Source organism: Candidatus Manganitrophaceae bacterium, assembly GCA_012960925.1.
Lineage (GTDB): Bacteria > Nitrospirota > Nitrospiria > SBBL01 > JAADHI01 > DUAG01.
The window spans coordinates 57,672-145,579 of the sequence record DUAG01000019.1 but is presented as its reverse complement, the minus strand read 5'-3'; the positions used below and the strand labels follow the sequence as shown (position 1 = coordinate 145,579).

Below are 87,908 nucleotides of genomic sequence, written 5' to 3'. Positions count from 1 at the left end.
ATCGTAGATTCTCCTCCTAAATTACTATATTGGAAAATTCTACTTCTGAGCACCTTTATATTTAGGGAGGATTACCACAGGGCAAAGAACAGCAACCGAATGCGAAATAACATCTTGACCTCCTTAACGAAATTCTATTTTGATTGACGGCAGTCAGAATTGAAAATACGTGCCCTGGAAGAATGAGTGATTGTGCTGGCGGTAGACTTTTAGTAGATTTTTAAAAAATTCCCCGGCCTCCGGGGGACGGAAGCCGGGGAATTCCGCCAAAGGGAAATCAATTAACCCTCTAGCGGTTTGAAAGACCGACAACCTTTTGAAGAATTTTTTCCCTTTGATCCTCATTCTTTGAGGCCAATCTCTGATTTGCAGAGATCACAACCCGTGTCGATTTATAACTCGGGTTCGGGAATTTAAGAGCCTTTAGAAAAGACGAAAACGATCCCCACAGCTTCCGTATCTTTACCTGAAGGTATCTCCCCTCTCTCATCCTCTGGAGTTCTGTCGTCGTCGGATAATGCCCAAGTTCCTGAGCAAGGCAATGATACGTTTCAATACATTGTGCCCTCCAGGAGGCGGCCCGGACATCGGCAAGTTCTTGCCCTTTTATTTTGTAGGCGATTCTCAACTTTTGCAGGTAGGGGAGGGAAATATTATTCACTTTGGCAACCACATTTAACTTTAAAAACTTCTTATAATCACTGAGGATTTTCTCCTTCGGGATTGCAAACCTTTTAACAGGCCGATAGTTAAACAATCCCATCGCGGACCCTTTGGTTAGAAGTTGTCTGACCCGCTCCCGGCTGAGTCCGACTTTCTCTCCGACTGCTCTCAAGGTTTCCAATTCCAGATAAAGTCGGTTCACTTCTATCATTTTGTCAATCACCGAAGGTTTTTCTGGTTCAGAAGACAGGTGAGGATCAGACCTGAATACAGAATGAACCTTCACTTCGATATACCTAGAAATTGGACGTCTTTCAATAATCTTCCTGATTGTTGAAGGAGAAACACCCAACTTCGAAGCAACCTTCAGAAGATCTACAGGATCTTTCACCATTTCAGTCAGTTTTAAATATGCCGGATATCCAACCTTACCTTCTGTAGAATACTTAATAGTCAGCATTCCCGCCTCCTCTTGAATCCCGGTGCGTGGCCCTGATTCCACAAACAAGTCCACGGCATGGACTAAATCACCGTGGGCTTATGGGTTCTCGACTAAATGACCGCCAGCCGTTCATTCTTAATACATACGATTATGATACTCAATATCAATATATGTACTGTACCGGATCTTATCCCTGCTGTCAAGCCCCTTAGAAAATAAATATGGATTACACAAAGGACAAAGTAATTCCTTCTATGCCGCAAATTTCAAAGACAGCTGGACCAAGTTCAGAGAGTATTGAAGCCTTCCTGTAAGGAAGGAAAACCGATTTTCCTTGACAGCTTAGGTGAAAAAAAGTTAGATATATGTGAAAAAACCGTTCTCATTCTGGAGGAGGAAATGAAAAAACTTGTTATTATGCTCATTTCTTTACCGATGGCATTGGGTCTTCTATACGCTCAACCCGTTGAGGCAAAGACGAAGAAGCCTCTAACGATCTGTCGCTGGATTAAAACATCCTGGATTTGCAGTGAAGCAACAAAAGGTCTTAAGAAGGCCAAGGCGATTCCCACCCTTGAAAAGATTTTCACTGAAGATTATGACCGCATTTGGGATGCGATGATTGCGGTGATGGAAGATAAGGGGTTGGCGGTCCATCCCCATGGCAAGATGAAGGTTAAGAAAAAAAAGGGAAGGATCAAAACCAAAGTCTTTCGTTACTTCAAGATATTCTCAGCCAAGCCCCCCGTGGTTGAACTGGACTTTCGGGATTCCTACAAGTTAAGGATCCAGAGAATAGAGGTTGAACTCCCTAAAGCCAAGGCAAAGGTCGCCTCTGCTTCCAAGGCCGATGCCAAGACTTCGGATAAGCCAGGCAAACCTGCCGATAGTAAGGTTGTAAAGGGGGAAGAAGAAGCCTCTGCTGCACCGACCGTCACCAGAGTAAAATTGACAATCAAACGAAAATTCCAGGTACACGATGATATGACAAGGAAGTGGCTTGCCGGGGATCCAGAAAAATATAAAGTCGGCTATACAACAAAATACCTGCTCGAAGCGATTGAGGCCAAATTGAAAGGTTCGGCCAAGTCGAAAAACCTGACCAACCTGATTATCACGCCACCCGTCTTTGTAAAATAAGATCCAGGCAGGATTGCCTAACCAGGAAGGGCCCTTTCTCCACTGTTATGGAAAAAGGGCCCTTCCTGGTTATACCCAATTTTAAAATATTCTCTGGAACAGAGGAGAACACAAGGACAACGCCCTGACTCTCGACTTGAACGATCTCAGACTTGCATTTCAGGGATGGGATGAGCTTGCATTTATTCGCGGTGTGATATAAGGCAGATTATTTATTTTTTCCTGAGGTAGACTCTTCTTTCTTATTAGAAGCCTTTGGTGTTGAAGATTTTTCTTTCTTTGACTCTGAGGACTTTTCCTTCTTGTCTTTTGCCTCTTTTTCCTTTTTAAGCTTTTCTTCTTTTTCCGAAACTTGCGGAAGCGTTGCCTCTGTCTCCGTCAATTCCAAAATGACCATCGGAGCCCTATCCCCATATCGGATTCTTGTCTTGATCAGCCGAGTATATCCCCCATTCCTTTCTGAAAATCGTGGTGCGATGTCTTCAAAAAGGGCAGAGACGACCCCCCGACTCATAAGATAAGCGTTGGCCAGTCTCCTGGAATGAAGATCTCCCTTTTTCCCCAAGGTAATCATTCGATCAGCAATCGCGCGAATCTCTTTCCCCTTTGCTTCTGTCGTCTCTATCCGTTCGTGACGAAGAAAAGAGGTCACGAGATTTCGATAAAGCGCTCTCCGATGAGAACCATTTCGTCCCAATTTGCGACCGGCCATACGATGGCGCATTTTATTCCCCTTCTCAAAAACCTAAAATAGAATATTTAACGGGTTATTTCCCTTCAGAGGAGATCTCCTCTTCTACCTCCATTCCAAGAGACAATCCCATCTCATGTAAGATCTCTTTGATCTCATTCAGAGACTTTCTTCCAAAATTCTTTGTTTTTAACATATCCGGCTCACTTCGCTGTACCAAGTCAGCAATCGTTCGGATACTGGCATTTTTCAGACAATTGGCCGCACGAACGGAAAGTTCCAGCTCGTGAACACTCCGGGAAAGGTTCTTATTATAATTCTTCCCTTCATCTCTCTTTGGCTCCTCGGTCTCCACTGGATCGTCAAAATTAACAAACAGACCCAAATGTTCTTTCAGGATCTGCGCCGCATGACCAAGGACATCATCAGGCCGAAGACTCCCATCTGTTTCTATCTCAAGAATGAGCTTGTCATAGTCGGTCACACGCCCAACACGGGCATTTTCTACTGAGAAATTCACCTTACGAATTGGGGAAAAAATCGCGTCAATGGGAATCACCCCAATCGCAGCTCCCTCCTCTTTGTTTCTTTCAGAAGCAACATAGCCCCGTCCATTCTTAACAACCAATGCCATGTCAATCTTTCCATCCTTGTCCAAGGTTGCGATATGGAGGTCGGGAGTCAGAATCTCAATGTCCGCATCATGCACGATATCTTTGGCGAGTACAGGGCCAGGGCCCTTTTTCTTCAAATGGATGACCTTTGACTCTCTCGCATGGAGTTTCAAACGAAGATTCTTGATGTTTAGAATAATATCGGTCACATCTTCCTTGACCCCCGGAATGGTCGAAAACTCATGAAGCACACCCTCAATCTTTACTGAAGTGACGGCAGACCCTTCAATGGATGAAAGGAGGACACGCCTCAAGGAGTTTCCAATGGTATTCCCAAAACCACGCTCAAAGGGCTCCGCGTAAAACTTTCCATAGGTATTGGAAAGCGTTTTCTTTTCAATTTCAAGCTTTTTTGGTATTTGAAAATCTTGTGTACTAATTGTCATAAGTGCCTCGCCCATTTTCCGTGGAAGCAACCTTGTTATCATCAATCTTTCAGGCTGCTTTTATTTTTAATAATTATCTCGAATAAAGCTCAACAACAAGTTGTTCATTTACAGGAAGTGCAATCTCATCTTTGCTCGGCCGGGCCTTTATCGTTCCCTTGAAATGTGCCTTGTCCAAATCCAGCCATGACGGAACATTCCGCGCACCCGCCCCTTCCAGCGCATCTTTGATCGGAAGGATCTCTCTGCTCTTCTCTCTCACCTCAACCACATCGTTGATGTCCAGGAGAAAAGACGGAATGTTGACGGGATTTCCATTGACGTAAAAATGATTCTGGCGTACCAACATTCGACTTTGCTTCCTCGAGGCGGCGAAACCCAGACGATAGGCAACATTATCAAGCCTGGACTCCAGCATTACCAACAGGTTTTCACCCGTAACACCTTTTCGTTGGTCCGCTCTATGGAAATACTGTCTGAATTGACGTTCCAACAAACCATAAATTCGCTTTAATTTCTGTTTCTCACGAAGCTGAAGGCTATACTCAGAAAACCGTTGTCGGCCCTGTCCATGCTGCCCCGGGGGATAACTTCTTCGGTCAATCGCACACTTTTCTGTCAAACAGCGGCTCCCTTTCAAAAAGAGCTTCGTCCCTTCGCGTCGGCAAAGCCTACAGGCAGGACCAATATATCTAGCCAAGAAAATACCTCCACTTCATTAAAATCATGACCCTTCTTCGTGTCTCAAGAGTCCTACACCCTTCTCCTTTTCGGAGGACGGCATCCATTATGAGGAATCGGAGTTACATCTCTTATGAGATTGACCTTCAGCCCGGCAGACTGCAGCGCGCGTATAGCCGATTCCCTTCCCGAACCAGGACCCTTCACGAAAACATCGACCTGTTTCATCCCATGTTCCATCGCCTTCTTTGCAACAACTTCGGCTGCCCGCTGTGCGGCAAAAGGAGTACTCTTACGCGATCCTTTAAAACCAAGACTTCCGGCACTCCCCCAGACAAGGACATTGCCACTCATGTCCGTAATGGTGACCAGAGTATTGTTAAACGTTGCCTGGATATGAGCGACACCCGTTTGAATATGACGCTTCTCTTTTTTCTTAGATCCTTTCTTCGTAGCCATAACAGCCTTTCCTTAATTTATGCATAAATTCATATTGAATGGGCCTTACTTTGTAAGGATCCGAGCATCTCCGCAACCCACCATGGAGAAGAAATGAGTGTTCTGAATATTTATATTACTTCTTCTTTCTCCCTACAGCTTGCTTACGACGACCTTTTCTCGTGCGTGCATTGTTCCGGGTATGCTGACCTCGTACAGGCAAACCCCTCCGATGCCGAATCCCTCGATAACAGCCAATATCCATCAAGCGCTTGATGTTCATAGAAACTTCGCGCCTGAGATCTCCTTCAACCTGATAGTCATTTTCAATGACTTCACGCAGACGGATACTCTCATCTTCACTTAAATCTTTAACCCGGGTATCATGGTCGATAGAAAGTTTTTTCAATATCTTTTTAGAAGAGGGTCGACCAATCCCTTGTATATACGTTAAACCTATTTCGACCCGCTTATCTCGCGGTAAATCAACCCCTGCTATTCGAGCCATGAACCTTCTCCATTAAAGTTAGCCCTGCCGTTGCTTATGTCGAGGATTCTCGCAAATGACACGGATTATCCCTTTTCTCTTGATAACTTTACATTTCACACAAATGGGCTTTACTGATGAACGCACTTTCATTTCAACCTCATTTCCCTAAAAAAAATTGCAACTATTTACCGCTTACGCCGCTCTCTATACGTAATCCGTCCCCTTGTTAAATCGTAGGGTGAAAGTTCTATGGTCACCGCATCACCAGGCATGATTTTGATATAGTGCATCCTCATCTTACCGGAAATATGGGCAAGAACGCGGTAGCCGTTTTCAAGTTCGACTTTAAACATCGCGTTAGGAAGGGTCTCAATAATCGTCCCCTGTACCTCAATACTTTCTTCTTTCGCCATAAAATATAATTAACCCGATGGAACGTGATCGAATACTTTTAGACCTTACTTAAAATTACGGGACCTTCTTTGGTCACCGCGATAGTATGTTCAAAATGGGCGGATAGACTTCCATCTGCAGTAACCGCCGTCCAGCGGTCTTCCAGTACTTCCACCCCGCTTTCACCCATATTGACCATAGGCTCAATGGCCAGGACCATCCCCTCACGGAGCCTGGGACCGCGGCCTTTCGGCCCGAAGTTCGGAACCTGCGGCTCTTCATGCAATGAACGGCCGATGCCATGACCGACAAAATCTCTGACCACAGAATAACCCGCCGCTTCAACATGCGTCTGTACCGCATGTGATATATCTGATAAACGCCCGCCCTCTTTCATCTGATCAATTCCGGCATAGAGTGATTCTCGTGTCACACGAATGAGTCGTTCCACTTTCTCACCCACTTCACCGACGGGAACAGTAATGGCAGAGTCACCATAAAAACCATCATAAATCGCCCCGAGGTCCATGCCGACAATATCTCCTTCTTTAATTTTTCTATCAGAGGGAATTCCGTGAACAACTTCCTCATTTATTGAGATACAAAGCGTCGCGGGATAATCCCGATAGCCCTTGAACGCTGGAATCCCGCCCCGCTCACGTATTCTCTGTTCAACAAAACCATCAAGTTCCTTTGTCGTCATGCCAGGCTCAATATAGGCCTTTAATGCCTCTAAAGACTCCGCAACGATCTGGCAGGCGGATGCCATCTTGGCCACTTCTTCTTTCGATTTTAAAATAATCATTGATCGTTCAAGGGTCGAACTCAACCTTTATTGGTCTCCATCAGAGGGTTTCCCCCTCCAGCATCAAACAGACTCAATCACACTCCACACACTTTTTGAGATCTCCGAAATCGTTCCACTGGCCTCAATATTCTGAAGATCTCCCCTTTTTTTATAATACTCGATAAGGGGTGCGGTTTCATTCTTGTAGACGCCCAATCGGGATTTAACTGTCTCGGGGCTATCATCCTTCCTCTGCATTAAGCCTGTACCACAATCGCACTGACCTTCATGCATTGGTGGGCGATAAACCAAGTGGTAAGCCTTGCCGCAGGAAGGGCAACTCCGCCGCCCTGAGATTCGTTTTATCAGGGTCTCTTCATCAACATAAAAGTTAACGACATGGTCGATCTTTTCATCTGCCTGGTCGAGGATTTCGGTTAGAGCCTCTCCCTGCCTGATCGTCCTTGGGAAACCGTCAAGGATGTAGCCCTTCCGGGCATCCTCCTCTTTGAGGCGTTCACGGATCACCTTTATGATAACCTCATCGGGAACAAGTTGACCTTTTTCAACATAGGCTTTTGCCTCCAGACCAACAGACGTCTCCTTTCGCATTGCCTCCCGAATAATGTCCCCCATCGCGATATGGGGAACGGTATACCGTTTGGACAAAACTTCCGCCTGTGTCCCTTTGCCGACACCCGGCGCTCCCAGAAAAAGAAGACGCATACAACATCCTTCGAAAAAATTCTCTTAAAAACCCCGGCCCTTCAACTTCCCTTTTTTCATAAATCCTTCATAATTGCGCGTCAGCATATGCGTTTCAATCTGCTGAGCCGTATCCATTCCCACGCCGATGACGATCAGGAGAGATGTTCCGCCAAACGCAAAAGGGACGTTAAATCGATAGATCATGATTTCAGGAGTCACCGCGACAATTGCAAGATAGACGGCCCCGGCAAACGTAATCCGCGTTAGTACCTTGTAGATGTAATCCGACGTTCTTTGGCCTGGGCGTATCCCAGGAATAAAACCACCATATTTTTTCATATTATCGGCCATATCCACCGGATTCAGAACAACGGCGGTATAAAAGAAAGCAAAAAATATAATAAGAAGTGCATAAACGAGCGTATAAAAAAGAGTTCCGGGCGAGAGATTTCTCCCGATCGCCTGAACCCAGGGAACCGCGACAAAACCTGCAATCGTCGCTGGAAAGGCAATAATAGAAGAGGCAAAGATCGGAGGGATAACGCCCGCGGTATTGATTTTCAATGGAATATGCGTGCTCTGCCCGCCGTAAATCTTTCGGCCCACCACTCTTTTCGCATATTGGACGGAGACCTTCCTCCGCCCACTTTCTAGAAAAACGATCGCAACAACAAGACCCACCATCATCACAGCAAGAAGCACCAGGAAAATAAAGCTGATCTGCCCTGCCTGGAAGAGTTGAAAGGTATTAAATACCGCAGTCGGCATTCGAACAACAATCCCGGCAAAAATGATTAAAGAGATGCCGTTCCCTATCCCTCTTTCCGTAATCTGTTCGCCCAGCCACATCAGAAATGCGGTTCCTGCCGTAATCGTAATCATCGTCATCAACCTGAAGGCCCATCCAGGATTCTGAACGAATCTCCCCTGCTCCATCCCTTCCAGTCCAATCGCTATCCCGATGGCCTGAACCAAACCGATACCAATCGTTGCAAACCGGGTATACTGCGTGATCTTCTTCCTCCCGCTCTCCCCCTCTTTTGCAAGCTTAGAAAGCGTTGGGATAACGACGGTCAGGAGTTGAAGAATAATCGAAGCAGAGATGTACGGCATGATTCCCAGGGCAAAGATGGTCAAACGGGAGAGCCCACCTCCTGAAAACATATCGAGGAAGCCCATTAACGCGCCTCCTCTATCCGTCAGAAAATTACTCAACTCTTCATTGTTTATGCCAGGCGTCGGGATATGCCCGCCCATACGATAAACAATCAGCATCATCGCGGTGAAAGCAATCCGCTGCCTTAGTTCCTCAATCCTGACAACATTCTTTAAACTGGTAAAAAAACGTTCGAGCAACCCGATCCCCTAAGAAATAATCTCAGTCCGCCCACCGGCATCCTGAATCTTTTTTGCAGCCTCCCGGCTAAACTTATGCGCAGAAATTACGAGCGGTTTACGAAGATCCCCACCGGCCAGCACCTTAATCTTCTCTTTGGCTTTCTTAATCAAACCTGCCGCTTGAAGTGCCTGCGGATCTACAATCGCGTCCGGCTCAAAGCGATCCAACCTTTCCAGATTGATGATGGTGTATTCTTTCCGGAAAATATTTGTAAAACCACGCTTGGGAACCCGACGAATCAGAGGCTGCTGGCCTCCCTCGAAACCGGGACCTTTGGTTCCTCCTGATCGGGCGGCCTGGCCTTTATGCCCCTTGCCCGATGTCTTGCCATGGCCCGAACCGGGCCCGCGGCCTATCCGCTTTTCCTTCTTCTTTGCCCCCTTTGCCGGAGCCAAATCAGATATCTTCAAGAAATCTCCTTCACATCCAAGAGATGAGAGATCTTCTCCACCATCCCCCGTATTTGTGGCGTATCTTCTCGGACGACCGTCTGGTGCATCCTTCGAAGGCCAAGCCCGGCAACAACCCGCTTATGCTTTCCAGGCCGGCCAATAAAACTTCTTCGCAATGTAATCTCTAGTTTCTTCGACACGATCACTTACTCCGGGACAGATGCATCCATCCGCCTTAATTTCATGATATCCGCAGGATCTTTCAGTTGAGTAAACCCATTTATCGTCGCACTGACCACATTGACCGGATTTCCTCCCCCAAGGCACTTGCTCAAAATATTCGATACCCCTGCCATTTCCATCACGGCCCGAACAGCCCCTCCTGCAATAATCCCGGTCCCGTCAGATGCCGGCTTCAACATAACTCTTTCCGCGCCAAACCGACCGATCACCTCAAAAGGGATCGTGGAATTCTTCAAAGGAACACGAATCAAATTCTTTTTTGCATCTTCTATGGCCTTGCGGATCGCCTCAGGAACTTCTGAAGCCTTTCCCTTCCCCGCCCCGACATGTCCCGCCCCATCGCCAACAACGACTATGGCAGAGAAAGAAAACCGCTTCCCCCCCTTAACCACCTTTGCACAGCGATTAATGAAGACGACCTTGTCCTTCAGTGTTAGACCCTCTGGACTAATTCTCTCCAATCACAACCTCCTCCCAACACCTCCAACACATCTCTGCCCTAGTACACATCAAAAAACCAAGCCACCCTCTCTGGCTGAATCGGCGAGCGCCTTAATCCGACCATGATAAATATAGCCACCCCGGTCAAAAACCACACTCTCAATATTGGCCTTTTTCGCAAGTATTGCCAGTTGGGTCCCGACTCCCTTAGCAACTTCAATTTTCCCGCCGTCCCTTGTTTCCCCCCGTCCTTTCCCCCCTTTTTCCAAGCTGGAAGAAGCAACCAGGGTTTTCCCGGAATGATCATCAACAATTTGGGCATAAATCTGATTCAAACTTCGATAGACAGAAAGCCTCGGACGGTCAGCCGTCCCCACGATTTTCCGCCGAACGCGACGATGCCGTCTCTCTCTTGCCAACCTCTTTTCTTTTGATGTGATTTCCATGAATCGTCCCTACTTCCCTGTCTTTCCTTCCTTCCGGAGGATTTTTTCGCCACGGTATCTTATTCCTTTGCCCTTATAGGGTTCAGGCTTTCTTAAGGCACGGATGTTTGCTGCAACTTGACCGACCATATATTTATCGATCCCTTTAATCGTTAAGGTTGTCTGTTTTTCCACCACGGCATCAATCCCTTTCGGGAGATCATAGTAAACCGGATGAGAATAGCCCAGGCTGAAGTTCAAAACCTTTCCCTTGAGGGCGACACGGTAGCCGACCCCTTTGATTTCAAGCACCTTCTCAAAGCCTACAGAAACCCCTTGAACCATATTATTTATTTCACTTCTGGATAGACCATGAAGGGCCTTATGCCGAGGCTCATCGGAACATCGGGAAACAAGCACACAACCCTCCTCAATCGCCACTTTTGAATCAAGGCGAATTGCGGTTTTGGCCTCTCCCTTTGGACCCTTGACATGAACCATGCCCGCATCCACCTTTACCGTGACGCCGCTTGGAATCGGAATCTTTTTTTCACCTACCCGAGACATCGATTACTCCCGTATATTACCAGACATAACAGAGGATCTCTCCTCCCAACCTGACACGCCGCGACGCACGATCTGTCATCATCCCCTTCGAGGTCGAAAGGATCGCAATACCCAAGCCCCTCTTAACATAGGGGATGGCTGCCTGCCCAACATAAACCCTTCGCCCCGGGGTACTGACCCGCTTCAAATCGGTAATCACAGATTCCTGTTTCCCGCTGTACTTAAGAAGTACCCTTATTTCACCTTTTCCCGGATCACCGGCCATCACCTTATAGGCCCGGATAAAGCCTTCTTCTTTTAGAATCCGGGCGATCTCCACCTTTTGCTTAGAAAGGGGGATATACACAATTTCATGTTTCCGCTGCTTCGCATTACGGATTCGAGTCAACATATCTGCTATTGGATCGGTCATTACATTACTCCGAGACTAAAATATCACCCATATTCCAAAACTCTGAAATTTGGAGTCCTTCCCACTCAACAAGTTGAGCGCCATAGAAATGCTACACAAAACTACCAACTCGACTTGGTAACGCCCGGAATCTCTCCTTTAAGGCTGAGCATACGGAAACAAATTCGACACATTGAAAATTTCCGCAGATAACCCCGAACCCGACCGCAAACCAGACACCGATGGTACTTTCTTACACCAAACTTGGGCGTTCTCAACGCCTTCGCAATGAGAGATTTCTTAGCCACCTTTTTCCTCTTTCGTCTTTCGGAAGGGAAAACCGAGCCCTTTTAAAAGCGCTTTTCCTTCCTTGTCATTTGTCGCCGTGGTCACGATAATAATATCCATACCATGGATTGCGGAGACATCATCATAATTAATTTCAGGAAAGATCAACTGCTCCCTGATCCCCAAGGCATAATTCCCTTTCCCATCAAATGCCTTGAATGAAATACCCCTAAAATCCCGAATCCGAGGCAAGGCCGCATACAAAAGGCGCTCAAGGAACTCATACATCCTTGATCTGCGCAAGGTCACCTTGCATCCAATCGGCATTCCAGCTCGAATCTTGAAGCCGGCAATCGACTTCTTCGCCTTTGTGATCACCGGTCTCTGACCCGTAATGATCCCCAACTCACTCACTGCAGCGTCCAGTAATTTTGAATTGGTAATCGCCAGCCCCATACCCACATTGAGGACAACCTTTTTGACTTTCGGAACCTGCATTTTATTGGCATACTGAAATTCCTTCATCATCGCCGGGTGAATTTCCCCACGATAACGATCAATCAGAGCCTCGACTTGAACTGTTTTTGCCATAATCCCATCTCTTTATTAAAACAACTCCCCAGTACAGATCCAGCCTACACCTCTTTATCCAGAACCTCTCCGCAACGACGGCAGGTCCTCATCTTCTTCCCGTCTTCCAGCCGCTTCATTCCCACACGCGCCGGCTTATTACAATTTCCACAAAGTAACATCACATTAGAGAGATGGATCCGCCCTTCTTTTTCAATGATCCCTCCCTGGGAGTTCTGCTGGTTCGGCCGGACATGTTTTTTTAAAAGATTCAACCTTTCAACAACAACGGATTCTTTATCATATAGTACGCCGAGAACCTTCCCTTCTTTCCCCTTCTCTTTCCCTGATGTGACACGAACGAGATCGCCCTTCCTGATCTTCGTTCTCACAACTGCCGCAACCTTCATCCGACTTCTCTCCTTAAATATCGCTTAGCCCCAAAGATCTAAGCCTGGAACCGGGTCCTACCCCCTAAATAACCTCAGGAGCAAGTGAAACAATCTTTGTAAACTTTTTCCGTCGAAGTTCCCGGGCAACCGGTCCAAAAATACGGGTCCCAATCGGCTCACCCTGCGGATTAATCAAGACCGCGGCATTACGGTCAAACTTGATATAGGAACCATCTTCTCTGCGGAGGCCCTTCCTCGTCCGTACAATCACCGCCTTGACGACATCACCCGTTTTAACATTTGCCTTTGGAATCGCTACCTTAACCGTCGCGACAACGATGTCTCCTATCGCCGCATAACGTTTTCTGGACCCCCCCAGAACATGGAAGCACATCAGCCTCTTCGCCCCCGAGTTATCTGCCACATCAAGCATGCTATAGATCTGTATCATTTCAAATACCCAATTCTTGAGAGAAGATCAATCTGACTACACCGCCTGGACAACAAAACATGCCTTTATGTAGCGCGCACCAAGACTTCAAGGACAACCCATTTTTTTCCCGCACTCAACGGACGGGTCTCAATGAGTTTTACCTGATCACCAACATGACAGTCATTTTTTTCGTCATGTGCCTTTAATTTCGTAGTTCTCTTGATATATTTCTTATAACGGGGTTCCTTGACAATACGATCGATCGCGACCACCACGGTCTTGTCCATCTTGTCACTGACCACCCTTCCAACAAACTCTTTTCTCTTTTTCAGCATTCTGATCCCTTTGAATCCATTATACGGAGAGGCACATCCAGAGAATTACCCTTCCTCCTGCAGCATCCGGGAAAAGGTAATCACCCTCGCAATATCTCTACGGACTTCTCTGATTCTGCATGGGTTTTCAACGTGCCCTGAAACCGCTTGAAAACGAAGATTGAACAATTCCTTTCGCAGATCCTTTTCCCTCTCGATCAGATCTTCTTTCGTGAGATCCCTTAGCTCTTTCGTATCCACTTACTGATCCTCGCGAGAAACAAATTTTGTCGCAATCGGAAGCTTGTATGCCGCCAAACGAAAAGCCCCTTTCGCTACCTCTGAAGACACACCATCCATCTCATAGAGGATACAGCCCGGCTTGACAACAGAAACCCAATACTCAGGAGCCCCCTTCCCTTTCCCCATACGCGTTTCAGCCGGCTTCTTTGTAATCGGTTTATCGGGGAAAACACGAATCCAGATCTTTCCACCACGTTTGACGTATCGCGTCATCGCGATTCTCGCCGCCTCGATCTGCCTGGCCGTCACCCAACCCGGTTCCAGGGCTTTCAGACCAAACTCACCAAAACTCAAGCTCGAACCTCGATAAGCCTTACCGGTCATCCGACCCTTCATTTTTTTTCTGAATTTTACTTTCTTCGGGGAAAGCATTATCTCCTATCTCCTCTTCCAGGCATCGCCGTCTCTTCCCGCTCCACCCCGGGAAGGATCTCGCCCCGATAGATCCAGGTCTTTACGCCTATCCGCCCCATGGTGGTTGCCGACTCCGCCACGCCATAGTCAATATCTGCCCTGAGGGTATGCAGAGGAACTCGCCCCTCCCGATACCATTCTGATCGCGCAATTTCAGCACCTCCCAGTCGCCCCGCACAGCGCACCTTAATCCCCTGGGCACCCAGACGCATGGCGGAGGCCACCGCTTTTTTCATCGCCCGACGGTACGCAATCCGCTTTTGTAATTGCATCGCAATATTCTCGGCAACCAACTGGGCATCCAATTCCGGCTTTTTTATCTCTTTAATACTGATATAGACCTGGTTTTTGGCCATTGCCTCCAGTTCAACCTTAAGCTTGTCGACCTCGGCACCCTTTCGACCAATAATAATGCCTGGCCGTGCCGTATGAAGCGTCAACTTGATTTGATTCCCCGAACGCTCAATTTCAATACGGGCAATCCCTGCATGAAAAAGCTTTTTCTTGACAATCTTCCGAATCCCCAGGTCTTCATGAAGAAGCTTGGAGTAGTCCTTCTCAGCGTACCACCTGGAACTCCACGTCTTGATATACCCCAACCTAAATCCGTAAGGATGGACTTTCTGTCCCATTACTTCTCCTTTTGAGAATCTGCGTCTTTCTTTTTCTTAGGAAGCGCCTTCTTAGGAGGCGCTTCCTTTTTAGAAACCACTGGCTTTTTAGTAGCCGTCTCTTTTTTAGGGGAAACCACTTTTTTTGAAGCAGGCGCTTTTTTAGATACACCGCCCTTTCCAGAATCACTCCCCTTTTTAGAGGCAACCTCTTTCTTGGATATAGTATCTTTTTTCGGAGCAGCCTTTTTCCCGGAAGCTGGACTTTTCCGGGAAGTTGCCGTTTTTTTAACAGGAGCCGTTTTTTTCTGTTTCACCGGCGCAGAAGTGGCCTTTCGATCCTTTTTCGCCGCCTCTTCTCCAGAGAGAACCAGCGTGATGTGACTGGTCCTCTTCAAAATCGTATTCGCCCGCCCCATCGCTCTCGGCCGCATCCTCTTCATCGTCGGCCCGCAGTCAACAAAGACCCTAGAAATCTTAAGGGTATCGACATCTCCCATTTCTTTTTGAGATGCATTCGCGACGGCAGACTTTAAGATCTTCTCGATGATCATCGCACCCCGCCTTGGCGTAAACTTTAATATCGTAAACGCTTCCTCAGCATTCTTCCCGCGAACCAAGTCGGCCACGAGTCTCGCCTTTCTAGGCGCAATACGAATATACCTTAGAATTACTTTTGCTTCCATGCTTCTAACTCACTCTATCCAAAACAGAACATTAGATCCAAAAAGACGATAGGAGCCCACTTCGGAAAGTTACTTTAAGGCGCTTGCTTTCTCTGTCCTAGCATGCCCATGGCCTTTAAAGAATCGGGTCGGGGAAAACTCTCCCAATTTATGGCCTACCATATTTTCAGTGATATACACGGGGATAAACTTCTTCCCGTTATGAACCGCCATCGTATGTCCGATCATTTCCGGAATAATCGTAGAACGCCTCGACCAGGTCTTAATGATCTTTCGGTCATTGGACGCATTCATCTTGGAAACCTTCTTGGCCAAATGTTCATCCACAAACGGCCCCTTTTTTAATGATCTCGGCATTGCCTTCCCCTAGTTGATGCAGTCAGCCTTCAACGACGCAGGCTACTTCCTCTTACGCTTACGAACAATAAACTTGTCGGTCTCTTTTCTCCGGCGGGTTTTAAACCCTTTTGCAAGTTGCCCCCATGGTGAAACCGGATGCGGGTTTCCTTGACCCGCCTTCCCTTCTCCTCCACCATGCGGATGATCGACAGGGTTCATCGCTACCCCCCGAACATGGGGACGCCGCCCCAACCACCTTCGCCTTCCAGCTTTTCCGTAAGAATAGTTCCCGTGATCAATATTTCCCACCTGGCCGAGTGTGGCCATACAGTCCAGACGAATCAAGCGAATTTCACCGGATTTCATCCGGATATTCGCAAAGGGTTTTTCCTTTGCCATCAACTGAGCTGAAGTTCCAGCACCCCGAATCAACTGGCCCCCTTTTCCCTTCTTAAGCTCTAAATTATGGATAGTGCTCCCCACTGGGATATTCTCAAGAGGAAGGGCACACCCAACCTTAATCTCCGCGTCCGGGCCGGAGGTAACACGATCATCCACCTTCAAGCCAACAGGCGCAATAATATATCGCTTTTCACCATCAACATAAAACAAAAGAGCAATCCGCGCGGAGCGGTTAGGGTCATACTCAATCGCTGCAACCCTGGCCGGAATTCCAAACTTATCCCGTTTGAAATCGATGATACGATATGCGCGCTTATGCCCTCCACCTCGATGGCGGATCGTCATCTTTCCCCGGTTGTTTCTTCCACCAGAGGAATGGACTGCTCGAAGGAGACTCTTCTCGGGCCTCGACTTTGTAATCTCGTCGAAAGTCAATCCCATCGCCGCACGACGCCCCGGAGAGGTCGGTTTATATTTTTTTACGCCCATTTTATTACGCGCTCATCTTTTCTTGTCGAATGAGAAATCTATCCCTCGAAAAGATCAAGCTTCTCACCTTTCTTTAAAGTAACGATCGCTTTTTTCCAGTCACGCCGCTTTCCAACAAAACGATTGAGACGCTTCGTCTTCCCAATCATATTAATAATGTGAACCTTGTCGACCTTGACGTTCAAGATCGCTTCAATCGCCTGCTTCACCTCTCTTCTGTTTGCTTCACGGCGCACAACAAAGCACACTTTATTGTAATTCTCCCGTAACGAGGTACTCTTTTCTGTTAAAAGAGGGCGAACAATAAGATCATGCGGATTCATGGGTCCCCCATACCTCGACCAGCCTGGAAATATCGCGCTGCGTTGTCAGAAGCGTATCGGCCAGGATGAGGTCATAAACATTCAGTTGACGAACTTCCAGCAGGTGGACATTGGGAAGATTTCCAATCATTCGATTGAGATCGTCCTGCTTTTGAGAAGTAAGCACCAGAATCCTTCCACTCAAGTCAAGCTTCTTAAGAAGAAGCGCCATGGTCCGTGTTTTTGCTTCTGTAAAGATAAACTCCTCCAGAACGACAAGGCCTTCCTCCTGCACCTTAGAGGCCAGCGCTGAATAAAGGGCCGCCCTTGCCTTCTTTTTTGGCATCGAGTAGGCATAGCTTCGGGGTCTTGGCCCAAAAACAGTCCCACCTCCCCGCCAGAGTGGAGATCGATTAGACCCGGCTCGTGCGCGCCCCGTTCCTTTCTGCTTCCATGGCTTTCTTCCTCCACCACGGATCAGACCTTTTGTTTTTGTCGCGGCCGTCCCCTGCCGTCTCGAAGCAAGATGCAACTGCACCGCTTCATGTAGGAGTGGCTTCGAAACCTTACCGCCGAAAACACGATCATCCAAAGGCATCGATCCTGTCTTCTTATTATGATGATTCTTAATCTCTACTTCCGGCATTACACGTCCTAATCTAAAGATCCATTCCTGTTAACGTAACTCTTATTTTTTCTTGCCGCCCCTGACAACAACCTCTTTCTTTACCTTCCCCTTGACCGACTTGCGTATCATGACCACCCCCTTGCTTCCTCCGGGGACGGATCCCCTCACAAAAACAAGGTTTTCTGCAACACGGACCTCGACCACCTCTAAACCCTGCGTTGTCACACGCTTATTCCCCATTTGTCCCGGCATACCTTTATTTTTCCAAACCCGCGACGGAGAGGCACACTGTCCGACAGATCCCGTAGAACGATGAAACATCGAACCATGACTCGCCGGCCCACCTCGATAATTGTGTCTCTTCATGACACCCTGGAAGCCTTTTCCCTTGGAAACTCCGGTGATATCTACATATTCCCCTTTTTCAAAAATTTCCGCAGTAAGGGTCTGACCTACACTCAATCCGCTCATGTCCCCGCCAAATTCCCTCAAAATCCGAGAAGGCTGAACACCCGCCTTTTTATAATGTCCTCGGGATGGCTTCGTGACACGGTGCTCTTTCACCTCATCAAACGAAAGTTGCGCCCCTGCATACCCTTCTTTTTCGGCGGTCTTCAACTGAACAACCTTACACGGTCCAACCTCCAGCACTGTAACCGGAACCAAGCGGCCTGCCTCAGAGTAGACTTGAGTCATGCCCAATTTATGTGCGATTAATCCGTTAACCATTGTTACATCTTCCCTTTAAAGTTTGATCTCCACATTGACACCCGCCGAAAGATTCAGCTTCATCAGCGCATCAACGGTGTCAGGGGTCGGTTCCAATATGTCAATCAAGCGTTTATGCGTGCGTATCTCAAACTGCTCTCTTGATTTTTTATCAACATGAGGCGATTTAAGAACTGTATATTTTGCGATTTTCGTCGGCAGAGGAATTGGACCCGCAATCTTCGCACCCGTTCTTTTCACCGTCTCGACAATCTCGCCAACCGATTGATCAAGGAGACGGTAATCATATGCCTTCAAACGAACTCGTATCTTCTGACTCACAAACACCCACCTTTTCTAACGAACTTCCCCATAGACAATCGAATTTCTACTTAATGATCTGAGTGATGACACCGGCACCAACCGTCCGTCCGCCTTCCCGTATCGCAAAACGCAATCCTTCCTGCATCGCGATCGGCATGATCAATTCCACTTCCATCGTGACGTTATCTCCAGGCATCACCATCTCAACGCCTTCCGCCAACTTCGAAACCCCTGTCACATCCGTTGTCCGAAGGTAAAACTGAGGCCGGTATCCGTTAAAAAACGGGGTGTGGCGTCCGCCTTCATCTTTTGTCAGGATATAGGCTTCCGCCTTGAAGACCGTGTGCGGCGTGATGGTTTTCGGTGCCGCCAAGACCATCCCCCGCTCTACTTCTTCCTTCTTTGTTCCTCGAAGCAAGATCCCAACGTTGTCTCCCGCCTGCCCCTCATCCAATATCTTACGGAACATCTCAACCCCGGTCACGATGGTCTTCCGGGTTTCTTTCACCCCGACGATCTCGATCTCATCTCCAACTTTCACGATGCCTTTTTCGATCCGCCCCGTCACGACGGTCCCGCGTCCGCTGATTGAAAATACGTCTTCGATCGGCATGATAAAGGGCTTGTCGATCTCCCGCTTCGGCGTGGGGATGTAGCTGTCGACGGCTTCCATTAATTTCGCGATCGACTCTTCTCCCATTTCCCCTTTGTCCCCTTCCAGGGCTTTCAAAGCGGACCCGACCACGATCGGGATGTCATCTCCCGGAAATTCATACTTCGACAACAAATCCCGGACTTCCAATTCCACCAGCTCCAGCAATTCTTTGTCGTCCACCTGGTCTGCTTTGTTCATGTAGACAACGATATACGGAACCCCAACCTGCCGCGCCAGTAGGATATGCTCCCGTGTCTGGGGCATCGGCCCGTCTGCTGCAGAGACGACCAGCACCGCCCCGTCCATTTGCGCCGCCCCCGTGATCATGTTCTTCACGTAGTCCGCGTGCCCGGGACAGTCTACATGCGCATAGTGCCGATTGTCCGTCTCATACTCCACATGGGCAATCGCGATGGTGATCCCTCGATCTCGCTCTTCAGGGGCCTTGTCTATCGAGTCATACGCCAGGTACTCCGCGCCACCCTTCGCTGCCAGGACCTTCGTGATCGCTGAGGTCAGTGTCGTCTTCCCATGATCCACATGCCCGATCGTCCCGATATTAATATGAGGCTTCGTTCGCTCAAATTTAGCCTTCGCCATCTATTCGCTCCTCCTTCTTCCGTCCACAAAACAATCTAATCCATGCAATTAAAACACTTGGAGCCCTCGACCGGAATTGAACCGGTGACCTCATCCTTACCAAGGATGTGCTCTACCAACTGAGCTACAAGGGCAACGCTGCTCTTCCCGGTTAATGACAGAACGAAGCCTGACCACTCCAAATTCCGACAATACGAACTACATACCTGGAGCGGGAAACGGGATTCGAACCCGCGACATCCAGCTTGGAAGGCTAGCGCTCTACCAACTGAGCTATTCCCGCATCGAACTTCTTCTCAAGTAAGCCCGGCTTCCAACCCCTTGATTGAAAAAAACACAACAAGGGGACAACTTATCAAAAAAAGATGCCCCTGGTGGGGAGAGGAGGATTCGAACCTCCGAAGCCCATAGGCGACAGATTTACAGTCTGTTCCCTTTGTCCACTCGGGTACCTCCCCAGTCGGAGAAAACCTTCCAAAACCAGTAACAACTCAGCCTGCCCCTCTTTGGCTTCGCGAGACCTATTCCTCCATCGCAGCGATGCTGTGGCACTCGAATCCTCGCATAGCAACACTATACGCTGTGGTTCTGCGCTCTTCACGCCTCGCCCTGGAGAAAAACATGGGCAGGCTAAATCGTTACACAACAGAGAATAATCGGAGCTGGCGAAGGGAGTTGAACCCCCGACCTGCTGATTACAAATCAGCTGCTCTACCAACTGAGCTACGCCAGCCAGCAACCTTTACAAAAACATAAACCTATGTAATAATAAGCGTTTGTGTTCAAGACCTCATACTTAGGAGACGAATAGAGAAACACCCCGATGGAGTGAGAAAAAAACAGGCATACCAAGGGAAACTACTGATTATAGTCTCTGTATTTTATACTGTCAAGTAGATTTTAAATGTTTTTTACTGATGAGTCAGGAGCGCAGGATCTTGGGGATTTGTTCCCTTCGTTCGTCCCTCCTGGAATTCCCCCTTAAGAACACCGGGGCATTTATCCCGGAATGATCAACTGTATTTCAACCCTAACGAAATAGCTTATTGTTTTTATTTAATGAGGAGGTCGTTATGTCAGTACGCATAAGAAAAATTTTTTTCTGGGCCGGTCTCGGGATCGTGCTTTTTACAAATGCCCCTTCGACGTCAGCATTTAATGCTGACCTTGATATAAACTCAGCCGTGACGAACAACCTCAACTTGCTGATCCAGGGAGGATTCGAGGACTTTAGTGAGGAGATCGGCCTTGCCGTCAGCTATCTCCCCCTTTCCCCGGCTGAACCCCTTGGGATCCTCGGTTTCGACATTGGGGTTGAAGTCACAGCGGTCGATATCAAACAGGACAGTCCCTATTGGAAGGTGATCGCTCCGGGCGCCCCCAGCCAGATTCCACTTCCTAAAATTCACGTTCAAAAAGGGCTACCATTCGGAATCGATGTTAGCGCTGTTTATGCGCGAGTGCCAAATTCAAACATTGAGATGGCCGGTGGAGCAATCAAGTGGGCCTTCATTAAAGGAAATACGCTCCTCCCCTCAATCGCCGTCAGAGCTTCATATACAAGGCTATTAGGTGTTAACAATCTGGATCTGGAAACCGCCGGGGCAGACATCTCTATCAGCAAGGGCTTTCTTTTCCTCACCCCTTACATTGGTTATGGGCAGGTGTGGATCAAAAGTAAAATAGTCGATCTTCCCGCTCCTTTAAATTTAGAGTCAAACACCACGCTTCCAAAACCATTTGTCGGCGTAAAGATTTCCCCATTACCCATCATCAACATCGTGGCTGAGGCCGATTTCAGCAAGATCACGCTTTATACTCTACGCTTTAATGTTGGGTTTTAGAAAGAAGGAAATCAACCAAAGAAGAGGGGGATGCACAGAAGCAGGACGCCCAGAAGGCCAAGCACCAGGCTGAACGGGAGCATCAGAGCGCTCAAACTATCATAAGGACGCTTCAGGGAGTGTTGCCCCCAGAAACCGAGGCCGATCCCTGCAATCCCGACAATCACCATAAACAGATAGAGAAGTTTCATTTCTAAGCCTTCATCATCCCGATGATCCAGAGGGCATAAAAGAAGATCGCGATCCCTCCCCAAAAAACCCCTCTTCTCATATTCCACTGATGTTCCGTATTAAAGGCCCTGAAGATAAAAAGGAGCGTTCCTGTAATCCACCCCCAGAAGCCGATTTCCAAAAGGATGGACCAACCTACATAGGGCCGCATCGGACGCTTCAAAATAGTCAGGGCCTCATCCCGTCGTTCGGCTTGACTCATTTTTTTACTCTTCTCAGAGGACGGAGGGGCTAAGGCCATCAGGTCAGCAATTTTTTCATCCGTCCGATCAATCCACGAACGACCCGGGGTATAGAAACTTCGTGTTGCGTAAAAAGCACTGCGAAGAGATCGGTACGCGATCAATGCGAGTTTCATGTCGGTCTCTTCGAGATCTCTTCCGATCTCCCAGAGCCGCTCGGCTGAACGTTCAACATATCCTCCCACCGGAAGATACCAGAGGATGGCCCGTTCATAATGCATGATCGCATCCCGGATGTTTCCCTTCGCATCGGCAATGCTGGCTTCTTTAAATTCATACCGTGAGGAAAGGAAGACCTTTACATAGATCAAAGAGAAGAACAGGACAACACAAAGCGCAATCGTCCTGATAAGCTTCATTCGTCCACCATTCAAACTCATTTGAAATCCCGCCTTTGAAAGAATGCCGAGGAAGCAAGCAACAAGAATAAAATATAGAGCAGCCCATAAGAAGCGCTCAAAAGGATTTTTCCAGGCAGAAGTGGGAGATGGTGAACCACCTCTCCTTTGATATTAAAGTTTTCCAGATTGGGCAGAAGATAATAGAAGAAGACGGTCAACTTCTCCAAGGCGAAATTCCCTGAAAGGCTGCCGATCCGATTTAAATCCTCGGTCAAATGGCCAATCACATAAATCGAAAAAGTAAACATCCCACTGAGAAATGGAGTTGAAAAAGTAGAAAAAAAGATGGCAACTGCCGCAACAACCGAAATTTCAATGAAGATCAGGAAAATCGCCTTCAGCAGAACAAGGTCGATCACTCCCTCATACAACCAGACCAGAAGAAAGAAAAAAAACGTCATCAAGAGGGTCTCCACTCCAAGGGTCAAGACAATGCCCAAATATTTTCCGATTAAGAATTGAGCCCTGTGGACCGGTTTTGCCAGGAGCGTGTAGATGGTCCGCTTTTCGATCTCTTTAGAGACAAGACCGATCCCGACGACAATCGCGATCATCACGCCAAAGAGGTTAATGCTGGCAAGGCCCATGTCCTTGATAATCTTACTCCGCTGGCCAACAGTCGCCTGATCGAGAACAAGAGAGCCACCCATCATCAAGAGGGCAAAGAATATAAGGCTGTACAGGATCTTGTTTCGGATCGCCTCCCTAAAGGTGTTTACCGCGATGGCCTTGACGGCGTTCATGGACCTTCCCCCCTCATCTCTTCTATAAAGATGTCTTCAAGGGTTTCCCGTCTCGGAACGATCGAGACAATCTTTCCTCCCTCCCGTTCTGCCCATTGAATGAGTTGTGGCAGGACCTCCTCATCCTGGAGTAAAATCAAACTCTCTTCGCCTTTGGTGGTGATCGACTTCGACAAGGGGTCGAGGGCATGGATCCTTCCCTCAGGGAGTCCTCTCACACAGACCTCTACAGATTTCACCTTTGGATTCAGCATCTCTTCCAGACGCCCGACATTTCGAAGCTGTCCTTTAACAATAATTCCCACCTGGTCGCAGATCATCTCCGCGTCCGAAAGAACATGTGTGCTGAAAAAGACGGTCTTCCCCTCTTCCTTCAGACGAAGAATGATGTCACGGACATCCTTTCGCCCCATCGGGTCGAGGCCCGACATCGGCTCGTCCAATATGACAAGCTTCGGATCGTTGATCAGGGCTTGCGCCAAGCCAATCCTCTGGAGCATTCCCTTCGAGTAGCGGCGAAGCTGAATCTGCTCTGAGCCTTTCAGTTTGACCAGTTCAAAGAGCATTTCGATCTTTTCTTTCCGTTCCCTTGATCCCATCCCAAAGAGCTGCCCGTAAAAATGGAGGAATTCTGAGCCGGTCAGATAATCGTAGAAATAGGGGCTTTCCGGGAGATAGCCGATTTCCCTCTTCACGGCAATCTCCCGGATCGACTTCCCAAAGAGGAAGGCCTCGCCCGAGGTCGGATGAAGGACCCCGATCAGCAGCTTCATTGTCGTTGTTTTTCCTGCCCCGTTTGGGCCCAGAAATCCAAAAGTCGTCCCACACTCGATTTCCAGGTTTAGGTCGCTCAGGGCCGTCGACTTTTTCATCCAAAAACCGCTTCGAAAACGCTTAGTCAGATGTCGTATCTGTATCGCCGGTATCATAATTGTCTATTCCTGAAAGAATACGCTTTATTTTTTTTTCGATATGCTCCTTGACAAGCTCATCCGTCGCGTTTCGATATGCCTCCCGGTAAAACCGAAGCGCCGCCTCGTTTTTATTTATTTTCGCATAAAGTCCCCCGGCCAAAGACTTTAGATAAGCCGGCGATCCCGGGAGGGAGGATGCCTTTTCAATATACGGAGCAGCCTTCTCTGCATCTTTCTGATGATAATAATAGTTAAATCCGATGTAGAACGGGAATTGCCACTTCTCCGGGTAGGCCTCTATCCCTCTTTCCAATATTTGATTTGCCCGATCCACCTGAGAGGCCTCAAGAGACAAAACAATCCCCCCAAAAAAATACGGGAAATCAAAAAGAGGATCAAGGTCAATGATCAGGTTCAGGATATGATGGAGCCAGGGGTACTCCTTATCCGTCACATAGTGATCACCGAAGTAATCAATTGTTTTAATCCAAAGCAGATCGGCCAGCACCTGATCATAACCCAATACCAGGAGTTTTAGATATTTCCCGGAAGGGAGATAAAGAAGCGATTCCTGTTCGACCGGCTTAAACTGCGCCAGTTTTTTTTGGAGCTGTGCCTGGCCGAAGAACAATGTAATCACAACAAAAACAATGAGAAGAGATCTTTTCATGATTAATAATGGCCGATTTTGTTCGATTCGAGAATACTTACCCTTTTACCAGAGAAACCTGTCTCATTTCTCTTCTCAAGCCATGCTTGAAACATCAACACATTCCACAGGAAATAATGATGATTGCGTTTTTCAGATCGATGTTCCAACCACTTCGTCCTGATCGATTCTGGATTGAGGATACCCTCTTCACGAAGTCGCTTTTCATCCAAGAGAGATTCCGCCCATTCTCTCATCGGACCCCGCAACCAAACATCAATCGGAACCCCAAAACCCATCTTCGGATGTTCAAATAATTTGCGGGGAATGTACTTACCTAAGATTTTGCGAAGCGGTTGTTTCCCTTCCCCCCGATGGATCTTCAGCGACATCGGCAGAGTCCAGGCAAAGGCCACCAGACGATGATCCAACATTGGAACGCGCGCTTCCAACCCAACCCCCATGCTGGCACGGTCAACCTTGGCGAGGATGTCGTCCGGCAGATAGGTCCGGGTGTCGAGATACATCATCCGGTGAATCAGATCGGGCGAATCGATCCACGCTCTGGAATCGCTGAAGACCGTTGGCGGCTCAGAAGAACCCAGTACAAAATCGGTTGGACGTGTCACATGGGAGACCATCTCACGATACATTTTCTCCTCTTCTTCGACCGACATGATCTCACCCAGCCTCTGCAACCTGTCACTCGACAGTAATGGAAGGGCACCTATCCTCCTTAAGACTCTCCCAATTCCCCCACGCCACTGTCTTGGGATGCATCCGATCTTTCCACAGACCCTTTGGCCGATAAAATAACGGGGATATCCCGAAAAGAGCTCATCGCCACCATCCCCTGAGAGGCTAACGGTCACATGCCGTCGCGCGAGCTTGGAGACAAGGATAGTCGGAATCTGGGAAGAATCCGAAAAAGGCTCATCATAGAAGGTCGACAAATCAGGAATGATCGCCATTGCCTCTTCAGGAGTCACATAGAGTTCCGTGTGCGCCGTTCCCAAGTGTTGCGCGATCGCCTTGGCTCGATCAGCTTCATTATACCCTTGCTCATAAAAACCTATCGTGAACGTCTTAACGGGCCGTGTGCTCTGCACCTGCATCAACGCCGCAATCGTTGAGGAGTCAATTCCCCCTGAAAGAAAGACACCGAGAGGAACATCAGATTCCATACGGAGCTTGATGCTATCCATCAAAAGTGTCTCAAGGCTATCAATTGCCTCTTCCGCCGTCCCTTCAAAGGGACGCTGCATTCCAGATTCCGCCACTTCCTTAAAAGACCAATAAGGGGTAGGGTTAGGAAGAAATCTTTCATCCGAAAACGAGAGGGTTAGCATCTCACCCGGTGGAAGTTTATAAATGTCCTTATAGATTGAATAGGGCGTTGGTATATAATTATGCCTATAATAAAGGGCCAGAGCATCTCGATTAATCTCCCCGCAAAACCCAGGGTAGGCACAGAGACTTTTTAACTCCGAACCGAACAGGAAAGTGTTCCCGGACCAACCATAATACAACGGTTTTTCCCCAAGCCGATCCCGCACCAGGTACAGCTGGCGCTCCTGACGGTCCCACAAGGCAAAAGCAAACATCCCGTTGAAACGCTGGAGGGCCTCCTTCAATCCCCAACGTCGAATGGAGGCCAGCATGACCTCTGTATCGGAATGCCCACGAAAACGATCACCCAACCGCTCCAGTTCAATGCGCAAAGATTTAAAGTTATAGATCTCTCCATTGTAGACAACCACATATCGACCGCAGGCGGAAAGCATTGGCTGATGCCCCTCAGAAGAAAGGTCGATCACGGCAAGCCTCCGGTGTCCCAGGGAAATTCCTGCTTCAGGGTCAACCCAAACGCCCCGACCATCCGGCCCACGGTGAACAAGGGTATCCACCATCCGGAGAGAAATTTCCTCTAATTCACCTCTCCCCATTCGACGCGATAAATCAAGAAACCCGGCAATGGCGCACATAACGCCAGAACCCTCCCCTATTATTTTATATCCCTAGTCTGCTTCAAAAACACAAACTCATTAACAGCCAAACGCCCCGCCTCAGGTCTTAAGCCGCTACAAACGGTAGCTCTTCTCTCTATAAAAATCGAAAACCTGCTCCGGTTTCGCGACCTCGAACGGATACGCCCCCCCCCTTCCTCACGGGAAGGTCCACATTCGCCAAAGCTTGCCACATTGCGCCGGTGTGGTGAAAATCACCCCAAGTATAAACAATATATCAAATTTTCCGAGAGATCGGACATAATCAGCATCCAGAATGGAACCGACTTCAACGATCCTATCCGGATATCTTGGAAAATAACGTTGTTTCAGTGCTTCCGTACATCCAGCTGACTTGATATCATACTCAAAGAAGCGCACCGTCGCACTCAGGCGTCGTGCGACCAAACTAAAAACTCACTCCCGGGATCCAATATCCAGAAAGCATTTACCGGACAGATCTTCGAAACTGGGTAATTCTCGAAGCGACTTTCCCGCCTCCGACATCTGTTCTTTATCCAAATCCCGCAAGAAGTGGGCCCCAGTTCTCTACAAATTCAAACCGTTCACCTCATGCAACCTCACTCATATGATCATGTATCTTTTTTCCGCAATACTTGGGACAAGATCTCCTCCCACATCGCAATCACCTTCTCCATGCCGAATCGTTCTGTGATTTCAACAGCGTATGCAGCGAGACGCCTTCGCTCACCTTCATCTGCCATGAGTCGATCCATCGCCTTCGACAATCCGGCCACATCTTCACTCCGGACCAAGAGACCGTCAACCCCATCTCGAACAATCTCTCGAGGCCCGCTGGGGCAATCTGCGGCAATGACCGGAAGACCACAGGCCATCGCCTCACACAAGGCATTGGGAAATCCCTCAAAACGAGAAGACAAGACAAAGAGATCCGCCTGTTTAAGAAAATCATAAGGATTCTTCACCCGACCCGGCAACTGAACCCGATCCACCAATCCTAACGAATCTCGTAACGACATCAACTCTCTCCGTAACGGTCCGCCCCCCAAGATCATCACCTTCCATTCAGGGTATCTGCCCTTCAGACGTGCAAATGCCTTCAGAAGGAGATCAAAGCCTTTCTCATAGGAGAGACGACCCATCGCCATAAGCAAAGGTCCGGGCAATGGCTCGACCGAAAGAGGGCGCAATGTCGGGACTAAAACCGGGTTCGGGATAATGCACGCCGTTGATTGAAACCTAGGCAAGAAATAGTCATACACCCCCGGTGTTTGGACGACAATCCGGTCTGCAAATGGGTAGGTCCATTTCCGAAGCTGCTCCCATATCCTTCCAATCCGATACATGCTTGGAACGCTACGTTCCGAGACCACCACAGGCAGATTCAGCCCACGGGTCGCCAGTAATGTCAAAATATTTGTCAAGTCGATAAAAGAGATCACCACATCCGGCTTTGTCGATAAAATAGATCGTCGCAACCGAAAAAAACCAACAATGGTTTGAAAGAGCCCGGAAATACCGAGAGCAAGCCGAGCAACATCAACCGGAAGTGTATAAAAGTCGACCTCCTTGCCGTTCAGGGTTATGACCGAGACGCAGTGCCTCTGTTCCAGAAACCCCTTTGACAATGAAACCAAGATCCTCTCGGCCCCACCGGACGATAATGAGGCGATCACAAATGTTATCCGCATCAATCAAGCCCAACAACCTATGTGTGTGTACCTCCTACTGCCCGTTCCTTGCTGAGAAGTAAATGCTCGTTGTCGCCAGGTTTGCACCGTACTTTGCCCTGATGAGATAGACAAGGCTCTTTATCGCACGCGTAACCGACTGCCGCCGAAATGGTACAAATGCAGTTGTCCTCACTCCCACATCTTCAAAAAAAGGCTCCAGTTCATTTCGCATCGCCTTGGCATCAAAAGACTTTTGATGCCCCCACCGGTGAAAGACCTCTTCACACTTCGGGCAAATCACCCGATTTACAAAGAGGTCCTCACGATAAGGAACTGTTCCCAGAAACCAACCCCCACCTTTAAGAACACGGGCGACTTCCTGCAGTCCCTTATGACGCTGTTCATCGTCCAGATGCTCCAGGACTTCAGAAGCCGTCACAAAATCAAAGCCGGTATCATCAAAAGGGATCTGTTCAATAACCCCTTTTTGGGCCTTGAACCCTTTCTCGACCAATCGATTGATCGTCTTTTTATCCGGATCAAGCGATTGCATTTTCCAGCCGCGTTGCCGAACGGTCTCCTCAAAATATCCGTTCCCCACTCCAATGTTCAATATTCGGGGCATAGGGACAAGCATTTTTTGTGAAATTTGCTTTATAAGAAAGTCCAATCGGGGCTTTGACTGCGCAAAGGCCTCTGGTGCTTGATTTTGGTAGTAGTCCCATATCCGGTCTTGTCTTGTCAGGCAAGCACTGTTTTCATCATTTTTCATGAGAGACCTCTCGCCCTTTTAAGTTGTTTACTTAGAGATAGAAATATAAGCGAGACCGAGATAACATAAACGACACTGGTAGATAAACTGATTCCTGCAACACCGAGAAAATGCATAAAAACATAGTTCCCAATAATATTGGCAACGAGAATAACCCCCGAGATGACCATAAGGGTCTGATTCCTGGCCAAGGCGCTCAACAATCGAACCCCTAAGATCCCCAAGATGTAAAAAGGAAACTGCAAAGAATAGTACGCCTGCACCTGACCAACCAAACGAGTATCCGCCTCTGTGAAAGCGCCCCGTTCAAAGACCAGTCTGACAAGAGGCTCTGAAAAATAAAAGAAGAGGAGCGTAAGAGGAACTGTGATTATCAGGATTAAGCGTGCATAGACCCGTAAAGTATGTCGTATGCCACGCCAATCCTCGTGGGCAACCATCTTGGAAAAATGGGGAAATATCGCCGTACTGAGGGCCATCGATCCGATCCCAAGGATAAATACAATGATCTTACTCCCATAGTTTAAGGTAGAGACACTTCCGGGGCCAAGCATGGCCGCCATGGCTTGATCGATAAAGACCATGCCGCCCATGAGAAAGGCTCCGCCAATCATCGGGAGATACTGGTGAATAATCCTCCGCGTCGCCGGATCAAATCCGGACCATCGCGGGACAATCGGGAGTCCCTGGGAGTGTAAGCCCCATAAAAGAAGTCCCCCTTCTAAAATAAACCCACCAATGATTCCCACCGTCAGGGCGTGAATGCCCCATACGTTTCCCAGCCACAACAGGAGGATCACTGTGACGGAGTGGATCACCATGGGGGAACATGCCACTAGCGCAAATTTTCCTTCTGCGTTCAGGAGGCTTCCCCATGCCTTGGTCAGACCCATAATCACCAAGGTCGGGAGCAACATCAGATAAAGAGAGTGCGTCAGCGCCAGCTTCTCCTGACCAAATCGAGAGCCAAGAATAGGAAGAACTACGGGCGAAATAAACATTAAAAAAAGGGAGATCGCGATCAACAAAATGAGGTACCCGCCGAGGACATTTGCGAAGAGCCCTCGCGCCGCCTCTCTCCCTTCCTGCTCCCGCACCTTTACATATTCCGGGATAAAGGCTGCATGAAAGGAGCCCGCTACAATGTTCATCGCCAATGACGGAAGTAAAAAAGCGATTAGGAAGGCATCGAAGGAATCCCCCGTGCCGAAATGATTTACAACGACCAGTTCCTTGCAGACCACCGCCACAGACACGACGAGCTGAAAACTTCCGACGGTGATAATACTCAAGAAGATCCGCCAGTTTACCGATTGTTGTCGCCAACCCCCCAATTGACAGAGACGGACGCGCAAGGCTTCCAGCATCTCTAAATCTACCCCGATCTTTAATCTGGCCTTCTACATGAAAGGCATCCTATCTTCCTCTGGAGGCATTCCTACCACTTTCCATACCGCTCTAATATATGGCATCCTCTTGAAATAACTCTCGCGAGAATAGAATAACCTCTATAAAGCGAAGAACCGCACAAAAACAACAATCGACTTTTTTAACAACGCCTTCAGTAAGAGGCTTAAACCGCCATAGATACCGCTGAATACGGAAACAATATCAATTTCATACACGTAACCCACCATAAGAGAATAAAACGGAACCACCGATAGAAGTCTTCCCCCTTCAACACCGATTTATCTCTCCATGTCGTGTCGTATGGTATTCGCTATGCGTATATGGTCTCCTCCCATGTTGCAAGGCTTTTATGGCGATAACTTCCCAGTGTCGGCTCTTTTCCCACAATGACGCTTTTTTGTTTCGGATATCGCTTTTTAAGTTCTCGCACCATTGAGAGTCCCATAATCCTGGTCCCAGCCATCTCACGATTATGTTGCTGGATGGCCCTGGTGACTGGAGCGGTTTTTGTGAATTGAGGCCGGGCACCCACGCTCGTTACAATCTTCATACTTTTTTGAAATGAAGAATCTTTTATCATTGTTTTGGTGACCTGATCAATCCGGCATGAACAAGAGACCTTTCCCACAGGAAAGGTAAAACCCTCTCACAAAATGGGATGAACCACTTTTCTTTTTCAGCAGCATTTTCCTGAACAGGCCCCTCACTTGTTATGAATAACTTTATTAAGCATCTCCTCCCACATTGAGATTACTTTCTCGATGCCAAACCTCCCAACGACTTCAACTGCACGGGAGCCCAATCGCCTGCGTTCCGGCTCATCCTTCATCAGATGATCCATCTTGACAGCCAAGGCGTCCACATCGCCAGGAGGAACCAAGATCCCATCCACGCCATCGCGGATAATATCCCTTGGCCCACTGGGGCAGTCCGTCGAAATAACGGGAAGACCGCAGGCCATTGCCTCGCATAGAGCCATCGGAAAACCTTCCACGCGTGAAGATAAAACGAAAAGATCAGCCTCTCTGAGTATCGTATAAGGATCCTTGACACAACCAGGAAGATGTAAATGACTCTCCAGCCCCAATTGATGTCTAAGCAATTCCAGGTCATTCCGTAACGGTCCATCCCCCAAGATTGTTAACTTCCATTCCGGGTGTTTCTCCTTCAATTTCGAAAAAGCACCTATCAAGAGAGCAAATCGCTTCTCTTCTATAAATCGTCCGATTGATAGAATCATGAGTTGATCCGGGACGGTGTTCGACGACGAATCTGTGACAGGTGGAGAAATAACCGGGTTTGGAATGACACAGGAACGCTCCCTGAACCGGGGCAAAAAATAACGAAGAGCTCCCTCGCTTTGGACAACGACCCGAGCAGCACCAGGATAAATCAACCACCTTAAACAGTCCCAGATCTTTCTAATTCGATATGCCCCCGGATCGGATCGTTCAGATACCACAACAGGTACTCTCCTGCCCCACATCGCCATCAATGTCAGGATATTCATCCGGTAAATAAAAGAGATCACCACATCGGGTCTTGTTGACAAAATGGATTTCCGCAAAGCAGAAATCCGCCACATCGCTTGAAAAGGGCCGGAGATACCAAGCGACATTCTTTGAACCTGAGATGGCAATTCATAAAAATCGTTCTCTTCCCCTAATAACGTTACCACAGAAACGGCATGTCCTCTTCTGAGGAAGGCTTTTGACAATAAGACCAACACCCTTTCGGCCCCTCCCCCCCCCAATGATCCAATGGTAAATGTAATCCTCATAATTCAGGTTCTTTACCAGACAAAGGCCTTATTCGTTCATTGTGATGCCGTTTTTTCCCAAAGTCGGTAGACCAACAATAACCAGAGCTTTTGGCTGTGATCGCGCTTACCTCTCTGATGCTCTTCGACCAACTGGTTGATATAGGGAAGATTAAACAAACCCATTTTGTCCGGCTTAAGCAATACCTCCTCAATCAAGGATCTTAACCCGTTCTTAAACCAGCTCCCCAAAGGAAGCATGAAACCATGTTTCTTTCTTTTCACAATACGGGGAGGCAACATTCCCTGGAATGCCCTTTTCAGGAGATACTTCGTTTCCAGATTTTTCAGTTTCAAGTGTACAGGCATTTTCATCGCAAAGGAAACAACTTCCTGATCCAGGAAGGGGCATCGCACCTCCAAACCATGCGCCATACTCATCCTATCGACCTTCACCAGGATGTCATCCGGAAGGTAGCGATGAAAATCAACCCACATCATTTGAGAAATTTCATCCAAACTAGAGAGACGTTCCGCCCACGCCCCTTGACAATCTTTTCTCGATTTCTCCAAAAAGGCTGTGACACGGGGAGTATAAAGAAGATCTAATTCCTTTCTTGTAAAGGTTGCTGGAAGAAGATCAAGCGGATCCTCTTCCAGCCTACGGGAAGATCCGGCAAATAACTTGAATTGTCTGATCAAACTCTTTCCGTAGTATGATGTCCCCTCTGGCATGGCATCCAAGATCTTCTCAATCCATTTTTCCCGAATTGGCCTGGGAATCGCCCAATAATATTTTAGGAGCCTTCTTCCAACATAGCGGCGGTAACCGGCAAAAAGCTCATCACTCCCGTCTCCTGAAAGAGCCACAGTCACAGAACGCCTTGTCACCTCAGATAAATGGTAAACAGCGATGGACGAGGAATCCCCAAAAGGTTGATCAAAAGAAGAGATGATCTTTGGGATGAGGTTCTTAATCTGATCATCAAGCTGATAGGCATGATGATCGGTCTTAAAGTGAGTGGACGCCTCAATCGCAAAAGGAGTTTCATCAAAACTTTCTTCTTTAAATCCAACCGAGAATGTGTTGAGGCTGCTTACGCCTCCTTCCCGCATCAATCCAACGATCAAAGAGGAATCGATCCCTCCACTCAGGAAAGCCCCCAGGGGGACATCGCTGATTAAACGGAGCCGAACAGCCTCCGAAAGGGTCTCCCGGAGGGCCTCTGCATAGGCCTCCTCACTCATTTTCCGGTCGGAGGAAGCAGGAGGCTCCCAATAACGCTTTATTTCAAAGCCACCCTGGTCAATGACCATGTAGTGTGCCGGAGGAAGGGATTGAATATCCTCATAGATCGTCTCCGGCCCGCTGATAAATTGATTCTTGAAAAAAAGATCGAGCGCACCCAGATTCAAACCGGAACCGACACCGCAGGCCAACAAGGCCTTGATCTCAGATCCGAAGAGAAAACGGCCTGCTCCCCCTGCCCCCAGAGAATAATAAAGTGGTTTTTGACCTACGCGGTCTCTTGCCAGAAACAGCCTCTTTTTACGCACATCCCAGATCGCAAGGGCAAACATCCCCCGAAAACGCCTGAGGCTATCGATCCCCTCTTCCTCGTAGAGATGGACGATCACCTCGGTATCACTCTTCGTGGCAAACCGATGGTCCTTCTCCAAATCCCGCCGGATCTCCTGGAAATTATAGATTTCCCCGTTGAAGACAAGCACGACGGTCCGGTCCTCGTTAAACATCGGCTGCACGCCCCCTTCCACATCAATCACCGCCAGCCGGGTCTGCGCCAAACCAAGTGGACCGTCAACATAGAGTCCGGACCCGTCCGGTCCGCGATGCTTAAGTCGTGTCATCATGGCAACCAGCTCATCAGAATCAACCGTGCCACCATTCAGATTTAGGATGCCCGCGATACCGCACATAAGCGTGTATAAACCTCCTGATAGCGTTTCGCCACCTGATCCCAACCGAGGCCCATCCTAACGATCTCCTCCCGGCCTCTTGCCCCCATCTGAAGGCGAAGTCCCTTATTCCTGACCACCGCAAGAAGATTTTGAGCCAGACCCTGGACATCTTCCGACTTCGACAGAAGTCCGTGCACACCATGAGTCATTACCTCACTTATCCCCGGAAGGTCGGATGCCACCACGGGGAGACCACAGGCCATTGCCTCAAGGACAACATTGGGCGTCCCCTCCCAAAGACTAGGAAGTACGAGACAATCAGACTTCTTCATCCAATACGGAATCTGATCGGGAGACTGCACACCTACAAATTCAACTACCGCATTCAAACCAGAGTGGTTAATTTGCTCCTTCAGGCGCTTCTTCTCGCTTCCGTCCCCGATCACCCGGAGATGGACATTCTCTTCCTCTCGCAATACATGAGAAAGGGCCTCAATGAGATGGTGAACCCCTTTACCTGGAACAAGATTCCCGACAAAAAGCAGCCGACATTGTGAAATTGTGTCTTCATCTTGACGCTGTGGAGGTAGGTCAACCCCGTTACGGATAAAAACAACACGTTCCTCCGGGACGCCTTGGGAGATCGCCCAGCGCTTCAGATCCTGATTGACGGTGGTGATGAGGGCAGCCCGCCTCAAGATCCAGCGCGAAACAAGGGCAGAAAATTTTCCGTTTTTGGAGCGAAGGACATCGCTTCCACGCAAGGTCACCACAAATGGAATACCGTGGACCAGTTTCACAGCCACGGCGATGAGGCCCGAATAAATCCAGTGGGCATGGACAATGTCGGCCCCCCTCGCAACACGAAGACTCTTGATGACAAACATCACAAGAAAAAAAGGGACCTGAATGAAGAACCAAGGACTTCTACTCAGGTTGGCCGGAATTCCCCCCGGCCCGTAGGCAAGCCCTTGCCAGCGCTCGGGGAAAAAGTAGCAGAACCGATAGACCCATCCTCCCCCCATCCTTTCCACAGGAGACGCGCCTCTGTTTGCCGGCGCAACAACATCAACCTGAACATCTGATGCGGCTAAGGCTCGGCAGAGCCTGAAGATAAATATACCGGAGACGTCCCCGGTCGAGAGGGGATAGGATGTGGTCAACATGCAGACCTTCATCGACCCGGCCCGCGAAGATGCTTGTTGTATTCCATATCAAACCACATCGCGAAAAAAAGCGACTGGAGACCGGAGATAAACAGGAAGGACGCAAACAGGGCCTCTGTCGGCATCACGAGAATTCCGCTCAAACGCAAGCAGATCAGGTAAGCCCCAAAGAAAAAACCTGTCGGCGTCAGGCTAAGACCGAGAAAGTAGAAAAACACAAGAGGGTGAAAGTCCTGAATGACATACTTCTGTAACATCCGCTTAATAAAGCCCTTAAGCAGCAACCAACTGATGCTGGGAATGACCTTCCAGATGCGGATCCCCGATTTTTCACCAATATTGTATATCGGGCGAACCGAGACATCTTTGACTCGGAAGTTACAGATATTCAATTTTATTAGGATATCATTCGGCATCCCGTATTGCAGATAAATTGCATCGAGATTCAAGGCCCGAAGCGCGATCAACGATATCGCTGTATATCCTGACTGGGAATCCGCAATGTGCCAATAGCCGGAGGCAACTTTTGTCAAAAGGGATAAGACCGAGTTTCCGAGATATCGATAGTGTGGGATCATCTCCCAGGACTCCCCTCGAAATAGACGGTTTCCCTTCACATAGTCCGACTCACCCCGGATGATTGGCGAAACAATCCGTTTCAGGTCGGCCGGATCCATCTGGGCATCTCCGTTCATCACAACGACGACATCAATCTTTTCAGACAGAGCCCTCTTGTATCCTGTTGCAACCGCCCCCCCAACCCCCATGTTTTTCTTATGTTGAATCAGGACATTTTCTTCTGGCGCCTTCATAACATAGCCCTCGACGATGGCAACAGTTTTATCGCTGCTGAGGTCATCGACAATAATGATCCTGTCCACAAAAGACGGCATCGTCTCGATAACCCGCCCAATTAACTTTTCTTCATCGTGCGCCGGGATTACAACACCAATCTTTTTTCCCTGCAGCATTACTCCTCCGCGTCTGTTCCCAACAGCGTTTTCAAATCCTGTCTCGCACTTATATGTTCCGGGTCTTCTCTCAAGGTATTTTTAAAGTAGAAAATTGCCTGAGAATCATCCCCTGTCTGAGCATAAAGAAGGCCCAGTTGATAGTTCGTTCCAACATCATTCTCTCGAATCTGTTTCGCTTTTAATAAAGCCATTTCTGCTTCTTTATACCTCATCTCAGAAAGATAAAGAATCCCTAAATTTTTTTGTGCTTCGAGGAAGTCAGGATTCTGAGACAATATCTTTATAAAATACCATTCAGCCAGATTAACGTCTTTCAGTCTCGCATAAGTCATACCCAGCAGGTTGAGCACATGATGATCATTTGGCATCAGCATATCGGCCACTTGAAAATGCTGAATGGCAATCTCAGGTTGTCCCTGCTTCAAGAGATAAGCGCCCAAATTCAGGAATCGGATCCTGTAAAAATCTATTTCATTGCGGTCCTGGGATAACTTCATTGGATCGAAAAAGTACCTCAATTTATCGCGATAATCGTTAAGCAGGGATGCCGTCAGGAGACGCGGCGGGTCCAGGACACGGTAAAAGGCCCCATCCAAAGAGAGGTAGGGAAGGACCAAGCGGTCATTTTGTGGATCGGGTTCCCAATAGATGGGATGACTGTCGATATTTTCGCTCAGAAAGGCAGGACCGAGCTCTTCAAAGTCGACTTCAGGGATCGTAACAAGAGGGAAGCGCTCCGGAGTGAGTTGGAAAAATACTTTCGAATTTATAAATTCCATCGTGCTGAGGTGAGTCACATCAGGCCGGATATTGGCCACCTCCTGGAGATAGCTGAAACTGAAATGAGAGTCCCTCGCAAAAACAATACTATTACTCTCTAGATCCAGTAAAGCCGATTTGAATGGTTTCTCAGAGATCCAGTATTGGGAACGATCATTTTTTGTAAAATGCCCTATGGCTAGGAATAAAACCCCTGCTCCCAGGACTCCCCAGAACAAGGGGATGATCTTTTGATATCGCTGTTGCCTTCGAACACATTCCGACAACGCAAAAAGGGCCCACCAGGCTCCGACGCCGATCAAGAGTGTAAAGACCATAAAACCGGAAAGGAAGTTTGATGAATCCCCCCAAAATCGGATAAAGAAAAGGAAGGGAGGGATGTAAAAGACGGCCAGAATGGCCGCGACTCTCCTTGCTTTTATTAAGGTATAAATCCCCCCGGCCACACCAAGGGCGATCCCAAGGAATGAAAAGTTATCCGGGAAAAACCTCCAATAGTTCTTCATCTGCGGAAGGAGGACACTCTTTGGACTCGGGATCGAGACATGAACGACGGCATCTTTTTTATCCGTCACATGTGCTATAAACTGGCTGAAGGTATCCGGGTATCCCCAGTTAAAATAAGGCTGCTGACTGGCCCGGATCGGAAGATAAATATAGACCGAGATACCCAGTATCACAAAAAATAAAAAAACAGAAAGGTACTTTACCGGAGACAACTTATTCGGCCTCAGCCAATAAAAATAAATCAGGATCGGGACAAAAGGAAGGTAGAGAATTAAAATGGAATGGGCTCCCAGGCTCAAACCGAAAAGAAACGAAATACCCATAAACCATTGGAAGGTTTTACGGGGGATGCCGTGAGGATCGCCTTTCAGATGTATGATCAATCCCAGGATAAACAGAGCTGTAAACGCATTCATCAGGGTATAGACCTCGGGCGCAATTGCATTCTCCCATAGCGCATTAGAAAAAGAAAAAAGTATCGTAGACAAGAAAGCAATCACGTGAATTTCATTGGAGGAGGGTGCCCCTTTTTTTTCGCCGGAGAGCTGGGTCAGGATGGCCACCACGCTCAAATAGATCAGAAGGGAAATGACCGCCCCGAAAAAAGCAGACATTAGTGTGGTCTTAAAGGCAATAGATCCAAATGGGATGAGGGTGAACAATTTCGCGGCGAGGGCATAAAACGGAAAGCCGGAGGGGTGGGCAATGCCCAGCGTAAACCCAACCGTCTGAAATTCAGACCCATCCCGCCAGAAAAGCGTCGGGGCGGCCGTAAAAAGATAGGTTGAATAGGAGATAAAAAAAAGAAGGAATAGGAAAATATTCAATCTTTTTGAGGCGTCCATCTGAAGGGATTCGTCGGTGAGAAAAAGCGGGGTGGGCGGAGTCACCAGCCTCCCCCCACCCCATCAGTCTCAATTAACTCGAGAATGAGCCTTTAACGGTCTCACTTAAGTTTCTCGTTTGATCAATCGTCCATACATCACCAGACACGGCACCACCACCAGTCCCCTTGCCCGTCGCTGTTGCAAGAAATGATAATCCGTCGGCCGCCGGGGTGGGCATGGTATAAAGGTAGCGCGTGGTTCCCGTCGTTGCAAATCCGATATTATTGGTAGTGGCCGTCGCGGGTTCAGTACAACATCGGGCACTAAAAAAACCATCTGTACTTTCCGCCGAATAGGCCACCATGTTTGTAAAGATGGACCCCAGATTCACCTTAGCCTCGGTCTGCTGTGATTTGGCCTGGTAGTTTAAAAAGTTAGGAATCGCGATGGCCGCCAGAATTCCGACAATGGCCACGACGATCATTAACTCAATCAAGGTAAATCCTTTTTTGTTTTTCGCTCTTTTAAACATTGTGTGTTCTCCCTTCGTTCTCTGTGATTGGTTGTATCTTTTCTCGCTCAGTAACATTTCACTCTAAGACTTATGCATATCACATGCCATACTAAGACACAAAGGCTTTAAAATATAAAACACTTTGTTTTTAAGTAGTTGTACTTTATCTTCTTATCGGTCAACAAATAAATGCTATTAAAAGTGGCAATTTACATGCTTTCTTATGACATTTTTTGTCAATGGAATCCAGACTGGGTCAAAAAGAAGGAGTGTTTAGTTATTATAATCACCGGAGAATACATCAACCAGATTCCTGTTCTGATCAATGGTCCATGCGTCATTGATAATCTGGCCCGATACCCCTACTGCCCTGGCAGTAAATGTGCTGAACGCCAAACCCTCCAATGTATATGAGTACCGGAGCACACCGGAAACTGAGAACCCGATTGCATCCAAATCCGCATTTGTGTACCCTGTATCATTCTGACCCGCGTATGAAACCATATGGGTAAAAATCGTGCCGAGCTGCAACCTTGCCTCGGTTTGTTGCGCTTTTGCCGTGTAATCCATATAGTTTGGGATGGCAACTGCCGCAAGAATACCCACAATGGCGACAACGATCATGAGCTCAATTAAGGTGAAACCCCTTGAGTTTCTCATCTAATGGATCACACCCTTGGGGATCACCTTATTGGGAGTCTCTCCCGGGACTTGTGCTTCTTTTGGGGCGGCCTCTCTTGGAATCCTGGCCCTTTGAACACGCTCCTCAAGGATGGGGTCACCAAATCCTGCCTTCTTAAATCGGGAGATCAGTTCCATATTATCGGGGTTGAGCGACAAGGATTTCGCCCAGGCCTCCCGGGCAAGATCAACTCTGTTCTCTCCGAGGTAAACCTCTCCCAGGTGTTCGTGGATCACCGGATCATCTGGAACCAGCAATACCGCCCTCTGAAGCACGGCCAAGGCATCCTTTGTCATACCTTTCTTGAAATAGGCCCACCCCAGGCTGTCGACAAAATAACCATCATCCGGCCTGACGGTAAGTGCCCGGTTGACCAAATCAATCGCCTCATTAAGCCGGATTCCTCTTTCGGCATAGGTATATCCAAGATAATTCAAGGCATTTGCGTGGTCAGCATCGAGGGCAATGGCCCTTTCCATCTCCAGAACCAGGTCTTCAAATCGGTTCAGTTTGTCATAAACCGCGCCGAGATGGAAATGAAGTTCCGGCGACATCGGACTCACTTCAATTCCTTCATTGAAGATCTTCGCTGCTTCTTCATACCTTTTGGCATCAAAAAGAACCAGCCCGCGAAAAGTATAGGATTCGCCCCGCCCGGGGTCAATCTCCTTCGCCGTCTCGCCCTGAAACAAGGCCGCCTCGATATCGTTCAAGCGGTAATAATAAAGGGCTCCCAGGCGGATCCGGACCGCATAGGCATCTGGCTTCGCCACAAGGACCTCCTGGTAAACCGACAAAGCCTCTTCAAACTGCTTGTTCTGCTCATAGAGCGAGGCCAGGTAGACCCGAAGGGAAGTCTCCCCAGGAACCGCCTTTACAACGGACAGCAATATCCCGATCGCGCGTGTGTACTCTTTCTTCTCGACCCACACACGAACCAATTCAAGGGAAATATCGACATTCCCAGGATCGCGCCTGGCGAGCTCGTTCAGAAAATCCAGAGATTCGGCGACCGATCCTCCTTCTATCAGCAAGGCCACCAGTCGATGCATGGCTTGTCTGTTTCTAGGATTGATTTCTTCAAGAATGTGGCGATAAATCCTGATCGCCTCCCTGGGCCGCTTTTCCTGTTCATGAATCATTGCGATCTCAACGTGCGCCGGCTCCAGAAATCGATCAAGTTCAACGGCCTTTTCCAGATATTCCAAGCCCTTTTCCAGATGGCCCCGGCTCATGGAAATTTTCCCAAGGTAATAGTAACCGAGAGAAGAGGCGGCCCCGGTCTCAATTCCCTGCATGACCCACTTTTCCGCAAGGTTAAACTCCTTTCGATTCGCATATATCAGGCCCATACGATAGTATGCGTCGCTTCGCTCGGGAGCAATTCGGATCACTTCCATGAATGTCTTCAGGGCCTTGTCGGTCTCATCAGATGTCAGGTAGATGTCCCCTAACAAGTCCAGTATTTCAAGATCGCCGGGATGGAGTTTTACCGCGCGTTTTGCAAAATGGATGGCCTTTTCATGCTTTCCCATCCGATTCAACAAAATGGCAACCCGCTTAAGCAGAAAGAAGGCGTTCGGGTCCTCCTGAAGGGCTGTAAGGTATTCCTGCAGGGCAAGGCGGAGATTTCCCCCACCTGCACGGGCAAACCGATCCTGCTCATGCCTGAGCCCAAGCAAGGTGTGAAAATAAGAAGATGGGGTCGGCGCACTGGATCGGAACGCCCTTTTCACCTTCGGGCGGAGAGCCTTTACTTCTTTTTTTGAATCGACGGAAAGGTGAGCCGGATCACGCGCCACGACAGATCGTGTCGGCGGGGCCGTTACACAGGAGATCAGAAGGGAGCAGAGGATAAAACAAAAGGAAGACTTCTTTAAAAAGTTCACAATCGGTTTGCGTCGTGCCACTGAAACACAAAGGCCTCTCGTTGAGAGACCTTCTCTTCTCTTCGAATACGTCATCGGGATCAAGATCGTAACCCTATTGTTATGAGTCATTCTCTTCCTCTCCCTTGTTTTCATCTTTTTTTTTGTCGGGGGTGATGTCTATTTCATCAGGCTCCGACACGCCCTTTTTAAAACCTCGGATGGCTTTTCCAAGGCCGCTCCCGATTTCAGGCAACTTGCCAGCCCCAAAAATGACGAGGATGATCAGGAGGAGAATAAGCAACTCCGGCATCCCAATTCCAAACATGCGTATCCTCTTTATAAGTATCTGTCAAAAACAAGTGGATGCCGAGGGGCCACCTCTGAAAAATATCCCTCTTCAATGTTGAATTATAAGGCCTTTTCAATATCCTGTCAAATTGATATCGTTGAGAAATCGTCTCGTGAAGGGTCCCTGTCCTCAAAACGGGTATAGCGATCAATAAAAGTCATGGGAATATCATCAATCGGTCCATTCCGTTGTTTTCCGATGATAATCTCCGCTTTTCCTTTTCTTCCACAGACACACTCTCCCTCCCGAGGGCACTTACATGGATCATAGACCTCCTCCCGATAGATAAAAAGAACGACATCGGCATCCTGTTCGATGGCTCCGGATTCGCGAAGATCAGCCAGAATAGGTCTTTTTTTCTTTTCCGGTCTTGACTCAACGGCCCGGGAAAGCTGTGAGAGGGCAATGACTGGGATACGGAGTTCTTTTGCCAACCCTTTGAGTGAGCGTGAGATATCAGATATTTCCTGCTCCCGGCTTCCGGCATCTCCCCGACCTCTCATCAGTTGGAGGTAATCTACGATCAAGAGGCTGAGATTGTGTTCCGCCTTCAAGCGCCTGGCTTTTGCCCGCATCTCCAGGATCGTCATCGCAGGGGTATCATCAATAAAAATCGGTGCATCGTTTAATCTTCCCGCCGCCTTGATCAACTTCTTCCAGTTATCATTCCCAGGCCGCCCCAGAAACCCGGAACGGAGCTTGTGCGCATCGACTCTCGCCTCAGAACAGAGCATCCGGAGAACCAACTGCTCCTTCGACATCTCCAAACTGAATATTCCGACGGTCCCGGCCCCCCGTACCGCAATATTCTGAGCAATTCCCAAAGCGAATGCCGTTTTCCCCATCGACGGTCGGCCGGCAACAATAATAAGGTCAGAAGGCTGAAGCCCAGACATCAACTGGTCCAGATCTTTATGAAAGGTGGGCAGCCCTGTCAGTTTGTGATCGGCAAGTCGCTCAATAATTTCAAAGCCCATAGGGACCAACTCTTTCATTGGCGAGAAGGAAGAGCGCATCGTCTTGTCTGAAATAGAAAAAATAGACCGCTCAGCCCGGTCCAGGAGGTCTCCAACCTTTCCCTGATCTTCATAACCTTCTGTCACAATATTGGTTGCAATACCGATGAGATGTCTTAGGATGGCCTTTTCGTGAACGATATTTGCGTGAAGACGCACATTTGCCGCAGTCGGGATACTGTTCAGGAGCTCCGTCAGGTAAGGACTCCCTCCCACTTTTTCCAATTGATCTTTTTTTCTTAGGTGGTCTGACAAGGTGATGAGATCGATTGCCTCACCTTCATTGTCGAGGCCTTGCAAAGCCGAAAATATTTTCCGGTGGCTCTCCTTGTAAAAATCTTCAGGACTGAGAATCTCCACAACCTTGTTGAAGGCCTGATTGTCGAGGAGAATCGCTGCCAGAACCGCTTGCTCGGCTTCCAGATTTTGAGGAGGTAGTTTTTGGATGGATACATCTGTTGAGGACATTTTAAACCCGCCTTGGAGGACCCTGCGCCATAACCTCCTTGAGATTCACTTTCTGTTCGACGCCGGATCTTACATCGACGGAACGAATGCGCCCTCGAGCACTCCCATTCTCCAGGACAAGGATTTTCTTGATCTGCTGCCTCCGCGCATCTGAAACAAAAGAGGCAAGCTTCTCTACGGTCCAGCCCTGCCCCTCTTTAAGGCGAGTCTTACAGACGACTCGAAAACCATGTTGCCTGAGTTGACGGGAAAGCGCCGAAGCCCCCTCGGCTCCCGCAGGCGAATGCAGGAGCAGGAAGTCAGCTGAAGAATAATCCCTGTCCCGGCCCGCAGTAAATTCCAGTGCCTTTTGTATCCGTTCTATATGCAGGGCAAATCCGGTCGAAGGCGTAGGAGCACCAAACTTTTCAAGGAGTTGATCATAGCGCCCTCCGCCACCCAATTCTGATCCCACCCCATCGGAAAAGATCTCAAAGATCGTCCCGGTGTAGTAGCCAAAACCCCGAACCTCGCCCAGATCAATCAGAAGATCATCCTGATAACCAGCGGACTTTAAAATTTTATAGACCGCCTTTAGTCTTTTCAGTGCGATGCGGCAAGGGGGATAGTCGGTTAAAAGAGATGCTTTTTTAAAAACCTCTTCTCCGCCAAAAAGATCCAGCAAGGCAATAATTTGTAAGCGCTTTTTAAGACCTACCTTCCCTTTCCTGAGCAACGCTTCGAGTTGGGAGACTTCTTTCTTCCCAACGGAGTGGAGAACTTCCTGGAAGAAGGCCGGAGAGGACCTGAATGACTGGAGAATACCACGGGTATATGCCATCTGGCCCAAAGAAACCTTGAACGATTTCAAACCCACTTTTTTCAGGATCTCAATGGCAAGCGAAATTATTTCCGCGTCAGCCTCAACATCAGATATGCCAATCAGTTCCCCGCCAACTTGAAAGATCTCCCGCTCTCGCCCGGCATGCTCCTCTTCATGTCGAAATACATTAGCCGAGTAGCACAAACGAAGGGGCCTTGGCTGATCCCCTAGGAGCGTCGCCGCAATACGGGCAATCTGGGGTGTTACGTCTGGACGAAGGACCATTATTCGGCCGGTGGCACGATCAACGAACTTATAGGCGCGATCGAGAATGTTCTCTCCCACGCCAAGGGAAAAGACATCCAGATATTCAAAGAGCGGGGTGATCACCTCCTGATAACCCCATTGAGAAAAAAGATCAAGGATCACGCGCTCAATCGCCCGCCGCCTCGCGGCACCCTCGGGCAGAAAGGTCGCAACCCCTTTCGGGATCAGAGTCTTTGGTTTTCCTGAAAGTTTCATGAATAAGGACCAAAATTAGGCAGGATCAGGGGTCAGCAAGCGGCCCCGTGAGTAACACAGGGCATGGCCGCCGTTGGGGGGCTTCATCCATGCCTCCCCAACAGTCAATCACCCGCGGGTCCGCTGGCTCCCGGTTTTTACAAGGCAACCTGTTTCACAGAAAGGACATGAGGAATTGCTTTAATTTCCTCTAAGGATTCGGGTGTGAGGGGCGCATCAATACCCACGACTGAAATAGCCTTTCCGCCCACTTGCTCTCGACCCAATTGCATGCGGGAGATGTTAATCTGTCTCTCAGCCAGAAGATTTCCGAGCCCGCCGATCACACCCGGCTTATCTTCATTGTGCAGGTAGATCATCACCCCTTCAGGGATCACTTCCAGCGACATCTGATCGATTTCGACGATCCTCGGTTCGCTCTTATTGAATATGGCGCCGGAAACCGTTTTGACCTGATCCCCCGCCTTGACCCGAATACGGATCAGACTCGAAAAATTCCCTGCCTGAGAGCTCTTTGCCTCATCCACCTTAATGCCTCGCTCTTTGGCAATGCCCGGCGCATTGACAGAATTCACAGGCTCTTCCAGGATCGGGCTTAAGAGGCCCTTGAGGGCCGCAACGGTCATCGGGGCAGGTTCAATCTCTGCCGCCTCGCCGTGATATTCAATGGTCACTTCTTCAATTCCGCCTTCAACCGTCTGTCCGATAAACGACCCAAGCTTCTCCGCCAATTCGATATAAGGTCTCACCTTCGGGAGGAGATCCGGGGGAACCGAGGGGAGATTGACCGCAAAGCGGACCACCTGACGAACCAATAAATCTGCAACCTGCTCTGCAACCGCGACGGCAACATTCTCCTGGGCTTCTTTCGTCGCCGCTCCGAGATGAGGGGTACAGATAAAGTTTTCCAGGCCGATCAACGGATTCGCCGGATCAACAGGTTCCTTCTCAAAAACATCAAAGGCCGCCGCCGCAACTTTGCCCCTCTTCATCGCTTCAAAGAGGTCTTCTTCATTCACAATCCCTCCCCTGGCACAGTTCACAATACGAACACCGTCTTTCATCTTTTCAATCGACGCGGCATTGATCAAATGTTTCGTTTCAGGGGTCAGGGGGGTGTGGATCGTAATAATATCAGACCGGGCATAGAGTGTTTCCAGATCAACCACCTCCACGCCCATCTCCCGCGCATTTTCGGGAGAAAGATAAGCATCATAGGCCAGAACCGTCATCATCATTCCCTGGGCCAATTTCGCCACATGGCTTCCAATCGCCCCTAAGCCAATGATTCCGATCGTCTTATGAAAGAGTTCGATCCCCATAAACTTTTTCTTTTCCCACTTCCCGGCCTTAATGGAGGCGTCCGCCTGGGGAACCCGACGCGCCATGGAAATGATCATGGCCATGGTATGTTCAGCCGTGGTAACGGTATTACCGCCGGGCGTATTCATGACAACGATGCCCCGCTTGGTAGCGGCCGGGATATCCACGTTGTCCAGTCCGGATCCGGCACGGCCGATGACCTTCAGGTTTTTTGCCGCATCGACCACCTCTTTAACGACCTTTGTCCCGCTCCGAATCACGATACCGTCATATTCCGGAATGACTTCGATCAGTTCTGCCGGACTCATTCCCGTCTTGATGTCAACCGTCAAACCCGCATTTTTTAGAATTTCAATACCGCTTCCCGAAAGGGAATCACTGACTAGTACCTTCATCACACTCTCCTGTTCCTGCCTCTTGTCTTCCTCCTCCACCCTGATGGGAAAAAGGGAGTGAAGGGCGATTTAATTATTTCTTAAGAAGAATCTCCTGAGCAATCCCGACTCCAGTCCCGAGCTTGAGCGGATGCCCCATTCCTTTCAGAACCATCTCGATCGCCGCAACGGCCATAATCGCATCAAATGTATCCAAATAACCAATATTGGCGATCCGAAACACCTTGCCCTTCAACTGGTCCTGCCCCCCTGCCGCCGTGATGCCGTACTTCACGCGAAGATCCTTGTAGATCTGCTGGCCGTCGTACCCTTCCGGGGCGACAATGGCCGTGACGGCGGTACTTGGAGATTCCTTCGGAAAGAGAGACATCCCGATTCCCTTCATGGCCTCGCCGGTCGCCCGCGCCAGGAGTTGATGGCGCGCAAAGACATTTTCAAGGCCCTCTTCCTTAAACATCTGGAGGGAACGTTCCAAACCAACAATAAGAGAAACAGGCGCGGTAAAAGCCGTCGTATTCTTCACGATCGACTCTCTCTCCTTTTTAAAATTGAAATAAAACTTCGCGTTGGTACATTTTTCTGCCTGACACCACCCCTTTTCCGACACAGAAACAAAGGCCAATCCCGGCGGAAGTGCCAAGGCCTTTTGCGAACCGGTCACCACAACGTCCAGTCCCCATGCATCGGTTTGTATATCAAAAACACCCATGGCGGAGACCGCATCAACCACCATCAAACACTCATCAAATTCCCGCACCACTGCCGCAATCTCTTTGATGGGGTGCGCAACCCCGGTTGAGGTCTCCGATCCCTGCGTAAAGACCCCTTTGATAGAAGGGTCCCGCTGAAGGGCCTCCCTAATCTGTTCAGGCTTGACCGCATAGCCCCATTCAACCTTGATTTCTTCAGTTTTGACCCCATAGCCTGCGCAGATTTTCAGCCAACGCTCACCAAACTTTCCGCCATTGACGACCAAGGCCTTGTCCCCCGGAGAGAGAAAGTTTGAAACGGCTCCCTCCATCCCTCCGGTTCCTGTCGATGCCAGAATAAAGACGTCATTTTCTGTCTGAAACAACCACTTGAGATCATTCTTGACCCGCTCCAGAAGCTTTGAAAATTCCGGAGACCGATGGTGAAGAATCGGCTGCGCCATCGCCAATAGGACCTCTGACGAAACATTGGTCGGACCAGGGGCCAACAGGTATCTTTTCATCTTATTTCGACTCCTTAAATATGCGGGTTGGACCTTACGGTAAGACTCTAAATAACCACCTGAAAATAGATTGCTGAAATTAACATAGGGTTATTGACCTTGTCAAGAAAGTCGTTTGCTTCGGAGACCTGCTGATTACGGAACTCGGGAAGCTTATTTTCTTTTGACATTCATGAAATAAAACGGTAGGATTCGTCCCCATAATCGTCGCCGATCAAACCCTGTCAGGGGATAAGAGCAATGCGGCATGCAGCAGATCTTCTCTCATAATCAGTAGGAGGTAGAAAAAACATGACAAAACGTGAACTCATTGAAGCACTCGCAAAGGCGCATTCAAAAGAGGGTCTCAGTAAGAAAGCCCTGGAAGGCATTGTGGTGAATACCTTCAAAACAATCGGTAAATCCATCAAGAAAACCGGTCGGTTCAGTTTTCCAGATTTTGGAACTTTTACCGTTCGGAAGCGTGCCGCAAGAAAAGGGAGAAACCCTCAGACAGGGGAAACGATTAGAATCAAAGCAGCCAAGTCGGTTAAATTCAAGGCCTCTCCCGGCTTAAAAAAGGGCCTGTAACTTCAAGGTTCAATTCCAGAGTCGTCCCAGACTTATCTATTGATGCCGGCCCCAGCAGGGGGGCCGGCATCAATACCAGTGTCAAGCCGGTTTCGTGCAGAAGTTCTGGCGGGAAAAAAAGATTAGTCACTCACCTGCTTCAAGCCTTCTTCGTCCAGAACAATTATTTTCTTCCCATTTAAGCGAATCAACTTTTCTTTCTTCATTTTTGTCAAAATGCGCACGGTTGTTTCTTGTGTCACGCCAACCATCTCCGCCAGTTCATGTCGTTTTAAGCCCAGATTGATGGCCAAGCCATCAGATTGCCTCACCCCGTGATGATGGCTCAAATCGATCAGGATACAGGCCAGACGTTTTTTCGCACTCTCGAAAAGGAGTCGATGGGTTCGTTCTCGCCCGAGCTCAACTTCCTTCGTCAAGACTGAGATCAGGGTCAGTGAAAGATGCGTGTTGGATTGTAACAATTCAAGAAAATCTTCCGGGTGAAACAGGCTGACCTCAGACCTCTCAAGCGCTTCTGCGGAAGTCATATGCCGCCCTTTGCAAAAAACCGCACTCTTTTCTATTAAATCTCCAGGCAATATAATCTCCAGAATGTGCTGGTCCCCGTTTCGGGAAGATTGCATCAGCTTGACACTTCCAGAGCAGAGAAGGTAGACCCCTTCACAAGTATTCCCTTCATAGAATACAGACTGGCGCCTCTCGTATAAATGGCTCTTCTTGATCTTCATGAAGAGATCGATCTCGTCCGTATTCAAGTTACTGCAGAAGGGAGAACAGGCCCTCGCCTCACACCTCCAGCAGTCGGGAACAGGAAAAGCTCCTTGTCTTTCCATCACACACCCCAAAATATAATCGGATCAAAACCACCTTACGGCATACCACATTCCCCGCCTTCTCCCTTCATCTTTTCGATGGCATGAGGGAGCGCCGGGAGAAGAATCTCGAAATTTTCCCTGACGGCACGGGGGCTACCGGGAAGGTTTACAATAAGGGTCTTGTTTCGAATCCCGGCAATACCTCGGGAAAGAATTGACTTTGGATTTTTTCGGTAGCCCTCAATCCGCATGATTTCTCCCATGCCGGGGATCAGGTGCTCGATGACATCTGCCGTCGCTTCCGGGGTCACATCCCGCGGAGAAACACCCGTACCGCCTGTCGTCAGGACAAGATCGACCTTCCACTTGTCACAAAAAGAGATCAATTGAAGGCGAATCTCTTCCGCTTCATCCGGGACGATCTCGTAAACACGGACCTTGCCTGGTAGCACCTCGATCAGTTGATGAAGAAGTCGACCACTGCCATCCTCTCTTTCTCCCATGGCCCCTTTATCACTTACAGTAAGAATCCCAACGGAAAACATCGTTACCTCTTGTTGCAGTGTACTCATTTCCAGAGACGGGGTTGAACCTCTGGTCGTTCAAGATTAAAATGCGCATAGGCCGCGTCCGTTGCCATACGTCCCCGGGGAGTTCTGTCGAGAAATCCGCTCTGAATAAGATACGGTTCATATAGATCCTCCAGGGTCTCTTTTCCCTCGCCAACGGCGGTCGCCAGGGTCTCGATACCCACCGGGCCTCCCCCGAATTTCTGGATGATGAGAAGGAGCAGTTTTCGGTCCATCCCGTCAAAACCTGCCGAATCAATCTCCATCTGGGTGAGGGCCTGAGCAGCCACCGTTCGGTCGATATGGCCATCTGCCTTCACCTCTGCATAATCGCGCACACGCCGTAAAACCCGGTTGGCAATCCGGGGCGTCCCGCGTGTCCGAGTTGCAATTTCGAGTGCCGCCTCTTCATCAATCGAGACATTCAAAATACTCGCGGAACGCAGAATGATCCGGCGAAGCTCCTCGGGCTGATAAAACTCAAGCCGGCTGATCACACCAAACCGGTCCCGTAAGGGAGAGGTCAGGAGACCCGCCCGTGTCGTCGCGCCGATCAGGGTAAAATTCGGAAGGTTTAATTTCAGGGTCCGCGCCGTGGGACCCTGGCCGACAATAATATCGAGCTGAAAATCTTCCATGGCCGGATAGAGGATCTCTTCTACCGTCGGGTGCAGACGGTGGATCTCATCAATGAAAAAGATATCCCCTTCAGAGAGATTACTCAGGATCGCGGCCAGATCACCGGGATGTTCCACCGCCGGGCCAGAGGTCGATTTAATATTCACCCCCATTTCCCTGGCAATGATATTGGCCAGGGTTGTCTTTCCCAGTCCCGGAGGTCCATAGAAGATCACATGGTCCAGGACATCCCCCCGATTCTTTGCCGCCTGGATGTAGACCTTCAAGTTTTCCTTGATCTTCTCCTGGCCGACGTAATCTTCCATAGAGGTCGGCCTAAGACTGGAGTCGACTCGTTGCTCTTCATCAGTGGATTGGCTTGTCACGATGCGGTCATCCATTTAAAATAATCCGTTTTTTATTGTAACGATATCAGCATACCACTGTTTGGCTTCGCAAGACCCACTCCTTCAGGGCAAGGCACGAGGAACGCAGAACCGAAGCGTATGTGTATACGCGAGGATTCAAGTGCCGCAGCAACGCCGCCATGGAGGAATGGAGGGGCGTGCTGAATCGTTACAACTATTTTATTTTTGCCAATCCCTTCAGGGCAAGCTTAATCAATCCTTCTACTGAATCGATGTCACCATTGTTCTGCGCTTCTTCCCTCTGGACAATGTTCTCAATCACCCGTCTGGCTTCGGTCCGATGATAACCGAGGTTCATCAGGGCCGAAAGCGCATCTTCACTCACTTTATTCCCCGGGGTTGTCGTCTCAAGAACAATCCCGGAATGATCTGAATACAGGCTGCTGACCTTCTCTTTTAATTCAAGGGCAAGGCGTCCAGCCATCTTTGGACCCACCCCCGGAATCGCCCTTAATCTTTGAACATTCCCGTTTCGGATCGCATCGATCAACTCACCCGTTTCCATCCCGGACAGGATATTCAAACCCAATTTAGGGCCGATACCTGAAACCGAAATCAAGAGCAAAAAAAACTCCTTTTCAAGAAGAGAAAGAAAACCATACAACTGAAGCACATCTTCCCGTACATAGGTATAGATCTGAAGCGCGACAACCTCCTTCACTTCTGGAAGACGATAGTAGGTCGTTAAGGGAACATGGACCTGATAACCCAGTCCCTGCACTTCAATGATAAGAGCGGTGGGCGTCTTCTGCGTAATGTGTCCATTGATCGAGGCGATCATCTCTGACCCAATGTTTTACCGATGGCCGCCCTTTCAGACTGCGCCACTCTGGACTGGAACTTTGCCGTATGGGCATGACAAATCGCAATCGCCACGGCGTCGGCCTCGTGTTCTGATTTGATTTGTTTCGGGGTTTGAAGAAGGTGGCTCACCATCCGTTGCACCTGCTCCTTCGTGGCCCGGCCATAACCAACAACGGCCATCTTCACCGCAGTCGGGGCATATTCAAAGATGGGGAGGGCATGAGACTCCGCTGCCAGAAGGGCAACACCTTTCGCCTGCCCCAACTTAAGGGCCGACTTAAAATTCTTTGCGTAAAAAGTATCTTCGAGGGCAACCGCCGTGGGTAGGAAAGACGAGATAACCTGAAGGAGTCCATCGAAAATGCACTTCAGACGTGCAGGAAAAGGAGAACGAGGAGCCGTCTTGATCTCACCCGATTGAATCAAGGTGAATCGACCCTCATTGCTCTCATCAAGCACCGCATAACCTGTTACGCCGATACCTGGATCGATCCCCAGAATACGGTGATGGGTCGTCGGCAATGAGGGGGAAGAAACCCTCTCTTTTTGTCCCTCATCTTCACCCATGATGCTGCATTTACTTACTCGCTCACCTTTTCCATGACCTCATCCGGAATATCAAAATTGGCATAGACGTTTTGGACATCGTCCTGGTCTTCCAGCATCCCCATCAAGTGCAGCATGCGTTCCGCCTGTTTTCCTTCAAGGCGCGTGGAATTTTTTGGCAGAAAAGTGACTTCAGAAAACGTCGTGGAAAGATTCGCATCGGAAAGGGCCTGTTTCACATTTTCAAAGTCGTCCGGAAGCGTAATGACCTCGTAGTGGTCCGGGTCATCCGAACAAAGATCTTCCGCGCCGGCATCCAGGGTAATCGACATCAGTTTCTCTTCATCGACAGAGGTCTTTTCAAGAACAAGACAGCCCTTTTTTTCAAACATCCAGGCAACGCTCCCGCTTTCCCCCAGATTCCCTCCATGCTTGGAAAGGAGATGCCGGATCTCGGAGGCCGTCCGGTTCTTATTGTCGGTTGTAATATCCATCATAATCGCGACACCGCCCGGACCATACCCTTCATAGACAAACTCTTCATACTGGACGCCCGGCAGTTCTCCCGTCCCCTTCAGGATTGCCTTTTTCATGTTATCGGAAGGCATATTGGCTTCTTTGGCCTTACTGATCGCCGTTCTAAGACGCGGATTTCCCTGGGGATCTCCTCCGCCCATCTTCGCGGCGATGGTGATCTCACGAATGATCTTCGTAAAGATCTTCCCCCGCTTCGCGTCGGTGACTGCCTTTTGATGCTTTGTCGTCGCCCACTTTGAATGTCCGGACATATCGATCTCCGCAACCAGATTAATGAAGAAATCTTCCTAAAATAAGACCTCTTTTTCTAACATAATCCCGCTTGGAGTGTCAATTTGGATTGAAGCCACAAGATCCCCTATTGGGCTCGTGGTAAGGAAAAGAGTTGACAAGGGTTCGGTAAATCCTTTAGAAATTAGTGTTCGGAAATCGAGATCTTTTAAAGAGGAAAAACCCATGACAACACAAACCCACAAAATTATTTATACGAAGGTTGATGAAGCCCCTGCACTGGCCACTTACTCTTTTCTCCCGATTGTCAAGGGCTTCACAGAGGCCGCCGGCGTTGCCGTTGAAACCAGGGATATCTCCCTTGCAGGCCGGATTATCGCGAACTTCCCTGAAAATCTTACGGACAGCCAACGGCAGGCGGATGATCTGGCTGAACTGGGTACACTCGCAAAGACACCCGAGGCCAACATTATCAAACTCCCCAATGTCAGTGCGTCCGTTCCGCAGTTGAAGGCGGCCATTGAAGAGTTACAGGGAAAAGGCTATAAACTCCCCGACTATCCTGACGCTCCTGAAAACGATGCGGAGAAAGAAATCAAGGGACGATACGACAAGGTGAAAGGGAGCGCCGTCAATCCTGTTTTGAGAGAGGGCAATTCAGACCGAAGGGCGCCCGTTTCGGTCAAACAATATGCAAAAGACAACCCCCATTCCATGGGTGCGTGGTCTGTCAACTCAAAGACACATGTCGCCCATATGAAAGGCGGCGATTTTTTCACCAGCGAAAAGTCTACTGTCATTACCGGGGCCTCCGTTGGGGACGCACGGATCGAGTTTCTTGACTCAAATGGCAAGACCACCGTACTCAAAGAAAAAACAGCCCTTATCGAGGGAGAGGTCATTGACGCCTCGCTTCTGAGCCGCAGCGCCTTGCGCGAATTTCTTGAGACGGAAATGGAAGATGCAAAGAACAGCGGCGTGCTGTGGTCCATCCATCTCAAGGCCACAATGATGAAGGTTTCAGATCCCATTATTTTCGGCCATGCCGTTTCAGTTTACTTCAAAGATCTCTTTGAGAAACACGGATCGGTTCTCGAAAAATTAGGTTTCAACCCCAACAATGGGATGGGTGATCTTTACGCGAAGATCGAGGGCCTGCCGGAAGATCAACGGAAAGCAATTGAGGCCGATATCCAGATTTGCTATAAAAACCGTCCGGAACTGGCCATGGTCAACTCAGACAAAGGCATCACGAACCTCCATGTTCCGAGTGATGTAATTATCGATGCTTCAATGCCCGCCGCGATTCGCACTTCGGGTCAAATGTGGGGCACGGATGGCCAGCTTCACGATATGAAGGCCGTGATCCCGGATGGCAGCTACGCGGGGATTTATCAGGAAGTCATCGCCTTTTGTAAAGAACATGGCGCCTTCAATCCCGCGACCATGGGCAGTGTTCCCAATGTGGGGCTGATGGCGCAAAAGGCAGAGGAATACGGCTCTCACGACAAGACATTCACGGCCCCCGGAACGGGGACCATCCGCGTTGTGGACACGTCCGGACAAACCCTGCTCGAACATGCTGTGGAAGAAGGAGATATCTGGCGCATGTGCCAGGCAAAGGACTTGCCGATACAGGATTGGGTCAAGCTGGCCGTCACCCGGGCAAGGGCAAGTAATACACCCGCTGTTTTCTGGCTGGACAAAAACAGGGCGCACGACGCCCGGCTCATCGAAAAGGTGAACCGCTATTTGAAGGATCACGACACAGAGGGTCTGGAAATCCATACCATGCCTCCGGTCGAAGCTATCCGCTTTTCACTAAAAAGAATCAAAGAGGGGAAAGACACCATTTCGGTCACCGGAAATGTCCTGCGTGATTATCTCACCGATCTCTTTCCGATTCTGGAAGTGGGAACCAGCGCGAAAATGCTGTCCATTGTACCCCTCATGAATGGCGGCGGACTTTTTGAAACCGGCGCCGGAGGTTCTGCTCCGAAACATGTCCAGCAGATGGTGAAAGAAGGACATCTCCGGTGGGATTCCCTTGGCGAATTTCTGGCCCTTTCCGCATCATTGGAACATCTGGGCAAATCAAGCAACAATCCCAAGGCAAAAACCTTGGGAGAAACACTGGATCAGGCCACCGGAAAGTTTCTGGGCAGCAACAGTTCACCCTCCCGCAAGGTGGGTGAACTCGACAATCGGGGAAGCCATTTCTACCTCGCTTTGTACTGGGCACAGGCCTTGGCCGCGCAGACAGAAGATAAAGATCTTCAGGAATATTTTGCTCCCATCGCCTTACAGCTTGGGGAGAACGAAGTGAAGATTACTGAGGAACTGAAAGCCGCTCAGGGACAGGCGGTTGAGCTCGGAGGTTATTATCGTCCGGACCAGGAAAAGATGGAAAAAGCAATGCGTCCGAGCAACACCCTCAATGCGATCGTGAATGCGATCGTGTAAAAAACCGCTTCAAAGAAACACAATCTGAATATGCTTCAAAAAACCCCCAAGGGCTGAGATGGAACCTTGGGTTTTTTTACTGCTTTTTAATCGACTCAAATAATATTTTTGCTACCTTCTTATTTATTTTTGGAGCCTTTTCCAGATCCTCGAGGCTCGCCGCCTCGATATTTGAAAGACTTCCAAAGTGTTTCAACAGCGCCGTCCGTCGGAGTTTCCCGATCCCTTCGACTTCCTGAAGCCGGGAACGGAGCATCTTCTTGCCACGGATCTTACGATGATAGGTCACTGCAAAGCGGTGGGCCTCGTCCCGCACCTGCATCAACAGATGGGTGGCGGGTGAGCCGGGGGGGAGTTCTATCGGACTACTTCGGCCCGGAAGATAAACCCGTTCCCCTCGGTCTCCCTTTTCCTTGGCCAGGCCGATCAAATCGAATGATCCCAGGTGAAACTTGTCAAGAACCGATCCGACCGCTGAGATCTGACCTTTTCCGCCATCAATCAAGATCAGGTCAGGAGGCGTCTCTGGCTTTTCTTTCAGATGAGTCATGCGCCGGGACAGAACCTCGGCCATCATCGCAAAATCATCTGCCCCTTCAACGGTTTTGATCCGAAAGTGCCGATAATCCGAGCGCTTGGCCTTGCCCTTTTCAAAAACCACCATCGACCCAACAGCGCTCGTTCCCATAATATTAGAGATATCGTAGCCCTCGATTCGATAAGGCGACCTTTTCAAGTGGAGCAGCTCCTGAAGCATCTCCATCTTCGCCATGCCGCCGGCCCGAAGCTTCAAGTGGCCGTCCAGAGAAGATTCGGCATTTTCCTGAGCCAGACGCAACAGAGCCAGACCCTTTCCCCTCGAAGGGGAGAGAAGTTGGACGACGCCTCCTCGCCGCCCGGAAAGCCACTTTTCCAACAGGACTCTTTCCGTCAAAGGAAGCGGGAGCAGGATCTTTTTTGGAATTACCCCTTCCTTGGTGTAGAATTGCTGAAGAAATCCGGTACAGAGTTCTTCATCCGGGGTCTCGGCCATATGCTCAAGGAAGAAGTCTTTTCTGCCGACCAGCTTTCCGCCTCGGATGAAGAGAACCTGGAGGTCAAGTGCCTCCCCTTTTCTGAAAAACCCGATCACATCACGGTCTTCCATCCGCACCGATGTAATGCGCTGGCGTTCAAGAGCGCCTTCAATCTTCATGATCTGGTCCCGAATCTTCGCCGCTGCCTCAAAGTCGAGATTCTCCGCCCGTTGCTGCATTCTCTCCCGCAAGGTCTTCAAGAGTATCTTATCCCGCCCTTCCAGGAACTGCCGGACCTGGTCGATCATCCGACCGTAATCTGCCTTTGACTGATTGCCGGTGCATGGGGCAAGACAGCGCTTAATTTCAAATTCAATACAGGCGCGGTCCGCCCTTCCATCGATCACGATACTACAGTTCGGAAGAGGGAAGATCCGCCTCAAGAGGCGGAGCATCTCATGGAGGCCCCCCGCGGGGACATAGGGCCCGAAATAAAGTGCCCCGTCTTTCTTGACCTTGCGAACAATCTCAAGCCGGGGAAAATCATCCCCGATCGGAAGACGAAGAAGGGGGTAGTTCTTGTCATCTCGCAGGATAACATTGTATCTCGGTCGATGTTTCTTGATCAGGTTGTTCTCGAGGATCAGGGCCTCTAGTTCAGAGGCGGTTACCATTGTTTCAATATCCGCAACTTGGCCCACCATCGACCTAATCCTGGGGCTTTGATCTTTGCCGGAATGGAAGTAGCTCCGGACCCGGCTCGACAAGACCTTCGCCTTCCCGACATACAGAATCTCGCCCTTCTTCCCTCTCATGAGATAAACGCCCGGACTCTTGGGAAGGGCCTCTATTTTTTGTTGTATGTCCATGGCCACATATTATCAAACACGCATAGAAAGCCCCAACAAAAAAAGCCCCCCGGAATTCCGGGAGGCTTTTTAATAAAACACACTTAATCCGTTCTTAGAACCGATAGTTTACAGAGATGATCCCTTTAAGCTGATCATCCGTCGGACTGGTGCCCCCGCCAGGGGTTCCCAAGGTCTTCCATGCGTCCCCTGAGGCAAGATATCCAAGGTTGACGGCTATAGAAAGATTGTCATCAAGTTTATGATCGTGATTCAGGTCGATTTCGACCCCTAGATCACTATCCGCGCCGACAGCAGGGTCTTCCGTTGTCTGAGCCCAAATGACCGCCAGCTCAGTATGGCAGATATCTGAGGCAAGAACAGCAGAAAGTTTTACAGCCGTGATGCCGAGACCGCCGATACAACCGCGACCACCAGATCCCATTCGACCGGATAGAGGTCCTGCCATGACACTTGCACACTGTCCATCCCGGTCGCTGTTGATATCGTCATTGACCAAGATGTTCCCCAGGACGAAATTTCCGGAGACCCCGTTGACATTAATTTTAGTGTCGGTTGGACTCTCATCGCCCGAGGTCAGAAGGAAGCTCAGGTCGATATTTGCCGGTCCGATGGGCATTCCGGCACCAACGAGAAGATTCAAACCTTCCAGATCGATGTCTGCAGGGCCGACGCCCTCAATGGTTCCCTCAAGAAAATCAATTTCAAATCGACCGGCTATCGGACCGATCGACCCATCGGCCGTAAGGCCAATAGTTAAAAGTGTCGCATCACCGGGCAACCCAGGTACGATGGGAAACCCGACCGGGGGAAGTGGCAACCCCGCCCCAATTGCCGGGGCAAGGAGGGAATTGTTCCGGTCATTCATATAAGTGACAAAGAGCCCCAAGACATGCGCATCACCGTGGTTCATGCCGAGATTGAGAATATAAAGATTGGTATCACCACCGGTACTTCCCTGGTTAAAGACATTCCCCGTTTGAGTATCAACCAGCTTCGCGTCTATTAAGGTTACACTCGCCGGACCCATCATAAAATTCCCGGCAATGACATCGATTGTATCGTCTAAAATCAGACCATGCCCCAGCGTAAACTGCTTACGCCCGAGAACCACCTTGAGAGGATTAAGCGCAAACTTCAGATAGGCCTCGCGGACACCGACAATATTATAGCTGCCTCCAAAACTGGACGTCCCAAATCGGAAATTTCCTGTTCCGCAGAAGGAAGAAGCACCTGAAACGGGAATAGTTCCACCTGTCGTAGAGGGCCCGGGACAGAGCGTGTTACCCGGATCATTAAAGCTGTTCGTGAAATCGACAATGACGACGGCAGAGGTCATCCCCGCCGTAATCGTCGTCTTCAGACGGAAGCGGCCGTCGGAAAAGGCTGTTTGATCATCTAAAACATCATTAGCATCACTCAGATTGTCACTATAGACACCGCGAACTCGGAAATCTCCTTCAATATCAAAATCTGCAGCATAAACCGAAGCCGAATAGAGTAGTGCCGCCACGGCCAAGGCAACTCCTAATGATCTTTTCATCAATCCCTCCTCAATGTGTTGGATTAGTAACAGATGTCAATCTGGTATTAATCGATATCGTCTAAAGTTTGCGATAAGACTGAATGGTCGAAGAATTCCACGAAAAAAAAAGATTAAAATGACCTTATTATAGTTTATTGTCTAGGGAAAAGACCATCCCTTGATCCAGTAACTGGAAAATCGAGGCTCATTATAAGGAGGATGCAGTCAGGTTACCTGATCCTGGTTGACCGTTTCGGTCAAGAGTGTAACCTCATTGTTGCTTACATCGAGAAATCCCGGGCCGATGGAAAGCTCCCTTTTGTTCCCTTCCGGAGAGGTAATCACCAGGGAACCGGGTACGAGGGTCGTAATGAGCGGGGCATGATTTACCAGGACACCCATACGCCCAAGACCGCCGGGAACCACGATAGACCGGACCGGGCCTTTAAAAAATATCTGCTCCGGCGTCGTCACGGTCAACTGGAAGGTCTTTTGGTTCATGCGTTCAACTTCTCCGCCTTCTCCTGCGCTTCTTCAATCGTCCCAACCATGTAGAAGGCCTGCTCCGGAAGTTCATCCATCTCACCGGCAACAATCTTCTGGAAACCCTTGATGGAGTCCTCTAATTTCACATATTTACCGGGAGTGCCCGTAAAGACCTCGGCGACGAAGAAAGGCTGCGAGAGGAACCGCTGGATCTTTCTGGCACGCTGAACGGTCAGACGGTCTTCTTCAGAGAGTTCGTCCATCCCCAGAATGGCAATAATGTCCTGCAGTTCCTTATATTTCTGAAGGATACGCTGAACATCCTGGGCTATTTGATAATGTTCATCCCCGATCACCTGCGGGTCCAGCAGACGGGAGGTCGAATCCAGGGGATCGACGGCGGGATAAATTCCGAGCTCTGCAATCTGCCTGGAAAGAACGGTCGTGGCATCGAGATGTGTAAAGGTTGTTGCCGGTGCCGGATCGGTGATGTCGTCAGCCGGGACATAGATGGCCTGGACGGAGGTAATCGATCCCGTAGTCGTCGAGGTAATTCTCTCCTGGAGTTCTCCCATCTCTGTGGCCAGGGTCGGCTGGTACCCGACGGCCGAAGGCATTCTTCCCAGAAGTGCCGACACCTCAGAACCCGCCTGAACAAAGCGAAAAACGTTGTCCACAAAAAGCAGTACGTCCTGTCCTTTTTCGTCCCGGAAATATTCGGCCATGGTCAGGGCGGAAAGACCAATTCGTAAACGGGCTCCGGGAGGTTCATTCATCTGGCCGAAGGCGAGGACCGTTTTATTCAACACACCGGACTCCGTCATCTCAGCGTAAAGATCGTTCCCTTCACGGGTCCGTTCGCCCACTCCAGCGAAGACGGAATAACCGCCATGCTCTGCCCCGATATTTCGAATGAGTTCCATGATGATGACAGTCTTCCCAACCCCGGCCCCTCCAAAAAGGCCAACCTTCCCCCCTTTTGCGTAGGGTGCAAGGAGATCGACCACTTTTATTCCGGTTTCCAGGATTGATGTGACAGGAACCTGATCTTCAAAGGAAGGACTGGATCGATGGATCGGCCATTTCTTCTCCGGATTCGCGACAGGGCCCAAGCCATCGATGGTCTCTCCGGTCACGTTGAACATCCGGCCAAGGGTCTGCTCACCCACCGGGACCGAGATTGGCTCGCCAAGGTCAACGGCCTCCATCCCGCGGACAAGACCATCCGTAGAACGCATGGCGATACAGCGCACCACATCGTCCCCGAGATGTTGTGCCGTCTCTACAATGATCTCGGTATTTGTTAAGGTGTTTTTGATCTGGACGGCATTCAAAATTTGGGGGAGCTGGTCTGATGGGAATTGGATATCAACCGTAGGTCCGATCACCTGTAAAATCTTGCCTGTTGCCATAAATATACTCCTTTCACAAGGTACAATTATCAGGATACAGGTAGGACTTTCATCTTTATCCTGCCACCTACACCCTGATAACTGTACCCTCTAGCGGTTACGTAGAATTTAAGCCTTCATTGCCTCACCGGCCGTGACAATCTCTAATATCTCATTCGTAATAGCCGCCTGCCGTGCCTTGTTTCCCATCAGGCTCAAATGGTCGATCATCTCATTGGCACTGTCCGTTGCATTTTTCATCGCGACCATCCGCGAGGAGTTCTCTGCGGTAAAAGACTCCAAAAGGGTGGAATACATCCTCGACTTGATCTGCCGCGACAGAAACTGGTCTATAATTGTAGAAAAATCGGGCTCCAGAATAAAATCAGGGGCCTGGTCCGGATCTTCAACCCCTTTTTCCTGCTGAACATTGAGAAACTTCTTTAAGACCGGTTTTGTTGATATCGCAGAGATGAAGCTGGTGTAAAGGACCTGCACTTCATCAAGGGTGCCGGAAAGATAAGCCTCCACCACCCGGTCGGTAATCCCAGAAATCCTCTGATAGTCCGGGGTGCCGCCTAGATCGAGAACACTGAAGAGGATGGGCCACTCCCTTTTTTGAAAATAATCATGGCCCTTTTTTCCAATAAGTATCAGCTTCACTTCCTGGGATCTCGGCTCTTTCAGGAAGGACTCGGCACGGGAAATGATGCTCGAATTGTAGGCACCGCAAAGACCGCGGTCAGAGGTCACCACCAGCAGACCGATGGTCTTGACATCACGCAACTCGAAGAAGGGATGCTTCACCTCTCCTGCAGAGGCCATCAGGTGCGACAGGATCAACTCCATCTTTTCATAATAGGGCTTGGCGCGGCGAAAGGTCTGTTCAGATTTCTTCAGGCGTGAGGCAGCAACCATCTGCATGGTCTTGGTAATCTGCTGGGTTTTTTTTGCGGAGCGGATACGCCCCTTGAGTTCGCGGAGGGTGACGCCCATTCTTTAAGCAGTCCCCACGGGACGCCATCCCTTCTTGAAGGCGGTGATGGCTTCATCCATTTTTTTGTTCAATGTCTCGTTTAAGGCCTTTTTTTCCACGATTTCCCGTACAAGCTCCGGATGTTGTTCGGCCATCATCTTCAAATAAGCCTCTTCAAAGGCCTGGACATCCTCGGTATTCAGATCGTCAAGGTGACCCATCGTTCCGGCATAGATCGTCATGACCTGTTCCGCAAGGGAGTAGGGTTTATACTGCCCCTGCTTGAGCAGCTCGACCATCTTTTCCCCCCGCTTTAACTGCGCCAGAGTCGCCTTGTCCAGATCAGACCCAAACTGGGCGAATGCGGCCAGTTCTCGGTATTGCGCAAGGTCGAGCCGCAAGCGACCGGATACCTTCTTCATCGCCTTGGTCTGGGCGTTTCCGCCAACACGGGAAACAGAAAGACCCACATTAATTGCAGGACGAACCCCCGAGTAGAAAAGATCGGGTTCAAGATAGATTTGTCCATCTGTAATGGAAATCACGTTTGTGGGGATATAGGCGGAGACATCACCGGCCTGTGTCTCAATAATCGGAAGGGCGGTCAATGATCCGCCGCCGAGATCTTTATTCAGTTTTGCCGCACGTTCCAGGAGGCGGGAATGGAGAAAAAAGACATCTCCCGGATAGGCCTCTCTTCCCGGAGGACGCCGAAGGAGAAGCGACAACTGACGATAGGCCTGTGCATGTTTAGAGAGATCATCATAGACCACCAGGGCGTGTTTTCCGTTATACATAAATTCTTCGCCGATTGTACAACCGGCATAAGGCGCAATATATTGCAAAGAGGCGGGCTCATTGGCCGTCGCGGAAACAACGGTGGTATATTCCATCGCACCATACTTTTCCAGGGTCTCAACCACCGAGGCCACGTTGGACGATTTCCCTCCCACGGCGACATAAACACAATAAACCCCGCTGCCCTTCTGATTGATAATTGTATCCACGGCAATCGCCGTTTTTCCGGTCTGCCGGTCACCAATAATAAGTTCCCGCTGTCCTCGACCGATCGGGATCATGGCGTCAATCGCCTTGAGACCGGTTTGAATCGGCTCTTTAACCGACTCACGGGCGACCACGTTCGGAGCCCCGCCCTCAAGAATACGAGAACGATCTGTGACGATAGGACCTTTCCCGTCAATCGGACGTCCGAGCGCATTGACAACACGACCGACCATTGCTTCACCCACGGGGATCTGCGCAATTTTTCCGGTTCGCTTGGCGAGATCCCCTTCCTTGATTTTGCTGGTCTCTCCAAAAAGGATCACGCCGACGTCGTCTTTTTCAAGGTTCAAAATCATCCCGACCACATCATTCGGAAAGGAAACCAGTTCTCCGGCCATGGCATTCTTCAATCCGGAGAGCCGGGCAATACCATCACCGACACTTAAGACTTCACCGGACTCTTCGATAGTAATGTCCGCTTGATAGCCTTCGATATACTTCTGGAGTACGCTTGCGATTTCACCTTGATCTATTTTCAATTGTCTTCCCCTTATTTTCCCTTCTCAGCCAGAATCTTGCTCGAAATCTCCTCACGCAAACGGCTAAGCTGACGGCGCAGACTCCCATCGATGATCCGTTCTCCCATCTGAATCACGATACCGCCGAGGATTGAGGGATCAACCGACTTCTTCAAAAAGACCGCTTCGCCCGTGAGTTCCGTGAGAGTACTTTCAAGTTTCTTTTCTAATTCTTCAGACAGAGGAACTGCCGTGATGACCCTTGCAGTCGTCCGGCCCCGGGATTCGGATGCAAGCTCAAAAAGCGCGTTGAAGATCTCAGGCAGAAGCCCCCCCCTGGACTGATCAATCGCCAGCCGGATGTGATGCCGGGAAATCTGGGAGGTTTCACCGCCCAGGATTTCTTCAATGGCCTTCTCTTTCCCTTCCGGGGTGATCTTGGGGTCTTTCAGGAACTCAAGCAGCGCCGGGTTTTTATCAAAGACGGTCTTGAATTGCGTCAGTTCTTCCTCGACCTTCTCAAGAACCCCTTCACAGCAGGCAATCGCCAGAATGGCCTCTGCGTAGGAACGCGCAATCTCTCTGGTCTGTTTGTCAGACTTTTCCATAAGCCTCTTTGACCTGGTCGAGGGCCCCTTCGATCAACTTATTGTGGTCCTGCGCACTTAAATTGTTCTGAACCATCTTGCTTGCAACCTGTATCGAGAGTTCTGCAACCTGGGCCTGGAGTTCGATCAGGGCCTTTTGCTTCTCCCTTTCGATTTCTTCCTGGGCCTTCTTGACCAAATCCTTTGACTCTTCAGAGGCCTTGGACAGGATCTCTTTCCGCAGGATTTCTCCGGCAGCCCGGCCCTCTTCTATCATCTTTTGCACCTCGCCCCGTCCCTCCTCCAACTGCTTCTTATACTCGAAAAGAAGAGACTCTGCCTCCGCGCGGCCCCTCTCGGAATCGTCAATCGCATTTTTGATCGACTTCTCCCGGCCTTCCATAAGATCCAGAATGGGCTTGTAGGCAAACTGCTTCAGCAACGCAAGAAGCAGGAGAAAAGAGACAACGGTCCATATCATTAAACCTGGATCGGGTTCAAACATGGCATTCCCCTTATTTTGTCATGACCAACAAGAGCGCGACCACCAGGGTATACAGGGCCAGGGCCTCGATAAACGCGATTGAAATCAACATGGTGGTACGAAGTTCCCCTGCAACCTCCGGCTGCCGCGACATGGCCTCCATCGTCTTTCCAACAAGCCACCCAATCGACAGGGAACCTCCAAAAGCGGCCAGCGCTATCCCCATTACCGCGCCTACGTAAGTCATACCCTCCATACTCTCATCCTCCTTAGTTAAGTCAACACCAATTTGTTATCAACAATGCGCCCACTGCGCCGTTTAGGATCTGTCCTTATTAATGTTCCATATGGATGGCCGCCGAAAAATAGGTTGCCGTCAGGATGGAAAAAATAAAAGACTGAATCAATGCAACAAAGATCTCAAAAGCACTCATAATAACCACACCCACGATGGGCAAGGGCGTCACAGGAATGCTTTTGAGCAAAATAATCAGGGATAAAAAAACCAGTATAACAATGTGTCCCGCCAACATATTGGCAAACAGCCGGATGGCCAGAGAAAGAGGCTTGGCCAGTTGGCCGATAAATTCAATCGGGAGCATGAGCGGCAGGATCCATGAGGGGACGCCCGGAGGAATAAATCCCTTGAGATATCCGACAAGGCCATGCTTCTTCACCCCCACGCCCTGGACCGTCACGAAGACCATCAGGGCCAGACCCGCCGTAACATTGATATTTGCAACGGGGGTGAAGGAACCGGGAATCAAGCCCAGAAGACTTGAGGTGAGAATGAAAAGGAAGAGTGTCGCGATAAAAGGGAAGATGAATCGCCCTTCTTCGCCGATCACCTTCAACACAATCTCTTTCATCAGGAAGTCCAGGACCGATTCAACAAGGTTCTGTTTCCCCTTGGGATAACGTTTTTGCGTCTTTGCGGTCCAGACAAACAGGGCAAAAACCACTGCGGCAGCGATCCAGATCCAGATAACTGCCTGGTTTATCGAAAAGTCGATCCCCGCTATGTGGATATCGTAGATCGAGTGAAGTTCGAAGTGATGGAGCGGATCGATTCCTTGGGCCTCTTCTGCCATCAGTTTCCTTTCAGGGGCTGTGTACGCCGATGCCGAATATCACTACAGAAATCCATGGCCGCGTTTAGAAAAAGAAAGAACGAAAATACGATAACCAACGTAAGAACCAGCCAGGGAAGATCTACTGAAGTAAAGCGGTCCAGAATATATAAGAGGGATGCAATCACTGTGAGTCTGAACAGAAAACCACTTAGAGCAGAACGGAGCTCTGTAGAAATAGACCTCTGAGATCCTTTAAATGCGGTGATTTTCAGGGAATAGTAATAAAGGCCGCCCAAGGCCCCTCCAATGAGAATAGATGCAATCACTCTTTTTCTTTCTCCTTTTTTCGAGTCTTTTCACTGGCAATGAGCCGAACGATGCTCAGGAAACCAGAGGCAGTACCAAAGAGAAACCCAAGCAAAAAAAACCAGGGACTGGTGCCGAGCCATTCATCCAGGCTATGCCCCCCCCAGGCACCTATCAAGACTGAAACCACCATCTCGATGCCAAGATTCGCGTACCGGCGGAGGAAATTCCAGTCACTCCCCTGATTTTTGTCAGGCTTCAAGTGCCACCCTGCTGGAAACCGGTAGAGACTAATAACAAACGATCACTTCTATCACATCCAATGAATCTTTGTCAAACAATACTGAGGGTTTTTTATAGAACATTCCTGAGCTACCACCCTTTTAATACCTGCCGAAGCTTCTCAACATCCTGCTCATCACACCAGACATAGGCGGAGTATCTCGACTCAAAACCCATCCCGTCAACGGAATAGAGGTTGATCCCTTCCTGTGCGATCCGATCAAGCGTATCTGCAAGGGCACCCGCCCTGTCTTCTCCGCACAGGTGGAAGCAGCTTCCTTCTTTCAAAGACCATCCGGAACCCCGGACCGCCTTCTTGAAGGCATGCGGATCACGAGGAATCGCAATGATCTCTGCATTGCCCCGACCGGTTCCGAAACACCAGACCCCGGCCAGATTGATTTCAGCCTCGGCCATTCGTTTTGAAAATCGCGCCAACTGTCCAGGCCGGTCTTCCGTCCCAATTACAAAATAAGTCGCCCTTGAGATATCCATCCCCCCCACCTCATCCTTTTTCAGATTTTTAATAATGCACAATCTACTTGATTTGAGGCCTACCGCAAAAACCTCCGTCAAAATAACGAAATCGTTCATAAAATGCAATATCTAGAAATTCATTTTGCATTCTGACATGCTTATTTGGTCAGGAGAATAAATTGCATTTCAGACGTGATTCGACTATCATGCTCTCCATGAAAATCAAGCTTTACCACCCCCTCAGAGAGATCTCCATGAAGGGTCCAAGGGAAGCCGCTTATATCTTAAAAAAATTGAATCTCCCCAGGGAGGCCTACCTTGTCATTTGGGGGGAAGAACTGGTCGCGGAGGACGCGATCCTTCCGGATGAGGCAGAAATTGAGATTCGTCCGGTGATTTCAGGGGGTTGAATGGAATGAAATGTCGTCGATGTAAAAAACCGGCAGTGATCAAGTTGACGCGTCACAATACCGCGTATTGCAGTTTCTGTTTTCAGTTCTACATCTATGATCAGGTCAGACGGGCGCTTTCTGAGTACAATATGCTTCAAAAAAAGGAGCCGGTCCTCGTCGCGGTATCTGGAGGGAAGGATTCACTCGCCCTCTGGGATATTCTGATCAAACTGGGCTATCAGACCGTCGGGCTCCACCTGAATCTTGGAATCGGGTCTTATTCCGAGGCATCACAAAACAAGGTTGAGGCCTTTGCCCTCGCACGAAATCTTGAGTTGATCACGCATGCCTATCAGGAGGCCTATGGCCTCGGCGTGATCGAAATTGCACAGGAGACGGCCCGTCCCGCCTGCTCCGCCTGCGGGACGATGAAACGCTACCACTTTAATCGCATTGCAAAAGAAAAGGGTTTTCCAGTGGTCGCAACCGGGCATAATCTCGATGATGAAGCGGCCCGGCTTCTGGGAAATGTCCTCCAGTGGCAGGGAAATTATCTTCAGAAGCAATCTCCAGCCCTTTCAGCGGAAGGCGGAAAGTGGGCCAGAAAGGTGAGACCCCTCTACCGGCTGACAGAGCGGGAGGTCGCGGCTTATACGGTGATCAGCCGGATTGACTACATTGTTGAAGAATGTCCGATGTCGAAAGGGGCCAAAATGTTTCTCTATAAAGAGGTGCTTAATAAATTAGAGGAGGCCTCTCCAGGGACAAAGCATCAATTCTATCTCGGATATCTACAAAAAAAGGAAGAGATCTTTACTCCCCAGAAAGAGGACAACCAGTGCTGTGAAGCCTGCGGACAACCCACGCGGGGCAAAATCTGCAGTTATTGCCGCCTGATGGAACGCGTGGCCACATGAGGTTGTTTGCGTCCGGAGAACGGATTCATCTGATCAATTACAAGGGGCGGACCTATCCGCTCAACCTGAAGGCCGGAGCAACCTTCGGCTTCAGCGGCGAAAAAATTCTCCACGACGACATCATCGGCCAGGAAGACGGAACTGAGGTCCGTTTTTCCGGAGGCACCCGTTTTCTGGCCCTCAAGCCGACATTGGCCGAATACACCCTCCACATGCCGCGAGGCGCACAGATCCTTTATCCTAAAGATCTGGCCCTCATTCCCGTCTGGGCAGATGTCTACCCCGGAGCCACCATCATTGAAGCCGGCATCGGATCGGGAGCGCTGACGCTCTTCCTTCTCCAGGCCGTCGGAGAAAAGGGCAAGGTCATCAGTTATGAAATCCGAGACGACTTTGCCCGCCGGGCCTTGAGCAATATCGAAACCTACCTGGGAAAAACCCTCACGCAGGAACGCTTGCTTCTCCGCGAAGAAAATATCTATGAAGGGATTTCTGAAGAATCGGTAGACCGCATTATTCTCGATCTGCCGGAGCCCTACCAGGTTGTCCCCCATGCGGTATCGGCCCTCCGTTCGGGAGGAATCTTCCTTTGTTTTCTTCCAACCGTCCCGCAAATAGAACGCGTCGTTGAGGCCTTAAGAGGGACCAAGGCCTTTGAGTCGATCGAAACTTTCGAAACCCTTCTCCGGCCATGGAATATTGATGGCCGAAGCGTCCGGCCCAGCTTACGGATGATCGGACATTCCGGCTTCATCACCACCGCGAGGCGGATAAAACGATAATCAAAAGAGAATATCCATTTGAAATTATATAACCCACTGGAGGATTTACTATGTTGAATAAAACCCAGGTTGACCGTTTAAACACCCAGATTGCCGGAGAGGCCTATACCTCCAGAATGTTTTTGTCCATGTCCTGTTGGGCCTTTAAAAAAGGCTTAAAGGGGATCGGTTCGTTCTTTAAGGATCACCACGAATCAGAAGAAGAGCACATGCATACGCTCATGGATTACCTGATCCAGACAGGTGGAAAGGTCAAGGTGGGGCAGGTTGAAGCGCCACCTGAAGAATTTGGAGGGGTTCGTGCCGCCTTTCAGATCGCTCTGGATCGAGAAGTAACCGTCTCGAAGGAGATCACAAGCATGGTGGACCTCTTCCTTCAGGAAAAAGACTATTCGACGTTCACCTTCTTGCAAACCTTTGTCGCAGAGCAGCATGAAGAAGACCATCTGTTTCGAATGATCCTTGAAAAGATTGATCTGATAGGAGATGACAAACAAGGTATTTTCTGGATCGACAAAGAAATCGCCAGCCTTTCAACCTCAGAATAATCCTTGAGAGCGGCAGGAGACCTGTGCGCCATGACAAGAATAACCGACATTGTCTTTGACGTTGGAAGGGTCCTCGTCGACTTCTCCTATCAGGATCTCTTTGCCTTCTTACGAGACAATGGGGCCGAGGTAAAGGGAATAAAAGACTTCGTGGAAAAAACAGACCTTCTTTCGTATGAGTATGGCCATCTCTCTGGTGAGTCGTTTATTGACAACATCAACGACCTGCTCAAGTCTCCTCTCGACCGTGACCGGCTCACCGAAAAATGGGTTTATATATTCAAACCGATTTGCAAGATGCAGGCGCTTGCCTTGGCGCTCAGGAACAGGTTCGGCGTCTATCTGCTCAGCAATACCAGCGCCCTCCACTGGGATTATCTCCTGACGGAATGTCGGCTTGACAAAATCAGTGATGGGGCGCTCGCCTCTTTTGAAGTGGGCGCGGTAAAACCGGAGGAGAAGATATTCCGAGAGGCGGAAAAACGCTTTAATTTAAGACCAGAAACAACTCTTTTTATTGATGATCTTGAGACAAACATCGCGGGTGCCATCGCCTGCGGGTGGCACGGAATACATCACATGGGTGTTGAGAACACCTGGAAGGAACTAACAAAATTCATTCCAGATTTGTAACGACAGAGCACAGCCCTCTCAAAAAATTCCCGCTTCCTTTTGCAACCAACGAATATAAGGAATGATCGCTTTGATCTCTTCGGTTTCAAGGCCGCTGATCTTGGGCATGTTCCCGAATTTCCAATGGTGGGCCCGGACGCCCCTCTGCGGCGCCAGGAGGAAGGCGGCGTCTCCATGGTGGTTCGGTGCGTAAATCTTGGAAAGGAAGGTCGGCCCCCGATCTGTCCCGATGGCACCTTTTCCATGGCATCCAGCACAAGACTCATTAAAAAAGGTCTCTCCCTTTGCAAACTCAGCGGGGGCCTTCCTTACCTGCATCGTCGAAGGCGAGCGGCTTGAATCACTACTACAGGACGTCAGTGACAATGCCGTAAAGACACCAGCAAGTACCAGCCATTTCTCCATCTGAACACCGCTCTTTCTGGGGTCATCGTTGAAAGGGGGTCATTATTCAGCATCCCCTATTTTGATCGAACGATCCGGACCTTCTTGAGGGTAACATCGTTATTGGGTCTGTCACGGCGGTCTTTTGGAGCCCTGGCAATCTTGCGAACGACATCTTGCCCTTTGAAAACCTGGCCGAAGATGGTGTGTTTGTTATTCAGGTGGGGTGTCGCTCCCTCTGTAATGAAAAACTGGCTGCCATTGGTATTGGGGCCGGAATTTGCCATGGCAAGACGGCCCGGCCGGTCAAACTTTAATTTCGAGGTAAACTCATCCCCAAACTGGTAACCGGGACCGCCCATCCCGTTTTCCATCGGATCACCGCCCTGTATCATAAAACCAGGGATCACCCGGTGAAAGATGATGTTATCGTAAAGCGGCTTTTTCACTTTTTTCCTGGTTTTCGGATCGGTCCACTCCTTCGTCCCCTCTGCGAGTCCGATAAAATTCTCGACTGTTTTAGGGGCTTCCTTTGGAAAAAGCTCAATCGTAATGTCGCCCAGGTTGGTTTCCATCACGGCATAAAGACCAGGAGGAAGCTCTTCCCCGGAGGCATCCATATTGGGGACAGTCGTCATCAAAATAACCGCAAAAAACATCACCATAAAAGACAGATGCATCATCATACCTCCTTAATTGATAGTCGAGGGATACTACACCAATAGGAACGGATTCGCAAGAATATGGCCACTACTTCCTGCAAAGATCCTCTAGATCCTTCGGGTCCACATCCATCAAACTCTTTACCACCCGATCGGCCTTGGCCCGAAGGACTTCTTTAGGATATGTATTTGTGACGGCAAGAGAGCGCATTCCTGCAAGACGAACCCCTTCGAGACCGTGCAGGGAATCTTCAATAACAACACAGGCTTCCGGAGGGATCGACTGCTTCTGCCGGGGAAGCGCATTGAGTTTCGCCAATGCGGTCAAAAATGCCTCAGGATGAGGCTTTCCATTTCTAACGTCCTGGGCGCTGACAATCACCGGGAAAGCCGCACGCATCCCCCCCTTGTCAAGAATCGCCTTGATTTCCCCGCGAAAGGCACCGGAGGCAATCGCCAAACGGTAGCGCCCTTCTGCCTTTCTCACAAATTCAACCACTCCCGGATAGAGGTAAAGATCCTTCCCCGACAAGATCCGGTAAAGGGCCATCTTCCGGATGATCAGTTTTTTAAGGATCTTATTATCGACAGTTCGCTTGTAGACGGAAAGAATCGTTGTAAAAAAACCTTTGTCATCCATGGCCAAGTATTCATGATAATATTCTTCCCGAGTCAGAGAAATCCCCTCCTCTTCCAGGGTGGTCTGAAATGCCCTTAAATGGTGCGGTTCACTGTCGGCAATGATCCCGTCACAATCAAAAATAATGGCTTTAAGCATCTTATTCACCTCTGCCCAGTTTTATCATTGCATAGTCGCATGCCCAAAAATCCGAGCCTGGCCTCAAAATATAGTCGGATAGTATCTCTTTTGACGTGCCCGTGTCACCCTCGATTTTCTCCTCTGGATCTGGCCCTGTGGATTATTGACACTTTAATCAAAAATGGAGTAGGGTTCTAGGATGTCAAAAGTTGTAATCATCGGCGCGGATAAAAGCGGCTCGATTGTCTCAAAACGTTTACTACGGTCCACATGGGTTATTGTTGTTGTCGGAATAGTCGATCGAGACCCAAACGCCTTGGCCGTCCCCCTCGCGAAAAGAAAAGGCTTGCCCATTTCCACCAAGGATCCGCTTCAGGTGTTACAAAACCTAGATGCCGATCTGGTCTTCGATCTGACCGGGGATCCTCACTTTGAGAAAAAACTCTTAGATTTTCCAAGCCGGCGTTTCGTTGTGGTCTCAGGGAAATCGACGCAACTTCTTTGGGATACCATTCAAGAACTTGAGAAAAAGGAAGAGTTTTTAAATCGACGACTCCAAGAACACCGGGTCCTGCAGAAGATAAACCTCCTGAATCTCCGTTCTGTTACCGCGAACCATATTCTCGAGAGCATTGTCACGGGCATGATGCATATGTCCGAGATGCCGGCCGGTTCCATTGTTATGTTTAATAAATTAGGAGAACTTAGCCTGGTATACGCTAAAGGTTTTCCCCCGAATTCTATAAAAATAAGGCCTATCCTATTCGACCCAGGGGATTGACAGAACATATTTTTTCACGGATGGAACCATTGCTTGTCCCGAATATTCCCGATTGTCCTTTCTGTGATGACCCTATCCTTGTGAAAGAAGGGGTTCAATCCCTGATTGCAATACCTCTTCTTTCTAACGCAGGACCGATCGGTATTCTTTACGCCGACGATTTCAGGCCTCGGAGTTTTGAACCGTCAATCATGGAGGCCCTGCTGACGCTGGGAACACAGGCGGTCATCAGCATTCAAAACCAACAAGCATTTCAAGAGATCAGGGATCTCTCAACCCATGATTCTCTGACCGGACTCTACAACCGCCGCTACCTCGACAGGGCCTTGAGGACCGAGATGGACCGGACCTCCCGACTACAACATCCTTTATCACTCATCATGCTGGACATCGACCATTTCAAGACCATCAACGACAAATTCGGACACATGATCGGCGATCAGGTTCTAAACGGTCTGTCAAGACTGTTCGAATCGATCATTCGTCCCTACGATACCTTCGCCCGTTTCGGGGGTGAAGAGTTCCTCATCGTGATGCCTGAAACAGATGATGGCATCGCAACCGCGTTGGCTGAACGGCTACGTAAATCCGTCGCAACAACAGAATTTTCTTCAAAAGGGGTTTCCATGACCTGTAGCTTCGGGGTAAGCACCTCGCTGTGGGATGAAGAACCGCTTCTCGATTTAGAAACCTTTGTCGAGCGCGCGGACAAAGCACTCTACCAAGCCAAGAAATCCGGTCGTAATCAGGTCGTCAGCTTCAGCAGCCTTGCAGAAGAATCAGGAAAGATCGATGCCCACCTCGGAGATGAACCGTAAATTCAGACGATGAAAGTAATTGAGTTGCAAGGTGATCGTCTGAGCAAAAAGATCCGGGAAAGTATCTTGGGCGAGGTCGTCTGAATCGACAACGTCATAGCGGGTGAGGCCATGCCAGAGTTGGGCAAGATGATAATTCGCCTCAATGAAATAACCGAGGTGGTCTACAGAAGAGGATGAGATACCGGAGATCCCTTCCAGTCCTTTGTCCCGTCCGAACAGGATTGAGGCGGTCAGATCAAAGCGTTCATGGTCAAGATCTACATCAACGATATAACGCTGGAACCGGTTCTTTCTTCCGAGTGAAAGTTCATTTGTCCCCCAGTACCCCAAGCCCCCGATAGCATACTGGCCGAAAAAGAGCTTGTGGAGACGGAGATAATAGTCCTTCTCAGTATTGTTATCAAACTCCCCCGGTTTTCTACCGGGACCATTGGAGAGGGCAATCGTCCACATCGTCATCCCTGAAAACATCCCACGCAGTTCAATCGTTCTCTGAGGCGCTCCAAGAGAAAAGAAATTCCCATCCCCGCTCTTGTTCCTTACCCGCGCCTGGTGAATCGCATAATCATCAATGGTAAGATTCCGGCCACTCGCAAAATTAAAATAATCCCGCATACCGAACTGACCCGCCTTGATCAGCTTTACCGTCAAGTAGGGGGACTCATAATCGACGAGGAACTTGATGAATATTTCATCAAGTTCCTCGTCAAGGAAAGGCTCCCCGCTAACCCAAAAAGAAAGTTGGTCGGTAAGGCTCCCGGCTGAATACAGGATCACTCCCTCTGGAAAATGGAGGTCGGTCTGCGGCTGACCTTCTGCGAAAGAGTAATGCGCATCGGCAATAATACGAAGGGACAAGGGAACATCCTTCAGAAGGGATAAGGCCTCTGTCTTTTGGAGCTTGTCTGCAGCCTCGGTCTGAACATCAAGTTGATAGCCGTTGGCCATAAAGGTAAGGCCGAACTTATTCAGCTTCGGCGGCATGGTATGGCAAACAGTGCAGATGTAGTTATATTTCCGCGCAAATGAAGGAATAGCTTGACTCGGTCGGACGGAGAGGACGAAAACATCCAGGAACAATAGGATCAAAAATAGCAGCATCGATTTACGGTTCATGAAGGCCTCCCTCTTTCATATTAAGATCGTAATCGCAGAGTGCCCCTATTTTATTCTATGGCAAGGTGCGAGGAGCGCAGAACCACAGCGTATGTCTATACGCGAGGATCGAGCACCGCAGCAACGCAGCCATAGGGCACAAGAGGGGCGGGCTGAGCGATTACTTACGGGCCTGTTTCCGTTCAGATAAATAGGCCGCGACAGACCGTGCCTGCATATCACTGAGTCCCAGATTCGGCATAAGGGTGTCCGGACGGTACTTCTGCGGATCTTTGATCCAGGAATACATCCACCCTTCTTTGAGCCGGTCCCCGACCGTGGTTAGATCCGGACTAATCGTCACCCGCTGCAGTGAAAGTTTTCCGATACGATGACAACCGGTACAGCCTTTCATATTGATCACCATTTTCCCTATGTTAATCATCCCTGTCCGGCTCATCCCGGGTTTCTTCGCTTCCGACATCCTTTCAGACATCATCCGGCCCTTTCCCAAAGGGAGGTTCAGATTCCTCCCCTTTCGGAGCGTGGAGATGAATTCGGTCATGTTCATCAGCTCGTCGTCGTTTAATCTGAGCTTCGGCATGCGCGCGATAGGATTTTGTGCATAACCCAGGGGACGGATGCGGTAAGGATTCTTGAGAAATTGAAAGAGCCACCGCCGCTTGACCTTATCCCCTTCATAGCTCAGATCCGGCCCGGTCTTTCCTCCCCGACCATCCAGGGTATGACAGCGGATGCAGAGATCCCGAAAAAGCCTCTCTGCCTTGGCAACACGCATCGGGCCAAAGGGGAGTCGTCCCGTCGGCGTCTCGTCCGGCACCGGGGGAAGTTTTCTTTTCAGAGACATCAGGTAGCGCGTGATAAGGAAGAGTTGCTTGTCTTTAAGCCCAAAGTTTGGCATGATTGTCAGCGGCTCAAAGGCCTGTGGATTCTCGATCCAAAGATAGAGAAATTCAGCTTGGAGACGGGTTCCGATATCAGAAAGATCCGGTCCAATCAGCCTTCTTTTGCCTCCTGTGATGGTATGACAGTTTAAACAGGGAAGCCGGACAAATGACCTCTTCCCTTTTTCGATATCCCCTTCCCAGTCTTCAGGGTTATTGAGGCGCTTTTTCAGAGTCGACCGTCTTTCAATTTCTACTCTCTTCAGTGTCGAGAGATAGTGGGAAATTTTTGTTGCTTCTTGCTCCGTAAGACGCAGATCCGGCATCTGTACGCCACTGTAAGGGATATAGCCCAAGGGGCGAATGGCGTAAGGTTTTTGAGAAACCGAATCAGCCATTCCTCATGGAGACGCTCATGGGCATGGCTGAGATCCGGGGCAACTGTTCCCCCTTTTCCGTCAATGGCATGACAATTCAGGCAGCCTATCTTCTCAACCAGGATTTTTCCGGAATCGTCAACGCCATCGGTCTTGTCCAGGGCAAGGACAGCCTTCGATAATAAAATAATCTGAACCACAAGAGAGATCGAGAAGAACACTTTCCGAAAAGGAAGTCCGTTCATTTGATTTCCCTCCCATGCATTTTCCTCCATAAAAGGTATACCAATCCTTTGGGAAAAGATGAGATCTACGTAAAATGGAAGGAGGCCTTGAAGGCGCCTCCTAAAAGGAACGACTGGAGGTAGACGCAAAGCGAGGGGGGTGAAAAATAGAGGGAATAATGCCCTCTGGGGAATAGACCTCTTGAAAGACCTTCTTTATTCCTGAATTATATGATATGTTCAAAACCAAACGGGGAACTTTCATTGTGGTCAGGTGGCAAGGCCGATTGCAGTCGGTCTCCATTGATGTTGCATCGGAATGAGAGCCACCCTTATCCATGTGACGACTTGCAGGGTCGCTGTACTCGCCGAAGGACTGCAACGAGGACGCACTCCAACATATCACCGAATGCTGACCGATAAAAAGAAGAATAAAAAACATCACAGCAAAACGGTCTCTCATCCTATAATGTTTCTTTTCCTTCATTTGGATCATCCCTACCGAAGCCAACCGGCTGGCACTCCTGCCCTTCGTGCCTGTTCCGGGAGGGTCGTATGAAGCATTGCCTCGGCCTTTCGAAGTTCTTCCGTATGTGTCTGAATCTCTTCCCGGAGTTGTTTCCTCGCTATCCGTTTTTGTGTCGCGGAAAAGTTTTTAAACCGGGTCAATTTAAACGCCTCTTTCGCTTGGAGTAATGTGTTGCGGGCTCGTTCTTTTTTGTCTTTCCAGATCATTACCTGATTCATCCACCAGGCTTTGTTATGCCCATTGTGGTCGAGCCACTCTGATGGTTTCTCTGCTTCCGGAACAGTCTGAACTTGCGGTGAAGAGACCTTACCTGCCTCTACCGGGAGAAAATCACCAATAAGATAAACCACCAAACTGAGGATAAAAAAAACTTTCACCTTCATGTCATACGACACCATTATAGTATAGTAATAATGAGCAGCCTGTCGTTGTCCATTCTCACCGGAATATCAACACGTGTCAAGTATCTCCCCCCCCCCCCGAAATAAGTTTGTGGTTTGAATAACCCGAGCAGACTAATTATCGATTGCCCTCTATCAGGTCGCTTCGTTTTTGAGTTCGTGGGTGGGGCAGCAGGACTCAGCAACTTCCTGAGTTCGACCAGAGGAAAATTCTTTATAAAAGGCAAAGGCCTTCAGGGACCATTCTTCTCCTGGGCAGCCCTGCATCGTCATGGCCACGTTGAGGAATTCGATAAATTCTTCCTGATTGGTCCCTTTATCCAGAGCCATTTTCACATAGGCTCGAATACACGGTTCACACCGCAGTGTGATGGAGATGGCCATGGCGGCGAGTAATTTATACCGGCCCGCGACCTTGCCGTCTTCGTAGGCCGCCTGGCGCATTCGCATGATCCCCCCGGTGACCTTGGGGCTGAGCCTCCGCAACTCAGAAAAAAGGGTTTCTTCTGTCATGCTGATTTCATTCGTTTTCGCCATGTTCTACTCCTAAATTCCTTCGTGTCATGGCATAGACCGTGATCCCGATAAAAATAACAAGTGCGGGTAACAGGACATAATCTAAGTATCCGATCAGCACCGCGAACCCAACCGCACTCAGTCCAATCACCAACACCGGCGTAAAGCAGCAGACGGCAGCAACCACTGAACCGATAAGGCCGACTTTCAACAAACCATTTGAAGACTTCCCTGCCATCCTGTTTTCTTCTCCAGAGACCTCGTCACGCGCTGATGGACCTTCTCGTTCTAGAACGGCCCCGATTCTCTTCAGAAACGACTTCGCAAAACAAGACACTCTCCAGAACATCCTTGATATAGCGGTCGGTAAAATCAATCAGCTTGAGGATCTTCTTGTTCCGGAGCTTGTAATAAACCTGCTTGCCTTTCTTTTCAGCCGTGACGAGACCGCAGTTTTTAAGGCAGGTCAGGTGGTGCGAAACAAGGTTCTGCGCATGGCCGAGCTTTTGGTAGATCTCTGTAACGCTGCACCGCTTCTCTTCACGCAGCATCTTCAGGATATCCAGTCGCGTCCGGTCGCCCAGCGCCTTGAAGAAGTGCGGCTTCTGCGCCTACGGGATGGAGCGCTTTTTTAAGAAATTGGGCCAGATTTCGTGGTACGACATGGATATGAAAAAAGGGGTGGTCGAGATCGGTTTCATTCAAGGGAAGCCGATTCTGTCTGTCAAGACGCTCAACCAGTATGTTTACGATGCCGGCTTTTCGCCCAGAGAGATCAAGGTTGAACTCGTGGGTCGGCTCATTCAAACCCCGGATGGATCGTATCGCTTTGATGTCACCGAGACAAGCCAGAGCTTTCCTGTAGAGACCAACCCGGTTTTGAAAGAAGCCTTGGGGCTCATCGGCCAGGAAGTCATCCTGAGTGGTCAGGCCAAAGAGGACTCGAAGGCCCCGTTCCGTCTGTTGCCTGATCGGATCGTGTCTAAGGAATCTGATCTATGAACGCACGGGCTTTCAAAGCCAGCCGATCTTTTTTTATCCTTGTTTCCCTGGTCAGTTGTCTCACCTTGGGCCTCATGGTTTTTGGTTTACAAGCGGAACCGGATAAATCGTCAGGTTTGACGCTGGTGGCAACCTGGGGAACGACAGGAGAAGGGCCCGTCCAATTTCGGGAACCGATGGGACTTGCATTTGATCCGGAAGGGAACCTGTATGTGGCCGACACCCGGAATGCCCGGATTCAAAAATTATCACCTGATGGTCGATTCCTTTTGGAATGGGGTCGGCCCGGCGAGGGCTCTGGGGAATTTTCCAAGCCGGTGGATGTTGCCGTTGATGGGAAAGGAAGAGTCTATGTCAGCGACTTCGATCTGGATCGGATTCAAGTCTTTACGCACGATGGGGTTTTTCTGAACCAGTGGGGTGAAAGCGGCGAGGCTCCCGGCCAATTTACGGTCGCCGCAGGACTGGGGCTTGATCGTAAACGAGGAAGGATCTACCTGGCAGAGTTTTACAATAAGCGGGTCGAAGCCTAGCCCTCGATGGAAGCTTCCTCTTTCAAGTCGGTCGGTCGGGGCGGGTCTGGGGCGGGAAGCTCAACTACCCCACCGATGTTGCCCTTGACGGCGACGGCAATCTTTACGTGGCAGATGCCTATAACAATCGCATCCAGAAATTTCCACCAGATGGGAAGTATCTCGATAAATGGGGAGGAATCTTCGGTTGGGGCATTGCGTCCTCCCGGAAGGGTTCTTTTCAGGTTCCTTCCGGGATTGCAGTGGACCAGGCCGGTCGGATCTTTGTCGTCGACAGCGCCAACAACCGGATCGTCGTACTGTCCAAGAACGGGTCCGTCCTCAGCCAATGGGAACTCGATCTGCCGACCCCTCTTTTTTCACCCAGCCGCGTCGCCGTGGGTCCAAATGGCCGAATCGTCGCCACCGACACGGCCCATGACCGGATTCTGGTGTTTGAAATCAGGATGGAGTGAGGGAGCAATCCGTTCAGGTTTGACAAAGGGATACCGGGTTTTTCCTGTAGAAAAACATGTCATGATCTATAAACTGAAGGGCCAAACCGCTTATATTGCACCGATTTTTAATGAGCATATGGGATTGCACACGCCACAAGCTCGAAGGCCAGTGAGTGTTTTCCTGAGATAGAATGAGTAATTCTGTCTCAGGGTGTTTAAGTCACTCAAGCCTCATCAGAAATATTCAAGTCCTTCGGTACCTGCCACCATGACCCCCTCTTTCTACGGACGATGCGCTGGATCGATAGCATTTCGGTATCTTCAGGATCAAAATCTATTTCCTCAGTCGGTAAGCCCGGTGCCTTAGAGAATTCCTTAAGACGTTCAACGAGCTCTTTATCTTTTTCTGGATCCCTTGCCAGCGGATTTAGAGATTTTCCACGCCACGGGAGCAGATGCCGATCCCATAACTGGCTAACCAAGTACTCTCCCGTTTCGGGTGGCCTGGGCGCGAATCGCATGATTCCTGTCTCTTTTTCCGATTCTGGAAATTCTGAATAGTAGTCATTCAATCGCTTCAGATCTGCCTTAAGGTGTTCGCCCCAAACGAACTCTTGATTCGGCCGTAAGAAGAAAGGTGCGCAACGCTGGTGAAGCTTATCGGACGATACAAAAATCATACAAAATGGTAGGTAAAAAAGGTATGCGATGTCAACTCGGTTCGAAGACCGCTCAGTTGAGATCAGATGTGCGCCCAGCGCGATCTGAAAAAAATATCCACGGTAAGGACATACGCCGCATAAGGCGCATAAACAGAGAGAGGTGGATAACCAGCAACACTCCATTTCTCAAGAATAGGCTGTTCAAATTGACGTGGAATACCAAGAAAGAGAAACGCTAATTTCATGCGGTCAAATGCTTTGTCCTTGCCATTAACGATCGCATCCGCCATGCTCTTTGCTTGGTTAAGAGTTTTACACATTTTCGTGTCAATACCCATCGCTCGAATACCAGCAGCTACGGCAAGGAGGTCAAGAGCACTGAGCGAAGCTCGCCAAGTTTGAGCAAACTGTCGTTCTACTTCTAAGAACTTCCCTTCTTGCCAACGTGAGAAGGCTTGTGCCTCGGGCGCAACTTCATAGACCACCCCCCACTGTCCATCAGTCTTCACTAAACGACCACCCGCCATGTGAATGCGCCCATCCATGGTGATTGCGCGCCCCATCAGGTTCGAAAGACACAACTTCTCGTGGGAAACGCAAGGGGCTCCATGCATCTCAGGAGTTTTATTAGCGATGAAACCAACCTCTTGTTTAGGCGTTCGACCTTGGCGGACGGCCTTCTCGAGGTCCGCTAGGGTTTCAACGTAAAAAAAGCGGAGAGATTGCTGGATAGAAGAAATGGTAAAACCAAACAGACTCGTTTGGTTTTAATGATTGAAGGAATGACTTATCAAACAAAGTGATTGGTGCCACAACCCTACCTCGAGAATGTGATACCGGTATTATATATCATTACTCTCCTGAAACTTGAATCAAAATTTGATTGCTGGTAAGATGATGTAGCTAACCCTCGTTCAGGACTGATTTGTCTGATGAAAAAAACCTTCTGGCATCGTGCGATTTATTGGACCGTCCTTCTGGCCTTTGGCTTTATGGCTGACGGGAAAGGCGGTGGCCTGTCTCTCCCCTTCCGCGATGGAGATGGGCCAGGGAAATGCGATGGACTGTTGCGCGGATTACTGCCGCATGGAAACGACGCATGAGGCCGCTGAAAAATCCTGTGATCAGAGCCGTCTGGCCTTCAGTCCGCACGAGACGATTTCAAGCCCTCACAATTTATGCGACCTTTCGATTACGATACTCCAACCGGATCTTAGCTCATATCCACCATTGCTCTTCCCCCTGCTTTTAAGACACCATCAATCTGTTCAGATTTACACCTCGAATAAATCCTTTCTGATTTAGATCCTCACTTATCCCTCAGTTTTTGATCCTCGCCCTTTTTCCTTCTCTCAGGAGAGATGGGCTTAATCTATCTTTAAATAATAGGATATATCCCATGAAAAAATTATGGATAAATCTCATTCTTTTTTCCGTGATCCTTGTTCTGTTTCCATCTTCTGCAAGGGCGGAAAAAGAGTCTGTACTCAAACTCTCTGCGCTGATTGAAGAAGCCCTTACAAATAAACCCCAGGATTGCCATGGCGAAGGCGGCATGGGAGGCAAAAAAAGCCCGGATTGGACAGGTCAATGTTTTGGATGATCCGCAGCTTGGGTTTGACACCTGGAATATCCCGTCGAACTTAGAACTGAATCAGACACGCAACTGGATCTTTTTTGCCCGTCAAAAGTTTCCAGCGTGGGGGACCTTGCCGCTGCGGGAAACGGCGGCAAAGACGGAGGTCTTAAATGCTGAAGCGGCCATTGAAACGACGGTTCAGTCCATCATTGCAGCGGTAAAAATTTCCTATGACGAACTCTATTTGGCCTACAAAACAATTGAGGTCACGGAAGACCATGTGGAGATTTTGCGTCGGTTTGAGCAAATTGCCGAGGTGAAAGTTTCAACCGGCGCCGCTTCTCAGCAAGATCTCTTGAAAGCGCAAGTGGCCTTGGCGCGCTTAGAGAACGATCTAGTGATGCAGACCCAATAATTAAATACGGCTCGTGCCAGGCTAAATACACTGCTGAAACGTTCGCCGAGATCTCCCTTAGCACGTCCCGAAGATTTGACGTTGATTACCCCACCGTCCGGTGGGGTAGCACTGGAGGCCGCGGCTTTTCGGGAGCGGCCTCCAGTGAAAATGGCTCAGGCCGGGATTCTTCGCAGTCAACAGGAGGTTGCACTGGCAAAGCTTCAATTTTCTCCCGATTTTCAGGTGGCGGTAAAACGGTTTCAGAACCGGGGCATTCCGCAATCGAACGGATGGGGGATTTCGGCCAGTATTAACATTCCCTGGCTTTATCATCAAAAACATGATGCCCGGATAAAAGAAACCGCACATCGGGTCAGACAAGAAGAAGCCTTTTATGAAAACCTCAAAGACCAGACCCGCTTTGCCATCGAAGATCTGAGCACCCGGATGAAAACCCTCGAATTGCTTGCCACGATCTTGAAGGAAAATGTGATTCCTCAAGGGGAGCTGTCGGTCCAGGTGGCCGAGATCGGTTATCAGACCGATCAGGTCGATTTTCTCGATCTCTTGGAAAGTCAGCGCCAGTTGATCGAATTCCGGCTTGAATATTTTAGAACCCTTACCCGCCAGAACAAGGAAGCGGCAAGACTGGAGCAGGTCATGGGTTTCGATTTATCCGAATTTAAGAAGCTTGAAGATGGAGGTTCAAAATGAAAAAAGAGAATCGACGCAAAAGAATCAGGTCTTTGTTCCTGGGTGTAACCGGGATGATCGCGCTGACCGGTTTTTGGGTTTTGGGTGTCTCTCTCGCACAGATGGACGACATGGATTCCAAGGAAATGCAGATGCCCATACAGATGCCTATGAAAATACCGATGGAAAAACCGGAGGGGGTAGGACCGGGAGGACAAGTGCCGGTGACGCTGACAATGCAGAAGCAGCGACAGATCGGAGTCAAGACGGTGACTGTGACACAGAAGGCCCTGGAGACCGTGATCCGAACGATCGGGCGGGTGGACTACGATGAGACAACGCTGACCACGATCACGACCAAGATCGAAGGATGGATTGAGAATCTCTCTGTTGATACGACCGGCATGAGGGTTACAAAAGGGAAAGCGCTCTTTTCGGTCTACAGTCCAAAGCTGGTGCAAACCCAGGAGGAGTACCTGCTGGCAAGACAGGCCTCAAAAAAGACAAAGGTCAAACAAGGACTCGGCGGTCTGGCGGCAGCGAGCCGCAGACGTCTTTTGCTTTGGGATGTCACGCCACGACAAATACGCGATCTGGAGGCGCGAGGGAAAATTGTCCGGGCCCTACCAATCCTTTCACCTGTCGGCGGTGTTGTCATCGAGAAGATGGCCCTCCGGGGGATGTATGTGAAACCAGGGATGCCGCTTTACAAAATCGCCGATCTTTCTCAGGTTTGGATCTATGTCGATATTTATGAAAGTGACCTCCCTCTTATCAAAGTGGGGCAGGAGGCCACTGTCACTCTATCTTATCTTCCGGGCGAACGTTTTCAGGGGAAAGTGACCACCATCTACCCCTATCTGAACGAAACAAACCGCACCGCGACCGTCCGGATTATCCTCGACAATGCAGATGGAAAATTGAAACCGGGGATGTATGCCCATGTCGAAATTACGGCCCCGGTGACAACAGGGCTGGCCGTGCCGGAAAGCGCAATCCTCGATTCCGGACTCCGACAGATTGCCTTTGTCGCAAAACCGAGAGGGGTGTTTGAACCCCGCGTGGTCAAGATCGGCTCCCGGATCAATCGTGACATCATCATCCTGGAAGGCCTAAAGGAAGGGGAAAAGGTGGTGACACACGGGACCTTCCTGCTAGATTCAGAGAGCAAGATGATGGCCTCAATGGAAGGCATGATGGGCCTGATCGGGATGGGCGACTGGAAGATGGAAGGTTCCAAGATGGGTGAAATGGACATGGGTGGCATGGAGATGAAAGGGATGCCGGGAATGGATATGAAGGGCATGAACATGCAGGGAAAAGAGATGGAGGGCATGAGAGATGATTGAACGAATCATTGAAAGCTGCGCACGCAATCGCTTCATGGTCTTCCTGAGTATTTTCTTTCTCTCGGCCTGGGGAGTCTGGTCGCTCCAACGGATCCCACTCGATGCCATTCCGGATCTGTCGGATGTTCAGGTCATCGTCTTTACCGAATGGCCGGGCCGGAGTCCCACCTTGATGGAAGACCAGATCACCTATCCCATCGTCACCGCCATGACCGCTGCGCCACGTGTGAAATATGCCCGGGGACAATCTTTCCTCGGGCTTTCCTTCGTCAATGTCGTCTTTGAGGACGGGACCGATATGTACTGGGCGCGAAGCCGGGTCCTGGAGTACATGCAGGGGGTGACGGGAAGACTTCCGGAGGGGGTCACACCGACCCTCGGACCGGACGCAACCGGCGTGGGATGGGTCTATGAGTATGCCCTGGTGGATGAGAGCGGACAACATGACCTCTGGAAACTCACCGCTTTTCAGGACTGGACGCTTCGCTATTGGCTTCAGTCTGTTCCCGGTGTGGCCGAAGTAGCCACGATCGGAGGGATGGTAAAGCAATACCAGATCGTTCTCGATCCCAACAAGCTCTTGGCCTACAATATCTCTCTGAAGCATGTGATCAAGCAGATCCGTAACAGCAACAACGATGTGGGCGGCCGTGTCGTAGAGATCTCGGAGTGGGAGTACATGGTCCGCGGCCTGGGGTATATCCAGAATCTAGACGACCTTCGGGACATCGGTTTAGGGACCGATAACCATGGAACCCCGATCTTTTTAGGGGATGTCGCCCGAGTCCAACTGGGGCCCGATATCCGACGAGGCCTGGCCGATCTGGACGGCCAGGGAGAGGTGGTCGGCGGAGTGGTGGTCATGCGTTTTGGAGAAAACGCACTGAACGTAATTGAGGCGGTCAAAGCCAAGCTCAAGGAAATCGAGCCCTCGCTCCCCGAGGGGGTGAAAATCGTCACCACTTATGACCGCTCCCAACTCATCACCGGCGCGATCGGCACCCTTCGTGAGAAGCTGGTCGAGATCACGATTGTGGTGAGCCTGGTTTCCCTTTTCTTTCTTTTCCACCTGCGATCCGCCCTGGTGGCCATCCTCACCCTCCCTGCCGCCATCCTGATGGCCTTCATTGCGATGTACGCGCTCGGAATCAACGCCAACGTGATGTCTCTGGGAGGGATCGCCATTGCGGTCGGGGCGATGGTGGATGCCGCCATTGTCATGATTGAGAATGCCCACCGGCGTCTGGAAGAACAGCCGGACGCCGATCGCACACGGGTCATCATCGACGCAGCAAAAGAACTGGGGCGGCCCCTGTTCTTTTCGCTGATCATTATCACCGTCTCCTTTATCCCCGTTTTCACCTTAGAGGCGCAGGAGGGGAGGCTCTTCAAGCCTCTGGCCTACACCAAGACCTTCGCCATGTTCTTCGCCGCCATGGTCTCGATCACCCTTGTTTCTGCCCTCATGACGACCTTGATCCGGGGAAAGATCACCCCGTCTCAAAAGAATCCGGCCCACCGCTTTTTGGCCTGGAGTTACCGGCCTTTTCTGGCCGGAGTACTGCGTTTTCGTAAGACAACGCTCGTATTGGCCCTCCTTTTGTTGGCGGCGACCGTTCCGGTCTTCATGGGACTCGGTTCTGAATTTATGCCCCCCTTGAATGAAGGGACGATCCTCTATATGCCGACCACGTTGCCCGGGCTTTCCATTACACAGGCAAAAAATATCTTACAGACCCAAGACCGGATGCTGAAGTCGTTTCCGGAAGTGGACCGGGTTTTTGGGAAGATCGGTCGGGCAAAAACCTCTACCGACCCGGCCCCTCTCAACATGGTCGAGACGATCATTACGCTCAAGCCCCGCGATGAATGGCGCCCCGGCGTTACCTGGGACAGCCTGACTGACGAGATGGATCAAAAACTTCAGTTTCCCGGAATGCCGAATATCTGGTGGATGCCGATCCAGACCCGGAATGAAATGCTGGCCACGGGGATCCGGAGTACTCTGGGAATCAAGATCCTGGGCCCCGATTTAAAAGAGATCGAAAAAATCGGTTTAAAAATCGAAGGAATGCTCAAACAGGCCCCCGGGGTTCGGAGCGTCTTTGCCGAACGGGTCACCGGCGGCTATTATCTCGATTTTAAAGTAAACCGTCGGGAGGCCGCACGATATGGCTTAACCGTGGGAGATGTGAACGATGTTATTGAGTCGGCGATTGGCGGGAAAAACATTTCTCAAACCGTGGAGGGACGGGAGCGCTATCCCATTAACGTCCGCTATGCCCGTGAACTTCGGGACGATCCCGAAAGCATTCGGCGTATCCTTGTGGCCGCGCCCACCGGTGCCCAGATCCCTCTTGGACATCTCGCCGAGATCCGCCTGAATCAGGGCCCACCGATGGTCCGGGATGAAAACGGTTCCCTCGCCGGATTTGTCTTTGTCGATGTCGACAAGCAGGATCTGGGAGGTTTTGTGGAGAAGGCCAAACACCTGGTCAATCAAAACCTGAAGCTTCCTCCGGGATATTCCCTCATCTGGGCCGGACAGTACCAGTACATGCTTCGTGCCCGGGAAAAGCTGGCCGTGGTCGTTCCCCTGACGCTGCTCATTATCTTTGTCGTCCTCTACCTCAACTTTCAGTCGGTCGGCCGCAGCCTCATCATCCTCCTGACGGTCCCCTTTGCGTTGATCGGCGGGATCTGGTGTCTGAAAATACTCGATTACAATATGAGTGTGGCCGTCTGGGTCGGACTGATCGCCCTTGCAGGGGTTGCCTCTGAAATGGGGGTCGTGATGATCACCTTTTTAGACGACGCCGTCGGGAGAAAACAAGGAGGGGGCGGACCCTCTGAACTGATCCACTTGAAAGAGACGATCATGCAAGGGGCCGTCAAACGGGTCAGGCCGGTGATCATGACCGCCGCGACCACCTTTTTAGGCCTGGTGCCGATCCTTTGGAGTAGTGGAACGGGGGCCGATGTCATGAAGCGGATCGCCGCCCCGATGGTCGGAGGAATGATCACCGCAACGCTCTTGACCTTGCTCTTGATCCCAACGATTTATTCGCTCTTTCTGGAGTGGAACCTGAAACGTGAACTTTGTAAGTAAACAGGAAAAGCGATGAAAATGGCCGCAGGCTAAAATGGATTGAGGTTCATAAAATCTTTCGGCGGTTGGAAGATCTCGTCATTTATCGGCTTGAGTTCTATATGATTGTACTCAACAATAATGGTCTCACGCCCTGAACTGGGATAGATTATTTTGATCGGAACCGCCTCTTCATCGTCCGACTCCCAGCGAAGAGAATAGTCTTTTTTTTTGTTTGTCACAATAATAATGAGATAGAGGCGGGCCTTGCGGGCCTTGACCCTTCCTTCCCTCAAGAAAACCCGCTCTTCCCGATAAGGCGGTGCGGGGATAATCCATCCCTCTTTCATCGCCTTTAAGATTCGGGCGCGTGTCAGCGGTTTTTCAAAATAGATCCGGTCCGATGGGAAGATGCGTGTTCCGACGGAACGCTCAAAATCGAAAAGGACGATCTCTTCGGAGCCGGAGGGTTCAAAGCGGACACGCAAATCGTTCTGGTAAAACTTGCCCCTTAACTCTATTTTCTGGACTTTGGTGGAGAGGACTGTCACGTGGAGGTCTGCCGTCCACATCCTGGCGGAGAGGGGAGTAATATCAATAAGGAGGAGAACAATGAGGAGAAGGAAATCCGCAGCATATCTCTTCATTTTTGAACAATCACGAAATGGGGTGCTCCTTTGGAGAGTTCAGATTCCCCTGGTGATAACCGGCCAGATCCAGAGCAACCCAGCGAAAACCGCAGGCCTGAATCTCCTGAACAACACGGTCTCGTTGATCACCCTTAAAAAGTAAGGGGAATTCCTCAAGGGCCATCTCTATCCTCGCGGTATCGCCCTGATATCGAACACGAAACTGCGTAAATCCATGACGGCGAAGGACCTCTTCCGCCTGTTCAACCTGGGCGAGTTTCTCATAGGTGATTTTTGTTCCATAGGGGATGCGGGAGGAAAGGCAGGGCGAGGCCGGCTTGTCCCATGTCGGGAGGCCCAGGCGGCACGAAAGCGCCCGGACCGATTTCTTATCAAACCCCGCCTCAACAAGTGGGCTCCGTACAGCGAGTTCACGCGCGGCCCGTAAACCGGGACGGGTATCGGAAAG

General features: G+C 49.6%; 108 protein-coding genes, 4 tRNA genes and 1 pseudogene (1 of these 113 only partly in view). 18 read left to right on the top strand and 95 right to left on the bottom strand.

Features of this window, described 5'->3' with window-relative positions; all coding sequences use genetic code 11:
- Nucleotides 1-289 precede the first annotated feature (289 nt).
- The gene (locus EYQ01_03395) at nucleotides 290-1,123 is read right to left on the bottom strand and encodes a hypothetical protein (protein HIE64858.1); all 834 of its coding nucleotides are present in this window, start codon (nucleotides 1,121-1,123) and stop codon (nucleotides 290-292) included.
- 381 nt (nucleotides 1,124-1,504) lie between these two features.
- On the opposite strand from EYQ01_03395, the gene EYQ01_03390 reads away from it, so the two are divergent.
- On the top strand, nucleotides 1,505-2,245 hold the full coding sequence (locus tag EYQ01_03390; protein HIE64857.1) for a hypothetical protein: 741 nt from the start codon (nucleotides 1,505-1,507) through the stop codon (nucleotides 2,243-2,245).
- A gap of 208 nt (nucleotides 2,246-2,453) precedes the next feature.
- Here EYQ01_03390 and EYQ01_03385 read toward each other — a convergent pair whose 3' ends face one another.
- The 36 genes from EYQ01_03385 to EYQ01_03210 all read right to left on the bottom strand — a co-directional run bounded on the left by EYQ01_03385 (nucleotide 2,454) and on the right by EYQ01_03210 (nucleotide 20,542).
- The gene (locus EYQ01_03385) at nucleotides 2,454-2,969 is read right to left on the bottom strand and encodes a 50S ribosomal protein L17 (GenBank protein HIE64856.1); all 516 of its coding nucleotides are present in this window, start codon (nucleotides 2,967-2,969) and stop codon (nucleotides 2,454-2,456) included.
- 43 nt (nucleotides 2,970-3,012) lie between these two features.
- Nucleotides 3,013-3,996, bottom strand: coding sequence for a DNA-directed RNA polymerase subunit alpha (locus EYQ01_03380; protein HIE64855.1), 984 nt, complete (start codon nucleotides 3,994-3,996; stop codon nucleotides 3,013-3,015).
- Nucleotides 3,997-4,069: 73 nt separating this feature from the next.
- Nucleotides 4,070-4,696, bottom strand: coding sequence for a 30S ribosomal protein S4 (rpsD, locus tag EYQ01_03375; GenBank protein HIE64854.1), 627 nt, complete (start codon nucleotides 4,694-4,696; stop codon nucleotides 4,070-4,072).
- A 53-nt stretch (nucleotides 4,697-4,749) separates the two neighbouring features.
- Nucleotides 4,750-5,136 (bottom strand): 30S ribosomal protein S11, encoded by a 387-nt coding sequence (gene rpsK / locus EYQ01_03370; GenBank protein ID HIE64853.1) that lies wholly within the window; start codon nucleotides 5,134-5,136, stop codon nucleotides 4,750-4,752.
- Between the two features lie 115 nt (nucleotides 5,137-5,251).
- Complete coding sequence (gene rpsM, locus EYQ01_03365) at nucleotides 5,252-5,623, bottom strand: 30S ribosomal protein S13 (GenBank protein HIE64852.1); 372 nt, start codon at nucleotides 5,621-5,623, stop codon at nucleotides 5,252-5,254.
- 18 nt (nucleotides 5,624-5,641) lie between these two features.
- Entirely contained in the window at nucleotides 5,642-5,755 is a 114-nt protein-coding gene (gene rpmJ / locus EYQ01_03360) for a 50S ribosomal protein L36 (GenBank protein HIE64851.1), read from the bottom strand.
- A gap of 35 nt (nucleotides 5,756-5,790) precedes the next feature.
- The gene (infA, locus tag EYQ01_03355) at nucleotides 5,791-6,018 is read right to left on the bottom strand and encodes a translation initiation factor IF-1 (protein HIE64850.1); all 228 of its coding nucleotides are present in this window, start codon (nucleotides 6,016-6,018) and stop codon (nucleotides 5,791-5,793) included.
- A gap of 38 nt (nucleotides 6,019-6,056) precedes the next feature.
- Nucleotides 6,057-6,803, bottom strand: a complete 747-nt coding sequence (map, locus tag EYQ01_03350) for a type I methionyl aminopeptidase (protein HIE64849.1) — start codon at nucleotides 6,801-6,803, stop codon at nucleotides 6,057-6,059.
- Between the two features lie 63 nt (nucleotides 6,804-6,866).
- Entirely contained in the window at nucleotides 6,867-7,511 is a 645-nt protein-coding gene (locus tag EYQ01_03345) for an adenylate kinase (protein HIE64848.1), read from the bottom strand.
- A 24-nt stretch (nucleotides 7,512-7,535) separates the two neighbouring features.
- On the bottom strand, nucleotides 7,536-8,849 hold the full coding sequence (gene secY, locus EYQ01_03340; GenBank protein HIE64847.1) for a preprotein translocase subunit SecY: 1,314 nt from the start codon (nucleotides 8,847-8,849) through the stop codon (nucleotides 7,536-7,538).
- A gap of 9 nt (nucleotides 8,850-8,858) precedes the next feature.
- On the bottom strand, nucleotides 8,859-9,302 hold the full coding sequence (locus tag EYQ01_03335; GenBank protein ID HIE64846.1) for a 50S ribosomal protein L15: 444 nt from the start codon (nucleotides 9,300-9,302) through the stop codon (nucleotides 8,859-8,861).
- Complete coding sequence (gene rpmD / locus EYQ01_03330; GenBank protein HIE64845.1) at nucleotides 9,299-9,484, bottom strand: 50S ribosomal protein L30; 186 nt, start codon at nucleotides 9,482-9,484, stop codon at nucleotides 9,299-9,301. Before rpmD ends, EYQ01_03335 begins: the two co-directional genes overlap by 4 nt.
- 6 nt (nucleotides 9,485-9,490) lie before the next feature.
- Complete coding sequence (locus EYQ01_03325; GenBank protein ID HIE64844.1) at nucleotides 9,491-9,988, bottom strand: 30S ribosomal protein S5; 498 nt, start codon at nucleotides 9,986-9,988, stop codon at nucleotides 9,491-9,493.
- A gap of 48 nt (nucleotides 9,989-10,036) precedes the next feature.
- Nucleotides 10,037-10,414 carry a 50S ribosomal protein L18 gene (locus EYQ01_03320; protein HIE64843.1) on the bottom strand — a complete coding sequence of 126 codons (378 nt, stop codon included), beginning with the start codon at nucleotides 10,412-10,414 and terminating at the stop codon, nucleotides 10,037-10,039.
- A gap of 9 nt (nucleotides 10,415-10,423) precedes the next feature.
- On the bottom strand, nucleotides 10,424-10,960 hold the full coding sequence (locus EYQ01_03315; GenBank protein ID HIE64842.1) for a 50S ribosomal protein L6: 537 nt from the start codon (nucleotides 10,958-10,960) through the stop codon (nucleotides 10,424-10,426).
- Between the two features lie 16 nt (nucleotides 10,961-10,976).
- Nucleotides 10,977-11,372 carry a 30S ribosomal protein S8 gene (rpsH, locus tag EYQ01_03310; GenBank protein HIE64841.1) on the bottom strand — a complete coding sequence of 132 codons (396 nt, stop codon included), beginning with the start codon at nucleotides 11,370-11,372 and terminating at the stop codon, nucleotides 10,977-10,979.
- A gap of 101 nt (nucleotides 11,373-11,473) precedes the next feature.
- Complete coding sequence (locus EYQ01_03305; protein HIE64840.1) at nucleotides 11,474-11,659, bottom strand: type Z 30S ribosomal protein S14; 186 nt, start codon at nucleotides 11,657-11,659, stop codon at nucleotides 11,474-11,476.
- Nucleotides 11,652-12,230, bottom strand: a complete 579-nt coding sequence (gene rplE / locus EYQ01_03300; GenBank protein HIE64839.1) for a 50S ribosomal protein L5 — start codon at nucleotides 12,228-12,230, stop codon at nucleotides 11,652-11,654. The genes EYQ01_03305 and rplE overlap by 8 nt, the downstream gene beginning before the upstream one ends.
- A 44-nt stretch (nucleotides 12,231-12,274) precedes the next feature.
- Nucleotides 12,275-12,619 carry a 50S ribosomal protein L24 gene (locus EYQ01_03295; GenBank protein ID HIE64838.1) on the bottom strand — a complete coding sequence of 115 codons (345 nt, stop codon included), beginning with the start codon at nucleotides 12,617-12,619 and terminating at the stop codon, nucleotides 12,275-12,277.
- Between the two features lie 64 nt (nucleotides 12,620-12,683).
- On the bottom strand, nucleotides 12,684-13,052 hold the full coding sequence (gene rplN, locus EYQ01_03290; GenBank protein ID HIE64837.1) for a 50S ribosomal protein L14: 369 nt from the start codon (nucleotides 13,050-13,052) through the stop codon (nucleotides 12,684-12,686).
- Between the two features lie 65 nt (nucleotides 13,053-13,117).
- Nucleotides 13,118-13,369, bottom strand: a complete 252-nt coding sequence (rpsQ, locus tag EYQ01_03285) for a 30S ribosomal protein S17 (protein HIE64836.1) — start codon at nucleotides 13,367-13,369, stop codon at nucleotides 13,118-13,120.
- Nucleotides 13,370-13,414: 45 nt separating this feature from the next.
- A complete protein-coding gene (locus tag EYQ01_03280; protein ID HIE64835.1) occupies nucleotides 13,415-13,609 on the bottom strand; it encodes a 50S ribosomal protein L29 in 195 nt (64 codons plus the stop codon).
- On the bottom strand, nucleotides 13,610-14,023 hold the full coding sequence (rplP, locus tag EYQ01_03275; protein ID HIE64834.1) for a 50S ribosomal protein L16: 414 nt from the start codon (nucleotides 14,021-14,023) through the stop codon (nucleotides 13,610-13,612).
- Entirely contained in the window at nucleotides 14,023-14,697 is a 675-nt protein-coding gene (rpsC, locus tag EYQ01_03270; protein ID HIE64833.1) for a 30S ribosomal protein S3, read from the bottom strand. The genes rplP and rpsC overlap by 1 nt, the downstream gene beginning before the upstream one ends.
- The gene (locus EYQ01_03265; GenBank protein HIE64832.1) at nucleotides 14,697-15,362 is read right to left on the bottom strand and encodes a 50S ribosomal protein L22; all 666 of its coding nucleotides are present in this window, start codon (nucleotides 15,360-15,362) and stop codon (nucleotides 14,697-14,699) included. The genes rpsC and EYQ01_03265 overlap by 1 nt, the downstream gene beginning before the upstream one ends.
- 69 nt (nucleotides 15,363-15,431) lie before the next feature.
- Entirely contained in the window at nucleotides 15,432-15,719 is a 288-nt protein-coding gene (gene rpsS, locus EYQ01_03260) for a 30S ribosomal protein S19 (GenBank protein HIE64831.1), read from the bottom strand.
- A 42-nt stretch (nucleotides 15,720-15,761) separates the two neighbouring features.
- Nucleotides 15,762-16,592: a 50S ribosomal protein L2 gene (gene rplB / locus EYQ01_03255; GenBank protein ID HIE64830.1), complete on the bottom strand. Its 831-nt coding sequence runs from the start codon at nucleotides 16,590-16,592 to the stop codon at nucleotides 15,762-15,764.
- Nucleotides 16,593-16,630: 38 nt separating this feature from the next.
- Complete coding sequence (locus tag EYQ01_03250; GenBank protein HIE64829.1) at nucleotides 16,631-16,915, bottom strand: 50S ribosomal protein L23; 285 nt, start codon at nucleotides 16,913-16,915, stop codon at nucleotides 16,631-16,633.
- Nucleotides 16,902-17,540, bottom strand: coding sequence for a 50S ribosomal protein L4 (rplD, locus tag EYQ01_03245; GenBank protein ID HIE64828.1), 639 nt, complete (start codon nucleotides 17,538-17,540; stop codon nucleotides 16,902-16,904). Before rplD ends, EYQ01_03250 begins: the two co-directional genes overlap by 14 nt.
- 42 nt (nucleotides 17,541-17,582) lie before the next feature.
- Nucleotides 17,583-18,251: a 50S ribosomal protein L3 gene (locus EYQ01_03240; protein ID HIE64827.1), complete on the bottom strand. Its 669-nt coding sequence runs from the start codon at nucleotides 18,249-18,251 to the stop codon at nucleotides 17,583-17,585.
- Between the two features lie 15 nt (nucleotides 18,252-18,266).
- Entirely contained in the window at nucleotides 18,267-18,572 is a 306-nt protein-coding gene (gene rpsJ / locus EYQ01_03235; protein ID HIE64826.1) for a 30S ribosomal protein S10, read from the bottom strand.
- Between the two features lie 46 nt (nucleotides 18,573-18,618).
- Nucleotides 18,619-19,809, bottom strand: a complete 1,191-nt coding sequence (tuf, locus tag EYQ01_03230) for an elongation factor Tu (protein HIE64825.1) — start codon at nucleotides 19,807-19,809, stop codon at nucleotides 18,619-18,621.
- Between the two features lie 58 nt (nucleotides 19,810-19,867).
- Nucleotides 19,868-19,943 (bottom strand) — tRNA-Thr (locus EYQ01_03225).
- A gap of 73 nt (nucleotides 19,944-20,016) precedes the next feature.
- Nucleotides 20,017-20,092, bottom strand: a tRNA-Gly gene (locus tag EYQ01_03220).
- Nucleotides 20,093-20,181: 89 nt separating this feature from the next.
- A tRNA-Tyr gene (locus tag EYQ01_03215) sits at nucleotides 20,182-20,267 on the bottom strand.
- 199 nt (nucleotides 20,268-20,466) lie between these two features.
- Nucleotides 20,467-20,542 (bottom strand) — tRNA-Thr (locus EYQ01_03210).
- A gap of 340 nt (nucleotides 20,543-20,882) precedes the next feature.
- On the opposite strand from EYQ01_03210, the gene EYQ01_03205 reads away from it, so the two are divergent.
- Nucleotides 20,883-21,653 (top strand): hypothetical protein, encoded by a 771-nt coding sequence (locus EYQ01_03205; GenBank protein ID HIE64824.1) that lies wholly within the window; start codon nucleotides 20,883-20,885, stop codon nucleotides 21,651-21,653.
- Nucleotides 21,654-21,664: 11 nt separating this feature from the next.
- Here EYQ01_03205 and EYQ01_03200 read toward each other — a convergent pair whose 3' ends face one another.
- The 24 genes and pseudogenes from EYQ01_03200 to EYQ01_03085 form a co-directional block, all read right to left on the bottom strand.
- Nucleotides 21,665-21,844 carry a hypothetical protein gene (locus tag EYQ01_03200; GenBank protein ID HIE64823.1) on the bottom strand — a complete coding sequence of 60 codons (180 nt, stop codon included), beginning with the start codon at nucleotides 21,842-21,844 and terminating at the stop codon, nucleotides 21,665-21,667.
- A 2-nt stretch (nucleotides 21,845-21,846) separates the two neighbouring features.
- Nucleotides 21,847-22,485, bottom strand: a complete 639-nt coding sequence (locus EYQ01_03195; GenBank protein HIE64822.1) for a hypothetical protein — start codon at nucleotides 22,483-22,485, stop codon at nucleotides 21,847-21,849.
- Between the two features lie 17 nt (nucleotides 22,486-22,502).
- A complete protein-coding gene (locus EYQ01_03190) occupies nucleotides 22,503-23,270 on the bottom strand; it encodes a hypothetical protein (protein HIE64821.1) in 768 nt (255 codons plus the stop codon).
- Nucleotides 23,267-24,199 carry an ABC transporter ATP-binding protein gene (locus EYQ01_03185; protein ID HIE64820.1) on the bottom strand — a complete coding sequence of 311 codons (933 nt, stop codon included), beginning with the start codon at nucleotides 24,197-24,199 and terminating at the stop codon, nucleotides 23,267-23,269. Before EYQ01_03185 ends, EYQ01_03190 begins: the two co-directional genes overlap by 4 nt.
- A complete protein-coding gene (locus EYQ01_03180; protein HIE64819.1) occupies nucleotides 24,165-24,854 on the bottom strand; it encodes a hypothetical protein in 690 nt (229 codons plus the stop codon). Before EYQ01_03180 ends, EYQ01_03185 begins: the two co-directional genes overlap by 35 nt.
- Before the next feature lie 2 nt (nucleotides 24,855-24,856).
- On the bottom strand, nucleotides 24,857-26,818 hold the full coding sequence (gene asnB / locus EYQ01_03175; GenBank protein HIE64818.1) for an asparagine synthase (glutamine-hydrolyzing): 1,962 nt from the start codon (nucleotides 26,816-26,818) through the stop codon (nucleotides 24,857-24,859).
- A gap of 81 nt (nucleotides 26,819-26,899) precedes the next feature.
- Nucleotides 26,900-27,428: pseudogene (locus tag EYQ01_03170) on the bottom strand (hypothetical protein).
- A gap of 4 nt (nucleotides 27,429-27,432) precedes the next feature.
- Nucleotides 27,433-28,512, bottom strand: a complete 1,080-nt coding sequence (locus EYQ01_03165) for a glycosyltransferase family 4 protein (protein ID HIE64817.1) — start codon at nucleotides 28,510-28,512, stop codon at nucleotides 27,433-27,435.
- Between the two features lie 34 nt (nucleotides 28,513-28,546).
- Nucleotides 28,547-29,266 carry a class I SAM-dependent methyltransferase gene (locus EYQ01_03160; GenBank protein ID HIE64816.1) on the bottom strand — a complete coding sequence of 240 codons (720 nt, stop codon included), beginning with the start codon at nucleotides 29,264-29,266 and terminating at the stop codon, nucleotides 28,547-28,549.
- Nucleotides 29,263-30,633, bottom strand: a complete 1,371-nt coding sequence (locus EYQ01_03155) for a virulence factor MviN (protein HIE64815.1) — start codon at nucleotides 30,631-30,633, stop codon at nucleotides 29,263-29,265. The genes EYQ01_03160 and EYQ01_03155 overlap by 4 nt, the downstream gene beginning before the upstream one ends.
- Nucleotides 30,634-30,986: 353 nt before the next feature.
- Nucleotides 30,987-31,226 carry a hypothetical protein gene (locus EYQ01_03150; protein ID HIE64814.1) on the bottom strand — a complete coding sequence of 80 codons (240 nt, stop codon included), beginning with the start codon at nucleotides 31,224-31,226 and terminating at the stop codon, nucleotides 30,987-30,989.
- 153 nt (nucleotides 31,227-31,379) lie between these two features.
- The gene (locus EYQ01_03145; GenBank protein ID HIE64813.1) at nucleotides 31,380-32,456 is read right to left on the bottom strand and encodes a glycosyltransferase family 4 protein; all 1,077 of its coding nucleotides are present in this window, start codon (nucleotides 32,454-32,456) and stop codon (nucleotides 31,380-31,382) included.
- A 36-nt stretch (nucleotides 32,457-32,492) separates the two neighbouring features.
- Nucleotides 32,493-34,373, bottom strand: coding sequence for an asparagine synthase (glutamine-hydrolyzing) (asnB, locus tag EYQ01_03140; protein ID HIE64812.1), 1,881 nt, complete (start codon nucleotides 34,371-34,373; stop codon nucleotides 32,493-32,495).
- Entirely contained in the window at nucleotides 34,349-35,533 is a 1,185-nt protein-coding gene (locus EYQ01_03135) for a glycosyltransferase family 4 protein (GenBank protein ID HIE64811.1), read from the bottom strand. Before EYQ01_03135 ends, asnB (EYQ01_03140) begins: the two co-directional genes overlap by 25 nt.
- Complete coding sequence (locus tag EYQ01_03130) at nucleotides 35,530-36,492, bottom strand: glycosyltransferase family 2 protein (protein ID HIE64810.1); 963 nt, start codon at nucleotides 36,490-36,492, stop codon at nucleotides 35,530-35,532. The genes EYQ01_03135 and EYQ01_03130 overlap by 4 nt, the downstream gene beginning before the upstream one ends.
- Nucleotides 36,492-38,672 carry a DUF2723 domain-containing protein gene (locus tag EYQ01_03125; GenBank protein HIE64809.1) on the bottom strand — a complete coding sequence of 727 codons (2,181 nt, stop codon included), beginning with the start codon at nucleotides 38,670-38,672 and terminating at the stop codon, nucleotides 36,492-36,494. Before EYQ01_03125 ends, EYQ01_03130 begins: the two co-directional genes overlap by 1 nt.
- Before the next feature lie 28 nt (nucleotides 38,673-38,700).
- Nucleotides 38,701-39,141, bottom strand: a complete 441-nt coding sequence (locus tag EYQ01_03120) for a prepilin-type N-terminal cleavage/methylation domain-containing protein (protein ID HIE64808.1) — start codon at nucleotides 39,139-39,141, stop codon at nucleotides 38,701-38,703.
- A gap of 255 nt (nucleotides 39,142-39,396) precedes the next feature.
- On the bottom strand, nucleotides 39,397-39,783 hold the full coding sequence (locus tag EYQ01_03115) for a prepilin-type N-terminal cleavage/methylation domain-containing protein (protein HIE64807.1): 387 nt from the start codon (nucleotides 39,781-39,783) through the stop codon (nucleotides 39,397-39,399).
- Nucleotides 39,784-41,829 (bottom strand): tetratricopeptide repeat protein, encoded by a 2,046-nt coding sequence (locus tag EYQ01_03110; protein HIE64806.1) that lies wholly within the window; start codon nucleotides 41,827-41,829, stop codon nucleotides 39,784-39,786. It lies immediately after the preceding gene.
- Nucleotides 41,795-42,001 carry a twin-arginine translocase TatA/TatE family subunit gene (locus EYQ01_03105; GenBank protein HIE64805.1) on the bottom strand — a complete coding sequence of 69 codons (207 nt, stop codon included), beginning with the start codon at nucleotides 41,999-42,001 and terminating at the stop codon, nucleotides 41,795-41,797. Before EYQ01_03105 ends, EYQ01_03110 begins: the two co-directional genes overlap by 35 nt.
- Before the next feature lie 107 nt (nucleotides 42,002-42,108).
- On the bottom strand, nucleotides 42,109-43,509 hold the full coding sequence (dnaB, locus tag EYQ01_03100; protein ID HIE64804.1) for a replicative DNA helicase: 1,401 nt from the start codon (nucleotides 43,507-43,509) through the stop codon (nucleotides 42,109-42,111).
- A 1-nt stretch (nucleotide 43,510) separates the two neighbouring features.
- On the bottom strand, nucleotides 43,511-44,833 hold the full coding sequence (hisZ, locus tag EYQ01_03095) for an ATP phosphoribosyltransferase regulatory subunit (GenBank protein ID HIE64803.1): 1,323 nt from the start codon (nucleotides 44,831-44,833) through the stop codon (nucleotides 43,511-43,513).
- A gap of 137 nt (nucleotides 44,834-44,970) precedes the next feature.
- On the bottom strand, nucleotides 44,971-46,551 hold the full coding sequence (locus tag EYQ01_03090) for a phosphoglycerate dehydrogenase (protein HIE64802.1): 1,581 nt from the start codon (nucleotides 46,549-46,551) through the stop codon (nucleotides 44,971-44,973).
- Between the two features lie 73 nt (nucleotides 46,552-46,624).
- Complete coding sequence (locus EYQ01_03085) at nucleotides 46,625-47,764, bottom strand: alanine--glyoxylate aminotransferase family protein (GenBank protein ID HIE64801.1); 1,140 nt, start codon at nucleotides 47,762-47,764, stop codon at nucleotides 46,625-46,627.
- Between the two features lie 291 nt (nucleotides 47,765-48,055).
- On the opposite strand from EYQ01_03085, the gene EYQ01_03080 reads away from it, so the two are divergent.
- Nucleotides 48,056-48,334 (top strand): HU family DNA-binding protein, encoded by a 279-nt coding sequence (locus EYQ01_03080; GenBank protein HIE64800.1) that lies wholly within the window; start codon nucleotides 48,056-48,058, stop codon nucleotides 48,332-48,334.
- Nucleotides 48,335-48,456: 122 nt separating this feature from the next.
- Here EYQ01_03080 and EYQ01_03075 read toward each other — a convergent pair whose 3' ends face one another.
- From EYQ01_03075 to EYQ01_03050, 6 genes are all read right to left on the bottom strand, one after another.
- On the bottom strand, nucleotides 48,457-49,170 hold the full coding sequence (locus EYQ01_03075; GenBank protein ID HIE64799.1) for a Crp/Fnr family transcriptional regulator: 714 nt from the start codon (nucleotides 49,168-49,170) through the stop codon (nucleotides 48,457-48,459).
- A gap of 35 nt (nucleotides 49,171-49,205) precedes the next feature.
- A complete protein-coding gene (locus tag EYQ01_03070) occupies nucleotides 49,206-49,697 on the bottom strand; it encodes a MogA/MoaB family molybdenum cofactor biosynthesis protein (GenBank protein HIE64798.1) in 492 nt (163 codons plus the stop codon).
- Nucleotides 49,698-49,720: 23 nt separating this feature from the next.
- The gene (gene ruvB / locus EYQ01_03065) at nucleotides 49,721-50,740 is read right to left on the bottom strand and encodes a Holliday junction branch migration DNA helicase RuvB (GenBank protein HIE64797.1); all 1,020 of its coding nucleotides are present in this window, start codon (nucleotides 50,738-50,740) and stop codon (nucleotides 49,721-49,723) included.
- 181 nt (nucleotides 50,741-50,921) lie between these two features.
- Nucleotides 50,922-51,548 (bottom strand): Holliday junction branch migration protein RuvA, encoded by a 627-nt coding sequence (gene ruvA / locus EYQ01_03060; protein HIE64796.1) that lies wholly within the window; start codon nucleotides 51,546-51,548, stop codon nucleotides 50,922-50,924.
- The gene (gene ruvC, locus EYQ01_03055; protein HIE64795.1) at nucleotides 51,545-52,138 is read right to left on the bottom strand and encodes a crossover junction endodeoxyribonuclease RuvC; all 594 of its coding nucleotides are present in this window, start codon (nucleotides 52,136-52,138) and stop codon (nucleotides 51,545-51,547) included. Before ruvC ends, ruvA begins: the two co-directional genes overlap by 4 nt.
- A gap of 14 nt (nucleotides 52,139-52,152) precedes the next feature.
- Nucleotides 52,153-52,905: a YebC/PmpR family DNA-binding transcriptional regulator gene (locus EYQ01_03050; GenBank protein ID HIE64794.1), complete on the bottom strand. Its 753-nt coding sequence runs from the start codon at nucleotides 52,903-52,905 to the stop codon at nucleotides 52,153-52,155.
- A gap of 205 nt (nucleotides 52,906-53,110) precedes the next feature.
- On the opposite strand from EYQ01_03050, the gene EYQ01_03045 reads away from it, so the two are divergent.
- Nucleotides 53,111-55,348: an NADP-dependent isocitrate dehydrogenase gene (locus EYQ01_03045; GenBank protein ID HIE64793.1), complete on the top strand. Its 2,238-nt coding sequence runs from the start codon at nucleotides 53,111-53,113 to the stop codon at nucleotides 55,346-55,348.
- A gap of 76 nt (nucleotides 55,349-55,424) precedes the next feature.
- Here the strand turns inward: EYQ01_03045 and uvrC are convergent, their stop codons facing one another.
- The 13 genes from uvrC to EYQ01_02980 all read right to left on the bottom strand — a co-directional run bounded on the left by uvrC (nucleotide 55,425) and on the right by EYQ01_02980 (nucleotide 66,460).
- Nucleotides 55,425-57,233, bottom strand: coding sequence for an excinuclease ABC subunit UvrC (gene uvrC / locus EYQ01_03040; protein HIE64792.1), 1,809 nt, complete (start codon nucleotides 57,231-57,233; stop codon nucleotides 55,425-55,427).
- Between the two features lie 94 nt (nucleotides 57,234-57,327).
- Entirely contained in the window at nucleotides 57,328-58,776 is a 1,449-nt protein-coding gene (locus tag EYQ01_03035; GenBank protein ID HIE64791.1) for a hypothetical protein, read from the bottom strand.
- A 207-nt stretch (nucleotides 58,777-58,983) separates the two neighbouring features.
- Nucleotides 58,984-59,259 carry an ATP synthase F1 subunit epsilon gene (gene atpC, locus EYQ01_03030; GenBank protein ID HIE64790.1) on the bottom strand — a complete coding sequence of 92 codons (276 nt, stop codon included), beginning with the start codon at nucleotides 59,257-59,259 and terminating at the stop codon, nucleotides 58,984-58,986.
- Nucleotides 59,256-60,656 carry a F0F1 ATP synthase subunit beta gene (gene atpD / locus EYQ01_03025; GenBank protein HIE64789.1) on the bottom strand — a complete coding sequence of 467 codons (1,401 nt, stop codon included), beginning with the start codon at nucleotides 60,654-60,656 and terminating at the stop codon, nucleotides 59,256-59,258. The genes atpC and atpD overlap by 4 nt, the downstream gene beginning before the upstream one ends.
- Before the next feature lie 108 nt (nucleotides 60,657-60,764).
- On the bottom strand, nucleotides 60,765-61,631 hold the full coding sequence (gene atpG / locus EYQ01_03020; GenBank protein ID HIE64788.1) for an ATP synthase F1 subunit gamma: 867 nt from the start codon (nucleotides 61,629-61,631) through the stop codon (nucleotides 60,765-60,767).
- 3 nt (nucleotides 61,632-61,634) lie between these two features.
- Complete coding sequence (locus EYQ01_03015) at nucleotides 61,635-63,155, bottom strand: F0F1 ATP synthase subunit alpha (protein HIE64787.1); 1,521 nt, start codon at nucleotides 63,153-63,155, stop codon at nucleotides 61,635-61,637.
- An 11-nt stretch (nucleotides 63,156-63,166) separates the two neighbouring features.
- A complete protein-coding gene (gene atpH, locus EYQ01_03010) occupies nucleotides 63,167-63,742 on the bottom strand; it encodes an ATP synthase F1 subunit delta (protein HIE64786.1) in 576 nt (191 codons plus the stop codon).
- Entirely contained in the window at nucleotides 63,729-64,226 is a 498-nt protein-coding gene (atpF, locus tag EYQ01_03005; protein ID HIE64785.1) for a F0F1 ATP synthase subunit B, read from the bottom strand. The genes atpH and atpF overlap by 14 nt, the downstream gene beginning before the upstream one ends.
- A 10-nt stretch (nucleotides 64,227-64,236) precedes the next feature.
- Nucleotides 64,237-64,461 (bottom strand): ATP synthase F0 subunit C, encoded by a 225-nt coding sequence (atpE, locus tag EYQ01_03000; protein ID HIE64784.1) that lies wholly within the window; start codon nucleotides 64,459-64,461, stop codon nucleotides 64,237-64,239.
- 79 nt (nucleotides 64,462-64,540) lie between these two features.
- Nucleotides 64,541-65,296, bottom strand: coding sequence for a F0F1 ATP synthase subunit A (gene atpB / locus EYQ01_02995; protein HIE64783.1), 756 nt, complete (start codon nucleotides 65,294-65,296; stop codon nucleotides 64,541-64,543).
- The gene (locus tag EYQ01_02990; protein ID HIE64782.1) at nucleotides 65,296-65,604 is read right to left on the bottom strand and encodes a hypothetical protein; all 309 of its coding nucleotides are present in this window, start codon (nucleotides 65,602-65,604) and stop codon (nucleotides 65,296-65,298) included. The genes atpB and EYQ01_02990 overlap by 1 nt, the downstream gene beginning before the upstream one ends.
- Entirely contained in the window at nucleotides 65,601-65,846 is a 246-nt protein-coding gene (locus tag EYQ01_02985; GenBank protein ID HIE64781.1) for an AtpZ/AtpI family protein, read from the bottom strand. Before EYQ01_02985 ends, EYQ01_02990 begins: the two co-directional genes overlap by 4 nt.
- 110 nt (nucleotides 65,847-65,956) lie before the next feature.
- Nucleotides 65,957-66,460 (bottom strand): hypothetical protein, encoded by a 504-nt coding sequence (locus EYQ01_02980; GenBank protein ID HIE64780.1) that lies wholly within the window; start codon nucleotides 66,458-66,460, stop codon nucleotides 65,957-65,959.
- A gap of 98 nt (nucleotides 66,461-66,558) precedes the next feature.
- Between EYQ01_02980 and EYQ01_02975 the strand changes: the two genes are divergently transcribed.
- Genes EYQ01_02975 through EYQ01_02955 form a run of 5 tightly spaced genes read left to right on the top strand, consistent with a single transcriptional unit; the run spans nucleotide 66,559 to nucleotide 69,615 of the window.
- The gene (locus EYQ01_02975; GenBank protein HIE64779.1) at nucleotides 66,559-66,753 is read left to right on the top strand and encodes a thiamine biosynthesis protein ThiS; all 195 of its coding nucleotides are present in this window, start codon (nucleotides 66,559-66,561) and stop codon (nucleotides 66,751-66,753) included.
- A 5-nt stretch (nucleotides 66,754-66,758) separates the two neighbouring features.
- Nucleotides 66,759-67,652: an adenine nucleotide alpha hydrolase family protein gene (locus tag EYQ01_02970; protein ID HIE64778.1), complete on the top strand. Its 894-nt coding sequence runs from the start codon at nucleotides 66,759-66,761 to the stop codon at nucleotides 67,650-67,652.
- On the top strand, nucleotides 67,649-68,434 hold the full coding sequence (locus tag EYQ01_02965) for a tRNA (adenine-N1)-methyltransferase (protein ID HIE64777.1): 786 nt from the start codon (nucleotides 67,649-67,651) through the stop codon (nucleotides 68,432-68,434). The genes EYQ01_02970 and EYQ01_02965 overlap by 4 nt, the downstream gene beginning before the upstream one ends.
- 50 nt (nucleotides 68,435-68,484) lie before the next feature.
- Nucleotides 68,485-68,982 (top strand): ferritin, encoded by a 498-nt coding sequence (locus EYQ01_02960; GenBank protein ID HIE64776.1) that lies wholly within the window; start codon nucleotides 68,485-68,487, stop codon nucleotides 68,980-68,982.
- A gap of 30 nt (nucleotides 68,983-69,012) precedes the next feature.
- The gene (locus EYQ01_02955; GenBank protein ID HIE64775.1) at nucleotides 69,013-69,615 is read left to right on the top strand and encodes an HAD family phosphatase; all 603 of its coding nucleotides are present in this window, start codon (nucleotides 69,013-69,015) and stop codon (nucleotides 69,613-69,615) included.
- 18 nt (nucleotides 69,616-69,633) lie between these two features.
- On the opposite strand, the gene EYQ01_02950 is transcribed toward EYQ01_02955, so the two are convergent.
- The 3 genes from EYQ01_02950 to EYQ01_02940 all read right to left on the bottom strand — a co-directional run bounded on the left by EYQ01_02950 (nucleotide 69,634) and on the right by EYQ01_02940 (nucleotide 71,448).
- On the bottom strand, nucleotides 69,634-70,020 hold the full coding sequence (locus tag EYQ01_02950; protein HIE64774.1) for a cytochrome c: 387 nt from the start codon (nucleotides 70,018-70,020) through the stop codon (nucleotides 69,634-69,636).
- Nucleotides 70,021-70,076: 56 nt separating this feature from the next.
- Complete coding sequence (locus EYQ01_02945; GenBank protein HIE64773.1) at nucleotides 70,077-70,664, bottom strand: peptidylprolyl isomerase; 588 nt, start codon at nucleotides 70,662-70,664, stop codon at nucleotides 70,077-70,079.
- Nucleotides 70,665-70,749: 85 nt separating this feature from the next.
- The gene (locus tag EYQ01_02940) at nucleotides 70,750-71,448 is read right to left on the bottom strand and encodes an HAD family phosphatase (GenBank protein ID HIE64772.1); all 699 of its coding nucleotides are present in this window, start codon (nucleotides 71,446-71,448) and stop codon (nucleotides 70,750-70,752) included.
- Nucleotides 71,449-71,620: 172 nt separating this feature from the next.
- Between EYQ01_02940 and EYQ01_02935 the strand changes: the two genes are divergently transcribed.
- The gene (locus EYQ01_02935) at nucleotides 71,621-72,202 is read left to right on the top strand and encodes a hypothetical protein (protein ID HIE64771.1); all 582 of its coding nucleotides are present in this window, start codon (nucleotides 71,621-71,623) and stop codon (nucleotides 72,200-72,202) included.
- 20 nt (nucleotides 72,203-72,222) lie between these two features.
- On the top strand, nucleotides 72,223-73,020 hold the full coding sequence (locus tag EYQ01_02930) for a sensor domain-containing diguanylate cyclase (GenBank protein ID HIE64770.1): 798 nt from the start codon (nucleotides 72,223-72,225) through the stop codon (nucleotides 73,018-73,020).
- Here EYQ01_02930 and EYQ01_02925 read toward each other — a convergent pair.
- The 8 genes from EYQ01_02925 to EYQ01_02890 all read right to left on the bottom strand — a co-directional run bounded on the left by EYQ01_02925 (nucleotide 72,982) and on the right by EYQ01_02890 (nucleotide 77,621).
- Entirely contained in the window at nucleotides 72,982-74,139 is a 1,158-nt protein-coding gene (locus tag EYQ01_02925; GenBank protein HIE64769.1) for a hypothetical protein, read from the bottom strand. The genes EYQ01_02930 and EYQ01_02925 overlap by 39 nt on opposite strands.
- 160 nt (nucleotides 74,140-74,299) lie before the next feature.
- Nucleotides 74,300-75,421, bottom strand: coding sequence for a c-type cytochrome (locus tag EYQ01_02920; protein HIE64768.1), 1,122 nt, complete (start codon nucleotides 75,419-75,421; stop codon nucleotides 74,300-74,302).
- Complete coding sequence (locus tag EYQ01_02915) at nucleotides 75,286-75,675, bottom strand: c-type cytochrome (protein HIE64767.1); 390 nt, start codon at nucleotides 75,673-75,675, stop codon at nucleotides 75,286-75,288. The genes EYQ01_02920 and EYQ01_02915 overlap by 136 nt, the downstream gene beginning before the upstream one ends.
- A 70-nt stretch (nucleotides 75,676-75,745) precedes the next feature.
- A complete protein-coding gene (locus EYQ01_02910) occupies nucleotides 75,746-76,111 on the bottom strand; it encodes a hypothetical protein (protein ID HIE64766.1) in 366 nt (121 codons plus the stop codon).
- 11 nt (nucleotides 76,112-76,122) lie between these two features.
- The gene (locus tag EYQ01_02905; GenBank protein ID HIE64765.1) at nucleotides 76,123-76,536 is read right to left on the bottom strand and encodes a hypothetical protein; all 414 of its coding nucleotides are present in this window, start codon (nucleotides 76,534-76,536) and stop codon (nucleotides 76,123-76,125) included.
- A 153-nt stretch (nucleotides 76,537-76,689) separates the two neighbouring features.
- Nucleotides 76,690-77,091, bottom strand: coding sequence for a carboxymuconolactone decarboxylase family protein (locus tag EYQ01_02900; GenBank protein ID HIE64764.1), 402 nt, complete (start codon nucleotides 77,089-77,091; stop codon nucleotides 76,690-76,692).
- The gene (gene merF, locus EYQ01_02895; GenBank protein HIE64763.1) at nucleotides 77,075-77,308 is read right to left on the bottom strand and encodes a mercury resistance system transport protein MerF; all 234 of its coding nucleotides are present in this window, start codon (nucleotides 77,306-77,308) and stop codon (nucleotides 77,075-77,077) included. Before merF ends, EYQ01_02900 begins: the two co-directional genes overlap by 17 nt.
- 25 nt (nucleotides 77,309-77,333) lie before the next feature.
- Complete coding sequence (locus EYQ01_02890; protein ID HIE64762.1) at nucleotides 77,334-77,621, bottom strand: transcriptional regulator; 288 nt, start codon at nucleotides 77,619-77,621, stop codon at nucleotides 77,334-77,336.
- Nucleotides 77,622-77,688: 67 nt separating this feature from the next.
- On the opposite strand from EYQ01_02890, the gene EYQ01_02885 reads away from it, so the two are divergent.
- From EYQ01_02885 to EYQ01_02875, 3 genes are all read left to right on the top strand, one after another.
- Entirely contained in the window at nucleotides 77,689-78,072 is a 384-nt protein-coding gene (locus EYQ01_02885) for a hypothetical protein (protein ID HIE64761.1), read from the top strand.
- Nucleotides 78,069-78,605, top strand: a complete 537-nt coding sequence (locus EYQ01_02880) for a hypothetical protein (GenBank protein ID HIE64760.1) — start codon at nucleotides 78,069-78,071, stop codon at nucleotides 78,603-78,605. Before EYQ01_02885 ends, EYQ01_02880 begins: the two co-directional genes overlap by 4 nt.
- Nucleotides 78,606-78,712: 107 nt before the next feature.
- A complete protein-coding gene (locus EYQ01_02875; protein HIE64759.1) occupies nucleotides 78,713-79,060 on the top strand; it encodes a hypothetical protein in 348 nt (115 codons plus the stop codon).
- Between the two features lie 206 nt (nucleotides 79,061-79,266).
- Here the strand turns inward: EYQ01_02875 and EYQ01_02870 are convergent, their stop codons facing one another.
- Together EYQ01_02870 and EYQ01_02865 are read right to left on the bottom strand one after the other, a co-directional pair.
- A complete protein-coding gene (locus tag EYQ01_02870; GenBank protein ID HIE64758.1) occupies nucleotides 79,267-79,524 on the bottom strand; it encodes a hypothetical protein in 258 nt (85 codons plus the stop codon).
- Between the two features lie 260 nt (nucleotides 79,525-79,784).
- Nucleotides 79,785-80,267: a hypothetical protein gene (locus EYQ01_02865; protein HIE64757.1), complete on the bottom strand. Its 483-nt coding sequence runs from the start codon at nucleotides 80,265-80,267 to the stop codon at nucleotides 79,785-79,787.
- A gap of 942 nt (nucleotides 80,268-81,209) precedes the next feature.
- On the opposite strand from EYQ01_02865, the gene EYQ01_02860 reads away from it, so the two are divergent.
- The 4 genes from EYQ01_02860 (at nucleotide 81,210) to EYQ01_02845 (ending at nucleotide 86,831) form a co-directional block, all read left to right on the top strand.
- Nucleotides 81,210-81,698 carry a hypothetical protein gene (locus tag EYQ01_02860; protein HIE64756.1) on the top strand — a complete coding sequence of 163 codons (489 nt, stop codon included), beginning with the start codon at nucleotides 81,210-81,212 and terminating at the stop codon, nucleotides 81,696-81,698.
- A gap of 81 nt (nucleotides 81,699-81,779) precedes the next feature.
- Nucleotides 81,780-82,394 (top strand): hypothetical protein, encoded by a 615-nt coding sequence (locus EYQ01_02855; GenBank protein HIE64755.1) that lies wholly within the window; start codon nucleotides 81,780-81,782, stop codon nucleotides 82,392-82,394.
- A 203-nt stretch (nucleotides 82,395-82,597) separates the two neighbouring features.
- Entirely contained in the window at nucleotides 82,598-83,722 is a 1,125-nt protein-coding gene (locus EYQ01_02850) for an efflux RND transporter periplasmic adaptor subunit (protein HIE64754.1), read from the top strand.
- Nucleotides 83,715-86,831, top strand: a complete 3,117-nt coding sequence (locus tag EYQ01_02845; GenBank protein HIE64753.1) for an efflux RND transporter permease subunit — start codon at nucleotides 83,715-83,717, stop codon at nucleotides 86,829-86,831. Before EYQ01_02850 ends, EYQ01_02845 begins: the two co-directional genes overlap by 8 nt.
- A 29-nt stretch (nucleotides 86,832-86,860) precedes the next feature.
- Here the strand turns inward: EYQ01_02845 and EYQ01_02840 are convergent, their stop codons facing one another.
- Both EYQ01_02840 and larE read right to left on the bottom strand, forming a co-directional pair.
- Nucleotides 86,861-87,457 carry a hypothetical protein gene (locus EYQ01_02840; protein HIE64752.1) on the bottom strand — a complete coding sequence of 199 codons (597 nt, stop codon included), beginning with the start codon at nucleotides 87,455-87,457 and terminating at the stop codon, nucleotides 86,861-86,863.
- A 10-nt stretch (nucleotides 87,458-87,467) separates the two neighbouring features.
- A protein-coding gene (larE, locus tag EYQ01_02835) for an ATP-dependent sacrificial sulfur transferase LarE (protein HIE64751.1) crosses the window boundary here: on the bottom strand, nucleotides 87,468-87,908 show its 3' portion. The gene runs 378 nt beyond the window's last position; the window shows 441 of its 819 coding nt (coding positions 379-819); its start codon lies beyond the right edge, outside the window; the stop codon is at nucleotides 87,468-87,470.

Bases quoted from the DNA above. Each gene is read 5' to 3' on its own strand.
- EYQ01_02980 (HIE64780.1), bottom strand. From the start codon at position 66,460: ATGAACGATTTCGTTATTTTGACGGAGGTTTTTGCGGTAGGCCTCAAA.
- atpF (HIE64785.1), bottom strand. From the start codon at position 64,226: ATGTTTGAACCCGATCCAGGTTTAATGATATGGACCGTTGTCTCTTTT.
- asnB (HIE64812.1), bottom strand. From the start codon at position 34,373: ATGTGCGGTATCGCGGGCATCCTAAATCTGAATGGTGGCACGGTTGAT.
- EYQ01_03295 (HIE64838.1), bottom strand. From the start codon at position 12,619: ATGAAGGTTGCGGCAGTTGTGAGAACGAAGATCAGGAAGGGCGATCTC.
- atpH (HIE64786.1), bottom strand. From the start codon at position 63,742: ATGGAAAAGTCTGACAAACAGACCAGAGAGATTGCGCGTTCCTACGCA.
- EYQ01_03075 (HIE64799.1), bottom strand. From the start codon at position 49,170: ATGGAAAGACAAGGAGCTTTTCCTGTTCCCGACTGCTGGAGGTGTGAG.
- EYQ01_02930 (HIE64770.1), top strand. From the start codon at position 72,223: ATGGAACCATTGCTTGTCCCGAATATTCCCGATTGTCCTTTCTGTGAT.
- EYQ01_03205 (HIE64824.1), top strand. From the start codon at position 20,883: ATGTCAGTACGCATAAGAAAAATTTTTTTCTGGGCCGGTCTCGGGATC.
- rplP (HIE64834.1), bottom strand. From the start codon at position 14,023: ATGCTTTCCCCGAAGAAAGTAAAATTCAGAAAAAAAATGAAGGGTCGG.
- rplN (HIE64837.1), bottom strand. From the start codon at position 13,052: ATGATACAGATCTATAGCATGCTTGATGTGGCAGATAACTCGGGGGCG.
- EYQ01_02890 (HIE64762.1), bottom strand. From the start codon at position 77,621: ATGCTGCGTGAAGAGAAGCGGTGCAGCGTTACAGAGATCTACCAAAAG.
- EYQ01_02925 (HIE64769.1), bottom strand. From the start codon at position 74,139: ATGAACCGTAAATCGATGCTGCTATTTTTGATCCTATTGTTCCTGGAT.
- EYQ01_03190 (HIE64821.1), bottom strand. From the start codon at position 23,270: ATGAACGCCGTCAAGGCCATCGCGGTAAACACCTTTAGGGAGGCGATC.
- EYQ01_02950 (HIE64774.1), bottom strand. From the start codon at position 70,020: ATGGAGAAATGGCTGGTACTTGCTGGTGTCTTTACGGCATTGTCACTG.
- EYQ01_02840 (HIE64752.1), bottom strand. From the start codon at position 87,457: ATGAAGAGATATGCTGCGGATTTCCTTCTCCTCATTGTTCTCCTCCTT.
- EYQ01_02885 (HIE64761.1), top strand. From the start codon at position 77,689: ATGGAGCGCTTTTTTAAGAAATTGGGCCAGATTTCGTGGTACGACATG.
- ruvB (HIE64797.1), bottom strand. From the start codon at position 50,740: ATGGATGACCGCATCGTGACAAGCCAATCCACTGATGAAGAGCAACGA.
- EYQ01_03080 (HIE64800.1), top strand. From the start codon at position 48,056: ATGACAAAACGTGAACTCATTGAAGCACTCGCAAAGGCGCATTCAAAA.
- EYQ01_02910 (HIE64766.1), bottom strand. From the start codon at position 76,111: ATGAAGGAAAAGAAACATTATAGGATGAGAGACCGTTTTGCTGTGATG.
- merF (HIE64763.1), bottom strand. From the start codon at position 77,308: ATGGCAGGGAAGTCTTCAAATGGTTTGTTGAAAGTCGGCCTTATCGGT.
- dnaB (HIE64804.1), bottom strand. From the start codon at position 43,509: ATGTCCTCAACAGATGTATCCATCCAAAAACTACCTCCTCAAAATCTG.
- EYQ01_03160 (HIE64816.1), bottom strand. From the start codon at position 29,266: ATGAAAAATGATGAAAACAGTGCTTGCCTGACAAGACAAGACCGGATA.
- EYQ01_03050 (HIE64794.1), bottom strand. From the start codon at position 52,905: ATGTCCGGACATTCAAAGTGGGCGACGACAAAGCATCAAAAGGCAGTC.
- EYQ01_02935 (HIE64771.1), top strand. From the start codon at position 71,621: ATGTCAAAAGTTGTAATCATCGGCGCGGATAAAAGCGGCTCGATTGTC.
- EYQ01_03185 (HIE64820.1), bottom strand. From the start codon at position 24,199: ATGATACCGGCGATACAGATACGACATCTGACTAAGCGTTTTCGAAGC.
- atpC (HIE64790.1), bottom strand. From the start codon at position 59,259: ATGAACCAAAAGACCTTCCAGTTGACCGTGACGACGCCGGAGCAGATA.
- EYQ01_02880 (HIE64760.1), top strand. From the start codon at position 78,069: ATGAACGCACGGGCTTTCAAAGCCAGCCGATCTTTTTTTATCCTTGTT.
- EYQ01_02965 (HIE64777.1), top strand. From the start codon at position 67,649: ATGAGGTTGTTTGCGTCCGGAGAACGGATTCATCTGATCAATTACAAG.
- EYQ01_03315 (HIE64842.1), bottom strand. From the start codon at position 10,960: ATGTCTCGGGTAGGTGAAAAAAAGATTCCGATTCCAAGCGGCGTCACG.
- ruvA (HIE64796.1), bottom strand. From the start codon at position 51,548: ATGATCGCCTCGATCAATGGACACATTACGCAGAAGACGCCCACCGCT.
- EYQ01_03120 (HIE64808.1), bottom strand. From the start codon at position 39,141: ATGTTTAAAAGAGCGAAAAACAAAAAAGGATTTACCTTGATTGAGTTA.
- EYQ01_03390 (HIE64857.1), top strand. From the start codon at position 1,505: ATGAAAAAACTTGTTATTATGCTCATTTCTTTACCGATGGCATTGGGT.
- asnB (HIE64818.1), bottom strand. From the start codon at position 26,818: ATGTGCGCCATTGCCGGGTTTCTTGATTTATCGCGTCGAATGGGGAGA.
- atpD (HIE64789.1), bottom strand. From the start codon at position 60,656: ATGGCAACAGGCAAGATTTTACAGGTGATCGGACCTACGGTTGATATC.
- rpsQ (HIE64836.1), bottom strand. From the start codon at position 13,369: ATGCTGAAAAAGAGAAAAGAGTTTGTTGGAAGGGTGGTCAGTGACAAG.
- EYQ01_03385 (HIE64856.1), bottom strand. From the start codon at position 2,969: ATGCGCCATCGTATGGCCGGTCGCAAATTGGGACGAAATGGTTCTCAT.
- rplE (HIE64839.1), bottom strand. From the start codon at position 12,230: ATGGCAAAAACAGTTCAAGTCGAGGCTCTGATTGATCGTTATCGTGGG.
- EYQ01_02955 (HIE64775.1), top strand. From the start codon at position 69,013: ATGACAAGAATAACCGACATTGTCTTTGACGTTGGAAGGGTCCTCGTC.
- EYQ01_03240 (HIE64827.1), bottom strand. From the start codon at position 18,251: ATGGTTAACGGATTAATCGCACATAAATTGGGCATGACTCAAGTCTAC.
- EYQ01_03180 (HIE64819.1), bottom strand. From the start codon at position 24,854: ATGAAAAGATCTCTTCTCATTGTTTTTGTTGTGATTACATTGTTCTTC.
- rpsH (HIE64841.1), bottom strand. From the start codon at position 11,372: ATGACCGATCCAATAGCAGATATGTTGACTCGAATCCGTAATGCGAAG.
- rplB (HIE64830.1), bottom strand. From the start codon at position 16,592: ATGGGCGTAAAAAAATATAAACCGACCTCTCCGGGGCGTCGTGCGGCG.
- EYQ01_02865 (HIE64757.1), bottom strand. From the start codon at position 80,267: ATGGGGCGCGCAATCACCATGGATGGGCGCATTCACATGGCGGGTGGT.
- EYQ01_03090 (HIE64802.1), bottom strand. From the start codon at position 46,551: ATGAAGGTACTAGTCAGTGATTCCCTTTCGGGAAGCGGTATTGAAATT.
- EYQ01_03115 (HIE64807.1), bottom strand. From the start codon at position 39,783: ATGAGAAACTCAAGGGGTTTCACCTTAATTGAGCTCATGATCGTTGTC.
- EYQ01_03035 (HIE64791.1), bottom strand. From the start codon at position 58,776: ATGAAAAGATCATTAGGAGTTGCCTTGGCCGTGGCGGCACTACTCTAT.
- tuf (HIE64825.1), bottom strand. From the start codon at position 19,809: ATGGCGAAGGCTAAATTTGAGCGAACGAAGCCTCATATTAATATCGGG.
- EYQ01_02960 (HIE64776.1), top strand. From the start codon at position 68,485: ATGTTGAATAAAACCCAGGTTGACCGTTTAAACACCCAGATTGCCGGA.
- rpsC (HIE64833.1), bottom strand. From the start codon at position 14,697: ATGGGACAGAAAGTCCATCCTTACGGATTTAGGTTGGGGTATATCAAG.
- EYQ01_03380 (HIE64855.1), bottom strand. From the start codon at position 3,996: ATGACAATTAGTACACAAGATTTTCAAATACCAAAAAAGCTTGAAATT.
- EYQ01_02975 (HIE64779.1), top strand. From the start codon at position 66,559: ATGAAAATCAAGCTTTACCACCCCCTCAGAGAGATCTCCATGAAGGGT.
- EYQ01_03085 (HIE64801.1), bottom strand. From the start codon at position 47,764: ATGAAAAGATACCTGTTGGCCCCTGGTCCGACCAATGTTTCGTCAGAG.
- rpmJ (HIE64851.1), bottom strand. From the start codon at position 5,755: ATGAAAGTGCGTTCATCAGTAAAGCCCATTTGTGTGAAATGTAAAGTT.
- EYQ01_03195 (HIE64822.1), bottom strand. From the start codon at position 22,485: ATGAAGCTTATCAGGACGATTGCGCTTTGTGTTGTCCTGTTCTTCTCT.
- EYQ01_03320 (HIE64843.1), bottom strand. From the start codon at position 10,414: ATGGAAATCACATCAAAAGAAAAGAGGTTGGCAAGAGAGAGACGGCAT.
- hisZ (HIE64803.1), bottom strand. From the start codon at position 44,833: ATGAAACTTTCAGGAAAACCAAAGACTCTGATCCCGAAAGGGGTTGCG.
- EYQ01_03395 (HIE64858.1), bottom strand. From the start codon at position 1,123: ATGCTGACTATTAAGTATTCTACAGAAGGTAAGGTTGGATATCCGGCA.
- ruvC (HIE64795.1), bottom strand. From the start codon at position 52,138: ATGGGTGAAGATGAGGGACAAAAAGAGAGGGTTTCTTCCCCCTCATTG.
- EYQ01_02905 (HIE64765.1), bottom strand. From the start codon at position 76,536: ATGAAGGTGAAAGTTTTTTTTATCCTCAGTTTGGTGGTTTATCTTATT.
- EYQ01_03150 (HIE64814.1), bottom strand. From the start codon at position 31,226: ATGAAGATTGTAACGAGCGTGGGTGCCCGGCCTCAATTCACAAAAACC.
- atpB (HIE64783.1), bottom strand. From the start codon at position 65,296: ATGGCAGAAGAGGCCCAAGGAATCGATCCGCTCCATCACTTCGAACTT.
- EYQ01_02900 (HIE64764.1), bottom strand. From the start codon at position 77,091: ATGGCGAAAACGAATGAAATCAGCATGACAGAAGAAACCCTTTTTTCT.
- EYQ01_03265 (HIE64832.1), bottom strand. From the start codon at position 15,362: ATGGAAGCAAAAGTAATTCTAAGGTATATTCGTATTGCGCCTAGAAAG.
- EYQ01_03165 (HIE64817.1), bottom strand. From the start codon at position 28,512: ATGCGGATAACATTTGTGATCGCCTCATTATCGTCCGGTGGGGCCGAG.
- EYQ01_03070 (HIE64798.1), bottom strand. From the start codon at position 49,697: ATGTTTTCCGTTGGGATTCTTACTGTAAGTGATAAAGGGGCCATGGGA.
- EYQ01_02945 (HIE64773.1), bottom strand. From the start codon at position 70,664: ATGGTGATGTTTTTTGCGGTTATTTTGATGACGACTGTCCCCAATATG.
- map (HIE64849.1), bottom strand. From the start codon at position 6,803: ATGATTATTTTAAAATCGAAAGAAGAAGTGGCCAAGATGGCATCCGCC.
- rplD (HIE64828.1), bottom strand. From the start codon at position 17,540: ATGCCGGAAGTAGAGATTAAGAATCATCATAATAAGAAGACAGGATCG.
- infA (HIE64850.1), bottom strand. From the start codon at position 6,018: ATGGCGAAAGAAGAAAGTATTGAGGTACAGGGGACGATTATTGAGACC.
- atpG (HIE64788.1), bottom strand. From the start codon at position 61,631: ATGGGCGTCACCCTCCGCGAACTCAAGGGGCGTATCCGCTCCGCAAAA.
- EYQ01_03045 (HIE64793.1), top strand. From the start codon at position 53,111: ATGACAACACAAACCCACAAAATTATTTATACGAAGGTTGATGAAGCC.
- rpsM (HIE64852.1), bottom strand. From the start codon at position 5,623: ATGGCTCGAATAGCAGGGGTTGATTTACCGCGAGATAAGCGGGTCGAA.
- rpsS (HIE64831.1), bottom strand. From the start codon at position 15,719: ATGCCGAGATCATTAAAAAAGGGGCCGTTTGTGGATGAACATTTGGCC.
- EYQ01_03155 (HIE64815.1), bottom strand. From the start codon at position 30,633: ATGCTGGAAGCCTTGCGCGTCCGTCTCTGTCAATTGGGGGGTTGGCGA.
- EYQ01_03135 (HIE64811.1), bottom strand. From the start codon at position 35,533: ATGAAGGTCTGCATGTTGACCACATCCTATCCCCTCTCGACCGGGGAC.
- rpsK (HIE64853.1), bottom strand. From the start codon at position 5,136: ATGGCTACGAAGAAAGGATCTAAGAAAAAAGAGAAGCGTCATATTCAA.
- EYQ01_02970 (HIE64778.1), top strand. From the start codon at position 66,759: ATGAAATGTCGTCGATGTAAAAAACCGGCAGTGATCAAGTTGACGCGT.
- uvrC (HIE64792.1), bottom strand. From the start codon at position 57,233: ATGGACATACAACAAAAAATAGAGGCCCTTCCCAAGAGTCCGGGCGTT.
- EYQ01_02915 (HIE64767.1), bottom strand. From the start codon at position 75,675: ATGGAGGAAAATGCATGGGAGGGAAATCAAATGAACGGACTTCCTTTT.
- EYQ01_02920 (HIE64768.1), bottom strand. From the start codon at position 75,421: ATGGCTGATTCGGTTTCTCAAAAACCTTACGCCATTCGCCCCTTGGGC.
- EYQ01_03200 (HIE64823.1), bottom strand. From the start codon at position 21,844: ATGAAACTTCTCTATCTGTTTATGGTGATTGTCGGGATTGCAGGGATC.
- EYQ01_03345 (HIE64848.1), bottom strand. From the start codon at position 7,511: ATGCGTCTTCTTTTTCTGGGAGCGCCGGGTGTCGGCAAAGGGACACAG.
- EYQ01_03250 (HIE64829.1), bottom strand. From the start codon at position 16,915: ATGAATCCGCATGATCTTATTGTTCGCCCTCTTTTAACAGAAAAGAGT.
- EYQ01_03105 (HIE64805.1), bottom strand. From the start codon at position 42,001: ATGTTTGGAATTGGGATGCCGGAGTTGCTTATTCTCCTCCTGATCATC.
- atpE (HIE64784.1), bottom strand. From the start codon at position 64,461: ATGGAGGGTATGACTTACGTAGGCGCGGTAATGGGGATAGCGCTGGCC.
- EYQ01_03145 (HIE64813.1), bottom strand. From the start codon at position 32,456: ATGAGGATTACATTTACCATTGGATCATTGGGGGGGGGAGGGGCCGAA.
- EYQ01_03110 (HIE64806.1), bottom strand. From the start codon at position 41,829: ATGAAAACAAGGGAGAGGAAGAGAATGACTCATAACAATAGGGTTACG.
- EYQ01_02845 (HIE64753.1), top strand. From the start codon at position 83,715: ATGATTGAACGAATCATTGAAAGCTGCGCACGCAATCGCTTCATGGTC.
- EYQ01_03130 (HIE64810.1), bottom strand. From the start codon at position 36,492: ATGCTGCAGGGAAAAAAGATTGGTGTTGTAATCCCGGCGCACGATGAA.